92 protein-coding genes and 3 pseudogenes (2 of these 95 only partly in view) are annotated in these 115,343 nt (G+C 71.4%); 44 read left to right on the top strand and 51 right to left on the bottom strand.

Annotation, left to right across the window (positions count from 1 at the left end):
• The 9 genes from ACIQM0_RS06890 to ACIQM0_RS06850 all read right to left on the bottom strand — a co-directional run.
• On the bottom strand, nucleotides 1-3,614 hold the beginning of the coding sequence (locus ACIQM0_RS06890; protein ID WP_401284138.1) for an SDR family NAD(P)-dependent oxidoreductase. It extends 12,715 nt beyond the left edge of the window; only the first 3,614 of its 16,329 coding nucleotides appear in the window; the start codon lies at nucleotides 3,612-3,614; its stop codon lies beyond the left edge, outside the window.
• 134 nt (nucleotides 3,615-3,748) lie between these two features.
• Nucleotides 3,749-5,119 (bottom strand): methylaspartate mutase, encoded by a 1,371-nt coding sequence (locus ACIQM0_RS06885; RefSeq protein WP_401284136.1) that lies wholly within the window; start codon nucleotides 5,117-5,119, stop codon nucleotides 3,749-3,751.
• Nucleotides 5,116-5,613, bottom strand: coding sequence for a cobalamin B12-binding domain-containing protein (locus ACIQM0_RS06880; protein ID WP_401284134.1), 498 nt, complete (start codon nucleotides 5,611-5,613; stop codon nucleotides 5,116-5,118). Before ACIQM0_RS06880 ends, ACIQM0_RS06885 begins: the two co-directional genes overlap by 4 nt.
• A complete protein-coding gene (locus ACIQM0_RS06875) occupies nucleotides 5,610-6,869 on the bottom strand; it encodes a type III PLP-dependent enzyme (protein ID WP_401284132.1) in 1,260 nt (419 codons plus the stop codon). The genes ACIQM0_RS06880 and ACIQM0_RS06875 overlap by 4 nt, the downstream gene beginning before the upstream one ends.
• Nucleotides 6,866-8,401 carry an AMP-binding protein gene (locus ACIQM0_RS06870; RefSeq protein WP_401284130.1) on the bottom strand — a complete coding sequence of 512 codons (1,536 nt, stop codon included), beginning with the start codon at nucleotides 8,399-8,401 and terminating at the stop codon, nucleotides 6,866-6,868. The genes ACIQM0_RS06875 and ACIQM0_RS06870 overlap by 4 nt, the downstream gene beginning before the upstream one ends.
• Before the next feature lie 157 nt (nucleotides 8,402-8,558).
• Nucleotides 8,559-8,753 carry a ferredoxin gene (locus ACIQM0_RS06865; protein WP_401284128.1) on the bottom strand — a complete coding sequence of 65 codons (195 nt, stop codon included), beginning with the start codon at nucleotides 8,751-8,753 and terminating at the stop codon, nucleotides 8,559-8,561.
• Between the two features lie 13 nt (nucleotides 8,754-8,766).
• A complete protein-coding gene (locus ACIQM0_RS06860; protein ID WP_363026836.1) occupies nucleotides 8,767-9,996 on the bottom strand; it encodes a cytochrome P450 in 1,230 nt (409 codons plus the stop codon).
• Between the two features lie 55 nt (nucleotides 9,997-10,051).
• The gene (locus tag ACIQM0_RS06855) at nucleotides 10,052-10,915 is read right to left on the bottom strand and encodes a sugar phosphate isomerase/epimerase family protein (protein ID WP_401284126.1); all 864 of its coding nucleotides are present in this window, start codon (nucleotides 10,913-10,915) and stop codon (nucleotides 10,052-10,054) included.
• Between the two features lie 118 nt (nucleotides 10,916-11,033).
• Nucleotides 11,034-11,900, bottom strand: a complete 867-nt coding sequence (locus ACIQM0_RS06850) for an ACP S-malonyltransferase (protein ID WP_401284183.1) — start codon at nucleotides 11,898-11,900, stop codon at nucleotides 11,034-11,036.
• Between the two features lie 507 nt (nucleotides 11,901-12,407).
• Between ACIQM0_RS06850 and ACIQM0_RS06845 the strand changes: the two genes are divergently transcribed.
• From ACIQM0_RS06845 to ACIQM0_RS06830, 4 genes are all read left to right on the top strand, one after another.
• Nucleotides 12,408-14,018, top strand: coding sequence for an acyl-CoA carboxylase subunit beta (locus tag ACIQM0_RS06845; protein ID WP_401284124.1), 1,611 nt, complete (start codon nucleotides 12,408-12,410; stop codon nucleotides 14,016-14,018).
• Between the two features lie 61 nt (nucleotides 14,019-14,079).
• Nucleotides 14,080-14,316, top strand: coding sequence for an acyl-CoA carboxylase epsilon subunit (locus ACIQM0_RS06840; RefSeq protein WP_401284122.1), 237 nt, complete (start codon nucleotides 14,080-14,082; stop codon nucleotides 14,314-14,316).
• Between the two features lie 19 nt (nucleotides 14,317-14,335).
• The gene (locus ACIQM0_RS06835) at nucleotides 14,336-15,100 is read left to right on the top strand and encodes a thioesterase II family protein (RefSeq protein WP_401284120.1); all 765 of its coding nucleotides are present in this window, start codon (nucleotides 14,336-14,338) and stop codon (nucleotides 15,098-15,100) included.
• Nucleotides 15,101-15,485: 385 nt separating this feature from the next.
• Nucleotides 15,486-15,755, top strand: a complete 270-nt coding sequence (locus tag ACIQM0_RS06830; RefSeq protein ID WP_363026846.1) for a PqqD family protein — start codon at nucleotides 15,486-15,488, stop codon at nucleotides 15,753-15,755.
• Between the two features lie 96 nt (nucleotides 15,756-15,851).
• On the opposite strand, the gene ACIQM0_RS06825 is transcribed toward ACIQM0_RS06830, so the two are convergent.
• Nucleotides 15,852-16,484 (bottom strand): TetR/AcrR family transcriptional regulator, encoded by a 633-nt coding sequence (locus tag ACIQM0_RS06825; RefSeq protein ID WP_401284118.1) that lies wholly within the window; start codon nucleotides 16,482-16,484, stop codon nucleotides 15,852-15,854.
• Nucleotides 16,485-16,751: 267 nt separating this feature from the next.
• Between ACIQM0_RS06825 and ACIQM0_RS06820 the strand changes: the two genes are divergently transcribed.
• The 4 genes from ACIQM0_RS06820 (at nucleotide 16,752) to ACIQM0_RS06805 (ending at nucleotide 22,614) form a co-directional block, all read left to right on the top strand.
• A complete protein-coding gene (locus tag ACIQM0_RS06820) occupies nucleotides 16,752-19,460 on the top strand; it encodes an AAA family ATPase (RefSeq protein WP_401284116.1) in 2,709 nt (902 codons plus the stop codon).
• A gap of 61 nt (nucleotides 19,461-19,521) precedes the next feature.
• On the top strand, nucleotides 19,522-20,370 hold the full coding sequence (locus ACIQM0_RS06815) for a metallophosphoesterase family protein (RefSeq protein ID WP_401284114.1): 849 nt from the start codon (nucleotides 19,522-19,524) through the stop codon (nucleotides 20,368-20,370).
• A complete protein-coding gene (locus ACIQM0_RS06810) occupies nucleotides 20,367-21,029 on the top strand; it encodes a 4'-phosphopantetheinyl transferase (protein WP_401284112.1) in 663 nt (220 codons plus the stop codon). The genes ACIQM0_RS06815 and ACIQM0_RS06810 overlap by 4 nt, the downstream gene beginning before the upstream one ends.
• Nucleotides 21,030-21,459: 430 nt before the next feature.
• Nucleotides 21,460-22,614 carry a hypothetical protein gene (locus tag ACIQM0_RS06805; RefSeq protein WP_401284110.1) on the top strand — a complete coding sequence of 385 codons (1,155 nt, stop codon included), beginning with the start codon at nucleotides 21,460-21,462 and terminating at the stop codon, nucleotides 22,612-22,614.
• A gap of 135 nt (nucleotides 22,615-22,749) precedes the next feature.
• Here the strand turns inward: ACIQM0_RS06805 and ACIQM0_RS06800 are convergent, their stop codons facing one another.
• Complete coding sequence (locus ACIQM0_RS06800; RefSeq protein WP_401284108.1) at nucleotides 22,750-24,003, bottom strand: Ig-like domain-containing protein; 1,254 nt, start codon at nucleotides 24,001-24,003, stop codon at nucleotides 22,750-22,752.
• Between the two features lie 287 nt (nucleotides 24,004-24,290).
• On the bottom strand, nucleotides 24,291-25,523 hold the full coding sequence (locus ACIQM0_RS06795) for an Ig-like domain-containing protein (protein WP_401284106.1): 1,233 nt from the start codon (nucleotides 25,521-25,523) through the stop codon (nucleotides 24,291-24,293).
• 153 nt (nucleotides 25,524-25,676) lie between these two features.
• Here ACIQM0_RS06795 and glgX point away from each other — a divergent pair, with 153 nt between their 5' ends.
• The gene (glgX, locus tag ACIQM0_RS06790) at nucleotides 25,677-27,911 is read left to right on the top strand and encodes a glycogen debranching protein GlgX (protein ID WP_401284104.1); all 2,235 of its coding nucleotides are present in this window, start codon (nucleotides 25,677-25,679) and stop codon (nucleotides 27,909-27,911) included.
• A gap of 10 nt (nucleotides 27,912-27,921) precedes the next feature.
• Here the strand turns inward: glgX and ACIQM0_RS06785 are convergent, their stop codons facing one another.
• The 5 genes from ACIQM0_RS06785 to ACIQM0_RS06765 form a co-directional block, all read right to left on the bottom strand.
• Nucleotides 27,922-28,572, bottom strand: a complete 651-nt coding sequence (locus tag ACIQM0_RS06785; protein ID WP_401284102.1) for a response regulator — start codon at nucleotides 28,570-28,572, stop codon at nucleotides 27,922-27,924.
• Nucleotides 28,573-28,608: 36 nt separating this feature from the next.
• Nucleotides 28,609-29,883, bottom strand: a complete 1,275-nt coding sequence (locus ACIQM0_RS06780) for a sensor histidine kinase (RefSeq protein WP_401284100.1) — start codon at nucleotides 29,881-29,883, stop codon at nucleotides 28,609-28,611.
• Between the two features lie 97 nt (nucleotides 29,884-29,980).
• On the bottom strand, nucleotides 29,981-30,769 hold the full coding sequence (locus tag ACIQM0_RS06775; RefSeq protein WP_401284098.1) for an ABC transporter permease: 789 nt from the start codon (nucleotides 30,767-30,769) through the stop codon (nucleotides 29,981-29,983).
• A gap of 1 nt (nucleotide 30,770) precedes the next feature.
• Nucleotides 30,771-31,709, bottom strand: coding sequence for an ABC transporter ATP-binding protein (locus tag ACIQM0_RS06770; RefSeq protein WP_401284096.1), 939 nt, complete (start codon nucleotides 31,707-31,709; stop codon nucleotides 30,771-30,773).
• A 104-nt stretch (nucleotides 31,710-31,813) separates the two neighbouring features.
• Entirely contained in the window at nucleotides 31,814-32,770 is a 957-nt protein-coding gene (locus ACIQM0_RS06765) for a hypothetical protein (RefSeq protein WP_401284094.1), read from the bottom strand.
• A gap of 70 nt (nucleotides 32,771-32,840) precedes the next feature.
• Here ACIQM0_RS06765 and ACIQM0_RS06760 point away from each other — a divergent pair, with 70 nt between their 5' ends.
• Nucleotides 32,841-34,727 carry an ABC transporter ATP-binding protein gene (locus ACIQM0_RS06760; RefSeq protein ID WP_401284092.1) on the top strand — a complete coding sequence of 629 codons (1,887 nt, stop codon included), beginning with the start codon at nucleotides 32,841-32,843 and terminating at the stop codon, nucleotides 34,725-34,727.
• A complete protein-coding gene (locus tag ACIQM0_RS06755) occupies nucleotides 34,724-36,628 on the top strand; it encodes an ABC transporter ATP-binding protein (RefSeq protein ID WP_401284090.1) in 1,905 nt (634 codons plus the stop codon). The genes ACIQM0_RS06760 and ACIQM0_RS06755 overlap by 4 nt, the downstream gene beginning before the upstream one ends.
• Nucleotides 36,629-36,680: 52 nt before the next feature.
• Here ACIQM0_RS06755 and ACIQM0_RS06750 read toward each other — a convergent pair.
• A pseudogene (locus ACIQM0_RS06750) lies at nucleotides 36,681-36,899 on the bottom strand (XRE family transcriptional regulator); the annotation flags it as partial.
• Between ACIQM0_RS06750 and ACIQM0_RS06745 the strand changes: the two are divergent.
• Both ACIQM0_RS06745 and ACIQM0_RS06740 read left to right on the top strand, forming a co-directional pair.
• On the top strand, nucleotides 36,892-37,914 hold the full coding sequence (locus ACIQM0_RS06745) for a hypothetical protein (protein ID WP_401284088.1): 1,023 nt from the start codon (nucleotides 36,892-36,894) through the stop codon (nucleotides 37,912-37,914). The pseudogene ACIQM0_RS06750 and the gene ACIQM0_RS06745 overlap by 8 nt on opposite strands.
• Before the next feature lie 161 nt (nucleotides 37,915-38,075).
• Nucleotides 38,076-40,121, top strand: coding sequence for a M4 family metallopeptidase (locus ACIQM0_RS06740; protein ID WP_401284086.1), 2,046 nt, complete (start codon nucleotides 38,076-38,078; stop codon nucleotides 40,119-40,121).
• Nucleotides 40,122-40,202: 81 nt separating this feature from the next.
• On the opposite strand, the gene ACIQM0_RS06735 is transcribed toward ACIQM0_RS06740, so the two are convergent.
• Nucleotides 40,203-41,426, bottom strand: a complete 1,224-nt coding sequence (locus ACIQM0_RS06735; protein ID WP_401284084.1) for an alginate lyase family protein — start codon at nucleotides 41,424-41,426, stop codon at nucleotides 40,203-40,205.
• A 215-nt stretch (nucleotides 41,427-41,641) separates the two neighbouring features.
• The gene (glgP, locus tag ACIQM0_RS06730) at nucleotides 41,642-44,242 is read right to left on the bottom strand and encodes an alpha-glucan family phosphorylase (protein WP_401284082.1); all 2,601 of its coding nucleotides are present in this window, start codon (nucleotides 44,240-44,242) and stop codon (nucleotides 41,642-41,644) included.
• A gap of 763 nt (nucleotides 44,243-45,005) precedes the next feature.
• On the opposite strand from glgP, the gene ACIQM0_RS06725 reads away from it, so the two are divergent.
• The 4 genes from ACIQM0_RS06725 (at nucleotide 45,006) to glgB (ending at nucleotide 52,953) form a co-directional block, all read left to right on the top strand.
• Nucleotides 45,006-47,045 (top strand): alpha-1,4-glucan--maltose-1-phosphate maltosyltransferase, encoded by a 2,040-nt coding sequence (locus tag ACIQM0_RS06725; protein WP_401284080.1) that lies wholly within the window; start codon nucleotides 45,006-45,008, stop codon nucleotides 47,043-47,045.
• Nucleotides 47,042-48,748: a maltose alpha-D-glucosyltransferase gene (gene treS / locus ACIQM0_RS06720; RefSeq protein ID WP_363026886.1), complete on the top strand. Its 1,707-nt coding sequence runs from the start codon at nucleotides 47,042-47,044 to the stop codon at nucleotides 48,746-48,748. The genes ACIQM0_RS06725 and treS overlap by 4 nt, the downstream gene beginning before the upstream one ends.
• A 239-nt stretch (nucleotides 48,749-48,987) precedes the next feature.
• Nucleotides 48,988-50,388, top strand: a complete 1,401-nt coding sequence (locus ACIQM0_RS06715; RefSeq protein ID WP_401284077.1) for a phosphotransferase — start codon at nucleotides 48,988-48,990, stop codon at nucleotides 50,386-50,388.
• A gap of 90 nt (nucleotides 50,389-50,478) precedes the next feature.
• On the top strand, nucleotides 50,479-52,953 hold the full coding sequence (glgB, locus tag ACIQM0_RS06710; protein WP_401284075.1) for a 1,4-alpha-glucan branching enzyme: 2,475 nt from the start codon (nucleotides 50,479-50,481) through the stop codon (nucleotides 52,951-52,953).
• 76 nt (nucleotides 52,954-53,029) lie between these two features.
• Here glgB and ACIQM0_RS06705 read toward each other — a convergent pair whose 3' ends face one another.
• From ACIQM0_RS06705 to ACIQM0_RS06690, 4 genes are all read right to left on the bottom strand, one after another.
• Entirely contained in the window at nucleotides 53,030-54,319 is a 1,290-nt protein-coding gene (locus ACIQM0_RS06705; RefSeq protein ID WP_401284074.1) for a haloacid dehalogenase-like hydrolase, read from the bottom strand.
• A 135-nt stretch (nucleotides 54,320-54,454) separates the two neighbouring features.
• A complete protein-coding gene (gene trxA / locus ACIQM0_RS06700) occupies nucleotides 54,455-54,796 on the bottom strand; it encodes a thioredoxin (RefSeq protein ID WP_401284072.1) in 342 nt (113 codons plus the stop codon).
• On the bottom strand, nucleotides 54,793-55,209 hold the full coding sequence (locus ACIQM0_RS06695; RefSeq protein ID WP_401284070.1) for a MerR family transcriptional regulator: 417 nt from the start codon (nucleotides 55,207-55,209) through the stop codon (nucleotides 54,793-54,795). The genes trxA and ACIQM0_RS06695 overlap by 4 nt, the downstream gene beginning before the upstream one ends.
• A 129-nt stretch (nucleotides 55,210-55,338) precedes the next feature.
• The gene (locus ACIQM0_RS06690; protein WP_401284068.1) at nucleotides 55,339-56,700 is read right to left on the bottom strand and encodes a cation:dicarboxylate symporter family transporter; all 1,362 of its coding nucleotides are present in this window, start codon (nucleotides 56,698-56,700) and stop codon (nucleotides 55,339-55,341) included.
• A gap of 130 nt (nucleotides 56,701-56,830) precedes the next feature.
• On the opposite strand from ACIQM0_RS06690, the gene ACIQM0_RS06685 reads away from it, so the two are divergent.
• The 3 genes from ACIQM0_RS06685 (at nucleotide 56,831) to ACIQM0_RS06675 (ending at nucleotide 60,013) form a co-directional block, all read left to right on the top strand.
• Nucleotides 56,831-58,513, top strand: coding sequence for an ATP-binding protein (locus ACIQM0_RS06685; protein ID WP_401284066.1), 1,683 nt, complete (start codon nucleotides 56,831-56,833; stop codon nucleotides 58,511-58,513).
• A 5-nt stretch (nucleotides 58,514-58,518) separates the two neighbouring features.
• Nucleotides 58,519-59,193, top strand: coding sequence for a response regulator (locus tag ACIQM0_RS06680; RefSeq protein ID WP_401284181.1), 675 nt, complete (start codon nucleotides 58,519-58,521; stop codon nucleotides 59,191-59,193).
• A 196-nt stretch (nucleotides 59,194-59,389) separates the two neighbouring features.
• Nucleotides 59,390-60,013, top strand: coding sequence for an XRE family transcriptional regulator (locus ACIQM0_RS06675; RefSeq protein ID WP_401284179.1), 624 nt, complete (start codon nucleotides 59,390-59,392; stop codon nucleotides 60,011-60,013).
• Between the two features lie 111 nt (nucleotides 60,014-60,124).
• On the opposite strand, the gene ACIQM0_RS06670 is transcribed toward ACIQM0_RS06675, so the two are convergent.
• Nucleotides 60,125-61,150: an ATP-dependent 6-phosphofructokinase gene (locus ACIQM0_RS06670; RefSeq protein ID WP_401284064.1), complete on the bottom strand. Its 1,026-nt coding sequence runs from the start codon at nucleotides 61,148-61,150 to the stop codon at nucleotides 60,125-60,127.
• A 258-nt stretch (nucleotides 61,151-61,408) separates the two neighbouring features.
• Between ACIQM0_RS06670 and pta the strand changes: the two genes are divergently transcribed.
• The 3 genes from pta (at nucleotide 61,409) to pyk (ending at nucleotide 66,233) form a co-directional block, all read left to right on the top strand.
• Nucleotides 61,409-63,490, top strand: a complete 2,082-nt coding sequence (pta, locus tag ACIQM0_RS06665) for a phosphate acetyltransferase (RefSeq protein WP_401284062.1) — start codon at nucleotides 61,409-61,411, stop codon at nucleotides 63,488-63,490.
• Nucleotides 63,487-64,728 carry an acetate kinase gene (locus ACIQM0_RS06660; protein WP_401284060.1) on the top strand — a complete coding sequence of 414 codons (1,242 nt, stop codon included), beginning with the start codon at nucleotides 63,487-63,489 and terminating at the stop codon, nucleotides 64,726-64,728. The genes pta and ACIQM0_RS06660 overlap by 4 nt, the downstream gene beginning before the upstream one ends.
• 74 nt (nucleotides 64,729-64,802) lie before the next feature.
• Nucleotides 64,803-66,233, top strand: a complete 1,431-nt coding sequence (gene pyk, locus ACIQM0_RS06655; protein WP_401284058.1) for a pyruvate kinase — start codon at nucleotides 64,803-64,805, stop codon at nucleotides 66,231-66,233.
• An 86-nt stretch (nucleotides 66,234-66,319) separates the two neighbouring features.
• Here pyk and ACIQM0_RS06650 read toward each other — a convergent pair whose 3' ends face one another.
• From ACIQM0_RS06650 to ACIQM0_RS06635, 4 genes are all read right to left on the bottom strand, one after another.
• Entirely contained in the window at nucleotides 66,320-67,636 is a 1,317-nt protein-coding gene (locus ACIQM0_RS06650) for a hypothetical protein (RefSeq protein WP_401284056.1), read from the bottom strand.
• Complete coding sequence (locus tag ACIQM0_RS06645) at nucleotides 67,626-68,213, bottom strand: DUF6114 domain-containing protein (RefSeq protein WP_401284054.1); 588 nt, start codon at nucleotides 68,211-68,213, stop codon at nucleotides 67,626-67,628. Before ACIQM0_RS06645 ends, ACIQM0_RS06650 begins: the two co-directional genes overlap by 11 nt.
• A 92-nt stretch (nucleotides 68,214-68,305) precedes the next feature.
• Nucleotides 68,306-68,965 carry a DUF6230 family protein gene (locus ACIQM0_RS06640; protein ID WP_306086939.1) on the bottom strand — a complete coding sequence of 220 codons (660 nt, stop codon included), beginning with the start codon at nucleotides 68,963-68,965 and terminating at the stop codon, nucleotides 68,306-68,308.
• Nucleotides 68,966-69,565: 600 nt separating this feature from the next.
• On the bottom strand, nucleotides 69,566-70,546 hold the full coding sequence (locus ACIQM0_RS06635; RefSeq protein WP_401284052.1) for a tetratricopeptide repeat protein: 981 nt from the start codon (nucleotides 70,544-70,546) through the stop codon (nucleotides 69,566-69,568).
• A gap of 316 nt (nucleotides 70,547-70,862) precedes the next feature.
• Here ACIQM0_RS06635 and ACIQM0_RS06630 point away from each other — a divergent pair, with 316 nt between their 5' ends.
• Complete coding sequence (locus ACIQM0_RS06630; protein ID WP_401284050.1) at nucleotides 70,863-71,492, top strand: TetR/AcrR family transcriptional regulator; 630 nt, start codon at nucleotides 70,863-70,865, stop codon at nucleotides 71,490-71,492.
• Between the two features lie 8 nt (nucleotides 71,493-71,500).
• Here the strand turns inward: ACIQM0_RS06630 and ACIQM0_RS06625 are convergent, their stop codons facing one another.
• The 5 genes from ACIQM0_RS06625 to ACIQM0_RS06605 form a co-directional block, all read right to left on the bottom strand.
• Nucleotides 71,501-72,559, bottom strand: a complete 1,059-nt coding sequence (locus ACIQM0_RS06625; protein WP_363026920.1) for an alpha/beta hydrolase — start codon at nucleotides 72,557-72,559, stop codon at nucleotides 71,501-71,503.
• 102 nt (nucleotides 72,560-72,661) lie between these two features.
• Nucleotides 72,662-74,362 (bottom strand): methylmalonyl-CoA mutase, encoded by a 1,701-nt coding sequence (locus ACIQM0_RS06620; RefSeq protein WP_401284048.1) that lies wholly within the window; start codon nucleotides 74,360-74,362, stop codon nucleotides 72,662-72,664.
• Between the two features lie 86 nt (nucleotides 74,363-74,448).
• The gene (locus tag ACIQM0_RS06615; protein WP_363067410.1) at nucleotides 74,449-74,781 is read right to left on the bottom strand and encodes a DUF3817 domain-containing protein; all 333 of its coding nucleotides are present in this window, start codon (nucleotides 74,779-74,781) and stop codon (nucleotides 74,449-74,451) included.
• A gap of 65 nt (nucleotides 74,782-74,846) precedes the next feature.
• Nucleotides 74,847-75,356 (bottom strand): MarR family winged helix-turn-helix transcriptional regulator, encoded by a 510-nt coding sequence (locus ACIQM0_RS06610; protein WP_401284046.1) that lies wholly within the window; start codon nucleotides 75,354-75,356, stop codon nucleotides 74,847-74,849.
• A 10-nt stretch (nucleotides 75,357-75,366) separates the two neighbouring features.
• On the bottom strand, nucleotides 75,367-76,863 hold the full coding sequence (locus ACIQM0_RS06605; RefSeq protein ID WP_401284045.1) for an MFS transporter: 1,497 nt from the start codon (nucleotides 76,861-76,863) through the stop codon (nucleotides 75,367-75,369).
• Nucleotides 76,864-76,936: 73 nt separating this feature from the next.
• On the opposite strand from ACIQM0_RS06605, the gene ACIQM0_RS06600 reads away from it, so the two are divergent.
• Nucleotides 76,937-77,935 carry a DUF5937 family protein gene (locus tag ACIQM0_RS06600; protein ID WP_401284043.1) on the top strand — a complete coding sequence of 333 codons (999 nt, stop codon included), beginning with the start codon at nucleotides 76,937-76,939 and terminating at the stop codon, nucleotides 77,933-77,935.
• 87 nt (nucleotides 77,936-78,022) lie between these two features.
• Here ACIQM0_RS06600 and ACIQM0_RS06595 read toward each other — a convergent pair whose 3' ends face one another.
• Nucleotides 78,023-78,316 carry an MTH1187 family thiamine-binding protein gene (locus ACIQM0_RS06595; RefSeq protein ID WP_385039701.1) on the bottom strand — a complete coding sequence of 98 codons (294 nt, stop codon included), beginning with the start codon at nucleotides 78,314-78,316 and terminating at the stop codon, nucleotides 78,023-78,025.
• On the bottom strand, nucleotides 78,313-78,663 hold the full coding sequence (locus ACIQM0_RS06590) for a DUF3817 domain-containing protein (protein WP_363026941.1): 351 nt from the start codon (nucleotides 78,661-78,663) through the stop codon (nucleotides 78,313-78,315). The genes ACIQM0_RS06595 and ACIQM0_RS06590 overlap by 4 nt, the downstream gene beginning before the upstream one ends.
• Nucleotides 78,664-78,841: 178 nt before the next feature.
• On the opposite strand from ACIQM0_RS06590, the gene ACIQM0_RS06585 reads away from it, so the two are divergent.
• From ACIQM0_RS06585 to ACIQM0_RS06570, 4 genes are all read left to right on the top strand, one after another.
• On the top strand, nucleotides 78,842-79,474 hold the full coding sequence (locus ACIQM0_RS06585; RefSeq protein ID WP_363026987.1) for an AIM24 family protein: 633 nt from the start codon (nucleotides 78,842-78,844) through the stop codon (nucleotides 79,472-79,474).
• Complete coding sequence (locus tag ACIQM0_RS06580) at nucleotides 79,474-80,124, top strand: AIM24 family protein (protein WP_363026942.1); 651 nt, start codon at nucleotides 79,474-79,476, stop codon at nucleotides 80,122-80,124. Before ACIQM0_RS06585 ends, ACIQM0_RS06580 begins: the two co-directional genes overlap by 1 nt.
• A complete protein-coding gene (locus ACIQM0_RS06575) occupies nucleotides 80,121-80,885 on the top strand; it encodes an AIM24 family protein (RefSeq protein WP_363026943.1) in 765 nt (254 codons plus the stop codon). Before ACIQM0_RS06580 ends, ACIQM0_RS06575 begins: the two co-directional genes overlap by 4 nt.
• 113 nt (nucleotides 80,886-80,998) lie before the next feature.
• Entirely contained in the window at nucleotides 80,999-81,469 is a 471-nt protein-coding gene (locus ACIQM0_RS06570; RefSeq protein WP_363026944.1) for a MarR family transcriptional regulator, read from the top strand.
• 28 nt (nucleotides 81,470-81,497) lie between these two features.
• Here the strand turns inward: ACIQM0_RS06570 and ACIQM0_RS06565 are convergent, their stop codons facing one another.
• Both ACIQM0_RS06565 and ACIQM0_RS06560 read right to left on the bottom strand, forming a co-directional pair.
• Nucleotides 81,498-82,949, bottom strand: a complete 1,452-nt coding sequence (locus ACIQM0_RS06565) for a sensor histidine kinase (protein ID WP_401284039.1) — start codon at nucleotides 82,947-82,949, stop codon at nucleotides 81,498-81,500.
• The gene (locus tag ACIQM0_RS06560) at nucleotides 82,946-83,605 is read right to left on the bottom strand and encodes a response regulator transcription factor (protein WP_385039713.1); all 660 of its coding nucleotides are present in this window, start codon (nucleotides 83,603-83,605) and stop codon (nucleotides 82,946-82,948) included. Before ACIQM0_RS06560 ends, ACIQM0_RS06565 begins: the two co-directional genes overlap by 4 nt.
• 119 nt (nucleotides 83,606-83,724) lie before the next feature.
• On the opposite strand from ACIQM0_RS06560, the gene ACIQM0_RS06555 reads away from it, so the two are divergent.
• Nucleotides 83,725-84,330 (top strand): PepSY domain-containing protein, encoded by a 606-nt coding sequence (locus ACIQM0_RS06555; protein WP_401284037.1) that lies wholly within the window; start codon nucleotides 83,725-83,727, stop codon nucleotides 84,328-84,330.
• A gap of 41 nt (nucleotides 84,331-84,371) precedes the next feature.
• Here ACIQM0_RS06555 and ACIQM0_RS06550 read toward each other — a convergent pair whose 3' ends face one another.
• The 4 genes from ACIQM0_RS06550 to ACIQM0_RS06535 all read right to left on the bottom strand — a co-directional run bounded on the left by ACIQM0_RS06550 (nucleotide 84,372) and on the right by ACIQM0_RS06535 (nucleotide 91,476).
• Nucleotides 84,372-86,591 carry a protein kinase gene (locus ACIQM0_RS06550; protein WP_401284035.1) on the bottom strand — a complete coding sequence of 740 codons (2,220 nt, stop codon included), beginning with the start codon at nucleotides 86,589-86,591 and terminating at the stop codon, nucleotides 84,372-84,374.
• Complete coding sequence (locus ACIQM0_RS06545) at nucleotides 86,588-89,044, bottom strand: PQQ-binding-like beta-propeller repeat protein (RefSeq protein ID WP_401284033.1); 2,457 nt, start codon at nucleotides 89,042-89,044, stop codon at nucleotides 86,588-86,590. The genes ACIQM0_RS06550 and ACIQM0_RS06545 overlap by 4 nt, the downstream gene beginning before the upstream one ends.
• A 224-nt stretch (nucleotides 89,045-89,268) precedes the next feature.
• Nucleotides 89,269-90,228: a methylmalonyl Co-A mutase-associated GTPase MeaB gene (gene meaB, locus ACIQM0_RS06540; RefSeq protein WP_401284031.1), complete on the bottom strand. Its 960-nt coding sequence runs from the start codon at nucleotides 90,226-90,228 to the stop codon at nucleotides 89,269-89,271.
• A gap of 45 nt (nucleotides 90,229-90,273) precedes the next feature.
• Entirely contained in the window at nucleotides 90,274-91,476 is a 1,203-nt protein-coding gene (locus ACIQM0_RS06535) for an acetyl-CoA C-acetyltransferase (protein ID WP_401284029.1), read from the bottom strand.
• Between the two features lie 134 nt (nucleotides 91,477-91,610).
• Between ACIQM0_RS06535 and mce the strand changes: the two genes are divergently transcribed.
• The 7 genes from mce (at nucleotide 91,611) to ACIQM0_RS06500 (ending at nucleotide 101,425) form a co-directional block, all read left to right on the top strand.
• The gene (mce, locus tag ACIQM0_RS06530) at nucleotides 91,611-92,039 is read left to right on the top strand and encodes a methylmalonyl-CoA epimerase (protein ID WP_362963190.1); all 429 of its coding nucleotides are present in this window, start codon (nucleotides 91,611-91,613) and stop codon (nucleotides 92,037-92,039) included.
• Nucleotides 92,040-92,325: 286 nt separating this feature from the next.
• On the top strand, nucleotides 92,326-96,108 hold the full coding sequence (scy, locus tag ACIQM0_RS06525) for a polarized growth protein Scy (protein ID WP_401284027.1): 3,783 nt from the start codon (nucleotides 92,326-92,328) through the stop codon (nucleotides 96,106-96,108).
• A 188-nt stretch (nucleotides 96,109-96,296) separates the two neighbouring features.
• Complete coding sequence (locus ACIQM0_RS06520; protein WP_123461699.1) at nucleotides 96,297-97,235, top strand: cellulose-binding protein; 939 nt, start codon at nucleotides 96,297-96,299, stop codon at nucleotides 97,233-97,235.
• A gap of 121 nt (nucleotides 97,236-97,356) precedes the next feature.
• Nucleotides 97,357-98,394 (top strand): ABC transporter ATP-binding protein, encoded by a 1,038-nt coding sequence (locus ACIQM0_RS06515; RefSeq protein WP_401284025.1) that lies wholly within the window; start codon nucleotides 97,357-97,359, stop codon nucleotides 98,392-98,394.
• A 4-nt stretch (nucleotides 98,395-98,398) separates the two neighbouring features.
• The gene (locus ACIQM0_RS06510) at nucleotides 98,399-99,178 is read left to right on the top strand and encodes an ABC transporter permease subunit (RefSeq protein ID WP_401284023.1); all 780 of its coding nucleotides are present in this window, start codon (nucleotides 98,399-98,401) and stop codon (nucleotides 99,176-99,178) included.
• 136 nt (nucleotides 99,179-99,314) lie between these two features.
• Nucleotides 99,315-100,562 (top strand): ATP-binding cassette domain-containing protein, encoded by a 1,248-nt coding sequence (locus tag ACIQM0_RS06505; RefSeq protein ID WP_401284021.1) that lies wholly within the window; start codon nucleotides 99,315-99,317, stop codon nucleotides 100,560-100,562.
• Nucleotides 100,559-101,425, top strand: a complete 867-nt coding sequence (locus ACIQM0_RS06500) for an ABC transporter permease (RefSeq protein ID WP_401284019.1) — start codon at nucleotides 100,559-100,561, stop codon at nucleotides 101,423-101,425. The genes ACIQM0_RS06505 and ACIQM0_RS06500 overlap by 4 nt, the downstream gene beginning before the upstream one ends.
• Nucleotides 101,426-101,458: 33 nt before the next feature.
• Here ACIQM0_RS06500 and ACIQM0_RS06495 read toward each other — a convergent pair whose 3' ends face one another.
• A complete protein-coding gene (locus ACIQM0_RS06495) occupies nucleotides 101,459-101,788 on the bottom strand; it encodes an ATP/GTP-binding protein (protein ID WP_363026968.1) in 330 nt (109 codons plus the stop codon).
• Between the two features lie 210 nt (nucleotides 101,789-101,998).
• Between ACIQM0_RS06495 and ACIQM0_RS06490 the strand changes: the two genes are divergently transcribed.
• Nucleotides 101,999-103,042, top strand: coding sequence for an LLM class flavin-dependent oxidoreductase (locus tag ACIQM0_RS06490; protein WP_401284017.1), 1,044 nt, complete (start codon nucleotides 101,999-102,001; stop codon nucleotides 103,040-103,042).
• A gap of 90 nt (nucleotides 103,043-103,132) precedes the next feature.
• Here ACIQM0_RS06490 and ACIQM0_RS06485 read toward each other — a convergent pair whose 3' ends face one another.
• The gene (locus ACIQM0_RS06485; protein ID WP_006127608.1) at nucleotides 103,133-103,525 is read right to left on the bottom strand and encodes an SCO5389 family protein; all 393 of its coding nucleotides are present in this window, start codon (nucleotides 103,523-103,525) and stop codon (nucleotides 103,133-103,135) included.
• 263 nt (nucleotides 103,526-103,788) lie between these two features.
• Between ACIQM0_RS06485 and nucS the strand changes: the two genes are divergently transcribed.
• Nucleotides 103,789-104,460, top strand: a complete 672-nt coding sequence (nucS, locus tag ACIQM0_RS06480; protein ID WP_363026972.1) for an endonuclease NucS — start codon at nucleotides 103,789-103,791, stop codon at nucleotides 104,458-104,460.
• A 100-nt stretch (nucleotides 104,461-104,560) separates the two neighbouring features.
• On the opposite strand, the gene ACIQM0_RS06475 is transcribed toward nucS, so the two are convergent.
• The 4 genes and pseudogenes from ACIQM0_RS06475 to ACIQM0_RS06460 form a co-directional block, all read right to left on the bottom strand.
• Complete coding sequence (locus ACIQM0_RS06475) at nucleotides 104,561-107,041, bottom strand: ATP-binding protein (RefSeq protein WP_401284015.1); 2,481 nt, start codon at nucleotides 107,039-107,041, stop codon at nucleotides 104,561-104,563.
• A 241-nt stretch (nucleotides 107,042-107,282) separates the two neighbouring features.
• Nucleotides 107,283-107,606, bottom strand: a complete 324-nt coding sequence (locus ACIQM0_RS06470; protein WP_018102617.1) for an STAS domain-containing protein — start codon at nucleotides 107,604-107,606, stop codon at nucleotides 107,283-107,285.
• 238 nt (nucleotides 107,607-107,844) lie between these two features.
• Nucleotides 107,845-108,693, bottom strand: a complete 849-nt coding sequence (locus ACIQM0_RS06465) for a 3-hydroxyacyl-CoA dehydrogenase family protein (protein ID WP_401284013.1) — start codon at nucleotides 108,691-108,693, stop codon at nucleotides 107,845-107,847.
• Nucleotides 108,694-108,822: 129 nt separating this feature from the next.
• Nucleotides 108,823-109,026 (bottom strand): annotated as a pseudogene (locus ACIQM0_RS06460) (TetR/AcrR family transcriptional regulator); the annotation flags it as partial.
• Between ACIQM0_RS06460 and ACIQM0_RS06455 the strand changes: the two are divergent.
• Nucleotides 109,020-109,190, top strand: a pseudogene (locus ACIQM0_RS06455) (ABC transporter permease); the annotation flags it as partial. The pseudogenes ACIQM0_RS06460 and ACIQM0_RS06455 overlap by 7 nt on opposite strands.
• Before the next feature lie 13 nt (nucleotides 109,191-109,203).
• Entirely contained in the window at nucleotides 109,204-109,776 is a 573-nt protein-coding gene (locus ACIQM0_RS06450; protein ID WP_401284011.1) for a cob(I)yrinic acid a,c-diamide adenosyltransferase, read from the top strand.
• A gap of 19 nt (nucleotides 109,777-109,795) precedes the next feature.
• Here the strand turns inward: ACIQM0_RS06450 and ACIQM0_RS06445 are convergent, their stop codons facing one another.
• On the bottom strand, nucleotides 109,796-110,356 hold the full coding sequence (locus ACIQM0_RS06445; protein ID WP_401284009.1) for a hypothetical protein: 561 nt from the start codon (nucleotides 110,354-110,356) through the stop codon (nucleotides 109,796-109,798).
• 151 nt (nucleotides 110,357-110,507) lie between these two features.
• On the opposite strand from ACIQM0_RS06445, the gene ACIQM0_RS06440 reads away from it, so the two are divergent.
• The 3 genes from ACIQM0_RS06440 (at nucleotide 110,508) to ACIQM0_RS06430 (ending at nucleotide 114,398) form a co-directional block, all read left to right on the top strand.
• The gene (locus ACIQM0_RS06440; protein WP_401284007.1) at nucleotides 110,508-111,704 is read left to right on the top strand and encodes a sensor histidine kinase; all 1,197 of its coding nucleotides are present in this window, start codon (nucleotides 110,508-110,510) and stop codon (nucleotides 111,702-111,704) included.
• A complete protein-coding gene (locus tag ACIQM0_RS06435; RefSeq protein ID WP_401284005.1) occupies nucleotides 111,701-112,348 on the top strand; it encodes a response regulator in 648 nt (215 codons plus the stop codon). Before ACIQM0_RS06440 ends, ACIQM0_RS06435 begins: the two co-directional genes overlap by 4 nt.
• 178 nt (nucleotides 112,349-112,526) lie before the next feature.
• On the top strand, nucleotides 112,527-114,398 hold the full coding sequence (locus tag ACIQM0_RS06430) for a glycosyl hydrolase family 18 protein (protein ID WP_401284003.1): 1,872 nt from the start codon (nucleotides 112,527-112,529) through the stop codon (nucleotides 114,396-114,398).
• A gap of 162 nt (nucleotides 114,399-114,560) precedes the next feature.
• On the opposite strand, the gene ACIQM0_RS06425 is transcribed toward ACIQM0_RS06430, so the two are convergent.
• Both ACIQM0_RS06425 and ACIQM0_RS06420 read right to left on the bottom strand, forming a co-directional pair.
• Complete coding sequence (locus tag ACIQM0_RS06425; RefSeq protein ID WP_363028783.1) at nucleotides 114,561-115,007, bottom strand: DUF2550 domain-containing protein; 447 nt, start codon at nucleotides 115,005-115,007, stop codon at nucleotides 114,561-114,563.
• Nucleotides 115,008-115,147: 140 nt separating this feature from the next.
• Nucleotides 115,148-115,343 carry the 3' portion of a F0F1 ATP synthase subunit epsilon gene (locus ACIQM0_RS06420; RefSeq protein WP_024490839.1) on the bottom strand. The gene runs 179 nt beyond the window's last position, so only the last 196 of its 375 coding nucleotides appear in the window; the start codon falls outside the window, past its right edge — the gene reads right to left on this strand; its stop codon occupies nucleotides 115,148-115,150.

Here is a 115,343-nt window from a genome sequence, read left to right as displayed (position 1 = left end):
GCTCGCAGGCCGTGGAAGGCGGGGCCGTATCCGTAGCCCTGGGTGGCCAGGTCTCCGTAGAGGCCGGTGATGTCGAGGGGTTCGGCGCCGGGTGGCGGCCAGGTGCCGGACGCGAAGTCCGCGCTCCCCGGTCCGGTCTGACCGCGGGGGGCCAGGCGTCCGGTGGCGTGCCGCGTCCACGGGGCGTCGGCGGGGGCGTCCTCGTCGCGTGAGTAGAAGGCGACGGGGCGGCGGCCGGTGGCGTCCGGGGCGTCGACGACGATCTGGAGGGCGACGCCGCCGGTGCCGGGCAGGATCAGCGGGGCCGCCATGACCAGTTCGTCGAGGCGTTCGCAGCCGGTCTGTTCGCCGGCCCGGACCGCGAGGTCGACGAACGCGGTGCCGGGCAGCAGGACATGGCCGTCGATCACGTGGTCGGCGAGCCAGGGGTGCGAGCGCAGCGAGACCCGTCCGGTGAGGACGGCGCCCCCGGTGTCCGCGAGGCCGACCACCGCGCCCAGCAGGGGGTGGCCGGCGGCCATCTGGCCGAGCGCCGTCGCGTCCTGGGCGGCGTCGGGGGCGCTGAGCCAGAACCGTTCGCGCTGGAAGGCGTACGTGGGCAGCTCGACGCGGTGGGCACCGGCGCCGGCGAAGAAGGCGTGCCAGTCGACGGGGGTGCCGCGGGTGTGGGCGACGGCCAGGGCGCTCAGCAGCTGGTACGGCTCGTCGTGCCCGCGCCGCAGGAGCGGGGCGAACACCGCTGCCGGGTCGGCGCTCTCGCGGCCCATGGCGCAGAGCACCGGGTCGGGTCCGAGTTCGAGGAAGGTGGCGACGCCCCGGTCGGTGAGGGAGGCGACGGTGTCGTGGAAGCGTACGGGGGCGCAGATGTGCCGCACCCAGTACTCGGGGTCGGTGAGTTCCGCGGCGGTGGCGAGCCGGCCGGTGAGGGCGGAGACGACGGGGAGCTTCGGTGCGGCGTAGCTGAGGATCCGGGCGATCTGCCGGAAGTCGTCGAGCATGGGGGCCATCAGCGGTGAGTGGAACGCGTGGCTGACCCGGAGCCGCTTGGTGCGGTGGCCGGCGGCCTCCAGCCGGGCGGCGACGTCGGTGACCGTCGCCTCGTCCCCGGACAGGACGACGGAGCGGGGGCCGTTGACGGCGGCGATGCTGACCGTGTCGCGGCAGTGTGCGAGGAGCGGCTCCACCGTCTCCTCCGCGGCCTCCACGGCGATCATGGCGCCGCCCTCGGGCAGGGCCTGCATCAGCCGGCCGCGCGCCGCGACGAGGGTGGCGGCGTCGTCGAGGGTGAGCACACCGGCGACGTGGGCGGCGGTCAGCTCGCCGATGGAGTGCCCGGCCACGTAGTCGGGACGGACGCCCCAGGACTCCAGGAGCCTGAACAGGGCGACCTCGACGGCGAAGAGGGCCGCCTGCGCGTACTCGGTGCGGTCCAGGAGGGCCGCTTCCGGGGTGTCCTCGTCGGCGAACAGGACGTCCCACAGGGAGCGGTCGAGCTGGAGGTCGAGGTAGCCGATGGCGTTGTCGAGGGCCTTGGCGTAGGCCGGGTGGGCGTCGTACAGCAGGCGTCCCATGGCGAGACGCTGGCTGCCCTGACCGGTGAAGAGGAACGCGGTGCCGCCGCCGGTGACGGAGGTGAGGACGCCGGGTGCGTCACGGCCGTCGGCCAGGGCGCGCAGCCCGTCGAGGAGGCCCGCGCGGTCACCGGCGAGCACCACGGCCCGGTGCGGCAGCGCGGCCCGGGTGGTCGCCAGGGAGTGGGCGAGGTCGAGGGGGCGGGCGTCGGGGGTGTCCTCGACGTGTGCCAGCAGGCGTCGGGCCTGGTCGCGCAGGGCGGCCCCGGTGCGGGCGGAGAGCGTCGCGGGCAGGGGGCGTCCGTCGGCGGCGGCGGTGCCGTCGCCCTCGGCGGCGGCGCTCCGCGCGGTCTCGGCCGGCGGCTCCTCGATGACGATGTGGGCGTTGGTGCCGCTGACGCCGAAGGAGGAGACGGCGGCCCTGCGGGGGCGGTCGCCGGGCGCCCACGGCACGGGTTCGGTCAGCAGCCGGACCTCCCCCGCCGACCAGTCGACGTTGGGCGAGGGGGCGTCCACGTGCAGGGTCGCGGGCAGCACACCATGACGCATCGCCATGATCATCTTGATCAGGCCGGCCGAGCCGGCGGCGGCCTGGGTGTGTCCGATGTTGGACTTCACCGAGCCGAGCCAGGCGGGCCCCGCGGTGCGTTCCTGCCCGTAGGTGGCGAGCAGTGCCTGCGCCTCGATGGGGTCGCCGAGGGTGGTGCCGGTGCCGTGCGCCTCGACGGCGTCGACGTCGCCCGCGGTGAGTCCGGCGTCCGCGAGTGCCTGGCGGATGACCTGGCGCTGGGCGCGGCCGCTGGGCGCGGTCAGGCCGTTGGACGCGCCGTCCTGGTTGATGGCCGTACCGCGCAGGACGGCGAGGACCGGGTGGTTGTTGGCGCGTGCGTCGGAGAGGCGTTCCAGGACGAACACACCGGCGCCCTCGGCGAACGCCGTGCCGTCCGCGGCGGCGGCGAACGCCTTGACCGTGCCGTCGGCGGCGAGTCCGCGCTGCCGGCTGAACGCGGTGAACACACCGGGGCTGCCCATGACGGCGACGCCGCCCGCCAGCGCGAGGGTGCACTCGCCGCGCCGCAGCGACTGGGCGGCGAGGTGGAGGCCGACGAGCGAGCCCGAGCAGGCGGTGTCGACGGTCAGCGCGGGTCCTTCCAGGCCGAGCGTGTAGGCGACCCGGCCGGAGACCACGCTGGGGGCGTTGCCGCTGAGCAGGTATCCGTCCAGGCCGTCCGGCGCCTCGTGCAGGCGCATCGCGTACTCCTGCGGCTCTGCGGCGACGAAGACGCCGGTCCGGCTGGAGCGCAGGGTCCGCGCGTCGATCCCGGCCCGCTCCACGGCCTCCCACACGGTCTCCAGCACGAGGCGCTGCTGCGGGTCCATCGCGAGGGCTTCACGGGGGCTGATGGAGAAGAAGTCCGCGTCGAACTCGGCCGCGCCGGACAGGAATCCGCCGTGCCGGGCGTAGGTGGTGCCGGGGGTCGTGGGGTCGTCGTCGAAGAGCCGGTCCAGGTCCCAGCCGCGGTCGGTGGGGAAGTCGTCACGGATGTGGGTGCCTTTGGCGACGAGCTGCCACAGGTCCTCGGGGGACGACACGTCACCGGGGTAGCGGCAGCCGATGCCGACGACGGCGATCGGGTCGTCGGTGGCGATGCCGGGCGCGACGACCGGGTCGGGCAGGTCGGGCAGGCCCAGGGCCTCGGTGCGCAGATGTGCGGCGAGCGCGGCCGGTGAGGGGTGGTCGAAGGCGACGGTAGGGGGCAGTGCGAGACCGGTGGCCGCGGCGAGCCGGGCGTGCAGCGCCACCAGCGCCACGGAGTCGAGCCCCAGCTCGCGGAAGGCGCGGGCCGGGTCCACGGTCCGCGCGGCGTCCGGCCGGGTCTGCCGCAGTACGGCCTCGGTGCACTCCCGCACCAGGTCGAGCAGCACCCTGGTCTGCTCCGAGGTGGGGAGGGATTCCAGCTCACGCACGAGTGCGGACTGCTGCACCGTGCCCCCGTCCGGCACACCGTCGGTGCCAGAGACGAAGTTTTCCGACTCAGTCATCTGCACTCCACACAATTGTCGCCCGTCGCCGGACGGAATTCACCAGGGAACCGCACCACTTGCGGGTCACGCTATGGAAGGCGAAAGGCCGCACGCAGCCCCTAGAGCCCCCCTAAGACCTGAGATCTCGCCCGCTATTCGCCGCGGGAGAGCGAACGGTGTCCGGCCGGTGCGATGTCCGCGCCTTCGCGGTTCCGGAAGTCACCGGACTCCATCGCGGTCCGGTCGAACGACTTCTGTACGTAGGAGAGGTCGGCGATCAGTCCCGCCGAGGTGACCTCCCGGCCGCGCGCCCGGCCGACGAGCCCGGCCAGGGGCAGCCGCCCGATGCCGGCCCACCGCAGCCGGCCGTCGCCGTCGATGTAGCTGCGGGCCCGGCCGTGATTGTCCGGGTGCAGGCAGTACGGGATGTCCAGAGCGCCCTGCCGGAAGGCGAGGACGAGTGCGTGGCCGATGTCAGGGGCCAGTTCGAGTACCCCCTCGATCAGGGCCCTGGCCTCCAGGTATGTCTGCGAGTCGGCCTCCGCGGGGGCCGGGCCGCCGGGCGGCGCCGCCCTGGCGGTGCGGGCCGCGGACTCCAGTGCGGCGACGTTCTCCGCGACGGTCGGGATCCGGCGGGACTCCGCCACCGTCTTCACGATGAGCCGCTCCGAGCCCGAGTCGACGGCGAGGCGGGTCGCCTGGTCGAGCAGCAGATAGGCGCCTTCGTCCGTGGTCGGGTACACGCCCATGTAGGCGTAGATGACCACGTGCCAGTTGGGCGTCGGGAGCAATTCGGCGCAGAGCCGCCGCAGAGCCGCGACCGCTTCCCGGTCCTGCCCCGGGTGGGTCTGCTGGGCATAGCTGAGCGACACACTGCGTATTCCGTGCGCGCAGAAGAAAAGCGCTTCGAGCACGCTGATCGCCACCAGCTGGCTGGGTGGGCACAATTGCCCGAGCATGCAGCCGCCGAACGTCTCCAGATGCGGTTCCACACCCGATTCCCGCAGTTGCGCGAAATCCTCGGTGCAGCGGACCCAGTTCCGTACGGACTCGTCCAGTGGAGTCCGTCCGTAGGGAAGGCAGTAGGAGACGGGGCCGCCCTCCGTGGCGTTGATCAGGGTCCGGCGCAGCGCGGCGAAGATGTCCTCGGGGACGGCCGATCCGTGCCGGACCTGGACCGGGAACGCCTCGTCCCTGATGTCCGCGAGAACCTGGCCGGTCACGGCCGGGTCGTAGCTGACGATGGGGTAGCCGTTGAGGTCGGCCCCGGCCCGCAACGCGCTCTCCACAGAAGCCAGTTCGCCGACCCGGGTGTAGCTGTCGAGGGTGATGGTGCCGACCGTCGCGGCGTCGGCGGCGCGGGTCGCGGCCAGTCCGGCACGCATGGTGGCGGGGTCGCTGAACCCCATCCGGGGCTGCACCACCAGGTCGCCGGCACGGCTCCTGGCCCGGACGAAGGCTCCGAAGTCCACCGGGCGCGCCCCCTCTGACGTCCGCCGGAGCGGGCGCGCGCCCGGTCTCACGCCACGACCTCGGTGCGTTCCAGGGCGCGGGGGGCGGTGGTCAGGGCGCCGACGAACCGGCTGAAGTCCCTGGTGGTGGTGGAGGCGTCGTCGAAGACGGCGTCGAAACCGGCGGAGATCAGCTCGCCGATCGCCGCGTCGCTCTGCTGCCCGGCGACGCCGAGCTTGCCGCCGATGACCACCGGGGTCGAGGCCAGTTCACCGCGGGTGCGCAGGGCGTCGATGACGCGCAGGCCGTCCTGGTGGCCGTGTCCGTTGACGCTGCTGATCACCACCAGGTCGGGGGCGGTCTCCCGGCAGGCGTCGACGAGGACCTGGTCCGGGACGCACGGTCCCAGGTTGATCACCTCGTATCCCAGCTCCTCGATGAGCAGCTGGAGGAAGACGAGGTTCCAGGTGTGGGAGTCGGAGGCCACGGTGGTGACGATCACGGTGCCGCGCCGGCCGCCCGCCGCGCTCACGGCGTTGGTGGCGCCGTGGGTGAGGGCGCTCATGCGGTCTCTCCCGCCCTGCCCGCGGACGGTTCGTCCACGGTCGCGTAGGAGCGGCTGTGCTCGATGCGGGAGACGGACAGCACCGTGTCACCCCGTACGACCACCTCGGTGGGGGCCGGGCGGCCCAGGAACATCAGGAGGCTGGCGGTCGGCCCGTACGCCCCGGCGTTGGGGATCGTCACCAGGTCGCCGGGGGCGAGCGCGGGCAGGTCGATCTCGCGGCCGAGGATGTCGCCGGGCGTGCACAACGGGCCCACCAGGCTGGCGGATTCGACGCACTCCCCGGATTCGGTCCCGACGGCCACGGGCAGCAGCCGGCCCAGGCCCGACATGCCGCCGAAGGTGTTGATGCCCGCGTCGAGGATGACGAACTTGCGGCCGCGGCTGACCTTGACGTTGCTGACCGAGGCGACCAGCGTGCCGCTCGCGCCGACGAGGTAGCGGCCCGACTCGCAGGCGATCTCGGGGCCCTCGGTCCGCCAGCGCGGGAAGTGGGTGTCCAGCGCGGCCGCGAGTTCGCCGCGCAGCTTGGGGTACGTCCCCCGGCTGCCGGGCACGGCGTACGGCACGGTGAAGCCGCCGCCGATGTCGAGGAAGCGCAGGGGGAGGTCCAGTTCCTGCTGGAGGCGGGCTGCGAGTTCGATGGTGTGGCGGAACTCGCCGACGAGGCTCTCCTCGTCCTTGGCGTTGCTCAGCGGGAAGAAGTGCATCCCGGTGATGCGGACGCCCGCGACGGTCCGCAGTTCGGGGACGACGTCGGCCAGGGTCTCGCTGTCGAAGCCGAACTGCGAGGGGGTGCCGGTCATCCGGATGCTGCTGGTGGCGCTGGCGGTGGCGCTGTTGACGCGCAGCAGGCAGTCGGCGGTCACGCCGTTCGCCAGGGCGGCGTCCGCGACGTGGCGGACGTCGGAGACCGAGTCGGTGGAGAAGACGCGGACGCCCAGGCGGATCGCCTCTTCCAGTTCCCCCGCGGTCTTGCCGGGGCCGGTGTAGAGGCAGTCCTCGCCGCGGAAGCCGGCGGCGAGGGCGGACTCCAGCTCGCCGGTGGAGCTGATCTCGGGCCGGCAGTGGCGGCCCTCGCCCTCGCGCAGGGCCCGGACCAGCCCCGGGTGGGGGTTGGCCTTGAGGGCGTAGAAGAGGGTGAACTCCTCCGGCAGCGCGTCGGACAGCTGCTGCCGGGCCGCCTCGATCTCGTCGAGGTCGTACACGTACAGCGGTGTGCCGAAGCGTTCGGCCAGTGCCTGGTAGCGGCTCATCGCCCTTCCCCGTCGATCATCTCGGTCAGCAGCTGCCGGGCGTTCTTCCCGTGCAGGCTCAGCGGCAGTTCGTCCAGGACCCGGCACAGGGCGGGCACCTTGGCCGGCTCCAGTCGCTCGGCGAGTTCCTTCAGAACGGTGTGCGGCGGCAGTTCCGTCTCGGCGAAAACGACCAGGTCCCGGGTGTCTGTGGGCGGCAGCGCCGTGGCGGTCCGCACACCGGGGATGTCCATGGCGGCGGCCTCGATCTCCACCGTGCTCATCCGGATGCCCTTGCGCTTGAACATGTCGTCGCGACGGCCCTCGAAGTAGAGGTAGCCGTCCTCGTCGAGCCGGCCGTAGTCGCCGGTGTGCAGCCGCAGCGCCCCGGTGTCGGGGTCGCGGCGGAAGGTGCGCGCGGAGAGTTCGGGGCGGCGCCAGTAGCCGGGCATGACGTGCGGGCCGACGGCGACGATCTCGCCGGTCTCGCCGGCCGGGAGGGGCCGGCCCTCCGCGTCGAGGATGAGGACGGTGGTGCCGGGCAGGGGCAGGCCCACCGACTGGGGGCGTTCGTGTTCCTGGTCCGGCGGCATGATGGAGACGCGCTTGCACTCGGTCTGGCCGAACTGGCGGACCACCCGCACGCCGGGGAACGCCTCGCGCAGGGCGGTGACCGCGTGGGCGGGCAGCGCGGCGCCGGTGTTGGTGAACATCCTTACCGGGGGCGGGTCCTGGGTGTCGCGCCGGGCGAGGGTGCCGATCATCGTGGCCAGCGAGGGGACGATGGGCACCACGGTCGCGCCGGTCTCCCGCATCCGCCGCAGCAGGACGAGGTCGGACTCGCCGCCGTCCAGGACCAGCCGGGAGCGTCCCAGGCAGGCGAGCAGCACCTTGTACAGACCGTAGTCCCAGGAGATCGGGAAGCGGCAGAAGACGACGTCGTCCGGCCGGTATCCCAGCACTTCCTGGATGGCGCGGGAGGCGAAGGTGACCTGCGCGTGCGGGCAGACGACCGCCTTGGGCGCGGCGGTGGAGCCGGAGGTGTAGACGAGGAACGCGGTCTCGTCGACGGCGATGTCGAGGGGCGGCGGCGCCGGGCGGCCGGCGGCCTCCTCGACGTGGGGCCAGATCGCCGCGAGGTCGTGCACGGGGAGGCCGGCGGCCCGGCCGAGCACCTCGGTGGTGGGTCCGTCGCCGATGATCAGGGCGGGTTCGGCGTCCTCGATGACGGACCGGAGGTGGTACTCCTTCATCGCGGGGTTGAGCGGCACCAGGATCACTCCGAGGCGCGAGGCCCCGTAGACCATGGCCACCAGTTCCCGCCGGCTGGGCAGCTGGACCAGCAGCCGGTCCCCGCGGGCCGCGCCCTGCTCGGTGAGCCAGGCGGCGAAGCCGTGGCTGAGTTCGGCCATCCGCCGGTACGTCACCTCGCCGGCGGAGTCGTGCAGACACCGTCCGTCGGGGGTGTCGGCGGTCGCGTCGTCGAGGAGGGAATGGACCGTCCCGCCGTTCCCGTGCGCCGTCGGCGCGTAAGTGGTGTTCGGATTCTCCACGGTTCCAACGTCGCTTTCGGGTGTGGGTGGCGAGCGGGCCGGCGTCGTCGCGCGACGGGGCCGGGCTCTTCGGGGATGTGGGAGCCGGTGCGGCCGGGGCACGGAACCTGAGGGGGTGGGTTCCGTGCCCCGGCTTCCGGGGGGCTGTGCCCCGTACCTAGTCGGCGACGCTCAGCGCCGCGACCGGGCAGACGTTGACGGACTCCAGGACTTCCTCGCGGAGTTTCTCGTCCGGTGTCTCGATCAGCAGGACGACCTTGCCGTCGTCCTCGTCCTGGTCGAAGACCGCGGGCGAGGTGATCACACAGGAACCGGCGGCGACACAGCGTTCTTTGTCGACGATCACACGCATGGGAGAGACTCCTTTACCAGGTCACCGGCAGCTCGTGGACGCCGTCGATGAGGGCGTTGGCCTTGAAGGGCAGTTCGTCCAGGGCCGCGTCGAGACGCAGTCCGGGGATGCGCCGCAGCAGGGTCGTGAAGACGACCTCCAGCTGCATGCGGACGAGCATCTGGCCCGCGCACTGGTGGCGTCCGAAGCCGAACGCGACGTTGTGGCGTGCCTCGCGGCGGCTCAGGTCCAGGGTGTTGGGGTCCTTGAAGACGGCCGGGTCGTGGTTGGAGGCGGAGAGCGAGCAGATGACGCCCTCGCCCTTGCGGATCAGCTGGCCGCCGATCTCGGCGTCGTCCAGCGCGACCCGGACGGTGCCGTGGTCGGAGATGCTGGAGTAGCGCGACAGCTCGTCGACGGCCTGGCCGGAGAGCTCGGGGTGCTCGCGGAGCCAGTCGGCCTGCTCGGGGTGCTGGAGGAGGACGAGGGCGCCGATGGAGATGCCGTTGACGGTGCTCTCGTGGCCGGCCGCGATCATGGCCCGTACCAGGGCGCTGATGTCGGACGGTTCCAGCTCGTTCTTCTCCCCGTTGCGCTGGAGCAGGCTGCTGATCAGGTCGTCGCCGGGGTTCTTCTGCCGCTCGGCGATGAGCTCGTAGAGGAGCACCTCGACCTCGGCGTTGGCCGAGGCGTGCTCCTCGGCGCTGCCCTGGGTGACGAGGAGGGTGACCCAGCGGTGGAACAGGTCGCGCGACTCGTGCGGGACACCGGTCAGCTCGCACATGGCGACGGACGGCACGGGCATCGACAGCATGGACACCAGGTCCACCGGGCCGCCCTGGGCCAGCATCGCGTCGATGCACTCGTCGACGATCTCCTGGGTGCGCGGCCGCATCGCCTCGACGCGCTTCACGCTGAGCTCCGGCATCAGCATCATGCGGTGCGCGGTGTGCTCCGGCGGGTCCATGTGCAGCAGGGCGGGCTTGACCTTGCCGAGCAGCTCCATGGGGAAGTGGAACTGGAGCGGGTAGCCGGGGTCGGCCATGTTGGCGCTGAACCGCGGGTCGACCAGCATCTGCCGGACGTCCTCGTAACGGGTGAGGAGCCAGGCCTCACGGCCGTTGAACCTGAGCTTGACCCGGGAGACCGGCTCGGTCTCCCGCAGCGTCGCGTACTCCGGTGCGGGGTCCAGGGGACAGCCGGTGCGCTCCAGGGGGAAGGGGCGGGGCTGGGCGTGCGGGCATGCGTCGACGAGATCGGACACGGTTCCTTCTCCAGAGGTCTCTGCGCTCGGTGGATACGGGGCGGCGGTGACTGGCTCAGCCACGCGCCTTCTCCAGGGAGGCGCGCACGGCGGCGGCGGTGCGGGCGATGTTCTCGCTGAGCGGCAGGGCGCGCAGGTCGGCGGAGAGGACCTCCGCCGACGGGGCGACGTCGACGCCCTTGGCGTCCAGCCTGTGCAGCAGCCCGGTGATGTCGAAGTCGCCGTCGCCCGGCAGCAGACGGCCGCTGAGGACCTCGTTCATGACGTCGGGGGACGCGGTGCGCGGGGCGTCCCCGAACTCCACGCCCGCGATCTGCGCACCCGTGAGCTGGTCGATCGAGCCGAGGCCCGTGGGGTCGCGGAAGAGGTGCCACATGTCGACGAGCAGACCGGCGTTGGGCCGGTCGGCGGCGGCGATGACGTCGGAGGCGACCTGGTAGGTGAAGCCGGGCATCACGGCCATCGCTTCGAGGGAGACGTTCAGTCCGCGCGCGGCGGCCCGGTCGCACATCGCGCCGAAGCGCTCGGCGAGGACATCGGTGGGCGGCATCTCCACACCGGGCGGGTAGACGGCACAGGACTTGACGGAGGGAATGCCGGCGATCTCGGCCAGCTCGAAGAAGCGGGTCTCCGTCTCCAGGGCGGCGGCGCTCTCCTCGGGCCCGGCGTTCCAGCCGAAGTGGACCTCCAGCTCGTGCAGCCGGACCGCGTACTCGGAGAGCAGTCCGCGCAGCTTGTCCGCCGAGTACTCGGAGAGGAACGTCTCCAGCTCCTCGATGCTCATGCCCATCGAGGCGCAGTTGTTCTCGGCCAGCGCGGCCAGCCGCTCCTCCAGCGTGTACCGCACCGGCTCCTGCCAGGCCGACCCGGTCAGCTGCAGATAGGCGAATCCCAGGTCGGTCCTGGTCAGAAGGGTCATGGTGTGTACCTCTCGCTCGGAAGTCCGCGGCCGGTCCTGGTTCCGGTGGCAGGGACGCGGCGCCGGCCTGGGCGCGTCCCACCGGAGGTGCGTTGGGTCCGGGGCGACCGGGCCGCGCTCAGGCGGCGAGGCTCCGGCGGACGGGCCGGAGCGCCGTCCGGGGGTCCACGGCGACGACGTCGAAGTTCCTGGTGGTGACGGGTACCCGGCCGAAGAGGCTGTCCGGTCCCGCGACGTACAGCCTGCCGACGCCGTGGCGGCGCAGGGAGTCGACGACGACGGGCCAGCGGACCGGGCGGACGAAGCCGTCCAGCAGCATCGTGCGGACCTGTTCGCCGGTGGTCAGCAGGGTGCCGTCCTGGTCGGCGACGACCGGGATGCGGGGATCGTGGAAGGTCAGCGGGGCGAACAGTTCCTTCTCGGCCCGCTCGCGCAGCGGGGCGAAGACGCTCGCGTGCATGGGCGGGCGCATCGTGTACAGCGGCAGGCCGCCCACCGAACGGAGCCGCTTGCCCAGCCAGTCGAGGACGGGCGCGCGCAGCGACACCATGTGGAAGTCCTCGTCGACGTGGCAGGAGATCTCGTACCACTCGCCGCGCTCGTCGAGTTCGGCGAGCACCCGGTCGAGTTCCGGGAGCGGGACGCGGGTGAAGGAGTGGGTGACGACGTCCTGGTGGTTCTCGGCGAACCAGGACTCCAGGAGCCTGGCCCAGCCGGCGGTCAGGCGGACCGCGTCGGCGAAGTCGAGGACGCCGGTGTGGGCGGCCGCGGTCTTTCCGCCGAAGCTGGGTCCGACGCAGAGCGTGGGCTCCGGGTCGAAGCGGTCGTGCGCCCACGCGGCGAGCGCCAGGCAGTTGACGAGGAACGCGACCTGCGCGTATTCGCTGTAGTCGCCCTCGGCCTCGCGGTAGCGGTCGACGAGTGAGTAGCCGAGCGCGTCGTCGGCGTCGGCGACCAGCCGGCGGGCCACCGGGTTGATCAGCATGAATTTGGCCGAGTCCTGGAAGCGCGTGGGGCTCATGCCGGGGAAGACCAGCGCAGCGCCGGTGCGGAAGTCGTCTCTCATGGTGTCCTGCCCTTCAGCCCGTCGTCCCGGCGCGATCAGCCCGTCGGGCGCTTCGATTCCGAACCGGTCGGGATCCAGGCTGAGGTCTGCCCGCCGCCGCCAAAACCCCTAAGGTTGCGGGTCCCAATTCCGTTGACGCCGGGTGCTCGTGGCGGCGCGGCGTCCGGCGGCCCGGTCGGCGCAAAGGGACTTCGCTTCCACCCGGCGGTCCCCCGTAGAGCCCCTAAGGGTCGGGCGTCGGGGCCGGACGGGGCGGGTCCCGGCGGCGGGCCGGGCTTGGGCCCGCGGGCCCGGTGTAGGGGGGTGCCGGACAACTTAGGGGAGGGCATGGGGCCGCGCCGGGTCTTCAATGAGGGACGGTTATCCGGATTCCGGCGCCGGTGGAGGAATCCGCCGCGCACCGTCGAGCCATGGATGGGTGGGACCATGACAGTGATTCAGGACGCCCCGTCGGACAGTGTGGGCGACAGTTCCCCGGTACCCCGGCCGGATCTGCGCTCGCTGGTGGCTCAGGCGGCGGAGCTGAAGAGTGCGGCGCGTGAGGGACTGGGCCCGCGCTCCACCGAACAGCAGCACGCCCGGGGGAAGCTGACCGCTCCGGAGCGGCTGGAGCTGCTCTTCGACCCGGGCACGTTCCGCGAGGTGGAGCCGCTGCGGCGGCACCGGTCCACGGGCTTCGGCCTGGAGCACCGGCGGCCGAGCGGGGACGGGGTGATCACCGGGTGGGGCCAAGTCAACGGCCGTACGGTGTTCGCGTACGCGCACGACTTCAGGGTCTTCGGCGGCTCGCTGGGCGAGGCGCACGCGCAGAAGATCCACAAGGTGATGGATCTGGCGCTGTCGTCCGGGGCTCCGCTGGTGGGTCTGAGCGACGGCGCGGGGGCACGGATCCAGGAGGGGGTGACGGCGCTCGCCGGGTACGGCGGGATCTTCCGCCGCAATGTCCGGGCGTCCGGGGTGATTCCCCAGATCAGTGTGATCCTCGGGCCGTGCGCGGGCGGTGCGACCTACTCGCCGGCGCTCACCGATTTCGTCTTCATGGTGCGGGACATCTCGCAGATGTACATCACCGGTCCGGACGTGGTCCAGGCCGTCACCAACGAGCGGGTGACACACGAACAGCTCGGTGGGGCGGAGGTGCACGCGACGGTCTCCGGCGCGGCGGGCTTCGTGTACGACGACGAGGCGGAGTGTCTGGAGGAGGTCAGGCACCTGCTCTCCCTGCTGCCCGCGAACAACCGCGAACTGCCGCCGGAGGCGCCGACCGACGACCCCCCGGACCGGCGGTGCGAGAGCCTGCTGACCCTGGTGCCGCACCACGCCAACCAGTCGTACGACATGCGCGCGGTGATCCGGGAGATCGTCGACGACGAGGACTTCTTCGAGGTCCACGCGCAGTGGGCCACCAACATCATCTGCGCGCTGGCCCGGCTGGACGGCCACACGGTCGGCATCGTCGCGAACCAGCCCGCCTCGCAGGCCGGGGTGCTGGACATCCACGCCTCGGAGAAGGCGGCGCGGTTCGTCCAGACCTGCGACGCGTTCAGCATCCCCCTGGTCACGCTGGTGGACGTGCCGGGTTTCCTGCCGGGCACCGACCAGGAGCACCGGGGCATCATCCGGCACGGTGCGAAGCTGCTCTACGCCTACTGCGACGCGACCGTTCCGCGCGTCCAGGTCATCCTGCGCAAGGCGTACGGCGGTGCGTACATCGTGATGGACTCGCGGTCCATCGGGGCCGACCTGTCCTTCGCGTGGCCGACCAACGAGATCGCCGTGATGGGCGCGGAGGGTGCGGCGAACATCGTCTTCCGCCGCGAGATAGCGGCCGCGCCCGATCCCGCGGCAGCCCGTGAGCAGCGGATCAAGGAGTACCAGCAGGAGCTGATGCACCCCTACTACGCGGCGGAGCGCGGTCTGGTCGACGATGTGATCGATCCGGCCGAGACCCGTGCGGTGCTGGTGAGTTCCCTCGCGATGCTGCGGACGAAGGACGCGTCGGTCCCGGCCCGCAAGCACGGCAACCCGCCGACCTGAGCCCGGTGAACCGCGCCCCCGAGGACCTGTGACCTGTGACCTGTGAGGAGTGACCCGCCCCATGACCGTTCCCGCCCACGCCCCGGCGGCCCGGACCGCGGCCCCGGACCGCACCGGGCCGGCGCTGCGCTTCCTCGGCGGCGCGCCGTCCAGCGAGGAGATCGCCGCGGTGACCGCGGCGCTGCTGAGCCTGCGCCGCGCCCCGGCGGCCGGTCCGGACGCCCCCCGTCCCGACGCCGCACCCCGGTGGAGCGCACCGCTCCACTACCGGCCGCCAGGAAGCTGGGCGGCACGATGAGTAAGGATGTTGAGCACTGATGACGGACGACTCCCGGGAGACCGGACCCTGGATCCGGCGTTTCCATCCGGCGCCGGAGGCACGCGCCCGCCTGGTCTGCTTCCCGCACGCGGGCGGATCGGCCACCTACTACTTCCCGGTGTCGCGTGCGCTGTCCCCCGCGGTCGACGTACTCGCGATCCAGTACCCGGGCCGCCAGGACCGCAGGAACGAGCCCTGCGTCGAGGACATCGAGGAGCTGGCCGGCCTCGTCGTGGCGGAGCTGCGCCCCTGGGGTGACGTACCCCTGATCCTGTTCGGCCACAGCATGGGGGCCACGCTCGCGTTCGAGGTGGCCCGCAGGCTGGAGGCCGCGGGGACACCGCCTCTGATGCTCTTCGCCTCCGGCCGCCGGGCGCCCTCCCGGGTGCGCGAGGAGACCGTGCACCTGGCGGACGACGACCGCCTCATCGCGGACATCACCCAGCTGAGCGGAACGGATTCCGCGGTGCTGGCCGATCCCGAGATCCTGCGGATGATCCTCCCGGCGATCCGCAGCGACTACAAGGCCGCGGAGACCTACCGCTTCCGGCCGGGGCCGCCGCTCGGCCTGGACGTCATGGCGCTCGTCGGTGACGACGATCCGCAGGTGACCGTCGACGAGGCGGGGTCGTGGCGCGAGCACACCACGGCGTCGTTCGAGCTGAAGGTGTTCCCCGGCGGCCACTTCTTCCTGGACTCCCACGTGGCCGCGGTCCTCGATCTGATCCGCGCGCGCACGGGCGTACTGGCGGTGGGACCGTGAACCACTGGGGGCGGCGGGCCGTCCGGCCCGCTCGTCCGGTCGTCCGCGCCTAGGGCCTGTATGGGGCGCCCGGACCGGCGTCCGTCTCGGGAAACCCCTGCCGCATGCCCCGGAGTCATCTCCGGGGCATGTGCGTTTCATGCCCCGGCCAATGCAATCCGGACAGAGTTGCGCTTCCCTCACCAGAATCTAGACGACCGTACTAGACTAACGTCTATCGCGGCATCGGGCAGTCTGCCCTCAAGAGCCGATGTGCGAGGCAGTCCCGGTCGGCGCCCGTGAGCGCACCGGCCTGACAGACATCCCCAACCCGCCCCGCGTACACGGTCACGCCTCCTTCCCATGGTTGGCCGTCACCGACCGGCTATCGACTACGGAGGCCAGAGTGCCGGTACGACCAGAGCACGGCGTCACCTCGCGCGTCACCGAGGACGGGTGCCTCGAATTCCTCACCTCGCCGGACGGCCCCAGTTACCGGTGCAGCCCCGTCGCCGCGGCCATGTGGATCGCGTTGCGCCAGCACAACGGCCAACTCGGCCCGGCGGCCGAGATGCTGGCCGAGCTGTGGTGCACGGACCCGGAGAACACCCGTACCGACATGGACATCTGGGTGAGCGAGCTGCGCGACGCCGGCCTGGTCCGCGACGAGCCCTGAGGGGACGGCGGCCGCGGCACCCGCCCCTCCCCGGGCAGCCGATCACCCCTCGAACCCCTCTCGCGCCCCTTGCCGGGCAGCCGCGGCCGGCCCCCTTCAGGCGGCCGGGCCCGTAACAGCGGCCGGGCCCGTAACGGCGGCGGCACCCTGGTGCAGCACCAGAATGGCCCGCATCGCCTCGGCCAGGTCACGCCCGGAAGGCGCGGTCTCCGGCGAGAACAGCCACAGCGACATCACCCCGTTGAGCAACGCGGCGTAGAACCGCCCGAGGGTGACCGCCATCTGCTCGTCGACCTCGCTCTCGTCCACGCCGTGGAAGAGCGCCACCAGCGCCGACCAGCCGAACGGCTGCGCCCTGGAGAGCCCCTCGCGCATCAGGGGCTGGTTCTCCGCGTGCACGGCGACCTCCACGCTCAGCGCCCACAGGGGTTTGCGCTCCGGGAAGATCTCGACGATGCGGTTCCACACCATCTCGAAGCGCTCGATCGTCGACGAGGCGGATTCGAGGTCGGCCCCGATCGCGGTGTCCGGCCCGAACTCGTCCCCCCACTCCTGCATCGCCTGGACGTACGCCTGCACCAGCAGGGCGTCCTTGGAACCGTAGTGGTAGCCGATGGACGCCAGAGCGGTTCCGGACGCCGCCACAATGTCCCGCGCGCTCGTACGGGCGAACCCCTTCTCCAGGAGACAGCGCTTCGCGCCTTCCAGAAGATCTTCACGGTGACCCACAGCACCACCCTTGCCTTGAAGCCGTCGGGGCATCTTAGACCGACCGAACTCCCTCGGAACCGACAAGCGTTGGACCGTGACCGGCGAACGCAACACCGCCTCGCCGCGCGTGCAGCTTGTGGCCACTAGAGGATGCGTCGAGCGTGCGCCACACTCAGAGGCGTGTGGCGTACGCACACGCGTTGCATATACGCCACACACGTTCCAATAAGGCATTTTCTCAATGCCGGAACAAGTCAATCTGCAGCGTGGTGTTCGGGGGACAGAGTGGAATTTGCCGAAAGAGAGCTGGAAGTCAAGACGTTGCGCACCGCACTCGACGAGTGCCGGAACGGCGCGGCCCGCATCGTCCTCATCGAGGGAGCCGCGGGATGCGGCAAGAGTGAGCTCATCGACACCCTCGCCGAATGGACCGACACGGGCGACGAGGTGGCCCTGCGGGCGTACTGCTCACCGACCGAACGGGCCCTGCCGCTCGGCCTGATGCGGCAGCTGACCGGGGACGCGCCGGCCGGCGCACTGCCCGAGGCCTCCGCGACACCGGACGGCCAGCCGCAGGTCAGCGCGATGCGGGAGTTCCAGGCGGCGCTGGAACGGCTGGGCACCACCGCCCCGGTCATCATCTCCGTCGACGACGTGCACCACGCGGACAGCGCGTCCCTGCGCTATCTCCAGCACATCGTCCGGCACTGCCGCTCCACCAGGATGCTGCTGGTCCTCACGACACCCCTCCACCAGGAGGGCCAGGACGCCGCCTTCGGTACGGAGCTGCTGCGCAGCCGCAACGTGCGGCGCATCCGGCTGCGGCGGCTGAGCCCCGAGGGATGCCGGCGCGTCGCGGCCGGCTCCCACGGCCCCACACCGCGCGAGGCGCTCTCCGGCGAGCTGCACGCGATCAGCGGGGGCAACCCGCTGCTGCTGCGCGCACTCCTGGAGGAGTACCGCTCGGCCCCGACGGGCACCGACGCCTTCCGCCCCGAGCAGGGCGGGCTGTTCGGGCAGGCCGTCCTGACCTGCCTGCGGCACAGCGGACCGCACATGGTGGACCTCGGCGCGGCGCTCGCCGTGCTGGGCGACGCCTACACACCGGAGCGGGCCGGCCGGCTCCTGGGCGTCCCGGCCTTCGCCGCCGCGCAGTCGGTCGCCTCGCTGTCCGCCTCCGGCATTCTCAACGGCCACCGCTTCCCGCACCCGCACACCAAGACGGCGATCCTGGACCAGGTGCCGGCCGACGTGCTGGCGGGTCTGCACCTGCGAACCGCCGAACTCCTGCACGTGGAGGGCGAGTCCGTCACCCAGATCGCCGGTCATCTGCTCGCCGCCGCCCAGCTGGGCCGATCGCTCACCGCCGTCCCCTGGGCCGTCGACGTGCTGCGGGAGGCCACCGAGGACCTGCTCGCCCACGGTGACCCCGCCCGTGCCACCAAGGCGCTCGAACTCGCCCACGAGCTGAGCCGCGACGAACAGCAGCGGGCCGACATCAAGACCCGGCTCGCGGCCGTCACCTGGCGGGTCAACCCGGGACGGGCGGAGAAGCACCTGTCGGCCCCGCTCGCGGTGCTCCGGTCGGGCCGGCTGGCCGCGGAGCGCCTGGCACCGCTGGCCGAACTCCTCACCTCCCAGGGCCGGATAGCCGAGGCGGCCGAGGTGATGTCCATGATCCTCAGCGACACCGCGGCGAGCGGCGCCGGGACCCCCGCGGGGACCGGATACGGACGCCGTCCGGCCGAGGGGGCGGGCACGTCCGGGGTCCGGATCGAGAACTCGGGGGAACCAGGCGGGGGGAGACCCGCGGCCGACACCGAGACGAGCACCGAGACCACCGCCGCCGAACGCTTCCTGCGCACGACCGTCCTCACCGACGAGACACTGGAACCGGTCATGCGCGCGCTGCGGGCCCTCTCCTACTTCGGTCAGCCCGAACGGGCCGCCGTCTGCTGCCGCGAGCTGATCGCCGAGGCCGAGCGGCAGAAGGCCCCCGCCTGGCAGGCCCTGTTCTCCTCCGCGCTCGCGGCGGTGCTGCTGCGGCTGAGCGATCTGCACGCCGCGGAGGAGTACGCGCGCCGGGCGCTGGACTGCCTGCCCGAGCAGAGCAGCAGCGCGTTCATCGGCAGCCCGACGGCCACCCTGATCCGGGCGCGCACTCTCATGGGGGACCATGCGGCGGTCGCCCGCCAGCTCCACCAGCCCGTCGCGGACACGCTGTTCAAGAGCACGCACGGTCTCTCCTACCTGCGCGCCCGCGGTCTCTACCTCATGGCCACACATCAACTCCAGGCCGCGCTGGGCGACTTCCTGGAGGCGGGCCGGCTCGCCAAGAGCTGGGGCGTGGACCGGCCCGCGGTGCTGCCCTGGCGCACGGACGCGGCCGACGCGCTGTTCCGGCTCGGCGAGACGCAGCGGGCCAAGGCGCTCGTGGAGCAGCAGTTCGCCGACCCGGACGCGCGCAGGCCGTGGGTACGCGGTATCAGTCTTCGTCTACGCGCGGTGACCTCGGATCCTCGCCAGCAGCTCGCCCTGCTGAATCAGTCGGTCGACGAGCTGAGCCGCTCCGGCGACCGGGTGGAACTGGCCCGTTCGCTCGCCGCACTGGGCCGTTCCCTGCGGGCGGTCGCCGAGCCCGCGCGGGCGGACGCGGTGATCCGCAGGGCCTGGAACCTGGCCCGGGAGTGCGGTGCCGAATCGCTGTGCGAGGAGATCTGCCCGGAACTCGGTCCGGAGGACGGAACGCACCGGCGCGGCGCCCCGGAGGAGTACCGTTCCGATCTCGACACCAAGTTGAGCGACTCCGAGCGCCGGGTGGCCACCCTCGCGGCGAGCGGCTACACCAACCGCGAGATCTCCCTGAAGCTGCACATCACCGTCAGCACCGTCGAACAGCACCTCACCCGCGTCTACCGCAAACTCAACATCACCCGCCGGCAGGATCTGCCGGTGGACCTCCACCTCGCGGTCTCCACCGCCGAAGCCGTCTGATCAGACCTGCCGGGTTCGCCGTGGACCGCGACTTCAGCACGGACTGGAAGGACTGGTCCCGGTGACCCAAGGAAAGCTGTTCGCGCTCAGCGACCAGCACGTCGCCCATGAGGAGAACCGGCGCATCACGGAGTCTCTCCGGCCGGAGCACGAAGACGACTGGCTGCTCGTCGCTGGGGATGTCGGCGAGAAGTTCGAGGACATCGCCTGGGCGCTGAAGCTCCTCTCGGAGCGTTTCGCCCAGGTCGTCTGGGCCCCGGGCAACCACGAGTTGTGGACCCACCCCGCCGACTCCGTCACCCTGCGGGGCGCCGCCCGCTACGAGGCCCTGGTCGAACTGTGCCGTGGCCTCGGAGTGCTGACCCCAGAGGACCCGTATCCCCTCTGGCACGGCGGCGCGGAACCCGTCACGATCGCCCCCCTGTTCGTCCTGTACGACTACTCCTTCCTCGCCCCAGGAACCCGTACCAAGGAGGAATCCCTGCGCGTGGCCAACGAGTCGGGGGTGGTGTGCACCGACGAGTTCCTGCTGCACCCCGACCCGTACCCGTCGCGGGACGCCTGGTGCCGGGCCCGGGTCGCCCTCACGGAGGAGCGGCTCGCGGCCGTCGACCCCCGGTACGGCACGGTGCTGGTCAATCACTATCCGCTGGTACGGGAGCCGACACGGGTCCTGCGCTTCCCCGAGTTCGCCCAGTGGTGCGGCACCGAGCTGACCGCCGACTGGCACCGGCGCTTCCGGGCGGTCGCCGCCGTCTACGGCCACCTCCACATCCCCCGGGTCACCTGGTACGACGGGGTCCGCTTCGAGGAGGTGTCGATCGGGTACCCGCGGGAGTGGCGCTCCCGGCCGCCCCGCTCCCCGCTGCGCCAGATCCTGCCGCCGCCCGCGTCGGGACCCTCGGCATGATCGGCGCCATACTCCCCCCGGACGTGGCCGCCGTGAGCGCCTTCGGTGATCTGTCGCCCCGGGAGGGCTGCGAGCTCTTCCCGGCGGAGACGGCGGCGATCGTCCGGGCGGTGGCCCGCCGCCGCGCCGAGTTCACCACCGTACGGCTGTGCGCGCGGCGCGCCATGGAGCAGCTCGGGCTGGCACCGGCCCCCCTGCTGCCGGGAAAGCGGGGCGCGGTCAGCTGGCCGGAGGGCGTGACCGGCAGCATGACCCACTGCGCCGGATTCCGCGCGGCGGCGGTCGCCCACACCGGGGCCATCGCGGCACTGGGTATCGACGCGGAACCGAACGGGCCGCTGCCCGACGGTGTGCTGGAGGTCGTCTCCCTGCCCCGCGAGCGCGCCAAGCTCGCCGAACTCTCCCGGCAGCGCCCGGAGGTGCACGGGGACCGGCTGCTGTTCAGCGCCAAGGAGTCGGTGTTCAAGACCTGGTATCCGCTGACCGGGCGCGAGCTCGACTTCACGGAGGCGGAGCTCGACTTCGACCCGGCGGGCACCTTCTCGGCGCGGCTGCTGGTGCCGGGGCCCGAGGTGGCCGGGCGGCGGCACACCACGTTCTCCGGGCGCTGGACGGCGGGGCGCGGCTTCGTCGTGACCGCGATCGCGCTGCCCGCGTGAGATGAACCGCGCGACAGAAACAAAGGAAACATTCAACTAACCCGTTCCCCCAGGTGGCAAACCCAAACGGGGCCACCACCCGAACGCAAGTAAAGGGAAAGTAAATGAACTGCATTAATTGAGTAAATACTGTTCGATGGGCAACCCCCTCGGTTACGCTCGTGATCGACCAAGCCCGCTCCGATTGCCCTTACAGGCAATTCGGCGCAAGGGGAGTTCTTCCTGACTCGGCACCACTGGGACAGCTCCCCGAACGCCATTTTTTAAATTCGCAATAACTTTTCCGAACTTTCCCGCATCGCCTCTCTCCACTGCACGGCCATACCCTTGGATCATTCGTGAGTGAATTTATGTTCCATTTCTCTTCACGAGATCCATATACCCTAGAATTGAAGCCCACCGACCTGCGGGCACAAGGGGGGAGCAGCGAATGCCGGCAGCCAGAGAGTCAGACTGGCTCGGGAAGTTCGCGCCACGGGACCGCGGCGCTTCGGCGCATCGGTTCACCGGGGGCGAGGCCCGGTTCGAGCGCGAGGACGTCGCCGCGGGTCTGAGCCTGAGTCCCGAGCAGTCGATCGGCGCGGAGCGGGTGCTGCGCCTCCTGGGTCTGATCCGCTCGGCCGCCGCCGCGGGCGAGCTCATCGCCCCGGTGGACGCGGAGGAGACGGGGGCGATGCTGGCACGGGCCCTCGGGGCACAGCTGCGCGATCACCGGCTCCGTGAGAGCGTGCTGCACGAACAGCACCCGGACGGCGCCCGTGACCACGAGGAGAACGGGCCGGACCCGGCGGATCCCCTCTCCGCCGCTCCTCCCCCGGCGTGCGATCCCGCCGACGCCGCCGCCTTCCACGCGCTGATCGACGAGATGAGCGCCCGCTGCCGGGAGGAGCTCCTTCTCGTCCTGCCCAGTGGCGCCCGCCCCTGCCAGTCCTTCGCGGTCGCCCGGAACATCACCCTGGACCTGCTGGCCCGCGGGGTGCGGGCCCGGCTGATCTACCAGCACGCCATCCGCGGCGACCTGGTCACCCGGTCCCTGGTGCGGGAGCTCACCCAGCACGGGGCCGAGGTCAGGACCAGCGCCGAGCTGATCGATCCGCTCGTCGCCTTCGACCGCAAGGCGCTCGTTCTGCCGCTCTCCCCGGACTCCCCCCGGGGGGCCGGCCCGACGTCGGCGGCGGCGGTGCGGGACCCGGCCGTGGTCGCGTTCGCCTGCGCCGCTTTCGAGAACCTGTGGAACACCGCGAGCCCGCTCATTCCGGACGCGAAGAACACCACACACACCATCGATGAACTCAAGAAGTCAATAGTGCGCCTTCTGGCAATGGGCCACAAGGACGAAATGGTGGCACGCCGGCTCGGCATATCGGTCCGTACGTGCCGTCGCCATATCGCGGAGATTATGGATGAACAGGGAGCTCTCAGCCGCTTTCAGGCCGGTGTTCATCTGACCCGGGCGGGCCTGGTCGACGAACCTTTTCCGCCGAACAGGGCAGCGACGGAAAAAGAGCCCGGCCCGCCGGATAATCCCCGGGACCCGGAAGGGCCCCCGCACTCGACATACGCACCCGGAACATCACCCATGTAACGAACCGGACTGTTGGGCACGAATCGAATACGTGCCGGAATACCGTTCCGCACCGCCCGCACCACTCCCCCATGACGACGTCGGCTCCCGGGACCACTGTGGTCCCGGGAGCCGACGTCACTCAGGCGGTCAGGGCTACTTGATCCACTCCGACCAGTCCATGTTCCAGCCGTTGAGGCCGTTGTCCGGCTGGATCGTCTTGTCGTGGGAGTTCTTCACGACCACGACGTCGCCGATGAGCGAGTGGTTGAAGAACCACGCCGCCGGGGTGCCCGGGTCACCGCCGCCGCGGGCGTCCATCATGCCGACGCAGCCGTGGCTGGTGTTGGTGGAGCCGAAGACACCCGAACCGCCCCAGTAGTTGCCGTGGATGAAGGTGCCCGACGTGGACAGCCGCATCGCGTGCGGCACGTCCTTGATGTCGTACTCACCGCCGAAGCCGACGGTGTCACCGTTCATCCGGGTCACCCGCAGCTTCTCGCTGATGACCATCCGGCCGTTGTACGTGGTGGTGGCCGGGGCGCCCGCGGAGATCGCGATGTCCTTGACCTGCTTGCCGTCGCGGACGACCTTCATCCGGTGCGAGTTCGCGTCCACGGTGCTGATCTGCCGGCGGCCGACGGTGAACGACACCGTCTTGGTCTGCTTGCCGTAGACCCCCGGGCGTCCCTCGACACCGTCGAGGTCGAGCTTCACGGTCACCTTGGTGCCCGCGGCCCAGTAGTCCTCCGGCCGGAAGTCCAGGCGGTCGTTGCCGAACCAGTGGCCCTCGATCTCGACGGCCGGATCGGCCGTCACCTTCACGGCCTTCTCGACGGCCTCCGGGTCGGTGATGCCACGGGTGAAGTGGATCGAGACGGGCATGCCGACGCCGACCGTGGAGCCGTCCTCCGGGGTGTACTGCCCGATGAAGGTGTTCTGCGGGACCAGTGTGGTGAAGGTGGTGTCCTTCGCCGACTCACGGCCCTTCTCGTCCTTCGCCACCGCGTGGACCTTGTACTTGGTCGCGGAGGCCAGATGCCGCTCCGGCTCCCAGCTCGCGCCGTCCGCCGCGATCTTCCCCTCGACCTCCGCGCCCTTGGCGTCGGAGACCTTGACCGTGGAGAGCTTCCCCTGCTCGGCGGAGATCTTCAGCGCCCCGCTGGTGGCGACGGAGTCGGCACCGTCGTTAGGGGCGACCTTCACCACCGCCTGGGAGGCGCTGGTGTCGTCGGTCTTCGCCCCGCCCTTGCCGCCGCCCTTGCCCCCGCCCTCGGTCTCCTGCCCGCCGCACGCCGTCACCAGCAGCAACAGTGCGCCCAGCACCAGGGCCAGCAGTCCGGTGGCCCCACGTCCACGCCGCCCGCTGTCCGCCCCGGCCGATGTCCCCGATATCGGCTGCCCGTTCAATGTGGTCGTCTCCCCTCGCACGGCCTGGCCCCGCCAAGACCCTGGGAGCTCACGTGCTCCCGCCCCCGCGCGCTGCATATGCACGCTCAGCGAAAGATAATCACACCGGCTACGGACAGATCTCCCCCGGGATGTCACCGTTCCGTCCCAACTCGTTCAGGACTTCGCCTGGTCGCGGGCGGTAGCGGCGCGGTGGGCGGACACGACGGACGGCGCGGCCGCACCGGCCGCGCCGTCCGGACGGCTCCGGAGCGGAGCCGAGCTGTGCGCAGAGGAGCGGGGACGGGTCAGCGCACGGCGGAACCCGCCTTCCACTGGGTCCAGTTCAGATTCCAGCCGCTCAGCCCGTTGTCCGGGGCGACCTTCTTGTCCTTGGAGTTGACGACCTCGACGACGTCCCCGATCAGCGTCCGGTCGAAGAACCAGCCCGCCGGGGTGGACCCGCTGCCGCCCTGCTCGTCGCGGAGCCCGATGCAGCCGTGGCTGACGTTGGTCGAGCCGAAGATGTCTTCGTCGGACCAGTAGTTGCCGTGCAGGAAGGTGCCGGACTCGGTGAGCCGGATGGCGTGCGGGACGTCCTTGATGTCGTACTCGCCGCCGAAGCCGACGGTCCGCCCGTCCATCCGCGTCACCTCGTGCATCTCGCTGACCACCATCTTGCCGTTGTACGTGGTCGTCGTCGGGGAGCCCGCCGTGATCGGGACCGTGGAGACGAGCCGCCCGTCCCGGCGCACCTCCATGGTGTGCTCGGCCGAGTCCACCCGGGAGACCTGCTCCCGGCCCACGGTGAACCTGACGGTCTTGTGCTGGCTGCCGTACGCCTGCGGCGCCCCCTCCACATCGCGCAGCGCCACCTCGACGGTGACCTCGGTGCCCGGCTCCCAGTAGGCGGCGGGACGGAAGTCCAGCCGGTCGGCGCCGAACCAGTGCCCGGCCACCTCGACCGGCGGATCACTGGTCACCCGGATGGCCCGCTGCACGGCCGCGCGACGGGTGATCGGACGGTTGAACTCGAAGGAGACGATCATGCCGGTGCCGACCGTGGACCGGTTCTCCGGCTTGAAGTAGCCGATGAAGCGGTGTTCGGGCACCACTGTGGTGAAGGTGGTGTGGCGGGCCGAGCGGTGCCCCGCACCGTCCAGGGCCACCGCGTCGACGCTGTACTTGGCGGCGAGCCCGAGCCGGCCCGCCGTGCCCTGCGGCGTCCACGAGAGGCCGTCCTTCGCGATCAGGCCCCTCACCTCCTGCTCCTGCGCGTCCTCGATCCGGGTCACCTTGACGCTCTCCAGCCGCCCGTCCGGGACCTTCACCTCGACCTTGCTGTCAGGTTTCACGCCTTCGGCCCTGTCCTGCGGGGTGATCCGGATCGCCTCCTGCGGTGACCGGGACTTCCCGCCGATGATCGAGCCCGTGCCCGAACAGCCGGTCAGAACGGCCAGCAGGGCCAGTACGGCGAGCAGTCCCGAGCGTGTCAGCACGGTGACCGGGCTCGCGTCTGCCTTCTTCGCTACGTGGTTCACGTCCCCCCAACGACCGGGGCGGCTCGGGGGAAACGTGAGTGCGGGGCCACTCGTGGGCAGAACAGAGGGGAGACCACACGCCGGGAGCAGCGGCCGGGACGCCGCGCGCTCCCTTTCCGTGCCGGTCCCCCACGAGCCGCGGGAGGCGAGCAGGTGTCGAGCGCAGCCGAACAGGAGACCGTGCCGAAGACGTGTCCGGGACCGTCCGGACAGGTGCCTGCCCTCGGGCCCGGACAGCGGCCGCCCGCCGTCTGGCCCGGTACGCCGACGCCGCTCGGAGCCCGCTTCCGGGTGGGGCCCGACGGGGTGGCGGGCACCAACTTCGCGCTCTGGGCGGGCGGGGCGGAGGCCGTGGAGCTGTGCCTCTTCGAGGCGGACGGCACCGAGACCCGGCTGCCGCTGACCGAGCTGACCCACGAGATCTGGCACGGCTTCGTGCCCGGCGCGGCACCCGGTCAGCGCTACGGCTACCGGGTGCACGGCCGCTGGGACCCGTGGACGGGCGCCCGCTGGAACGCGGCGAAACTGCTCCTCGACCCGTACGCCCGTGCGGTGGACGGGGCCTTCACCCTTCCGGCCGAGGTGTACGGCCATGTGAGGGACTGGCCGCAGCAGCAGGTCGCCGACACCGTGCGCGACGAACGGGACTCGGCCCCGTACGTCCCCAAGGGGGTGGTGGTCCACGATGACGACGACTGGGCCGAGGACCGGCGGCCCAAGACCCCGTGGGCCGACTCCGTCATCTACGAACTCCACGTCCGCGGCTTCACCAAGCTCCACCCGGACATCCCGAAGGAGCTGCGGGGCACCTACGCCGGACTCGCGCACCCCGCGGCCATCGGCCACCTCAAGCGCCTCGGGGTGACGGCCGTGGAGCTGCTGCCGGTGCATCAGTTCGCCCACGAGGACCATCTGCTCCGGCGCGGGCTGCACAACTACTGGGGCTACAACTCGATCGGCTACTTCGCCCCGCACGCCGGCTACTCCGCCAGCGGCACCGCGGGCCAGCAGGTCGGCGAGTTCAAGCGGATGGTCCGCGCCCTGCACGACGCCGGGATCGAGGTGATCCTCGACGTCGTCTACAACCACACGGCGGAGGCGGGCGAGCTCGGTCCGACGCTGTCACTGCGCGGCATCGACAACCGCGGCTACTACCGGCTCCAGCCCGACGCCCGCAGATACGCGGACTACACCGGGTGCGGCAACACCCTGCACGTGGTGCAGCCGAACGTCCTGCGGCTGATCACCGACTCCCTGCGGTACTGGGTCACCGAGATGGGCGTCGACGGCTTCCGCTTCGACCTGGCGGCGGCGCTCGCCCGCTCGATGCACGACGTCGACATGCTCTCCCCGTTCCTCGCGGTGATCGCCCAGGACCCGGTGCTGCGCCGGGTCAAACTGATCGCGGAGCCGTGGGACGTCGGCAACGGCGGCTACCAGGTCGGCGCCTTCCCGCCGCTGTGGACCGAGTGGAACGACCGCTACCGCGACGCCGTACGGGACTTCTGGCGCGGCGCGCTGCCCGACGTACGCGATCTCGGCTACCGGCTGACCGGATCGAGCGACCTGTACGCGTGGGGCGGCCGCCGCCCGTACGCCTCGGTCAACTTCGTCACCGCGCACGACGGCTTCACCCTGCGCGACCTGGTGAGCTACGAGCAGAAGCACAACGAGGCCAACGGCGAGGGCAACCGTGACGGCACCGGCGACAACCGGTCCTGGAACTGCGGCGCCGAGGGCGAGACCGACGACGCCGGCGTCAACGCGCTGCGCCGCCGCCAGCTGCGCAACCTGCTCACCACCCTGCTGCTGTCGACCGGGGTGCCGATGCTCGTCGCGGGCGACGAGATGGGCCGCACCCAGGGCGGCAACAACAACGCGTACTGCCAGGACAACGAGGTCGGCTGGCTGGACTGGTCACTCCTGGAGCAGCCGCGGTGGCGGGAGCTGACCGAGCTGACGGCCCGGGTGCTGGCCCTGCGCCACACCCATCCGGTGCTGCGCCGCCGGGCGTTCTTCTCCGGCCGGGCGCAGGCCCCTGACGGGCTGCGGGACCTGGCGTGGTTCACCCAGCAGGGCACCGAGATGACGGAGGGGGACTGGTACGCACCGGCCGCGACGGTGGGGCTCTACCTCTCCGGCCGCGACATCCCGGGCCGGGACGCCCGGGGCGCGCCGGTGACCGACGAGAGCTTCCTGGCCGTGCTGCACGCCGGTGACCGCCCGGCGGACTTCCGGCTGCCGGGAGCGCCGTGGGCGCAGAGTTACGAACTGGTCCTGGACACGTCGCGGGAGGACCAGTCCACCGCACCGGGCACGGTCCACCGGGGCGACGCGGGCCTCATGGTGCCCGCGAGATCGGTGCTGCTGCTGCGGGTACGGGAGTGAGCCCGGCCGCTCAGCCCAGGATGCCGCGGTCGTAGGCCACGGCGACGGCGGCCGCGCGGTCCTTGGCGCCCAGCTTGGCGAAGACATGGGCGAGATGGGTCTTCACCGTGGCCTCGCTGATGAACAGCACGGCGGCGATCTCCCGGTTCGAGGTCCCCTTGGCGACGAGTTCGAGCACTTCGCGCTCACGCGCGGAGAGCGTCTCGCCGCCGGGCCGGACGGGGGCGCGCACCCGCGAGACGAGGCGGGAGGCGATGGCGGGCGACAGGACGGTACGGCCGTCGGCGGCGGCGCGCACCGCCGTGAACAGGTCCTCGCGCGGGGCGTCCTTGAGCAGGTACCCGGTCGCACCGGCCTCGATCGCGGGCAGCGTGTCGGAGTCGGTGTCGTACGTGGTGAGGACCAGGACCCGGGAGCGGGCGCCGCGCCGGGTCAGTGCGGTGATCGCCGCGACTCCGCCGCCACCGGGCATCCGGAGGTCCATCAGGACGACGTCGGGATCGAGCCGGACGGCCATCTCGACGCCCTCGACACCGTCCGCCGCCTCGCCGAGCACCCGGAACTCCGCCGCGGACTCGAACATGCCCCGCAGCCCGTTCCGTACGACGGGGTGGTCGTCGACGACGATCAGCGTGATGACGCGTGCGGGTTCCTCAGCCATAGCGGCCCACCGTACTGTGCCCGCGGCGGTGCCGTCTCAGTCGTCGCGGACCAGCGGGACCCGGGCGCAGACCGCGGTGCCGAGGCCGGGTCCCGTCTCCACCTCGACCGTGCCCGCGATGCGTTCGGCGCGCGCCCTCATGCCGCCGAGCCCGAATCCGCCGGCGCCCCGGTACGGCGGCAGCGCGGCCGGGTCGAAGCCGCGGCCGTCGTCCCGCACGTCGAGGGTGATCTCGTCGCCCATGTAGGACAGGGTGACGCCGGCCCGGGACGCGGCGGCGTGGCGGCCGGCGTTGGCGAGCGCCTCCTCGGCGATCCGGAGCAGGGTGGCGCCGACCTCGTCGTGCAGCGGCTCGGCCGTGCCGGTGACGGTGAACTCGGCTCGGACGCCGGTCCGTTGCGACCAGGTGGTGACCGTCTTCTTGAGTGCGCCGGGAAGGTCGTCGTGCTCCAGCGCGGCGGGGAGCAGGTTGTGCACGGAGCGGCGTGCCTCGCCCAGGCTGTGCCGGGCGAGGGCGGTGGCCCGGACCAGGTGTTCCCCGGCCAGCTCCGGATCGGTGGCGGCCGCGGACGTCACGGCCTGGAGCTGGGCGATGATGCCGGTCAGCCCCTGGGCGATGGTGTCGTGGATCTCGGCGGCCATCCGCCCGCGCTCGTCGGCCACCCCGGCCTCGCGGGCCTGGACGAGGAGTTGGGCGTGGAGTCCGGCGTTCTCCGCCATGGCCTGTTCGAGCCGGGCGTTGGCGGACTCCAGTGCGGTGATGGTGTCGACCTGGGTACGGACCTGCTCTGCCTCCCGGTTGCTGATCTGCGCGAAGACCATGGTGAGGGTCCCGTGCAGGGCGAAGAGGATGGCGAAGGTGATCCAGTTCATGAGGCTGACGGGCGGCAGGCCGCTGCCGGACTGCGAACCCGCCATGATGACGGCGGTGGCCAGCATTCCGGCCCGCACGGCCCGGCGCGGAAGCAGCCGGCCCGCGTCGAAGTAGCCGAGCGTCGCGAAGATGGAGAAGAACGGGTTGCACCAGGTCAGCGCGAAGGCGAGGAGCGTGCGGGCGACGAAGTGGAACAGCGCCGCCCGCGACCCCGGCCCGGAGGGATCACGGCCCCGCCGGAGCTGGAGGACGAGCGCCACCGGAACGAGAACCGCGACCGTGTACACGTCCGCGCGGGACATGATGAGCTCGCGGGTCACGGCCGAGACCGCGGTGGCCAGGCCGAGCAGTCCGTACGGTCCGTACCGGAAGAACCGCTCCCACCACTGCTCGGCCGTCGCCACCCGGATGACGGCTTCCCGCTCCCCCGCACTCATGACTGAAGTGTCCCCCGCACGCGTGGCCGAAGTCCCTCCGTGCCCATGACGGACCCCTCCCCCGCGCTCATCGCCGACGCCCCTCCCCCCGGATCGCCTACTCCCAGCGGAAGTTGCGGATCGCGACGCCCGCCGCCAGTACCGTCCACAGCGCCACCACACCGAGGTACGTCCAGCTCGGCCAGCCACCGGAGGCGGCCCGGTCCAGTGCCTGGGAGGCCGCGCCGAACGGGGTGGCCTGGACGATGCGGCGAAGGGTGTCGGGCATGGCCTGCACCGGCACCCAGACGCCCGCGGTGAACATCATCGCGAAGAAGACGACCGAGCCGAGGGCCGCCGAGATCCTGGTGGTGCGGGAGACCGCGCAGACCAGCGCGCCCAGCGCCAGCACACAGGCCACGGCGAGCAGCAGCGCCAGCAGATAGCCGAAGGGCTGTCCGGGCAGCCGCACCCCGAACGCGATCCGGCCGACCGCCATCACCAGCAGGGTGGAGCCGAGTGCCGCGGCGCCGTGCAGGACGATCTGCGCGCCGAGGAGGGCGGAGGGCCTTACGGGGGTGGTGGACATGCGGCGCAGGATGCCGCGCTCGCGGTAGCCGGTCAGTACGGGCGGCATCGCCTGCAGACCGGCCATGATCATGGCGAGCAGCACCGCCACGGGGACGTACAGGTCGATGACGCGCCGGCCTCCGAGCCCGTCGTCGTGCTCCCGGAAGGACGGGATCAGTCCCAGGATCGTCATCAGTACGGTCGGGAAGACGAGGATCCAGAACAGGCTGCCGGGTTCGCGCAGGAAGAGCCTGGTCTCCGCCCTGAGGACCGCGAGGGAGGCGCCCGCCGGGGCGGTGCGCGGCACGTGGCCGGTGACGGTGTTCGCTGTGGCCATCTCAGACTGCCCGTTCTGTGAGTGCGTGCCGCTCGGCGGGTCCGGGGTGTTCGGTGAGGTCGAGGAAGGCGTCGTCCAGGGTGGCGTCGGCGACGCGCAGTTGGTGCGCGGTGACGCGGAGCCGGGCCAGCAGCGAGATCACGGCGTTGACGGTCTCGTCGGTGCCGTCGATGACGACGCGGCCGTTGCGGGTCTCGCACGAGGCCGCACCGGGCAGCCGCGCCAGTTCGGCGTCGTCGAGCGGCCGCGAGGGCGTGAAGGAGATGACCGTGGAGCTGCCGGTCCTGGCGATCAGCCCGGACGGGGTGTCGAGGGCGACGACCCTGCCCTTGTCGATCACGGCGATCCGGTCGCAGAGCCGCTGGGCCTCCTCCATGAAGTGCGTGACGAGCAGGACCGTGACGCCGCTCGCCCGTACCTCCTCGATCAGTTGCCAGGTGTCGCGCCGGGCGCGCGGGTCGAGCCCGGTGGTCAGCTCGTCGAGGACCACGACCCGGGGGTTGCCGACGAGCGCGAGCGCGATGGACAGCCGCTGCTTCTGACCGCCGGAGAGCCGGCCGAACCGGGTGGTGAGCTTGGTGTGCAGGCCCAGGCGTTCGGCGAGCGGCCGCCAGTCGGCGGGGTCCGGGTAGAACGCGCTGTACAGCTCGAGCGCCTCGCCCACCGTGATCTTGGGCTGGAGTTCGCTCTCCTGGAGCTGGGCGCCGAGCAGCAGCGTCACCCGGTCGTGGTCCGCGACGGGGTCGAGCCCGGCGACCCGGACCGTACCGGAGTCGGGGACCCGCAGTCCCTCGACGCATTCGACGGTGGTGGTCTTGCCCGCGCCGTTGGGGCCGAGAATCCCGAAGATCTCCCCCTCGTCGACGGAGAAACCGACCCCGTCCACCGCGGGACGTCCGGCGTAGGCCTTGTGCACCCCGTCCACTTCGATGATTGCCATGTCCACGAGCATCCCGGCCCCGGTCCGCACGTGGTATCCGCCATCACGCTCGAACCGGCATCAGCCGATCGGCTGATGCCGGGCCACGACCGCCGTACGCCCCGTCACGCGCCGGCGGCGGTCCCGGTCTCCTCGCTCCCCGACAGCCGTGCCTCCAGGCGCGCCAGGACCACCCGTTCGCTCTCCTTGCGCACCGACGACAGCCTGGCGTCGGCCACGAGCATCGGCAGCATCCACAACAGGCCCCAGGGACCGAACCCGTCGACCACGCCGGTCGTCCGCAGCGCCAGACTCGTCAGCGCCGAGAGCGCGACCGACACCCCCCACAGCGCCGCCCGGTGCCGGGCCATCCAGCGCAGCCGGCCGTTCCCCGGGCCGGAGAGCGCTTCGAGTGTGGCGGCGAGAACGGCGGCCCGCTGGTCGTCGGGCCGGGCCGCGGCGGCCTCCGCGGCCCGCGCCCGCGCCTCCTGGAGCCCCTGGCCCCTGAGGGCTTCGGCGATCTCGTCGCTCCGGGTCTCGCGCGCCTGGCGCCGCACCGCGCCCTCGGCCGCCGACATCCGCAGGTCCTCCCAGTAACCGCGGGCGGCCCAGCGGTGGGCGGCCCGCAGCCGGGCGTTCTCCGGGGAGTCGGGGGCGAGCTCTTCGAGGCGCCGGGACAGCTCCACGGCACGGGCGGCCCGGCCCGGGTACTCGAAGGAGTCGCTGCGCAGGCACAGCTCGGCGTATCCGGCCAGCAGCCCGGGGTGGTCCGCGTCCAGGGCCAGGCCCTTACGGAAGGCCCGTTCGGCCTCGGTGTCGTGGTCGTCGTCGTCCTCCGACGCGTGGGCCACGGCCAGCCAGCAGTACAGGTCGGCGTGCGGACCCGTCTCGTCGAGCCCCTGGGTGGCGGTGCGCCGGACCCCGGCGAGACCTCCCGCCAGAAAGAGCTGCTCACAGCGTTCGCTGTACACGTCGGCCGTCGTCATGCGTGCTGCCCCCGGTGCTCGCGGTCCCGGCTGCGCGGATTCCGCGACCAGCCGCCCCTCCTCCGGGGCCGACCAAATATCGGCTGCGGTGGTCACGGCGTCAAGCGGGTTCCGGACGGGAAAAGCAGATGAGCGATGTCAGTGGTGAACCGTAGGCTCGCCCCTGATGCCCGAAGAACATGCAGAGTCCAAGGACCGTTCCGTCGCACGCTCCCTGATGCGGCTGTGGCCGTACGTGAAACCGGTGCGGGCCCAGCTGTCCGGCGCGGTCGTGGTCGCGGTCGTCGCCTCGTGCCTCGGCCTGGTGATCCCGTTCGTGCTGAAGTGGATGGTCGACGGCCCGGTCGCCGACCGGGACCCCGGCGGCGTCTGGCTCGGGGCGCTGTATCTGCTGTTGCTGGGGATAGCGGAGGCGTTCCTGTTCGGCCTCCGGCGCTGGATGGTGGCGCGTCCGCTGGCCTCTGTCGAGGCGTCGATGCGGGCCGCGCTCTACCGGCATCTGCAACGCCTGCCGGTCGCCTTCCACGACCGCTGGCCGTCGGGCCAGTTGCTGTCGCGCGGCACGACCGACCTGATGCTGGTGCGGATGTTCCTGGCCTTCCCGCTGATCTATCTGGTGGTCAACTCCACCACGATCGTCGTCGGTTTCGTGATCCTGCTCGGCCAGGAGTGGACGCTCGGCCTGGTGCTGCTCGTCCCCGTCGTGCCGCTGATGATCGCCTGCTCGGTCTTCGAGGCGAAGTACTCGCTGGCGGCGCGCAAGGCCCAGGACCAGGTCGGCGATCTGACGACGGTGGTCGAGGAGAGCGTGCTCGGCATCCGTATCGTCAAGGGCTTCGGCCGGCACCGCAGCCAGGCCCTCGCGTTCCGCGCCCTCGCGCAGCGGCTGCGGGCCACGGAGCTGGACAAGGCGCGGCTGCTCGCGGGCATCTGGGCCCTGATCACGACGATCCCCGAACTCGCCGTCGGGGCGGCGCTGGTGCTCGGCACGATCGAGGTCGCGGACGGCGGGCTCTCCGCGGGCACGCTGGTCGCCTTCCTCTCCACGGCGCTGGCGTTGCGCTGGCCGGTCGAGTCGATCGGCTTCCTGCTGGCGATCAGCCAGGAGTCGGCGACGGCGACCGAGCGGTTCTTCGAGGTGATGGACGTGGCCGAGGAGGAGGAGACCGCGACCGACCGGCCGGCGGCCGGGAGTACGTCCGGTGGCCCCGCCGCGGATGACGCCGGGTCGGGCGGCATGGTCTTCGAGGGGGTCCGGTTCCGCTACCCGGACGCGGCGGAGGGTTCCGCTCCGGTGCTGGCCCGGATCGATCTGCGGATCCGTCCCGGCGAGACGATGGCCCTGGTCGGGGCCACGGGCTGCGGCAAGACCACGCTCACCGCGCTCGTGCCCCGGCTGCACGAGGCCACTGCGGGGCGGATCACCCTGGACGGCGAGGACATCACCGCGATGCCGCGCGAGCGGCTGCGGGAGCTGGTGTCCGTGGCGTTCGAGGAGCCGACGCTCTTCTCCGCGAGCGTCGGGGAGAACGTCCTGATGGGCGCGGAGGGCGCCGGCGAGGACGAGCTGCGGCGCGCCCTCTCGGTCGCGCAGGCCGACTTCGTCCACGACCTGCCGCACGGGATCGCCACCCAGGTCGGCGAACAGGGACTGAGCCTGTCCGGTGGTCAGCGGCAGCGCCTCGCGCTGGCCCGCGCCGTCGTCGGCCGGCCGCGCTTCCTGGTGCTCGACGACCCGCTCTCCGCGCTGGACGTGCACACCGAGACGCTGGTCGAGGCCGCGCTGCGCAGCGTGCTGCGGGACACCACGGCGGTGGTGGTGGCCCACCGGCCCTCCACCGTGATGCTCGCGGACCGGGTGGCGCTCCTGTCGGAGGGCCGGATCAGCGCGGTCGGCACCCACCAGGAACTGCTGCGCGGCAACGCCGAGTACGCCTGGCTGATGTCCGGCGCGGGGAGCCCTGCCGGTGAGGACGCGTACCCCGGTGGCCCCGGCCCGACCGACGACACCCTGGGCGCGAACACCCCTGCCGAGGAGGGCAGCAGCCGATGACCAGCACCACCACGGGACGGCCCGCGGAACCCGGCGACGGCGGGGACGGCGCCGACGAGAAGACCGCGCCGGTCCCCGGCAGCCAGGACCCGGCGCACACCCCGGCGCCCCGGGACTCCTTCGACCGCGACGACCTGCCCACCCCCCGTGGCGCGACGCGCGAGCTGCTCGTCTCGCTGCTCCGCCCGCACCGCGGCCGGGTCGTGGTGGCCGCGCTGTTCCTGCTGGTCCAGCAGATAGCGGTGCAGGCCGGGCCGCTGCTCGTCGCGTACGCCATCGACAGCGGGGTGCCCGCGTTCCGGGACAGGGACTACGGGCCGCTGCTCGCCGTGGGCATCGGCTACGCCCTGTGCTCCGCCGGCGCGGGAGCCATGCAGTACGCCTTCATCCGGGCCTCGGCCGGCGTCAACCAGGACGCCCTGCTCGATCTGCGCGGCCGGATCTTCCGCCATGCCCAGGCCCTGAGCGTGGACTTCCACGAGCGGTACACCTCGGGCCGGCTGATCTCCCGCTCCACCACCGATGTGGAGTCGCTGCGCGAACTGCTCAGCGAGGGGCTGCAGGAGCTGATCGGGGTCGTCCTCTCGTTCGTCTCGATCTCCCTGGTGCTGCTCTGGCTGGACTTCGCGACGGGCGCCGTCGCCGTACTCTCCTTCGCCCCGCTGTATCTGCTGGTACGGCAGTACCAGCGCCGGGCCGGAGTCATCTTCGCCGCCCGGTCGACGGCCATCGCCGCGGTCATCGTGAAGTTCGCGGAGACGATGAACGGCATCCGCCCCGTCCAGGCGTTCCGCCGGGAGGCGGTCAACGACGCGGCCTTCCGGAAGCTGAACCACGAGCACCGGCGCACGAACGGCGACGCGATGATCGAGAACGCGCGTTACGTCGTCGGGTCGCGGCTGATCGCCAATACCGCGGTGGCCGGAATCGTGCTGTGGGGTGCCTACCGCGTCGCCTCCGGCACCCTCGCCCTCGGTGTACTGGCCGCGGTGGTGCTGTATCTGCGGCGGCTCTACGACCCGATCGACCGGCTCAGCATGTTCCTCAACTCCTACCAGTCGGCGGCGGCTTCACTGGAGAAGATCGCGGGTCTGCTGGCCCAGACCCCCACGGTTCCCGAGGCCCTGGAGCCGCGGGAGCTGCCGCCGCTCGCGGGTGACCTCCCGGGCCGCGAGGTGGTCTTCGACGCGGTGAGCTTCGCCTACCGCACGGGTGGTGAGGTGCTGCCCCGCTTCGATCTGACCGTCCCCGCCGGCCAGACGATGGCGGTGGTCGGTTCGACGGGCGCCGGCAAGTCGACGCTCGCGAAGCTGCTGGCCCGCTTCTACGACCCGACCGACGGCCGGGTGCTGCTGGACGGCACCGATCTGCGGGACCTCGCCGTCCCCGAACTGCGGCGCGGAGTGGTGATGGTGACCCAGGAGGCCTTCCTGTTCTCGGGGACCGTCGCCGAGAACATCGCGATCGGCAGCCCGGACGCGAGCCGCGAGGAGATCGAGGAGGCCGCGAAGGCGATCGGCGCCCACGATTTCATCAGCGGTCTCCCCGACGGCTACGACACCGACGTACGCAAGAGGGGCGGCCGGATCTCGGCCGGCCAGCGCCAGCTGGTCGCCTTCGCCCGCGCCCTGCTGGCGAACCCGGCGGTACTGATCCTCGACGAGGCGACCAGCTCCCTCGACATCCCGGGCGAACGGGCGGTCCAGCTGGCGATGGACACCGTGCTGCACGGCCGCACCGCGGTGGTGATCGCCCACCGGCTGTCGACCGTGGAGATCGCCGACCGGGTCCTGGTGATGGAGCACGGCCGCATCGTGGAGGACGGGTCCCCGGCCGAACTCATCGGCGGCACGGGCCGGTTCGCGGGCCTGCACCGCGTCTGGCGGGAGAGCCTGGTCTGAGCCGCCGCGGTGCGGGTTCCGCTGTTCGTGATTCCGCGCGACCATGAACACCGTACAGAGCGACCAGTTCCGGACTGACGGCCCGTGCTGCCCACGCCTGCCGGAGCGCCGGTCACAGAGCGTGGATGTCCTCGCCCAACGTCTCGGCCGCCTTGAGTGCGGTTGCCCGCCGTGGGGTTCGCCCGAGGTGGACCCGGCGTTCCACGCTCTTCGGGTCCACGCCGGCCAACGAGGCGTGCGGCCGGCCGCCTGACGCCACACCAGTGAACATCCCGAAGCGCTCCCGGCGGCTCCGGGCCCAGCCGGCTGGCCGCCGCGGCCGCGCCCGCCGCTGCCATGTCCACCCCGTGGGTGATGGCCTTGAACGCGGCGCAGAGCAAGGCGTCCTGGCCGCGCGGCGGGAGCTCCCGGGCCACGGCCACCGCACCGCCCAGGGTCTCCCGGGCCGCGTCGGGAGCGCCCGGTACGGTGTCGGCCGTGTCGCGCCCGTAGACGAGCTCACCGAGCGAGCCGAGCAGGGCCATGCCCGGTGCGCCGCCGATCTCCTGGCCCGATTCGAGGACGGCCGCCGCGGAGACGAGGAACCCGCCGCCCATGACGTGTCCGCGGTCCAGGCGTTGGGCGAGCGCTCCGGCGGCCGGTGCCGCGACGATGACACCGAGGGACGGCACCGGGCTCCACATCGCGGCCTCGAACGGGCTCTTGCCGAGGACGGACCGCACGTACTGCGAGAAGAAGGCGGCGAAGCCGATGGTGGCGGCCATCGCCAGGAGGTTGACCAGGACCGGACCTCCGCAGGCGCGGCGGCGCAGGAGGGCCAGGTCGACCATCGGGTGGGTGAGCCGGCCCTGGCGGTGGACGAAGACGAGGCCGAGGACGAGACCGATGGCGATTCCGAGGGCGGGCAGCGGCCGGTAGCCGTGCTTGGCGATTTCCTTGATGCCGTGGATCACCGGCAGCAGCGCGGCGAGGGAGAGCACCGCGCTCAGGACGTCAAACCGCGCCTTCACCGGGCTCCGGGACTCCGGGAGGACGGCATCAGGCAGTCTGGCCCAGGCCGCCGACCTGGAGGCGCAGGCGCTCCAGGACACCGGACTCTCCGACGAGGAGTGGATGGCGCGGAACGAGCCACAGTTCGAAGCCGTCTCGGCAGGTGGTCGTTTCTGGTTCTCCTCAATCTTTTCGAACACGACACGTTCGAGCTCGGCCTCCACGTCCTCTTCGAATTCGGGCTGCACAGGACCCTGGACGGCATCGCGGTGATGATCGGCGAAACGTCCGCTTAACGAACACGACTCTTACGGCAACGGACGAATTCCGGCCATCTTGTTGACGCGGCCCTGACAGCAACACCTTTCTCCTGGCACTCTTCACCCCGTTCTGCGCACTGCCTGCTCTGCCCGGACGGCTCACCAGCCGCCGGTACCCCCTCGCAGAAGGAGTCCGCGTGAGATCCACGCCCAGCCGTCGTGCCACCGCGACCGGCGCTCTGATAGCCGCAGCAGCTCTCCTGGCCGCCGGAGTCCAGACCGGCACAGCCACCGCGACACCGGCCGGCGCATCCAGCGCCGCCGCCACGAAAGCCGCTGCAACCGCAGGTGCCGATCACGGTGCGCTGCCCCGGCAGCTCTCCCCCTCCCAGCGTGCGGAGCTGATCCGTGACGCGAACGCGAGCAAGGCGGCCACCGCCAAGGACCTCGGTCTCGGCTCGCAGGAGAAGCTCGTCGTCCGGGACGTCATCCAGGACAACGACGGCACCACGCACACCCGTTACGAGCGCACCTTCAGCGGACTCCCGGTCCTCGGCGGCGACCTGATCGTCCAGGAGTCGAAGTCCGGCGCGACCGAGAGCGTCACCAAGGCCTCCAAGGCCACCACCGCCCAGCTGAAGGCCGTGGACACGGCCGCGGAGGTCGCCCCGGCGACCGCCGAGAAGCAGGCGCTCGGTGCGGCCAAGGCCGACGGCTCGGACAAGACCGTGGCCGAGAAGGCGCCCCGCAAGGTCGTCTGGATGGCGAGCGGCACGCCGCAGCTCGCCTACGAGACCGTGGTCGGCGGACTCCAGGAGGACGGCACCCCGAACGCGCTGCACGTCGTCACGGACGCGACCAGCGGCGCGAAGCTCTACGAGTGGCAGGGCATCGAGAAGGGCACCGGCAACACCGAGTACAGCGGGCAGGTGACCCTCAACACCTCCGGGTCGTACAACCTGACCGACACCACCCGTGGCAACCACAAGACGTACAACCTGAACCACGGTTCGTCCGGCACGGGCACCCTCTTCTCCGGCTCGGACGACATCTGGGGTGACGGCACCCCCCAGAACGCCGAGACCGCCGCGGCCGACGCGCACTACGGTGCGGCCGAGACGTGGGACTACTACAAGAACGTCCACGGCCGGACGGGCATCCGGGGTGACGGCGTCGGAGCGTACTCCCGCGTCCACTACGGCAACAGCTACGTCAACGCCTTCTGGGACGACAGCTGCTTCTGCATGACCTACGGCGACGGCAGCGGGAACGCCTCGCCGCTGACCGCGCTGGACGTGGCCGCGCACGAGATGACGCACGGCGTCACCTCGAACACCGCCGGCCTGAACTACAGCGGTGAGTCCGGTGGCCTCAACGAGGCGACCAGCGACATCTTCGCCTCCGCCGTCGAGTTCTACTCCAACAACGCCACCGACAAGGGCGACTACCTCATCGGTGAGAAGATCGACATCAACGGCGACGGCACCCCGCTGCGCTACCAGGACAAGCCCAGCCGGGACGGCATCTCCAAGGACGCCTGGTACTCCGGCATCGGCAGCATCGACGTCCACTACTCGTCGGGCCCGGCCAACCACTTCTTCTACCTCCTCTCCGAGGGCAGCGGCGCCAAGACGATCAACGGCGTCTCGTACGACTCCCCGACCTCCGACGGTCTGCCGGTCACCGGCATCGGCCGCGCCAAGGCCGAGCTGATCTGGTTCAAGGCGCTCACCACCAAGTTCAGCTCCACCACGAACTACGCGGGTGCCCGTACGGGCACGCTCGCCGCGGCCGGTGAGCTGTACGGCACGACCAGCGCCGAGTACACGGCCGTGGCCAACGCCTGGGCCGGCATCAACGTCGGTACCCGTCCCGGCGGCGGCACCGACCCCGGTGGCACGGTCTTCGAGAACACCACCGCCACGGCCATCCCGGACCACGGTTCGGCCGTCACCAGCTCGGTCAACGTCACCGGTCGTACCGGCAACGCCCCGAGCGCCCTCAAGGTCGGCGTGGACATCACCCACACCTACCGCGGTGACCTGGTCATCGACCTCGTCGCCCCGAACGGCACCACGTACCGCCTGAAGAACTCCTCGGCCACCGACTCGGCGGACAACGTCCAGACCACGTACACGGTCAACGCCTCCGCCGTGGTGGCGAACGGGACGTGGAAGCTGAAGGTCCAGGACGTCTACTCGGGCGACACCGGGAAGATCAACAGCTTCAAGCTCACCTTCTGAACCCAGCCGCACGGCACGCACCACAGCTGACGCGGTATCCCGCCCGGGAGGAGTACCCACTCCTCCCGGGCGGTTCCGTGCTCAGGAGGGGTTCTCCGCGTGGGTCAGCGTCTCCCAGGCGACGAACAGGTTGTCGGTCCCGGCGGGCCTGCGCTGCTCCGTGAGGGTCTGGGTGTGGGTCATCGCGATGCCCATCCGGTTGTGCAGCGCGTTGAACCCGACCTCGGTGACCGGCCCGAGGCTGTCCTTGAGCGATCCGCCGCAGAGCGACGACGGAACGGCCTCCCCCAGCTGGTACTTGGCGTGCAGCCCCAGCGCGTGGCGCAGCCGGTCGGCGATCTCCGGGTAGAGGTCCTGCCCCTGGATCCGGCTGGTCTCCGCGATGTGCGAGAGGGCGGAGAGGCCGTAGCCGGTGTGGGTGAGGTCGCGGCAGGTCTCCTGCGAGAGCCCGTCCATGAAGGTCGACTGGCCCTGCCAGTAGTTGACGATCTTGTCGCGGGTGTCCAGTCCGCTGCCGGGCGCCGTCTTCGGCAGCGCGCCGTCCGAGGTCAGATAGATGTACGCGGGGACCCGTCCGCGGAACTTGGTGACCGCCTTGTCGTACGAGGTGCGGTCCTCCAGGAAGACCGAGATGCCGATCGCGGCCTCGGTCATGCTCAGTTCCCAGTTCCCGTTGCTGTTCGAGCCGTTGATGACCTCGGGCAGGTAGACGTCGCGCAGCATGGCGGAGAACCGGCCCGCGTTCGGCCAGCCGCTGTACGTGTACTTGATGATCTCGGCGGCACGCGGCCAGGAGGAGCCGGCCCAGCCGGTCTGGAGCGGGGCGTTGCTGTTGGTGTGGTCCTTGATCACGGCCGACCAGGCGTCCATGATCTCGACGGCCTTGGCGGCGTAGCGGCTGTCCTGGGTGAGGTACCAGGCCAGCGAGAGCGTGTAGGCGGCTATCGCGTCCTCGCGCTCGTCGGTGCAGCCGTAGTTGGGGTTGGAGTACGAGCCGCACTCCACGACGGCCCTGGGTTTGGCGGTCCGGGTGAGCGAGGCGTACTTGCTCGCCATCATCTGGTCATACGCGCTCTTCCAGGGCTGGGCGCCTGCCTGCACCTTGGCGCGCACGAAGTCCAGCTGGGGACGGCTGACGAGGACGCCGGGGTGGGTGAAGGCGGCGGGGGCGGCGGCCACCGCCGGGGCCGGGTCAGGCGCGGCCCGGCCGGCCGAGGCCGGGGCCATGGAGAAGCCGGTGATCAGTGCCGCGAGGGCGGTGGCGAGGCCGAGGCCGAGGCCGCGCCCGATGGTTCCGGTGCGCATGTGGGGGTGCCTTCCGGTGCGGAGGAGGTCCGGCAACTCGGCCCGAAACCAACGGTGTTCACCCACGTGAACAATGGGCCGGGTGATGAACCCTGCGATGAGTGAGGAACTTAAATGCATCGCATGAACACGTCAAGCACATGTGTTCAGAAGGCGAAGGGCCCGGCACCGGTGGAACGGTGCCGGGCCCTGGGGTCCGTCGTCGGAACGCGACGTCAGCGCATCACCAGACCCGCCTCGCCCGTGCCGTCGGCCGGCTGTGCCACCAGGCCGAGTTCGGCTCCGCCGGCCAGCAGCGGATGGGCCGGCAGCACCCGCACGGTGTACCCGTAGGGGCCGGTGCGGTCCAGGGCCAGCGGGCCGTCGTACAGCCAGCGGCCCTCCAGGTCCTGGCCCCCGGCCGGCTTCAGCGGGAAGATCTGGGCGTCGGTGATGGAGTCGGCGGCGTCCACCCGGCCGGCCACCGCCTGCACCTCCACGTCGTCCGGCTCCAGCACCCCGAGGCTGATCCGGACCCGCAGCGCCAGCGTCGAGCCCAGCTCCGCCGAGCTGTCCGCCTCGGTGGGCGTCACCGCCTCGACGTGATCGACCGCCACCCGCGGCCAGGCCGCCCTGACCCTGGCCTTCCAGCCGGAGAGCTCCCGTGCGGTGGTGGCGTCCAGGGAGCGCTGGGCGAGGGCCGCGGGGGCGTACAGCCGCTCCACGTACTCACGGACCATGCGCCCCGCGAGGACCTTGGGGCCGAGGGTGCCCAGCGTGCGGCGGACCATCTCGATCCAGCGCTCCGGGAGCCCCTCGCCCCCGTGGTCGTAGAAGCGGGGCGCGACCCGGTCCTCGATCAGCTCGTAGAGGGCGTTGGCCTCCAGATCGTCGCGCCGGTCCTCGTCCATCGCCGAACCGTCGGCCGTCGGGATCGCCCAGCCGAAGTCCGGCTCGAACCACTCGTCCCACCAGCCGTCGAGGACGGAGAGGTTGAGGCAGCCGTTGAGGGCGGCCTTCATCCCGCTCGTACCGCACGCCTCCAGCGGGCGCAGCGGGTTGTTCAGCCAGACATCGCAGCCCGGGTAGAGCTTCTGGGCCATCGCCATCCCGTAGTCGGGCAGGAAGACGATGCGGTGGCGCACCCGGGGGTCGTCGGCGAACCGGACCAGCTCCTGGACCAGCCGCTTCCCGCCGTCGTCGGCCGGATGCGCCTTGCCCGCCACGACGATCTGGATCGGGCGCTCCGGGTGGAGGAGCAGTCTCCGCAGCCGGTCGCGGTCGCGCAGCATCAGCGTCAGCCGCTTGTACGAGGGGACGCGGCGGGCGAAGCCGATGGTCAGTACGCCGGGGTCCAGGACGCCGTCGATCCAGCCGAGTTCGGCGGGTTCCGCGCCGCGGGTGCGCCAGGAGGCGTGCAGCCGCTGCCGCACCTCGGCCACCAGTTGTTCGCGCAGCGTCCGCCGCACGTCCCAGAGCTGCCGGTCGGGGATGGCGGCGGCGGAGTCCCAGCGCCCGGGGGTGCCCCCGGACTCGGTGCGCAGCCGGTAGATCTCGGGGGCGACCCAGGTGGGTGCGTGGACCCCGTTGGTCACGGAGGTGATCGGCACCTCGGGGGCGTCGAAGCCCGGCCAGAGCCCGGCGAACATCTCCCGGCTGACCGCACCGTGCAGGGTGGAGACCCCGTTGGCCCGCTGGGCGAGCCGCAGCCCCATCACGGCCATGTTGAAGACGCCGGGATCGCCGCCGTCGTACGTCTCCGTGCCCAGGTGCAGGATGCGTTCGGCGGAGACACCCGGCAGCTCTCCGTCGTCACCGAAGTGACGGGCGACGAGTTCGCGGTCGAACCGGTCGATCCCGGCCGGCACCGGGGTGTGGGTGGTGAAGACGGTCCCGGCCCGTACGGACTCCACCGCGGAGCCGAAGTCCAGGCCGCTGTCGGCGAGCTCCCGGATGCGTTCGAGGCCCAGGAATCCGGCGTGGCCCTCGTTGGTGTGGAACACCTCGGGCACCGGGTGGCCGGTGAGCCGGCAGTAGGTCCGCACGGCGCGCACGCCGCCGATGCCCAGCAGCATCTCCTGGAGCAGCCGGTGCTCGCTGCCGCCGCCGTACAGCCGGTCGGTGACCTCGCGTTCGCCCGGGGCGTTGCCCTCCACGTCGGAGTCGAGCATGAGGAGCGGCACCCGGCCCACCTGGGCCTGCCAGATGTGGGCGTGCAGCGAGCGGCCGCCGGGGAGCGCGAGCACTACCTCGCTCGGTGTCCCGTCGGCTTCACGCAGCAGGGTGAGCGGCAGTTCGTTGGGGTCGAGGACGGGATAGTGCTCCTGCTGCCAGCCGTCCCGGGAGAGGCTCTGGCGGAAGTAGCCGTGGCGGTAGAGCAGGCCGACGCCGACCAGGGGGACGCCCAGGTCGCTGGCCGCCTTGAGGTGGTCCCCGGCGAGGATGCCGAGCCCGCCGGAGTACTGGGGCAGGGCCGCGGTCACCCCGAACTCGGGCGAGAAATAGGCGATCGCGGCGGGCAGCTCGGCGCCCTGCGCGACTTGTTCCTGGTACCACCGGGGGCCCTGGAGGTAGTCCCGGAGGCCGGCGGACACCTCGGCCAGCCGGTGCAGGAACGCCTCGTCATGGGCCAGCTCGGCGAGCCGCCCGGCGGACGCGGCACCGAGCAGGCGCACGGGGTCGCCGTCCGCCCCCCGGCCGGCCACCGGGTCGACGGCCTGGAAGAGCTCACGGGTCTCGGTGTGCCAGGACCAGCGCAGGTTGCGGGCGAGGTCGCTGAGGGGTTGAAGGGGATCGGGGAGGACGGGACGCACGGTGAATCGACGAATGGCCTTCACGTATTCCACCTTTACAGGGGACGTCCGGATCCGAGGGGACGCACCACGGTGTGCGCCGCTCCGTCACCCTCGACGTTAGCCGTGCACGGCACCCGGCAACCACGGCGCACGGCCGTCCGGCGGCGTGCGACCCCGGCGGGCCGACCGCCCCCTTCGCTCCGCCCTCCTGAGTACCACCCGGCGCTACTCGCCGCTCCAGGCCCGTCCGTCACAGGCGTTATGGCCGATTCCCTCACCTCGTACGGCCTTGTGGGCCTTCGCCGCACAGGGAAGGCTTCCCAGTGGCGCCCGCCGTCCCCGCGTGCGCCGGAATTCCGCAACCCCGCGCACGCGCGGCGGAGCCCGGCGCATTCAGAACGTCACAGCTACGCCCGAGTAGTTAACAAACCACCGGATTGGCCCACCGGCATCCGTGGGAAGGCTTCTCCGGTACCCGGAACGAATGCGTTCGGACGAAAGTTCAAGGCAATCCGTCTCGGACCCACGGCCGGTTCATCCGCCGTTCGGCGGCGATCCGCCCGCGGTTCGTATGCAATCGGGACGGCCCGCGCACATTCGATCCACACCCGCGCACCACACCCTCGCCCCAGCCATTCGAGTGCCATTCGAGTGAACGCGGACAGGAGCGGCCATGCCCACACCCCACCAGTCGTCAACGGAGCAGCTAGAAAGGACGGAACCCCACCATCGCGGCGCGCGCGTTCAGCCCTCCGCAGCCGCAGTGCGCCCTGTTGAGTCCGAGCTCCAGTCCCCAGGTGATTTCATGATCGGTCGCATTCCCGTCCTCGACGTCCGTCCCCTCGTCGATTGCGGAAGAAGGCCCGCCAAGGCGGTTTCCGGTGAGACCTTCCAGGTCACCGCGACCGTCTTCCGCGAGGGTCATGACGCGGTCGCCGCCAACGTCGTCCTGCTCGACCCGAGCGGGCGCCCCGGCCCCTGGACACCGATGCGCGAGCTCGCGCCGGGCACCGATCGCTGGGGCGCCGACGTGACGCCGGACGCGGAGGGGCGCTGGACGTACGCGGTCGAGGCCTGGAGCGACCCGGTGGCCACCTGGCGGCACACCGCCCGGATCAAGATCCCGGCGGGGATCGACACCGCGCTCGTCCTCGCGGAGGGCGCCGAGCTGTACGAACGGGCCGCGGAGGGCGTGCCCAAGCGGGACGGCCGCGAGGCGGTGCTGTCCGCGGTCGACGCCCTGCGCGACGCGTCGCGCCCGGCCGCCGCCCGGCTGGCCGCCGCGCTCGCCCCGGAGGCGGAGGAGGCGCTGGCCGGCCATCCCTTGCGTGAGCTGGTCACCGCCTCGCGACCGCTCCCGCTCGTCGTCGAGCGCCGGCGTGCCCTGTTCGGTTCCTGGTACGAGCTGTTCCCCCGTTCCGAGGGCGCCAGGACCGAACCGGTGAAGGCGCCGCGCAAGGGCCGCGCGGCGAAGGGTCCGGCGGTCCCGAAGCCGCCCCGGATCGTCAGCGGCACCTTCCGCACGGCGGCCGAGCGCCTGCCGGCGGTCGCGGCGATGGGCTTCGACGTGGTCTACCTGCCACCGATCCACCCGATCGGGACCACCCACCGCAAGGGCCCGAACAACTCCCTCTCCCCCGCCGCGCACGATGTGGGGGTGCCGTGGGCGATCGGCTCGGCCGAGGGCGGCCACGATGCCGTCCACCCCGATCTCGGCACCCTCGACGACTTCGACCATTTCGTCGGGACCGCGCGGAACCTGCGTATGGAGATCGCGCTGGATTTCGCCCTCCAGTGCTCCCCCGATCACCCGTGGGTCACGGAACACCCCGAGTGGTTCCACCACCGCGCGGACGGCACCATCGCTTACGCGGAGAATCCCCCGAAGAAATACCAGGACATCTACCCGATCGCTTTCGACAAGGATCTGGACGGAATCGTCACGGAGACCGTGCGCATTCTCCGGTTCTGGATGGATCACGGGGTACGGATCTTCCGCGTCGACAATCCGCACACCAAGCCGGTGATCTTCTGGGAGAAGGTCATCGCCGACATCAACCGCACCGATCCCGATGTGATCTTCCTGGCCGAGGCATTCACCCGTCCCGCGATGATGCACGCACTCGCCACCATCGGATTCCAGCAGTCGTACACGTACTTCACCTGGCGCAACAGCCGGCAGGAAATCACCGAGTACGTGAGCGAACTGTCCGGTGAGACGGCCGCCTGCATGAGACCGAATTTCTTCGTGAACACCCCCGACATCCTCCCCGGATACCTCCAGGACGGCGGCAGGCCCGCCTTCGAGGCGCGGGCGGTGCTCGCGGCGACACTCTCCCCCACCTGGGGGGTGTACGCGGGGTACGAGCTCTGCGAGAACACCCCGGCCCGCGGCGGCAGTGAGGAGTACCTCGACTCGGAGAAGTACGAGATCCGGCCCAGGGACTGGGAAGCCGCCGAGCGCGAGGGCCGGTCGCTGGCCCCGCTCATCACCACGCTCAACCGGATCAGGCGCCGCCACCCGGCGCTGCAGCAGCTGCGTGACGTGCACTTCCACTCGTCCGACAACGACGCCCTGATCGTCTACAGCAAGCGCTCCGGTTCGAACACCGTTCTGATGGTCGTCAACCTCGACCCGCACCACACCCAGGAGGCGACCGTCTCGTTGGACATGCAGCGACTCGGCCTCGAACGGCACGAGAGCGTGCCGGTGCGCGACGAGCTCACCGGCACTTCCTATCACTGGGGCAGGACCTTCTATGTGCGCCTTGAGCCGGGCGTGACGCCCGCGCACATCGTCGTCCTGCGACCGTCCCCGCCGACCGGAGGGTCACCCACACCATGATCGTCAATGAGCCCGTCCACGACACGTTCGAGGACACCCCGGCCAAGGACCGCGATCCCGACTGGTTCAAGCGTGCCGTCTTCTACGAGGTCCTCGTCCGTTCCTTCCAGGACTCCAACGGCGACGGCATCGGAGATCTCAAGGGGATCACCGCCAAACTGGACTACCTCCAGTGGCTGGGCGTCGACTGCCTCTGGCTGCCGCCGTTCTTCAAGTCGCCTCTGCGCGACGGCGGTTACGACGTCTCCGACTACACCGCCGTACTGCCCGAGTTCGGTGACCTCGCCGACTTCGTCGAGTTCGTCGACGCCGCGCACCAGCGCGGGATGCGCGTGATCATCGACTTCGTCATGAATCACACCAGCGACCAGCACGACTGGTTCCAGCAGTCCCGTACCGACCCCGAGGGTCCGTACGGCGACTACTACGTCTGGGCCGACGACGACAAGCAGTTCCAGGACGCCCGGATCATCTTCGTCGACACCGAGACGTCCAACTGGACCTTCGACCCGGTGCGCAAGCAGTACTACTGGCACCGGTTCTTCTCGCACCAGCCCGACCTCAACTACGAGAACCCGGCGGTGCAGGAGGAGATCATCTCCGCCCTGCGCTTCTGGCTGGACCTCGGCATCGACGGCTTCCGGGTCGACGCCGTGCCCTACCTCTACCAGCGCGAGGGCACCAACTGCGAGAACCTCCCGGAGACCCACGGCTTCCTCAAGCGGGTCCGCAAGGAGATCGACGCCAACTACCCCGACACCGTGCTGCTCGCCGAGGCCAACCAGTGGCCGGAGGACGTCGTCGACTACTTCGGCGACTACCAGGCGGGCGGCGACGAGTGCCACATGGCGTTCCACTTCCCCGTCATGCCGCGGATCTTCATGGCCGTGAGGCGCGAGAGCCGCTACCCGGTCTCCGAGATCCTGGCCAAGACACCGGCGATCCCGTCCGGCTGCCAGTGGGGCATCTTCCTGCGCAACCACGACGAGCTGACGCTCGAAATGGTCACGGACGAAGAGCGCGACTACATGTACGCGGAGTACGCCAAGGATCCGCGGATGCGGGCCAACATCGGCATCAGGCGGCGCCTGGCGCCCCTGCTGGACAACGACCGCAACCAGATCGAGCTGTTCACCGCCCTGCTGCTGTCACTGCCCGGCTCCCCGATCCTCTACTACGGGGACGAGATCGGGATGGGCGACAACATCTGGCTGGGCGACCGGGACGCCGTACGCACCCCGATGCAGTGGACGCCCGACCGGAACGCCGGATTCTCCTCCAGCGATCCGGGACGGCTCTTCCTCCCCACGATCATGGACCCCGTCTACGGCTACCAGGTCACCAACGTCGAGGCGGCGATGGCCTCGCCGTCCTCACTGCTGCACTGGACGCGCCGGATGATCGAGATCCGCAAGCAGAACCCGGCGTTCGGCCTCGGCTCGTACACCGAACTGCCCTCGTCCAATCCCGCGGTGCTCGCCTTCACCCGTGAGCACGGGGACGACCTCGTGCTGTGCGTGCACAACTTCAGCCGGTTCGCACAGCCCACGGAACTCGATCTGCGGTCCTTCAACGGGCGTCATCCGGTGGAGCTGATCGGCGGGGTGCGCTTCCCCGCCATCGGTCAGTGGCCCTACCTGCTGACTCTCGCGGGACACGGCTTCTACTGGTTCCGCCTCCGCAAGGACGCGCCGCCGAGCTGACCCGGAGCCGGCGCACAGGGTCGCGTGCGGGGCGGTTTCCGCCGCTCCGCACGGGGCACTCTCCCCCCATATCGAACGCTTCAGGGCCCTTCCTGGGTCCTCCTGGCGTTTCGTTCCCTTCGAGTCGAGTCCGTACGGATCATCCTGACCCGACACGTCCCGCACAGCCGGACAGCCAAAGCCGCAATCCGGGACACTCTTCGCATCCTGTGGTGTGCCCGGGGAAAGGACGCGATGCCATGTCGGAGGCTGCATCCGCTCAGGTCACCCTGGCGAACAGCACAGCCCTGCTCCCGTCTCTCGGACCGCTGCTCCATGAATGGCTGCCCCGGCAGCGGTGGTTCGCGGGCAAGGGACGGCCGATCACGGCCTTCTCGCTCGTGTCGGCGACCGAGATACTGCCGGTGGAGAAGTCCGGCGGCACCGCCGCCACCGGCCCCGGGCTCCTGCACCTGCTGGTCCGGGTCCACCAGCCCACCATGCCCGCCCAGCCCCCCGTCGACTGCTACCAGCTGCTGCTCGGCGTACGTCCCACGCTGCCGACCCGGCTGGCACCCGCCCTCATCGGCCATGTGACGGACGGTCCGCTGGCCGGTCTGAGCGTCTACGACGGACTGCACGACCCGCGCCTCGCCGCCCTGCTGCTGGAGCGGCTGCGCACCCCGGGCGGGCTCGGCGTCCTCCGGTTCGGCCGGGGCGCGGCCCCGATCCCCGCCGGACTCGCGCCCCGGGTGCTGGACACCGAGCAGTCCAACTCCTCGCTCGTCTACGGCGACGCCTACATCCTCAAGATCTTCCGCCGGGTGTTCCCCGGCACCAATCCCGATCTGGAACTGCCGCTCGCCCTCTCCCGCGAGGGGTGCGGACGCGTCCCGGCCCCCGTCGCCTGGTTCGAGTCCACCGAGCCGGAACACCTCACGCTCGGGGTACTCCAGCCGTTCCTGCGCGACGCGCAGGACGGCTGGCAGCTCGCCCTGCGCGCACTCGCGGCGGGCCACGACTTCGGACCGGAGGCCCGCGCGCTGGGACGGGCCACCGCCGAGGTGCACACCGCGCTCGCCGCGGCGCTGCCGACCCCCGAACCGCCCCGCGGCGCGAGCGACGAGCAGGCCGCGGGCATGGTGCGGCGGCTGGAGGCGGCCGCCCACGCGGTGCCGGAACTGGTGCCGTACGTCCCCGGGCTGCGCACCGCCTTCGACGCCGTGACGGCACTGGGTGACAGGGGGCGGAGCTGGGCCGCCCAGCGGGTGCACGGCGACCTCCATCTCGGCCAGACCCTGCGCGGGACGGACGGCTTCTGGTCGCTGATCGACTTCGAGGGGGAACCGGCCCGCCCGCTCACGGAGCGCCGCAGCCCGCAGCCACCGGTGCGCGACATCGCCGGGATGCTCCGCTCCTTCGACTACGCGGCCCGCTCCCACCGACCCTGGAACGCCGACTGGGCGGCGCGCTGCCGGTCCGCCTACTGCGACGGCTACGCCGAGGCCGCGGGCACCGACCCCCGCGGCGAACCGGAGCTGCTGCGCGCCCACGAGACCGACAAGGCGGTGTACGAGGTGCTGTACGAGGCACGGCACCGGCCCGACTGGCTTCCGGTCCCGATGGCCGCCATCCACCGCCTGGCCGCCGCCACCGGCTGACACCCGCCGGGGACCGCGTCCCGTCCCGCACGCGGCCCCCGGCGCCCCACCCCTCCGGCCCCACCCACACCCCCCGAGGAGGCTGTCCCTGTGACCGCCCGCAAGCCGTCCCGCAAAGCGCCCGATCCCGCTCCGACCACCCCAGAGGCCTCGCTGTCCGCAGAGCACGCGGACGCCACCTCCGCAGGCCCGGCGACCGGGACCCTCGCACCGGTGGAAGCGAGCGCCCCGCCCCCCGAGCCGGTCACCATGCCGATGCCCATGCCGACGCCGGACCCGGCCACGGTCACCGCGCCCGCCGCCGCTCCCGCCAAGCGGGCGAAGCGGGCGGCGGCCCCGCCGCGTCCGCGCCGCGCCGGCGGCGGTCAGGGGGTCCGCCCGGCCCGCGCCCCGGACGACGGGGACCGGGCCCGGCTGATGGCCGGTGAGCACCACGCCCCGCACGACCTGCTCGGCGCGCACCAGATCCGCGGCGGGGTGACGTTCCGGGTGCTGCGCCCCTTCGCCCGGTCCGTGACCGTGCTGGCCAAGGGGCTCCGGGCCGAGCTGCACGAGGACGGCGACGGCTTCTTCTCCGGGCTCCTGCCGATGCCGGCGGTCCCCGAGTACCAGCTCCTGGTCGCCTACGAGGACAACGAGATCGAGGTCCAGGACCCGTACCGTTTCCTGCCCGCGCTCGGCGATCTCGATCTGCATCTGATCGGCGAGGGCCGGCACGAGGAACTGTGGACGGCGCTGGGTGCCCAGCCGATGGAGCACCAGGGCGTCACCGGCACCCGGTTCACCGTCTGGGCCCCCAACGCCCGCGGGGTGCGAGTCGCGGGTGACTTCAACTACTGGGACGGCACCGGCTTCCCGATGCGTTCGCTCGGCTCCACCGGGGTGTGGGAGCTGTTCCTGCCCGCGATCGGGGAGGGGGCGCTCTACAAGTTCGACATCTGCCGCCCGGACGGCACGCACACGCTGCGCGCCGACCCGATGGCCCGCCATGCCGAGGTCCCGCCGTCCAACGCCTCGGTCGTGACGGCCGCCCACCACGTCTGGCGGGACCAGGAGTGGATGGCCCACCGCGGCGACGTCCCGGTGCACGAGGCGCCGCTGTCGGTGTACGAGGTGCATCTGCCGTCCTGGCGCCCCGGCCTCACCTACCGGCAGCTCTCCGAGCAACTCCCCGCGTACGTACGTGACCTGGGGTTCACGCATGTGGAGCTGATGCCGGTCTCCGAGCACCCCTTCGGCGGCTCCTGGGGCTACCAGGTCACCGGCTTCTACGCCCCGACCTCCCGGATGGGCACACCGGACGACTTCCGCTTCCTGGTCGACGCGCTGCACCGGGCCGGGATCGGCGTCATCGTCGACTGGGTGCCCGCGCACTTCCCGCGCGACGAGTGGGCGCTCGCCGAGTTCGACGGCCGGCCGCTGTACGAGCATTCCGACCCGCAGCGGGCGGCGCACCCGGACTGGGGCACGCTCGAATTCGACTACGGCCGCACCGAGGTGCGCAACTTCCTGGTCTCCAACGCCACTTACTGGTGCGAGGAGTTCCACATCGACGGGCTTCGGGTCGACGCCGTCGCCTCGATGCTCTACCTCGACTACTCGCGCGAGGAGGGCGAGTGGTCCCCGAACGAGCACGGCGGCCGGGAGAACCTGGACGCCGTCGCCTTCCTCCAGGAGATGAACGCCACGGTCTACCGGCGCAGTCCGGGCGTCGTCACCATCGCCGAGGAGTCCACCGCCTGGGACGGCGTCACCCGCGCCACCCACCACGTAGGCCCCGGTGGTTTCGGCGGCCTCGGCTTCGGGCTGAAGTGGAACATGGGCTGGATGCACGACTCACTGGAGTACGTGTCCAAGGAGCCGGTGCACCGCAAGTACCACCACAACGAGATGACCTTCTCGATGGTGTACGCGTACAGCGAGAACTACGTGCTGCCGATCTCGCACGACGAGGTCGTGCACGGCAAGCGCTCACTGGTCAGCAAGATGCCCGGCGACTGGTGGCAGCAGCGCGCCAACCACCGCGCCTACCTCGGCTTCATGTGGTCGCACCCGGGCAAGCAACTCCTCTTCATGGGGCAGGAGTTCGCCCAGGGAGCGGAGTGGTCGGAGGGCCACGGCCCGGACTGGTGGCTGCTCGATCCCTCGTACGCGGCGGAGAGCGACCACCGGGGCGTACGGACCCTGGTGAGCGATCTGAACGCGGTGTACGGGGCGACGCCGGCGCTCTGGCAGCGCGACACGGTCCCGGAGGGCTTCGAGTGGATCGTGGGTGACGCCGCGGAGGACAACGTCTTCGCCTACCTGCGCCTCGACGCGGACGGCTCGCCGCTGCTGTCCGTCTGCAACTTCTCGCCGGTGGTGCGGCACGGCTACCGGATCGGGGTGCCGGAAGGCCCGGCGGCCTGGGTGGAGGTCCTGAACACGGACGCGGCGCGGTACGGGGGCGGCGACGTGCGCAACGAGGAGCCGCTGAAGCCGGAGGCGGTGGCGGCGCACGGCAGGGAGACGAGCATGACGCTGACGCTCCCGCCGCTCGCGACGGTGTGGCTGCGGCCGGCCTGACGAGGCGTCGAAGACGCCACGGCGGCCCCGGGGCGTTTCCCGGGGCCGCCGTGGCGTCTTCGATGGCGTCCTCGCGTCAGTACACCGTGTCCTGCTGGTCCGGTACGACACTGCCGTCGCCGCGCCGCACGGGGCCGAAACCGCCGTCGGGCTCGGTGCGGGCGGCGGTCGCGCAGGGGTAGGCCGTGGTCCTGCGGGGCAGCGGCTCGATGAACATGGGGTTCACGACCCAGCGGCCGTCGGCGTTGTCGTAGGCGCGGCACATCACCTCGTTCTTGTTGCGGTTGAGCACGAGGTGCGCGCCCGTGGCGTCACCGACGAACGTCACGTCGGTGTCGGCGTCACCGCCACCGAGCGTGATCCGCCGGTCCGGGGCCTGCCGGTTCCAGGCGGCCCGGCCCTTCATTCCGTAGATCTCCTGGTTGATCCAGCAACGCTTGCCGTCGATGTACGGGATGGCCTCGCCCCGGGTGACGCCCACCCCGCCGCAGCCCTCGTTGCTCGTCGTGATGCGGCCCTTGCGGTCGAGTACGGAGCGGATGGCCACGGTGTGCGCGCGGTCGATTCCGATGCCGCGTGACCAGACCTCGGTGACCGGCTCGGAACCCGCCGAGACGATCCAGACGTCGAACCCGGCCCTCTGGAGCGTACGGACGAGGTCGCGTTGCTGTTCGTAGTACCTGACGTAGGCCGGAAGGACGTGGGTGCCGACGGTGCGGGTCGCGCCGACGGGCGCGGCGAGGGCCTCCGTGCGGGCGGCCTCCGTGTACGCGCGCAGTTCGGGGACGGTGTGTCCGGCGAACAGCTGGGGCACCCACGCGTACTGCGGAACGGTACGCCGGTGGTTCCACTCCCCCGCGAAGGCGGCCTCGCCGCTCATCGTGCTGCCGTCCTCACGGATCTGGAGGATCTCGTCGGCGCAGCGGGCACGGGTGGAGGTGGGCAGGGGTGCTCCCACCCCGACGTCGGTGCCGCAGGCCTCGGTGAGTGCCTGGTCCGCGGTGTCCGTCAGCCACTTGCTGGTGTCCTTCCAGCGGGCGGGCCGGAGGATCTTGTCGTGGCGCAGGGACCAGCTGATGGTGGCGTCGGTGACGTCGTTCTTGGTGATGGTGTTGTCCCAGTCGAACGCCGCGACCGGGCGCGGTCCGCCCTTGCGGTGGCAGGTGCCGCGCTCGTCGATCACGCGCTGCAGCTGGGCACGGTTGTCGCCGTACCAGGGGATTCCGTCGGAGAGTTGAGGGCAGCGAGCCGTCGGCGTCACGGACATGCGATCGGCCGGAGCGGCTGCCACGGGGCCGGCTGCGGCCGCGACCGCCAACGCGGCGGTGACGGCTGAGGTCCACGCGAGAACAAGTCGGATACGCATGCGAGTGGACCGTACATCAACGTTTCCGCGATGTAGAGAGGGCACGCTCCACCCCGTGGAGCGTGCCCTGAAAGCGACGCGTCCCTGTCCTTCGCGGTGTCACCGCAGCCCGGAGGGCACCCGCGAGACGGGTCCTCAGGCCGCCGGGAGCACCTCTTCGAGCTCCTGGAGCAGCCGGCGCTTCGGCCGGGCGCCGACCATCGACTTCACGGGCTCGCCCGACTGGAACACCATCAGGGTCGGCATCGACAGCACCGCGTACCGGGAGGTGATCTCCGGGTTGTGGTCCACGTCGATCTGCACCACCTTGAGCCGGCCGGCCTCCTCCCCGGCGACGGCGCCGAGCACCGGCGCGAGCTGGCGGCACGGTCCGCACCAGTCGGCCGTGAACTCGACGAGGACGGGAAGCCCCGCCCCCAGTACCTCCGCGTCGAAGGTCTCGTCGGTGACCTCGGCCACGCCTTCCACCTGGATCATGTGTCGTCCTCCCAGTTCAGTTCACACCGTGGTTCGGGGCCGCCGGGCAGCTCGGCGGAAGCCTCCAGTTCGGCGCGGGCCAGCTGGGCGCCCACCTCCGTACGGACCGACTGGAGCTGGCCGATGAGCGCGTCCAGCTCGCCGAGCTTGCGCCGGTAGACGGCCAGCGAGGCCGGGCAGGAGTCACCGGCCGGATGGCCGGCCCGCAGACACTCGACGAAGGGCCGGGTCTCCTCCAGGTCGAACCCGAAGTCCTGCAGGGTCCGGATCTGCTGGAGCAGCCGCAGGTCGCCCTCGTCGTACGTGCGGTACCCGTTCTCCGCCCGCCGCGTCGGCAGCAGCCCGCGCGACTCGTAGTAGCGCAGCGTCCGCGTCGTCGTTCCGGCCCGTTCGGCCAGCTCCCCGATTCGCATGGAACGACCGTAAGCCTTGACGTCGGCGTCAAGGCAAGGGTGACGGGGCTCGGGGGCGGGTGCGGGGTTCGCGGACGCACGCCGGGCCGGTACGGAACTTCCGTACCGGCCCGGCGTGCGTGGGGGCGCTTATGCCTTCACGAGCGAGGGCTGCTCCTCGCCGCCGTCCCTGGCCTCGGGGACGTGCGGCTCCGCGGGGCCCTCGTCCGTGAGCATCGCCTCGTCGAACGGCAGCGCTCCGGAGAGGACCTGGTCCACTCGCTCCCGGTCGATCTCCTTGGTCCAGGTGCCGACGAGCACCGTGGCCACGGCGTTGCCCGCGAAGTTCGTCAGGGCGCGGGCCTCGCTCATGAAGCGGTCGATGCCGACGATCAGACCGACACCGTCCACCAGCTCGGGGCGGTGCGACTGGAGGCCTCCCGCGAGCGTGGCCAGTCCGGCGCCGGTGACGCCCGCCGCGCCCTTGGAGGCGATCACCATGAAGACCAGCAGCGAGATCTGCTCGCTGATGCTCAGCGGGTCCCCCGTCGCGTTGGCGATGAAGAGCGAGGACATCGTGAGGTAGATCGCGGTGCCGTCGAGGTTGAAGGAGTAGCCGGTCGGCACGGTGATGCCGACGACGGGCTTGCTGACGCCCAGGTGCTCCATCTTCGCGATCAGCCGCGGCAGGGCCGACTCGGACGAGGAGGTGGAGAGGATGAGCAGGAACTCCCGGGCGAGGTACTTCAGCAGGGAGAAGATGTTGAGCCCGGCCACCAGGCGCAGGATCGCGCCCAGGATCAGGAACACGAAGAGCCCGCAGGTCAGGTAGAAGCCGACCATGATGACCGCGAGGGACTTCAGCGCGTCCACGCCGGTCTCGCCGACCACCGCGGCCATGGCGCCGAACGCACCGACCGGGGCCAGCCACATGATCATGGCGAGGATGCGGAAGACGAGGCGCTGGAGGTGGCCGATGCCGCGCAGGACCGGCTCGCCGGCCGATCCCAGGGCCTGCAGCGCGAAGCCCGCGAGCAGGGCGATGAGCAGGGTCTGGAGGACCTCGCCCGAGGTGAAGGACGACACCATGGTGTCGGGGATGATGCCGAGCAGGAAGTCCGCGGTGGACTCGCTGTCCCCCGCCTGGGCCTCACCCGCGGCGCGGGTCGCCTCGGTGATGTGGAGGCTGGAGCCGGGCTCCAGGATGTTGCCGACGACCAGGCCGATGGCCAGGGCGACGGTCGACATCACCAGGAAGTAGCCGAGGGCCAGACCGCCGACGGCGCCGACCTTGGCGGCCTTCCGTACGGAGCCGACCCCCAGCACGATCGTGCAGAAGATGATCGGCGAGATCATCATCTTGATGAGATTGACGAAGCCGGTCCCGATCGGCTTGAGCTCAACGGCGGCACCCGGGGCGACGAGGCCCACGAGGATGCCGAGCCCCACCGCCACGATCACGGCGATATACAGATACTTCGTACGGTCCCGCTTGGCGGCGGCCACTCCCACGGGGGTCTCCTCGGCTCGTCCTTGTCCCTCCCCCGTCCCTGGGGGCCCCGGCGACTATGCCGCTCCCTGTGACGCCGGTCACCCTTACGTGCATTTCGTTCATATGTTTTCGGCCAGGCAGACTGTGGCCATGCGCCTTCCCAGCCCTCGTCCGCGCAGTCTGGCCGGACAGCTCTTCGCCATGCAGGTGGTGCTGGTGGCGGCCGTCGTGGCGGGGTGCGCCTTCTTCGCGTACGCGTCCGGCAGCGCACAGGCCCGGGAGACCGCGACCCGGCAGGCCAGGGCGGTGGCCGTGTCGGTGGCCGATTCACCGTCGGTACGGGAGGCGATCCGCACCCCGGACCCGTCGGCCGTCCTCCAGCCGTACGCGGAAGCGGCCCGCCGGGACACCGGGATCGCCTTCGTCACGATCATGGATCCGCACCGGGTCCGCTGGACGCACCCGCACACCGACCGGATCGGCGAGACCTTCCTCGGGCACACGGCGCGGGCCCTGCGCGGCGAGACGTTCTCGGAGACGTACACCGGGACGCTCGGTCCCTCGATCCGGGTCGTCACGCCCGTCCGGGACGGGGGCCGGATCGTCGGCCTGGTCAGTGCGGGCATCACGGTCGAACGGGTCTCCACGCAGGTGCGGGCGCAACTGGGCGCGCTGGGGCTCGCGGCCGGTGCGGCGCTGGCGCTCGGCGGCATCGGCACCTATGTGATCAACGCGCGGCTGCGGCGGCACACCCACGGGATGAACGCCGCCGAGCTGAGCCGGCTGCACGACTACCACGAGGCCACACTGCACGCGGTACGCGAAGGGCTCCTGATGCTCGACGGGCAGCGCAGGATCGCCCTGATCAACGACGCGGGCCGGGAGCTGCTGGGTCTGGCGCCGGGTACGGTCGGGCGCCGGGTCGCCGAACTCGATCTGCCGACGCCGCTGACCGGGGCGCTGCTGGCCTCCGAGGAGCGGGTCGACGAGGTGCACCTGACGGCGGACCGGGTGATCGTGGTCAACACCCGTCCGGTGGTGGGCGGCGAGCGGAGCGGCACGGTCGTCACCTTGCGCGATCACACGGAGCTCCAGGCGCTGTCGGGCGAGCTGGACTCGGAGCGCGGCTTCACGCAGGCGCTGCGCTCGCAGGCGCACGAGGCGGCGAACCGGCTGCACACGGTGGTGTCGCTGATCGAGCTGGACCGGGCAGAGGAGGCCGTCGGTTTCGCCACGGCGGAGCTGGAACTGGCGCAGGCCCTGACCGACCGCGTCGTCGGCGCGGTCGCCGAACCGGTGCTGGCGGCCCTGCTGCTGGGCAAGGCGGCACAGGCGAACGAGCGGGGGGTGGAGCTGGTGCTGGCGGACGACAGCCTGATCGACGACGGGGTCCTGCCCGCGTCGCTGCCGCAGCGCGATCTGGTCACCGTCCTCGGCAACCTGATCGACAACGCGGTGGACGCGGCGTCGGAGGGGGTGAGCGACCCGCCCGGTGCCGCGGACGGCTCCGTCCCCGCGCAGCGCGCCTCGTCGCCGCACCGTCCCGCACGCGCCCGGGTCACCGTCACGGCACTCGCCGGGGACGGCGAGCTCCTGCTGCGGGTCGCCGACAACGGGACCGGCGTCGACCCGGCGGACGCCGAGGAGGTGTTCCGGCGCGGCTGGTCGACGCACGGCGCAGGCCGCGGGATCGGCCTGGCGCTCGTCCAGCAGGCCGCGCACCGCAACGGCGGCGCGGTCACCCTGGAGCGGGGCCCGGACGGCGGCGCGGAGTTCACCGTACGGCTGCCGCTGCCCGAGGGCGGCGGCGCGCGGAAGGGCAGGGCCACATGAACCCAGTGATCAGGGTGCTGGTCGTCGAGGACGATCCGGTCGCCGCCGACGCCCACCGGCTCTACGTGGACCGGGTCCCGGGATTCGAGGTGGCCGCCGTCGCGCGCTCCCGCGCCGAGGCGGTGCGGGCGCTGGAGCGCACACCGGTCGATCTGCTGCTCCTGGACCTGTACCTGCCGGACGGGCACGGCTTGCACCTGCTGCGCTCGCTGCGGGCGGCCGGTCACACCGCCGATGTGATCGCCGTGACGTCGGCGCGGGAGCTGGCCGTGGTCCGGGAGGGGGTGTCGCTCGGTGTCGTCCAGTACGTGCTGAAGCCCTTCGCCTTCGCCACCCTCCGCGACCGGCTGGTCCGCTACGCGGAGTTCCGGGCGGCGGCCGGCGAGGCGAGCGGACAGGACGAGGTCGACCGCGCGCTCGCCTCCCTGCGCTCCCCGCAGCCCGCCCGGCTGCCCAAGGGGCTGAGCGGTCCGACGCTGGAGGCGGTGACCCGGGTGCTGCGCTCGGCCCCGGACGGGGTGACGGCGGCCGCAGCGGGCGTGGAGCTGGGCATCTCCCGCATCACCGCGCGCCGCTACCTGGAGCATCTGGTGACCGCGGGGCGTGCTGCGCGCAGTCCGCAGTACGGGCAGATCGGGCGCCCGGAACTGCACTACCGGTGGGTGGCCGAGGCCCGCTGAGCGGGGCTCCGGGCCGTCCCGGGGACCCGCGCGGGGCGCTCGGCGGCCCGGTTTTCCGCCTAGGAGTTTCCTATGAGCCGTGGCCTCGGTGAAACACACCGTAGTCAGACCGCCTCCGACCTCTTACGGTAGGGCCGTGCACCCCACCCCGCCTTTCAACGCCCCCGCCGCGCGCAGACTGCGCGAGGCCCTGGGTATGGCTCCCGGTCATGTCGCCTACGGCCTCGGCGCCCAGTACGGACTCAGGATCAGCGCCGAGACCGTAGCCGCTTGGGAGCGTGGACTCGCCTTGCCGACCGAGTACGAACTCACGGCGCTCGCGGGGGTGTTGTGGTGCGCCCCCGGTGAACTCCTGACCGCCGCCCGGACCCTGCGCGAGCACCGGGTCGCCCGTGAGCTGGCGCCGGACGAGCTGGCGGGGCTGCTGGGGATGGCCACGGCCGCGTATCTGCGCATGGAGGAGTCCGGGCGGTGGCGGGGCAACGAGCGCCAGTCCGCCGCGCTCACCGAGGCGCTGGGGCTGACGGCCGCCGGCTTCGTGACGGCGACCGGCCGGGACGAGGAGCTGGCCGAGCTGCTGCGCAGCGCCGTCACGACGCGCTGGCAGGCGTATGTGCGGCCGGTCTCGAAGGTGGTGCCGGTGGACCGGAAGGCGGTCCAGGGCGTACTGGAACAGCTGCACTCCGAGTACCAGGCGCTGATGGTGTCCACGCTGAGCTGGAGCAGTACCGGTGACGAGCGGGAGGGTGCGACGGGCGACGCGGGCCGGGCCTTCCTGGCGCGGATCGTGGACCGGTTCTGGCAGACCGCCGACGTGTGAGGTCCGCCGGAGAGTCCGCCGCACAACGATGAGCGGGCCGTGACCGTCCAGGGTGGACGGTCACGGCCCGCTCGACACCGCCGCCGCTGTTCGACGGCTCGGCCGGTCCGGTCAGAAGACCGACTCGGCCTCGCGCATCCGGTCCAGCGGGACGCGCTTCAGCTGCGTCACCGCGTCGGCGAGCGGCACCATCTCGACGTCGTTGCCGCGCAGGGCCGTCATCCGGCCGAAGTCACCCCGGTGCGCCGCCTCCACCGCGTGCCAGCCGAAGCGGGTGGCGAGCACCCGGTCGTACGCGGTCGGCGTGCCGCCGCGCTGCACATGGCCGAGGATGACCGGCCGGGCCTCCTTGCCGAGCCGGGTCTCCAGCTCGACGGCCAGGCGGTTGCCGATGCCCTGGAAGCGCTCGTGGCCGAACTGGTCGATCGCGCCCTTGGCGTACGGCATCGAGCCCTCGGCCGGGTGCGCGCCCTCGGCGACGCAGATGACCGCGAACTTCTTGCCGCGTGCGAAGCGCTCCTCGACCATCTTGACCAGGTCCTCGACCTGGAACTTCCGCTCGGGCAGGCAGATGCCGTGGGCTCCGCCGGCCATGCCGGACTCCAGCGCGATCCAGCCCGCGTGGCGGCCCATCACCTCGACGACCATGACGCGCTGGTGGGACTCGGCGGTGGTCTTCAGCCGGTCTATGGCCTCGGTGGCGACACCGACCGCGGTGTCGAAGCCGAAGGTGCGGTCGGTGGCCGAGATGTCGTTGTCGATGGTCTTCGGTACGCCGACCACGGGCATTCCGGCGTCCGAGAGCATCCGGGCGGCGGTGAGGGTGCCCTCGCCGCCGATCGGGATCAGCGCGTCCATGCCGTAACGGCGGCTCAGCTCGGCGCAGTTCTCGGCCGCTTCGCGCAGCCGGTCGCGCTCGAGACGGGCGGAGCCGAGGATGGTGCCGCCGCGGGCGAGGATGCCGCTGACCGCGTTGAGGTCGAGGGGGCGGAAGTGACCGTCGAGAAGACCCTTGAACCCGTCCTCGAACCCGATGACCTCGTCACCGTGACCCACCACGGCGCGGTGCACGACCGAGCGGATCACTGCGTTCAGGCCTGGGCAGTCGCCGCCTGCGGTGAGAACTCCGATGCGCATCGTGCTTTATCTCCTGCTCGCTAGGGCCTGTCCGGCGGTAACTACACAATCCCCCGTACCGTGAGCCACGGTGATTGTCCCATGCCTGGTACGTACCTCGCGCTCCCGGCCTGTTCCGGTGCCTCCGGCCGCTCGCGGCGGCGGCGCCGGCGGCCTCGGAGAGGGGCTTTCGCCCGGCGGGCGACCCCTCGGCCCCCGCAGGTATCGTCAAACAGGCGATACCACCCATACCTGCCAGGCAAGGACGGGAGAGCACGCGTGACGCGCAGCGTGTACGTGACCGGGATCGACCGGGGAGACGGCCGCCAGGTCGTCGATCTGGGAGTCATGGAGCTCCTGACGCGTCAGGTGGACCGGGTCGGGGTGTTCCGCCCGCTGGTCCACGACGACCCCGACCGGCTGTTCGAGCTGCTGCGGGCCCGCTACCGGCTCTCCCAGGACCCGGGGACGGTCTACGGTCTCGACTACCACGAGGCCTCCGCGATCCAGGCGGAGCAGGGTACCGACGAACTGGTCTCCCGGCTCGTCGACCGCTTCCACCGGGTGGCCCAGGAGTACGAGGTGGTCCTCGTGCTCGGCACCGACTTCGCCGCCACCCAGCTCCCCGACGAGCTGGCCCTCAACGCCCGCCTCGCCAACGAGTTCGGCGCCTCGGTGATCGCGGTGGTCGGCGGCCAGGACCAGAACGCGGAGTCCGTGCGGGCCGAGACGCGCAACGCCTACCGCGCGTACGCCGGTCTGGGCTGCGACGTCGTCGCGATGGTGGTGAACCGGGTGGCCTCCGCGGACCGCGAGGCCATCGCGGACCGGCTCTCGGCCACACTGCCCGTCCCCTGCTCGGTGCTGCCCGACGATCCGGCCCTCTCGGCGCCGACGGTCGCCCAGATCACCGCGGCGCTGGACGGGACGGTGCTGCTCGGCGACGACGCGGGGCTGGCCAGGGACGTGCTGGCCTTCGTGTTCGGCGGCGCGATGCTGCCGAACCTGCTGAAGGCGCTGACACCGGGCTGCCTGGTGGTGACCCCCGGGGACAGGGCCGATCTGGTGGTCGGCTCGCTCGCCGCGCACAGCGCCGGGACACCGCCCATCGCGGGCCTGCTGCTGACCCTGGACGAGCGGCCCGGCGAGGAGATACTCAAGCTGGCCGCACGGCTCGCACCGGGTACCCCGGTCGTCGCGGTGGCCGACGGTTCCTTCCCCACCGCCGAGAAGCTCTTCGCCCTGGAGGGCAAGCTGAACGCGGCGACGCCCCGCAAGGCGGAGACGGCGCTGGGACTCTTCGAGCGCCATGTCGACACGGGCGCGCTCCTCGACCGGATCTCGGTCGCCCGCAGCGGCCGGGTCACTCCGATGATGTTCGAGCACGAACTGCTGGAGCAGGCCCGCGCGGACCGGCGCCGGGTGGTGCTGCCGGAGGGCACGGAGGAACGGGTGCTGCGCGCGGCCGACGTGCTGCTGCGGCGCGCCGTCTGCGACCTCACCCTCCTGGGCGACCCCGGCATCATCCGTAAGAAGGCCGCCGATCTCGGCATCGATCTGGCCGGCACCCAGCTCATCGACCCGCAGACCTCCGAGCTGCGCCAGACCTTCGCGGAGCGGTACGCGCAGTTGCGCGCCCACCGCGGGGTGACGGTCGAGCTCGCGTACGACGTCGTCTCGGACGTCAACTACTTCGGCACCCTGATGGTCCAGGAGGGGTTCGCGGACGGCATGGTCTCCGGGGCCGTGCACTCCACGGCGGCGACGATCCGCCCCGCCTTCGAGATCATCAAGACGAAGCCGGACGCCTCGATCGTCTCCTCGGTCTTCTTCATGTGCCTCGCCGACAAGGTCCTGGTGTACGGCGACTGCGCGGTCAACCCGGACCCGGACGCGGAGCAGCTCGCGGACATCGCCGTGCAGTCCGCGGTGACGGCCGCCCGCTTCGGCGTGGAGCCCCGGATCGCGATGCTCTCGTACTCGACGGGGACCTCGGGCACGGGCGCGGACGTCGACAAGGTCCGCGAGGCGACGGACCGGGTGCGCGCGAGCCACCCGGACCTGATGATCGAGGGCCCGATCCAGTACGACGCCGCGGTCGAGCCGAGCGTCGCCGCGACGAAGCTGCCCGGTTCCGAGGTGGCGGGCCAGGCGACGGTCCTGATCTTCCCGGACCTGAACACCGGCAACAACACCTACAAGGCCGTGCAGCGCTCGGCGGGAGCGGTGGCCGTCGGCCCGGTCCTCCAGGGGCTGCGCAAGCCCGTGAACGACCTGTCCCGGGGCGCGCTGGTGCAGGACATCGTCAACACCGTGGCGATCACGGCGATCCAGGCACAGGGCGAGGAGCGACCCGCATGACCAACCCGACCGAAGGTGCCGCGGCAGCCGAGGGGGCGAGCCGGGTGCTCGTCCTCAACTCCGGCTCCTCCTCACTGAAGTACCAGCTCCTGGACATGCGCGACCGCTCCCGGCTCGCGTCCGGCCTGGTCGAGCGGATCGGCGAGGAGACCTCCCGGCTCGTCCACACCCCGCTGAACGGCGGCGCCGGCGAGAGCCGTGAGCGCGAGGGCCGGATCGCCGACCACGACGCGGCGCTCAGGGCGGCCGCGGAGGAGCTGGCCGCCGACGGGCTCGGCCTGGACTCCCCCGAACTCGCGGCGATCGGCCACCGGGTGGTGCACGGCGGACTGCGGTTCAGCGCGCCGACCGTGATCACCGACGAGGTGCTGACGGAGATCGAGCGCCTGGTCCCCGTGGCGCCGCTGCACAACCCGGCGAACATCACCGGCATCCGCACCGCCCAGGCGCTCCGCCCCGACCTGCCGCAGGTGGCGGTCTTCGACACCGCGTTCCACACGACGATGCCGGAGTACGCGGCCCGGTACGCGATCGACGTGGAGACCGCCGACGCGCACCGGATCAGGCGCTACGGATTCCACGGCACCTCGCACGCGTACGTCTCGCGCAAGGCGGCCGAGCTGCTGGGCCATGCCCCGGAGGACGTCAACGTCATCGTGCTCCACCTGGGCAACGGCGCCTCGGCCTCCGCGGTGGCGGCCGGCCGGTGCGTGGAGACGTCGATGGGACTGACCCCCTTGGAGGGGCTGGTCATGGGTACGCGCTCGGGAGACATCGATCCGGCCGTCACCTTCCACCTCAAGCGGGTGGCGGGGATGTCGGCGGACGAGATCGACGAACTGCTCAACAAGAAGAGCGGTCTGGTCGGCCTCTGCGGCGACAACGACATGCGGGAGATCCGGCGCCGGATCGACGAGGGCGACGAACGTGCCGCGCTCGCCTTCGACATCTACGTCCACCGGCTGAAGAAGTACATCGGCGCCTATTCGGCGGTCCTCGGGCGAGTGGACGCCGTGGTGTTCACGGCGGGGGTCGGCGAGAACTCGGCGCCGGTACGGGAGGCTGCGATCGCCGGTCTGGAGGAGCTCGGCCTGGTGGTGGACGCGGATCTCAACGCCGTACGGTCCGGCGCACCGCGGCTGATCTCCCCGGACTACGCACGGGTCGCGGTCGCCGTGGTGCCGACGGACGAGGAGCTGGAGATCGCCGGCCAGACCTTCGCACTGGTCGACAACTGAGCGACCCCGCGCCCCTTTGTATCTTCCACCAGCCGGAATATTCCGCAGCTAAACAAACCGATAGGATCCGCCTCATGCGCCGTTCCAAAATCGTCTGCACCCTCGGTCCCGCCGTCGACTCCCATGAGCAGCTCGTCGCTCTGATCGAGGCCGGCATGAGCGTGGCCCGATTCAACTTCAGTCACGGTTCCCACGCGGAGCACCAGGGTCGTTACGACCGGGTCCGCAAGGCCGCCGCCGAGACCGGCCGGGCGGTCGGCGTCCTCGCCGACCTCCAGGGCCCGAAGATCCGCCTGGCGAAGTTCGCCGAGGGCCCTGTCGAACTGGTCCGCGGGGACGAGTTCGTCATCACCGCCGAGGACGTCCCCGGGGACAAGTCGATCTGCGGCACCACCTACAAGGGCCTGCCCGGAGACGTCGCCAAGGGCGACCCGATCCTGATCAACGACGGCAACGTCGAGCTGAAGGTCGTCTCCGTGGACGGCCCCCGGGTCCACACCATCGTCATCGAGGGCGGGGTGATCTCCGACCACAAGGGGATCAACCTCCCGGGTGCCGCGGTCAACGTCCCGGCCCTGTCCGAGAAGGACATCGACGACCTCCGCTTCGCCCTGAAGATGGGCTGCGACCTGGTCGCGCTCTCCTTCGTCCGGGACGCCGGTGACGTCAAGGACGTCCACAAGATCATGGACGAGGAGGGCCGCCGGGTCCCCGTCATCGCCAAGGTCGAGAAGCCGCAGGCCGTCGAGAACATGGAGGGCGTCGTCATGGCGTTCGACGGTGTGATGGTCGCCCGTGGCGACCTCGCCGTCGAGTACCCGCTGGAGAAGGTCCCGATGGTGCAGAAGCGCCTGGTGGAGCTCTGCCGCCGGAACGCCAAGCCGGTGATCGTGGCGACCCAGATGATGGAGTCGATGATCACCAACTCCCGTCCGACCCGCGCGGAGGCGTCCGACGTCGCCAACGCGATCCTGGACGGCGCGGACGCGGTCATGCTCTCGGCGGAGTCCTCCGTGGGCGCGTACCCGATCGAGACGGTCAAGACGATGTCGAAGATCGTCGTCGCCGCCGAGGAGGAGCTGCTCTCCAAGGGCCTCCAGCCGCTGGTGCCGGGCAAGAAGCCCCGCACCCAGGGCGGCTCCGTGGCCCGCGCGGCCTGCGAGATCGCGGACTTCCTGGACGGCGCGGCCCTGGTCGCGTTCACCCAGTCCGGCGACACCGCCCGCCGCCTCTCCCGCTACCGCGCGGCCCAGCCGATCCTGGCCTTCACCACGGACGAGGCCACCCGCAACCAGCTGGCCCTCAGCTGGGGCGTCGAGGCCCACGTGGTCCCGCACGTGGACACCACGGACGCGATGGTCGACCTGGTGGACGCGGAGCTGCTGAAGCTGGACCGCTACAACGCCGGCGACACGATGGTCATCACGGCCGGCTCGCCTCCCGGCGTCCCGGGCACGACCAACATGGTGCGCGTGCACCACGTGGGCGGCCAGGGCCGCGACTGACCGCACAGCGGTCCCGTACACGGCATGAGGGCGGTGCCCCGGTTCCTGGGAACCGGGGCACCGCCCTCATGTCGTGCGTCACAGGACTAGCCGTTGCCGCCCGTGAAGTAGTTCTGGAGTCCCGGCACCGTCAGCGTGCCGCCGAACTGGCCGGCCTGTGTCACCTTCACGTGGGTGAAGAAGGCGAACGGCACGTTCAGCGGGGGCGGGGTCTCGGGGCTGAACGTGATCGGGATGAGGCCGAAGAGGTTGCCCTTCAGCTCCTCCGTGTACATCGTCACCGTGCCGTCGCGGATGGTGGAGGTGGACCCCTTCCGCGCCTTCACATGACCGGTGACGCCCGACTGCGGGCCGACCGTCAGCTGGTGGAGGTCCTTGATGTCGACCGAGGAGGCGGTGAACTTCAGCACCTTCTTCGTGCTGCCGTCGCCCTTCTCCACCTCCACGATGCCCTTGTAGTCGAGTCCGCTCAGGGTGAGCAGCGAACTCTCCAGGATCCACGGGTCGTTCGGGAGCCGGGGGATGCCCTGCTCCAGATCGGCCGCGGCCAGTGCCTCCGGGTCGGCGGTCGGGCACGGGAAGGAGGGCTTGGCGCCGTCCGGGATGTCCTCGTCCTTCTTGGGGTCGAGTCCCTTGACGTCCTTGTCCAGCTCCTCGACCGGCTTGCCGGCCTTGCCCGCCGCCTCGCGGATGGCGTCGGTGGTCTTGTCGACCGTGTCCTTCGCGGCGTCCGTGGCCTTCTCGACGGGCTTGTCGGCCTTGTCCGTCTCCGCCTTGCCGGTGGCGCTCGCGGACGGCTTCGGGGACGCGGTGGTGGTGCTCGGGGACGGACTGGCCGTCTCCTTGTCCGGTCCGTCGAAGAGGTCCTTGAGGGCGTCGCCCAGCCCCAGCGGGTCGAGCGGGTTCTTCGACTTGGTGGGCGAAGGGGTCGCGCTCGGCTTCGCGGCCTCGGCGTCGGTGCTCTTCTTCGCCGAACCGGTCGCCTTGTCGGTCCCCTTGTCGCCCGAGGTGCTCGCCGACGGGCTGGACGAGGGCTTCGGGGTGGCCCCGTCGCTCTTGTCCGGCGTGGCCTTGTCGCTCGCGGTGGCGGACGGGGACGGGGAGGGCGACTTCGTCGCGGACGCGGAGGGCGACGGCGACTCGCTCGGCTCGTCGGAGCGGGTCACACAGGGGCCCGGCGCGAAGGGGATGTCCGTGTTGTCGTCGGCCATCGCCAGCTTCGGAGTGAGCCCCATGCCGACGAACACCGCGGTCGGCATCGCGGCGAGCGCGAACGCCTTCCTGCCCGCGGGCATGTGGAGCTTCGTCAGCAGTGACCTCTTGGGGGCGGCGTGGCGGGGCCCTCTTCGCTCCTGGAGCCCGCTCGCGCCCGCGGTGTCCGCCTGATTGTCGTCACCCCGCACGATGGCTCCCGCCGTCGACCTCGACTGTCGTGTCGTACTTCGCCTGCTCCTGCTGGGGAACGGCGCTCCCGTAGAGCTCGCCCCCGGAGTGTTCGGCGGTCTGCTCGTCCTTCGTGAACGAGAGGCCGTCCGGCGCCGTTTCGGCGGGAACTCCCGCTTCGGGCGCCGCCTCGGCCACCGGCTCACCAGGAGCCCAGGAGAGGGAGAGCGCGCCGCCGAGCAGGGCGAAGAGGAAGCCGATCAGGAAGCCGCCGATGTTGGCGACGGGGATCGAGATCAGCGCGAGGAGGATCGCCGCGACGCCCGCGAACACCCGGACGATGCTGTGGAACCACATCGTCAGGCCCAGCGTGATGAGCAGGACTCCGATGATGAGCGACCCGGCGCCCGCGGTGGTGGACATGGCCAGCGTCACGTTGCCGAGGTGCATGTTCGCGTACGGGAAGTACGCGATGGGTACTCCGCCCAGCATGGTGAACAGACCCGCCCAGAACGGCCGGTTACCCCGCCAGGTGCGGAACGTCCGCCGGAAGACGCTGAGGTAGTGCTCGTTCTGCCCTTGGGATTCGGGGCTCATGGAAAACAGCTCCCTGGAACCAGTACTGCCGTGAGAAAGAGAAGGGTGGGTGGCCGGAAGGCGATGCGTCCCCCGGCCACCCTGGCGGGTGCCTAGTGGTAGCACTCCGTGTCTGTGCCCTTGTTCAGGCGCAGCTTCAGACCGCTGAGGTTGAAGGTGCCGGCCGTCGTGGCCCACGCCTTCTGCTTGACGCCGGTCAGCACGGCCTCCTCGGCGCGCTGGGAGAACCCGTTGGGGTTGGCCTGGGTGCCGGGCTGGATGCCCGTGCCCTTGTCCGTGCGCGGCAGCGAACCCGCGGCCACACCGATGTCGATGTTCTTGAACTTGGCGTCGGCGTCGAGCTGCGACACATCGAGGTAGAGGCCCTCGGCGTAGACAGGATCGTGGCCCTTGCCACCCGCCTCCAGCCTCATGGTGACGGTGCCGAGGCCAAACGGCAGGTTGGGTGTGGCGACCGACTGGCACATGTTCGTGATGGTGGCCTTGCTGAAGCCCGACACCGCCACGGCGTGCCCCCCGCCCGGGAGCTTGGGGTCGGAGCCGCGTTCGGCGGCCACGTTGCCGTACTGCACGAAGTCGTAGCCGTGGAGCTCATCGGCCGTGACCTTGAAGTCCTGCCCGGACACGCTGAACGACGCGGCGAGCGCGCCCTGTGCCAGACCCACACCCACCGCGGCGGTGGCTATGACGCTCGGCACCATGACGACAGCGAAACGCTTCCATCTCGTGCCACCGCGAACCTGGGAACTCATACTTTTCCTCCTTCTCGGACGTACATCTCCGGTCTGGCATCCTGCCCGACCCGGGATGGGAGAAGTGCTACGTCCTCGGAAAGGAGAGCGCCCGCGAACGGGACGTGAACCGCGCCCGAATCACCGGCGATCACCCCCGAGCGACAACCACTGGCCACGCGTTTCGCGCAACCTCTTCGGACAGGCCCTGCGAGTCAGCAGGAACCCCCCTGTCCGGAGCCGGCACCACTGCCGCCGGCCCACCCGGTGGGGACCCAATGGAGCCGCCGGCACCGACTGGCAGCCGGGCTGGCGGTATTGGACCGAGCGTGGCCGATCGTGGTCCATTCGCGGCCGTGACACAAGGGGGTTCGTTACTCACTGGTAACGGCGCGATAACCCGCCCGCGACCGGGCGGTACCGGGCGGCCACACAGGGTTGCCCAGGACCCGCAGACGAATCACGGCATTGACGAGCGAAATCGGACAGATCCCAGTGAGTGATTTACTCGGAGTAACAGCCCGTGCTTTTATCAAGATTTGGTAAAGCGAGGGCCTCTCTTATCGCCCCGACGCGAAAAAGGCCGCGACTCCGGGGAGGAGTCGCGGCCGTGTTGTCAGATCAGAACAAGACGCGCGCGAGGGCGGTGCGTGCGGCGCCGACCCGGGGATCATCGGGGCCGATCACCTCGAAGAGCTCCAGCAGCCGCACCCGTACCCGGTCGCGGTCGTCACCGAAAGTCCGGCGGACCGTCTCGACGAGACGCCAGAACGCGTCCTCGACATGACCGCCCACCAGATCCAGGTCGGCCGCGGCGAGCTGGGCCGGCACATCGGCCGGGTTCTCGGCGGCGTCCTTGCGGACCTGCTGCGGGTCCGTCTTCTGGACCCGGGCCAGGAGCTCCGCCTGGGCGAGGCCGAGCTTGGCCTCGCTGTTGGCAGGCTCGTCGGAGAGGACGTTCTTGTACGCCTGGACGGCGCCCGCGAAGTCATTGGCGTCCAGCGCCTGCGCGGCCGCCTCCAGCAGGGCGTCGTACGGGCCGACAGGCACCGGGGCGGGCTCCTGCGCGGCCGCGTCGGGAGCCGCCGCGTCCTGGTCGACGACGATGCCGGTGAGTCCGAACCGCTCCTCGCCGACCTGGATCAGCTGATCCAGGGTCTGCCGGATCTGGGATTCGGGGGCCGCACCCTGGAAGAGCGGGAGCGCCTGGCCGGCGACGACCGCGAAGACCGCCGGGATGCCCTGGATCCCGAACTGCTGCATCAGCATCTGGTTGGCGTCGACATCGACCTTGGCCAGCACGAAGCGGCCGCTGTACTCATGGGCCAGCCGCTCCAGGAGCGGCCCCAACTGCTTGCACGGCTCACACCACTCGGCCCAGAAGTCGATGACGACGGGGACTTCGGCCGAGCGCTGCAGGACGTCGCTCTCGAAGCCCGCCTCATCGACGTCGAACACGAGGGAGGAAGCGGGTGCGGCGGCGGGGCCACCCTGCCGGGCGGACTCGGCGCGGGCCTGCTCCGCCTTCACCTTGGCCTCACCGGCCGCCTTCACCGCGGCGAGGTCGACGACGCCGCTCATGGACATGTTCCTAGGCTGCATACGTACATCCTCCCCCCTTGGCACACCGATCCGGAAAGCGATACGTGAACCGCGCCCGTCCGAGTCCCCCGCCGGTGTGCGAGGTGTACGGACTGACACGGTCCGAGGGCCCCTGAAAGACCCGGTTCGGCACCCGGTCCCCACCCGGTGCCTGTGGCTGTCGTTCGCCCGTGGCGCCACAACGGCGGACCGTTGTTCTTACGCTACGACCCGTAGCGTAACTGGCCACCACCCCTGCTGCACAGGAGTACCCGGTGATCTGTCTCACGGTGAACGGGGCAGGTCGGCGCTAGCTACTGACGGGTATGGTCGCGTCATGCTGAGCCGCAGCCACCCCAAACCCCTACGAACGGGACGTCCGCGCAGTGTCGCGGCCGATGAGGCGATCCTTGAGGCGACCAGAGCCTCGCTGGTCGATCTCGGCTGGTCGAAGCTGACGATGGGCGACGTGGCGACGCGGGCCGGGGTCGCCAAGACGACGCTGTACCGGCGCTGGGCGGGCAAGAACGAACTGGTCGTGGACGCGGTCGCGGTTCTCTTCGACGAACTGGAGCTGCCGGACCTGGGCAGCCTGTTCGCCGATGTGCAGGCGGTGGTACTCCAGTTCGCCGCGCTTCTGGAGCGGCCGGAGACCCAGACCGCGCTGATGGCGGTGGTCGCGGAGTCGACCCGGGACGAGGCGCTGCGGACCCGGATCCGTGACTCGATCGTGGACCGGCAGAAGCGGCTGGTACTCCGTGGCCGCCAACGGGCGCAGGACCGGGGCGAGTTGCCGGTGGAGCAGGACGAGGTCACGGCCGCCCTGACGGCGGACCTGGTCTTCGACGTGATCGCCGGCGCGGTGGTGCACCGGGTGCTGGTGAGCGCCGAGCCCGTCGATGCCGACTGGGCCCGGCGCTTCACGCTGCTACTCCTGGCGGGGCTGGGCGCGGCCGCCGGACAGTAGCCCGCGGGCTACTTCTGCCAGGCGCAACTGCCCAGCGTGGCCTTGTCCGCGGAGACCAGACGGTCCGCCCGCTTCGGCGTCATCAGCTTGGTGCGGTCGTTGTGGCAGACGACGGTGCGGTCACCCTGTCCGGCCAGGTCCACCAGGATCTGGTCCCAGTGGCGGTACTGGACGTCATGGCCGGAGTCGGCGTATGTACGGACCACCGGGGTGACCGGCAGCGCCTTGCGCCAGGTGGCGAGGCTGGCCGGCGGGACGGTGGTGTCCTTGTCGCCGCCGTACAGGTAGACGGGCGCCTTCAGCTTCGACAGGTCGGGGCCGGGGCGCTCGCAGTAGAGCTTCTGCTCGTGCACCTGCGGGGCCGGATCGGACTTCTGGCCGCGCTGGTTGTACGTGCGGGCACCCTCCTCGTACGCGGTGTCGGCGAAGCCCGGGATGGACTTGACGGCACTGTCGTCGGGGAACGCCCACCAGGAGCGCGGGTCGGCGATCGAGTCCTTGACCGCGTCGGCGAGCGCGTCGTCGCTCAGACCGCAGTACGCGGCCTTCTCACCGTACGGCGGGAGCGCGGCGGCCAGGTGGAGGGCCTTGACGCGGCCGGGGGCGCGGGCGGCGAGCTCGGCGGCGTACGGTCCGCCGCCGGAGATCGCGATCACCGAGACCTTCTTGACGCCGAGCCGGTCCAGGACCTCCAGGGCGTCCTTGGCGAAGTCGGCCTTGCCGAGGGAGGGGTCGTACTCCGTGTCGCCGAAGCCGTTGCGCTCCACGGAGATCAGCCGGAGGCCGAACGACTCCCGGGTGGAGCGGAAGAAGTCCGTCATGTGCGCGGCGCGCGCGCTCGTTCCCGTGCCGCCGATGTAGAGGACCGGGGTACCGCCCCGGCGCCCCTCGTCGATGTAGTGCGCGGTCCGGCCGTCGGACAGCTTCGCCGCCTTCACGTCCGGGCCGAGCGAGTCGAAGGTGTCCTGCACCCTCGGCTTCGCCGCCGGTGCGGCGCTGACCGCCGTCGAACCGCTGACCAGCAGCGTTCCGAGTACGGCGAGTGCGGCGCCCGCGGCCGCTGTCATTCTCCCGGACAGTCTCACTGTGTTCCTCCAGAGGCGTGACGAGTATCGCGGCTGCGCCTACCCGAGCCCCTGGAGGTGACACCTGTAACTGCCAACTGTCTGTCAGAAGCCGGGCGGCTCCGTGTAGGTGCCCCACTCCTCGCGCAGCACCCCGCAGATCTCACCGAGGGTCGCCTCCGCCCGTACGGCGTCGAGCATCGGGGCGATCATGTTGGAGCCGTCGCGGGCGGCGGCCAGCATCGCGTCCAGCGCGGCACCCACCCGGGCGTCGTCGCGGCCGGCCTTGCGGCCGGCCAGCTCGCTGACCTGGTCGCGCTCGACCTCGTGGCTGACCCGCAGGATCTCCAGGTCCCCGGTCACCGAGCCGTGGTGGACGTTGACGCCGACGACCCGCTTGTCGCCCTTCTCCAGCGACTGCTGGTAGCGGAAGGCGGACTCGGCGATCTCGCCGGTGAACCAGCCGTCCTCGATGCCGCGCAGGATGCCGGAGGTCATCGGGCCGATCGGGTGCTGCCCGTCCGGGTGGGCCCGGGTGCCGCGCTCCCTGATCTGCTCGAAGATCTTCTCGGCGTCCGCCTCGATCCGGTCGGTGAGCTGCTCCACGTACCAGGAACCGCCCAGCGGGTCGGCCACATTGGCGACGCCGGTCTCCTCCATCAGCACCTGCTGGGTGCGCAGGGCGATCTCCGCGGCCTGCTCGGAGGGGAGGGCGAGGGTCTCGTCGAGGGCGTTGGTGTGCAGGGAGTTGGTGCCGCCGAGGACTGCGGACAGGGCCTCGACCGCGGTCCGTACGACGTTGTTGTACGGCTGCTGGGCGGTGAGGGAGACACCGGCGGTCTGCGTGTGGAAGCGGAGCCACTGCGCCTTGTCGGTCTTCGCGCCGTACGTCTCCTTCATCCAGCGGGCCCAGATCCGCCGGGCCGCGCGGAACTTGGCGATCTCCTCGAAGAAGTCGAGGTGCGCGTCGAAGAAGAACGAGAGGCCGGGCGCGAAGGTGTCGACGTCCATCCCACGGGAGAGGCCGAGCTCCACGTAGCCGAAGCCGTCGGCGAGGGTGTACGCCAGCTCCTGCGCGGCCGTCGCTCCGGCCTCGCGGATGTGGTAACCGGAGACGGAGAGCGGCTTGTAGGCGGGGATGTCGCGGGCGCAGTGCTCCATCAGGTCGCCGATGAGACGCAGATGGGGCTCGGGCTGGAAGAGCCACTCCTTCTGCGCGATGTACTCCTTGAAGATGTCGGTCTGGAGCGTGCCGTTGAGCACGGCGGGGTCGATGCCCTGGCGCTCGGCGGCGACCAGGTACATGCAGAAGACGGGCACGGCGGGGCCGCTGATCGTCATCGACGTCGTGACGTCACCGAGCGGGATGTCCCTGAAGAGGACCTCCATGTCGGCGGCGGAGTCGATGGCCACGCCGCAGTGGCCGACCTCGCCGAGCGCGCGGGGGTCGTCCGAGTCGCGCCCCATCAGGGTCGGCATGTCGAAGGCGACGCTCAGTCCGCCGCCGCCCGCGGCCAGGATCATCTTGTAGCGCTCGTTGGTCTGCTCGGCGTTGCCGAAGCCGGCGAACTGGCGGATCGTCCAGGTGCGGCCGCGGTAGCCGGTCGGGTGGAGCCCGCGCGTGAAGGGGTACTCGCCGGGCCAGCCGATCCGCTCGAAGCCCTCGTACGCGTCCCCGGGACGGGGGCCGTACGCGGGCTCGACCTGGTCCCCGGAGAGCGTGGTGAAGTCCGCGTCACGCTTGCGGGCCTTGTCGTAACGAGCCTGCCAGCGTTGGCGGCCTTCCTCGATCGCGTCAGCGTCCATGGTGACGAATTTACTAGGACGTCCTAGTAAATGTCGATGGCAAACCGCCCGGTGCTTTGCACGGGGCGGTGGGGACCGGGCTTCGGTCAGGCCTTCGCGGGGACCGGGACGGCGTCCGTGAGCAGCGGCTCGACCTCGCGGACGACCTTGCGCTCGACGAAGAACGCGGCCGTCGGGATCGTGCCGGCGATCAGCACCCAGAGCAGCTTGCCCATCGGCCACTTCGCCTTGGAGCCGAGGTCGAAGGCGAAGATCAGGTAGATGATGTAGAGCACGCCGTGGACCTGCGAGACGACGAGCGTCAGGCCCTCGCCGGTGTCGAAGCCGTACTTGAAGATCATGCAGGTGCAGAGCACCAGCAACATGACGGCGGTGACGTAAGCCATCACCCGGTACCGGGTCAGCACGCTGCGTTTCATGCCATCGAGCCTAACCGGACACCCGGGGCGATCTTGCAGCGGGCCGGGGCCCGGAACCCGGTCTCTCAGTTCTCCTCGAAGTCCTGGGCCGCGATGCGCAGCGGCCGCAGCAGCGCGAAGATCTCGCCGCACTCCTCGGCGTCGTACGTCCCGAGCCCGAACTCCATCGCGACCAGGTCCTCGGTGGCCGCCTCGACGACCTCGCGGCCCTTGTCCGTGATGGAGGCGAGCGTGCCGCGGCCGTCGTTCGGGTTGGGGCGCTTGTCGACCAGGCCGGAGCGCACCAGCCGGTCCACGGTGTTCGTGACGGAGGTGGGGTGGACCATCAGCCGCTCGCCGATCTTGGACATCGGCAGCTCGCCGGCCTTGGAGAAGGTGAGCAGGACCAGCGCCTCGTACCGGGCGAAGGTCAGCCCGTACGGTTTGACCACCGCGTCGACCTCGGCGAGCAGGATCTGTTGCGCACGCATGATCGAGGTGATGGCGCCCATGGAGGGCACCGGACCCCAGCGCTGCTGCCAGAGTTCGTCGGCGCGGGCGATGGGATCGAAGGGGAGACTGAGCGGCTTGGGCACGGCATCGACCTTACCCACTGGTCATATGCTGGTCCGCCCCGTCTCGAACTTCGGTCCGAATACGGTGAGCGGGTGCGGTTCCGCGGACCTCCGCCACGAGCAGCAGCAGGCACAGAGTGCCCAGGACACCGGCCCCGGCGACCACCCGGTGCACCGGGAAGAACTCCGCGGCCAGGCCCGCCAGGGCCATGCCCACGCCCTGGAGCGTCATCAGTCCGGCGGTGAGCAGGGTCATGGCCCGGCCGCGCAGCTCGTCCGGGACGGCTTCGACGAACCACTGGTCGAGCCCGATGATGTACGCCGAACCCGCGCCGGCCAGCACCAGCGCGGCCGCGATCGGCACGATGCCGGGGCTGAACCCGTACAGCAGGAAGGGCAGCAGCCCCACCGCCGCGACCGGCAGCACGAGCCGGGAGCGGGTGCGCGGGCTCAGCACCGCGCCCACGTACAGCTCGGCGGCGATCTGGCCGACCGGCATCGCGCACATCAGCAGCCCGAGCGCGACGGTGCCCGCGCCGATCTCCTCTGCGTACGGGGCGGCCAGCGCCTCCGGGGCGACGACGAACACCGGGGGCAGCCAGAACAGCAGCAGCAGCGCGCGGATCCGGCGGTTGCCGAGGACGAGGCGGGCCCCGGAGAGCGACTCCCTGAGCAGGGTGCCGCCCTGACCGCCGCCGGTCCGGGCGGGGCGGTCCCGGGTGCCCAGGCGCAGGAGGGCCGCGGAGCAGAGGAAGGTGACGACGGTGACCGTGATCGCGCCGCGCGGCGAGACCACCGCCAGCAGCAGCCCGCCCACGCCGAAGCCCGCGAGCAGCGCGCTCTGGGAGACGATCCGCAGGAGCGAACGGCCCAGCACGTACAGGTCGTCCTCGCCGAGGATGTCGGCGAGCGCGGCCATCCTCGTGCCGGTGAAGACGGGCGACACCGCGGCCACCAGACAGCGCAGCACGAGCAGTCCCGCCACGGGGGTGCCCGGCAGCACCATCACGGCGACGCAGCCCGCGCAGATCAGGTCGCAGGTGACCAGGACCCGGCGGGCGGGGTAGCGGTCGGCGATCCCGCTGAAGAGGGTGCCGCCGACGAGGTACGGCAACATGCCGAGCGCGAAGGTGAGGGCGCTGAGCAGCGGCGAGGCGGTGAGGTCGTACACGAGGACGGTGAGCGCCAGTTCGCTGACCACCACACCGAGCAGCGAGAGCAGATGCGCGGCGAAGACGGCCCGGAACTCGCGGACGGCGAAGACGGCGCGGTAGCCGCGGGACGCTTCCCCGGCGGGTACGGAAGGGGGCGCGGCGGGTGCCGCGGTGGCCCGGAGCGCGGGCGGTCCGCTCGGGTCGGGGGGACCGACGCGCTCCGGGTGCGGTGCCGGGAGAGGGGCCGCCCCGGTGCGGGTGGGGCTCGCGGGGCGCGGGACGGGCGGCCGCGCCCGGTGCGGGAGCGGCCGTTCGTGGGGTGTGTCCGGCGCGTCGCGGGGTCCGCCCGCCAGGGGATCGTTGTCTCTCGGCATGGGCGCAGCCTGCGGGAGGACGGCACCCGCTCCGTAGACTTTCGGCCCACACCGAATCTTCCGAGGCCCGCGTATGCCGTTCCATCTGCATTTCGACGAGAGCGATCTGCTCCGCTGCCGGTTCGCGCTCTCCCCGCTCGGGGAGACCCAGGCCGCCGTGCGGGTGCTGGCCGCGCCGGAGCGGCAGGGCTACCACCTGCCGTGGCTGCGCCGGATCCGGCACGAGGCCGCCGGGCTCGACCTCGGGCCGCTGTGGCTGCTGATGAACGAGCGCGGTCACAGCCCGGACTTCTTCTGCCCGCCGCCACTGGGGCCCCTCGCCTCGTTCGAGGAGGAGATCGCGGGGGTGCGGGCGGTCGATCCCCAGCTGGCCCGGGAGGACATGGCCTGGGCGCTGTCCGACCGGCCCGGAGCGCTGGACTCCCCCGCCGGACAGGCGCTGCTGACCGATCCCGCGCGGGCCGTGCGGGAGCTGGCCGATCTGCTGGAGCAGGTCTGGCGGATGCTGATCGAGCCGCACTGGCCGCGGCTGCGGGCCCTGCTGGAGGCGGACGTGGCGTACCACTCGCGGCGGCTCGCCGCGGTCGGCTTCGAGCGGCTGCTGGGTGAGCTGAGCCCGCAGCTGAGCTGGTCGGAGTCGACGCTCACCATCTCGCGCACGTCCGGCCGGCACTCCCGGGTGCTCGGCGGGCAGGGCCTCGTGCTGATGCCCAGCGTCTTCGCCTGGCCGAACGTGGTCGGCGGGTTCGAGCCGCCCTGGCTGCCCGCGGTCATCTATCCGGCGCGCGGCATCGGCGGGCTCTGGACGGAGCCGGCCGACAGCACGCCGGAGGTGCTCGCGCGGCTGCTCGGCCGGGCCCGCGCCGACGTCCTGTGCGCGCTGGACGAGCCGGCGGGCACCGGCGTGCTCGCCCACCGGCTCGGCCTCGCTCCTTCCTCCGTGTCGGAGCATCTGTCGGTGCTGCGGGCCGCGGGGCTGCTGACGTCGCGCAGGTACGGCCACCAGGTGCTGTACGAGCGGACGCCCCTCGGGATCGCCCTGGCGGTGCCCCAGGACCAGCCGGCCCGATGACGGGAGCCGAGCGGCCAGGGGTCACGGGACCGGGCCCGGAGCGGCGGCAGGTTACCCAACCTGCCGCTCGCCCAGAAGTGCCCGGCGTCAGCCGGCCAGGTGGCGCTCGACCGTCTCGACCTTGGAGGTGAGACCGTCGGTCACCCCGGGGCGGATGTCGGCCTTCAGGACGAGGGAGACCCGCCCGGCCCGCGCCTCGACGGCCTCGACGGCGCGCTTGACGACGTCCATGACCTCGTCCCACTCCCCCTCGATGGAGGTGAACATGGCGTCCGTGCGGTTGGGCAGTCCGGACTCGCGGACGACGCGTACGGCGTCGGCGACGTACTCACCGACGTCCTCGCCGACACCCAGCGGACTGACGGAGAAGGCGACGATCATGCGCTGACCGTACCTTCCCGGCGGGCGCGGGCGGCGATGACACCGTCGGCCTCGTAGCGCTTCAGCACCTTGTCGCCGTACAGCCCGCCGAACGGCAGGACGCAGAGCAGGAAGAAGAACGCGACGCGCTTGAACGGCCACTTGGTCTTGGACCAGACGTCCAGCAGCAGCACGACGTAGATCACGAAGAGCACGCCGTGCAGCATGCCGAGCGGCATCATCAGGAAGTCGATGTCCGAGACCCGGCTCAGGACGGAGCCGAAGAGGATCAGCGCCGGGAACGAGAGCGCCTCGGGAATCGAGATGAGGCGCAGCCGGTGCAGGGCGGTAGCGGTCTTGATGTCCACGGGGGCACCTTCGGTGGGAGGACGGTGACAGCTTGTGAACGCAGGCACAAGCGCCACCATTGTGGCACCGGCAGCCGCCCGGCAGCGTGGCGGGGGCCGTTTCGCGCCTTTCCGGCACTTCTTGTCCTCCAATCACCGGACGGCGTCGTTTTCCGGCGGCTACCGTCACACCGTGGCAATGTTCCGACTCCAAGGCAGCAAGACGCTCGCCGTCGACCTGACCGGCGACGCCGTCAAGGCGAAGAACGGTTCGATGGTCGCGTACGACGGCCGGATGGCGTTCAAGAAGATGACCGGCGGCGGCGAGGGGCTGCGCGGCATGGTGACCCGCCGGCTGACCGGCGAGCAGATGGCCGTGATGGAGGTGAAGGGGGAGGGCACCTGCTTCTTCGCCGACCGCGCGAGCGAGATCAGCCTCGTCTCGCTGCGCGGCGAGAAGCTGTACGTCGAGGCGAGCAATCTGCTCTGCACCGACGCCGGGCTGCGCACCGGCACGACCTTCACCGGGCTGCGCGGCGGCGCGACGGGCAACGGCCTGTTCACCACCACCGTCGAGGGCACCGGCCAGGCGGCGATCATGTCGGACGGCTCGGCGGTGGTCCTGCGGGTCTCCGCCCAGTACCCGCTCTTCGTCGACCCGGGCGCCTACATCGCCCACCAGGGCAACCTCCAGCAGCACTTCCAGTCCGGGGTGAACTTCCGGACGCTGATGGGCGAGGGATCGGGCGAGTCCTTCCAGATCCGCTTCGAGGGCGAGGGACTCGTCTACGTCCAGCCCAGCGAGCGGAACACGATCGGGGGCGATGTCTGATGCCGTTCCGCGAGATCAACTCGAAGATGGTCGAGGCGACAGTGCTCCCCGGCCAGAAGATGTTCAGCCAGCGCGGCGCGATGCTGGCCTACCGCGGCGAGGTGTCGTTCACCCCGAACATCCAGGGCGGCCAGGGCGGGGTGATGTCGATGATCGGCCGCCGGATGGCGAACGAGGCGACGCCGCTGATGACGGTCGAGGGGAGCGGCACCGTGATGTTCGGTCACGGCGGCCACCACATCCAGGTGATCAACCTCGCCGGGGACACCCTCTATGTGGAGGCCGACCGGCTGCTCGCCTTCGACGGCTCACTCCAGCAGGGCACGATGTTCATGGGCTCGCAGGGCGGGGTGATGGGCATGGTGCGCGGCCAGGTCAGCGGACAGGGCCTGTTCACCACGACGCTCAAGGGACACGGCGCGGTGGCGGTGATGGCGCACGGCGGGGTGATCGAGCTGCCGATCACCCCGGGCCGCGAGGTGCATGTGGACCCGCAGGCCTACGTCGCCCACCACGGCGACGTGCGCAACAAGCTCTCCACCGCGCTCGGCTGGCGCGAGATGGTGGGACGCGGCTCCGGCGAGGGGTTCCAGCTGGAGCTCAGCGGCAGTGGTGCGGTGTACGTCCAGGCGTCGGAGGAGAAGCTGTGAGCGCGCCCGTGGTCTTCGATCCGATGACGCTGCCGTCGGACGACAACGTCAACTCGTACACCTTCTGTGTGGAGCTCAAGGGGAGCCAGTGGTTCCTGCAGAAGGGCAAGATGATCGCCTACTACGGGCGGATCGAGTTCAACGGCATCGGGCACGGCCGCTTCGAGCGGCTGGTGCGCACGAGCTTCCACTCGCCGCTCCACGCGAGCGACTGGGTGGTGGCCGAGGGCAGCGGGAAGATGCTGCTCGCGGACCGGGCCTTCGACGTGAACTCGTACGACCTGGAGGACGGGAACCTGACGATCCGCTCCGGCAATCTGCTGGCCTACCAGCCGACACTGGCGCTGAAGCAGTCCATCGTGCCGGGGTTCCTGACACTGATCGGCACCGGGAAGTTCGTCGCGGCGTCCAACGGCCCGGTGGTCTTCATGGAGCCGCCGCTGCGGGTCGACCCGCAGGCGCTGGTGGGCTGGGCGGACTGCCCCTCGCCGTGCCACCACTACGACCACGGGTACATGGCGGGCGTACTGGGCGGACTGCGCGCGTTCACCGGGATCGGGGGCGCCTCGGGAGAGGAGCACCAGTTCGAGTTCGTGGGCGCGGGTACGGTGCTGCTCCAGTCCACCGAGGTGCTGATGGCCGAGCAGCCGACGGGGGCGACACCGCAGCAGGCGGGGGTTCCGGGCGGCGGTGGTCAACCTGGGTCCACCCCCCGCACCCCCGGTCGACCTGGGGACCTCCAGCGGCGCTTCGGGTTGTGAACGGTACTCTGCGCAGTGTGACGCCGACCGTCAGCACCCGGCTCGTGAGCGCGTGCCGGGCGTCACATCAACTGACTTCGTCCGGATTTCAACTTCTTAGGTAGAATCCATATATGGAGACCGAGACGGCCACTCGCTGGCTGAGCAATGCGGAGCAGTGCGCCTGGCGCACCCATCTGGATGTCAGCAGGCTGCTGATGCACCAGCTGGAGAAGGATCTCCAGCCGTTCGGCCTGACCAACAACGACTACGAGATTCTCGTCAACCTCTCGGAGTCCGAGGACCAGCGCCTGCGGATGAGTGACCTCGCCACCGCCACTCTGCAGTCCAAGAGCAGGCTCTCGCACCAGATCACCCGCATGGAGAGCGCGGGCCTGGTCCGCCGGGAGAACTGCGAGTCCGACCGGCGCGGACTGTACGCGGTCCTCACCGAGGCAGGCGCGGAGACGATGCGGAAGGTGGCACCGCACCATGTGGCATCGGTGCGCAAGCACTTCATGGACCTGTTGACCCCGGAGGCGCTGGAGCAACTGCACGCGGCCCTCGCCCCGGTCGCCGACCATCTGCGCGCACGCCGCGTCTGACCGAGATCCGGAACACCGGGGGCGGCGCTCAGCGGGAGCCCGGCAGCCATAGCTCGAACCGGGCGCCGCGCTCCCCCGCACCGGCCGCGGTCAGCCGGCCCCCGTGCCGCCCGGCCACATCACGGGCGATGGCGAGGCCCAGACCGGCCCCGCCGTCGTCGCGGGCGCGGGCGTCGTCCAGCCGCACGAAGCGCTCGAAGATCCGCTCGCGCTCCGCCTCCGGCACCCCGGCCCCGTCGTCCGTGACCACCACGGCCACCCCACCGCGTTCCGCGCGCACCTCGACGGCCACCGAACTCTCCGCGTGCCGCTCGGCGTTGTCCAGCAGGTTGCCGATCACCCGGACCAGCTGCCCGCGTGAGCCGGTCACTTCCAGCCCGCCGGGCTCCGGCACGGACACCGTCACCGGGATCCGGTCGCCGACGCGCTGCGAGACCTCCTCCCGCACCAGTGCGCCGAGGTCCAGCCGCGCGTTCCCCGGCCGCTCCCCCGCGTCCAGCCGGGCCAGCAGCAGCAGATCGGCGGCCAGCACCTGGAGCCGTACGGTGTCCGCGACCGCGCCCGCCACGTCCAGCAGCTCCGGGTGCGCGGCGCCGACCTCCAGCTGGGTGCGGAGCGAGGCGATCGGGGAGCGCAGTTCGTGCGAGGCGTCCGCGACGAACCGCCGCTGACGGTCGACGGAGGCCTCCAGGGCGGTGAGCGTCTCGTTGGTGGTGCGGGCCAGCCGGGCGATCTCGTCGCGTGAGGCGGGCTCCGGCACCCGCCTGCTCAGATCCTCCGACGCGGTGATCGCCGCCATCTCGCGCCGGATGCCCTCGACCGGGCGGAGCGCCCGCCGGGTCACCAGCCAGGTCACCCCGGCGACGACGAGCAGCACGACGGGCAGCCCGGCCAGCATCGCACCGCGCACGCTCGCGACGGCCCGCTGCTCTGCGGCGAGCGGGGCACCGGCGTGGACGGTCAGGGTCAGCCCGGCGGAGTTCGTCGCCTCCACGGAGGCGAACCGGTACGCGGCGCGGTCGCCGTCGACGGTGGCGGTGCCGTTGCTGAAGTGCGGTTCGTCGGTGGAGACCTCGCCGCGTCCGGGGTCGGCGCTCGCGGCGTCGTCATCGTCATCGTCATCGTCGCGGCCCCGGTCGTCGTCGCCCTTCTCCGGGGCGGCGGGCGAGGGCTGCGGGGTGACCCGGTCCGTGCCGGTGCCGGAGATCGCCTCCAGGTCCTCGGAGACGGCGACCACCCGCCCGTCCTCGTCGGTCACCTGAACCGGATGGTCCTCCCCGTCGCCCGTCTCCAGCTTGTCGTACGGCACGTCGAGGGCCAGCTGCCCGGCGGTCTCGCGGGCCGCCACCTCGGCCTGCAGGCCCGCCTGGTCGGTGAGGTTGGCGCGCAGGACGAGCAGGACGGCCAGCCCGGCGGCGACGACCGCGAGGGCGACCACCACCGTGGCACCGAGCGCCGCCCTGGCCCGTACCGATCTCACAGCGCCTCCAGCCGGTAGCCGGCGCCGCGCACCGTACGGATGGCGGCCGCGCCGAGCTTGCGGCGCAGCGTGCTCACGTACACCTCGACGATGTTCGGGTCGCCGTCGTAGGCGAAGTCCCAGACGTGCTCCAGGATCTCCGCCTTGCTGACCACCTGCCCTGCGCGCAGCGCGAGCTGTTCGAGCACGGCGAACTCCTTGGCGGTGAGGGCGACCTCGTCCTCGCCGAGATGGACCCGGCGGGCGGCGGTGTCCATCCGCAGGGAGCCGACGGTGACCACCGGGGAGGCGGAACCACCGCGCCGGCGCAGCAGCGCGCGGACCCGGGCCACCAGCACCACGTAGCTGAACGGCTTGGTCAGATAGTCGTCGGCGCCGGTGTCGAGGCCCTCCGCCTCGTCGTACTCCCCGTCCTTCGCCGTCAGCATCAGGATGGGCACCTCGTGGCCGGCGGCGCGCAGCGCGGCGCAGACCCGGTAGCCGTTCATCCCCGGCAGCATGATGTCGAGGACGACCAGGTCGTACGCGCCCTCGGAGGCACGGTGCAGCCCTTCGAGCCCGTCGTGCACGACGTCCACGGCGAATCCCTCGGCGGTGAGCCCCCGGGCCAGGGAGATCGCCAGCCGCTTCTCGTCCTCCACGATCAACAGGCGCATGTGCACAGCCTCGCAAACAGAAGCTGAAGACGGCTTCAGGTGGCTTCAGGCTGCGTTCAGCATCCCCCCGGCAGTGTGGACCTCGTCGCAACGGACCATCCGATCGGGGAGGACCCCTCATGAAGCGAAAGATCGTCATCGCCGCCGTCACCGCAGCCGTCATCGTCGGAGGCGGGACCGCCACGGCCGTCGCCCTCGCGGGCGGCGAGAGCCACGGCCCGGCAGACCGCAGCAGCACGGCGAGCAACGGCTCCGCCCGTGTCACGGTCGGCGACGCGGCCAGGGCCGCCGTCGGGGCCGTCCCGGGCACGGTGACCGAGGCCGAACTCGACGACGAGGACGGCCGGCTCGTCTGGGAGCTGGATGTGTACGGCTCCGACAGGTCCTGGCACGACGTGACGGTGGACCCGGGCAACGGCAAGGTGCTCGGCCGGCACGTCGACAACGACGACGACGGCGACCGGCACGCGCCCCGGAAGACCTCCGTCACGCTCGACGAGGCGGTCGGCGCCGCACTCCGCTCCGTGCCCGGCACGGTGACCTCCGTCGAGCTGGAGGACCACGACGGCCGCGGCGGCCGGGCGGTGCACTGGGAGGTCGACATCCGGGGCGAGGACGGCGGGAAGCACGAGCGAGACGTGGACGCGACGACGGCGAAGGTCACCGTGGACCGGTCGGACGACGGCCACGGGGACGACGACGGGGACGACGGCGACGACGACTGAGGCGGTCGCCGCCGTCCCTCCCCGGCGGTCCCCGGCAGCTCTCAGGGGATGTAACCCGAGACGACCGTGCCGTCGTCGAAGGAGAGGAACACGACATCGCCGACGGCCAGCAGCTGCGGCGGGTCGCCGGGCGGGAAGGGGACGCCGGTGTAACCGGTGATGTTCGCCGGCTCCCCGTCCTTCCGCCGGTACGCGCCCACCCCCGTGCCCTTGGCCGCGAGGATCTGGTCCCCCGCCACCGACGGTTCGCCGCCCCCGTCGGCGAACCGGTCCTGCGGCCACTCGGGCCGGCCGTCGGCCGCGTCGAAGGAGTAGAGGCGGTCGTCGCCGGCGACCACCACGGTTCCGTCGTCGGTCAGCGCCACCGGGTCACGGACCGCCATCTCCGGGGCGATGATCCGGTGTTCCCGGGGCCGGGTCACGTCCTTCATGACGGCGACTCCCGTGCCCGCCGCCCGGCAGACCAGCAGGCGGCCCCTGAGCGCCGGGTCCCGGCACGGGAAGTCGTTCCCGGGGAGCCGTTCCTTCACGGTGCCCGTCGCCCCGTCGACGATCCGGGTGTCCCCGGCGACCACGACCAGCCGCCCGTCGTCGGCGACCAGGGCGGGCCGGGTCCCGTCGTAGGGCTTGTTCCACAGTTCGCGCCGGTCGCCCGTGAGCCGGCGGGCGGCCAGCCTGCCGGTGGCCGGGGTGCCGCCGCCGGTGACGTAGTAGAGGGTGTCGCCGTCCTGGACGGCGGCCGAGCCGGTGTGCCCGGCGGGCAGCTTCGCGCGCCACCGCTCCTGGCCGTCCGTGATCCGGTAGCCGACCAGGGCCCGGCCGACGAACGCGTACACGGTGCCCTCGGTGAAGCCGGCGACCACGGCCGCCCCGGCACCCTGCGCCCCCTTCGGGGTCCGCCAGCGCCGTGTGCCGTCGGCCGCGTCGAGCGCGGTGACTCCCTTCGATCCGCCGCACAGCAGGGCCGATTCGGCGAAGCTGCAGCCGCCCGAGCCGCCCTCGACCGTGGCCTTCCACGCCTTCCAGCCCGCGGGCCGGGCGGACTGATCGGTCGCGGCCTCGCCGAAGTCCCCGGTCCGGCCGCCGTCGGCCCGGGGAAGCACGCGCACATCGGCGGCACGGGACGCACCGGCGCCCGGACCCGTGGACCGGGCGCCGTCCTCCGGGCCGCCGCGGGGGCCGGGGTCCGGCCAGAGCACATAGCCCAGCAGCAGGCAGGCCGTGACCGCCACGGCCGCCGGCACCACCCGAGACGTCCGGCGGCGGGCCGCCGGCGCGTCCGGCCCGGCCCCGGGCAGGGCGGCCGGCGGGCGGGGCGGAAGCGGTGGCACGACGAACGCGGGGGCCTGCTCGGCCGGAGCCGCGTCGGCGCACTCCCCGGCCGCCCGCTCGTAGTCCGCCTGCTGGTCCCGTACCCCCGGCGTCCAGGGGAACGGCACCGGCACCCGCTCCGGGAGCAGCAGGGCGGCCAGCTCCCGGGGAGCGGGGCGCCGCTCGGGGCGCGTGTCGAGGCAGCGGGCGATCACCTCGCGCAACGACGCGGGCACACCGGAGAGTTCGGCCTCCCCGCGGGAGATCCGGAAGATCACCGCTGCCATGTCGGAGTCGTCGAACGGACCGTGTCCCGCCGCCGCGAACGTCAGCACCGCGCCCAGGCAGAACACGTCGGAGGCGGGCACCAGCGCCGCAGAGCCGTCGACGTGCTCGGGCGAGATGTATCCGGGGCTGCCGACCACGACTCCGGTACGGGTCAGCTGCGTGGCGTCGAAGGTCTGGGCGATGCCGAAGTCGATCACCTTGGGCCCGTCGGGGCCCAGGAGCACGTTGCCCGGCTTGAGGTCGCGGTGCAGCACGCGTACGGCGTGCATGTCGGCGAGCGCGAGGGCCAGGCCGGCGCCCGTGGCCCGCACCACCCGCTCGGGCAGCGGCCCGCCCCGGGACACCGCCTCGGCCAGCGAGGGGCCCGGGACGAACTCGGTGGCGAGCCAGGGCGTCCGGGCCGTCGTGTCGCCCCCGACGAACGCGGCCGTGCGGGGGCTGCGCACGGCGGCCGCCGCCTCGGTCTCCCGCCGGAACCGGACCCGGAACCCGTCGTCCAGGTCGAGTTCGGGCCGTACGGTCTTCAGCGCGACGAGCCCCCCGGCGGGGTCCCCGGCCGGCCGGGCGAGGTACACCTCCCCCATGCCGCCCGTGCCGAGGAGGCCGAGGATCCGGTAGGGGCCGATCCGTGTCCGGGTGCCGGGGGCCAGGCGTTCGATCATGACGCGGACGGGCGGGGCAGCGGGACGGAGAACACCCTGCCGCCGTGCTGGATGACGTACACGGCTCCGCCGACCGGAAGCACCTCCGGCGGCAGCACCTCCTCGGACATGACAAGGCCCCACTGGAGCGTGTCGTAGTCCTTGCGCGGTTCGGGTCCCGGAGCGCCCTTGAGCGCGGTTGTGCGCAGCGGGCCGGGTGCGGACCCGTCGTGCAGGGCGACGCTGTACAGGCTGGTGCTGTCCGCCCACACCAGGGTGTCCGCGACGATCATCGGGGCCGAGGCGGCGTTGACGCGGCCGCTGAACGACCTACGGTCCAGCGGATAGCGGGCGAGGCGCTTGCCGTCGTCCCGCCGGGCGAGGACGATCTCCGGGTCGATGTCGTCCTCCTCCCAGGGGAGGGCGCCCCGGACCAGGACGGCCACATGGTCGTCGACGGCGGCGAGGGTGGCCTCGTCGGTGAGTTCGTCGGGCAGCGGGATCTCACCGGCGGACTCGAGCGAGGGGATGCCGAGCCGCTGGACGGCCATGTGCTCGCCGTCGTCGGAGTACGTGTACGCGGCGCAGTAGACGTGCGGGGCACGGACCAGCGCGTCGTGGCACCGGGAGGTCTGTCCGTCCTTGGCGCGGCCGAGTTCGGTGCCGTCCTCGGTGCGCAGGGCGCGCAGTCCGCCCTGTCCGAGCAGGTAGAGGACCCCGTCCCTGGTGGCCAGCGGCCAGAAGTCGTACGCGTCGGCCTTCGCGAGGTTCTCGCCCACCAGCGGTTTGCGCCACTTCTCCTTGCCGGTGGCGAGGTCGAACGCGGCGATCCTGGCGCCTTCCGGGCCGGGGCCGACAGCCGCGAACACCCTTCCGTCGGCGACCAGCGGGGCGCTCTCGAAGCCGTGGGAGGATCCCGCGCGGGACTCCCAACGGGGCTTGCCGGTACGGGAGTCCAGCGAGACGAGCCGGCCTCCGGTGGCGAGCAGGACCTGATCGCCGTAGACCGCGGGCCGGGTCGATCCGGACGGCATGAAGACCTGCCCCGTGGGGCTGATCCGGGCGCCGGTCTCATCGGCGTCCAGCCGGGCCGAGTAGCCCCACAGCTTCTTTCCGTCGGACGGCGACAGCGCCTCGTACGAGCCGGCCGTGGTGCGGCAGACCAGCACGTCACGGCCCGCCGCGCAGCCGAACGGCTGCCCGGTCGTCCTGGCCTGCCAGGTGTGCCACCCGGCCGGCCGGACGTCACGGCCGTAGGGGACGGTGCCGGAGCCCTCCCGGCCGCCCTGGGCGTCGATACCGGCGAGCACCGTCGCCGGGTTCCCCGGATCGGCGTCGCCGCCCTCGTCGCCGCCGCGCAGCGCCAGCAGGCCGCCGGTCGCGGCTCCGAGCAGGACGAGCGCGACGAGGGCCGCCGCGAGGTTCCGGCGCCGCCGGGAGCGCGCGGGCCCGTCCGTTCCCGGCCCCTGCGTCGGCACCATGTGCAGGCCCGGCGCGAAATCCGTTCCCCGCGTCGGCAGTTGGTGGGGCGCCGCCCGGCTGCCCGTGGCCGCCTCTGTGGGGGTGTATCCCGGCAGCAGCGGCCCGTCCAGCGCGACGACCCGGGCCAGCTCCCGTCCGTACTCCGCGATCTGCCCGCCCACCGGGGCGGGCCACTCCGCGGCGGCGCCGGGCGTGAGCCGTTCGGCCAGTTCGGCGGCTGTGGGGCGGGCGGCGGGGTCGGCGGTCAGGCAGTCCTCCAGGACCGCGCGCAGCCCCTCGGGGACCTCGTCCAGGTCGGCCTCGACGTACTTGACCCGGTAGAGGACCGCGGCGACGGGCCCGTCCCCGAACGGGTCGCGGCCGACGGCGGCGAAGCAGAGCACAGAGGCGAGGCAGAAGATGTCGGAGGCCGGGACGACGCGTCCGCTGCCCGCCACGTGTTCCGGCGACATGAAGGCGGGGCTGCCGACCATCCGGCTGGTCGTGGTGAGCGGGGTGGCGCCGGTGTCCCGGGCGATCCCGAAGTCGATGAGGCGGGGACCGTCGGCGGCGAGCATCACGTTGCCGGGCTTCACGTCGCGGTGGACGATGCCCGCCGCGTGGACGGCCGCCAGGGCGCCGGCGAGTCCGGCGCCCAGCATCCGCACCTCGGCCTCGCCCATCGCTCCCGCGCCCCGGACGGCGGCGGACAGCGTGGGTCCGGCGACGTACTCGGTGGCGAGCCAGGGCACTTCGGCGTCGGCGTCCCCGTCGAGCAGTGGCGCGAGGCGGGGCCCGCCGACGGACCGGGCGACGGCGATCTCGCGGCGGAAGCGGCTGCGGAAACCGGGGTCCCGCGCCACGTCGCGGCGGACGGTCTTGACGGCGGCCGGGCCAGAGCCGTCGCCCCGGTCGCCGAGGAACACCTCCCCCATGCCGCCCGCCCCGAGCCGGGCCCGTATCGCGTACGGGCCGATCCGTCCGGGCGAGTCCTCACGCAACGGACTCAGCATGTGCCGCTCCCCCCTTGGCACGCATGACACGTGACCGGCGGCAATCGTGTCACGGCCGGGGCGGGTGCGGCAGGGCGGGAAGACGTGAACGGCGCACTCCGGCACCGCGGCTGACGTGTTATCAGCCATGGGGCCGGAGTGCGCCGCGCCGGGCGCCCGGCCGTGGCCCGTTCCCGGCGCGGCCCGCACGCCGCGCCGGGAACGGGGAGGAGCCGCCCGGTGGCTCAGTCCTCCCCGGTCAGCCCCGCCACCAGTTCGTCGGCCGCCGTGTACGGGTCGAGCCGGCCCGCCACGATGCGCTCCGCGAGAGCGCCGAGGCGGCGGTCGCCGTGCAGGTCGCCGATGCGTTCACGGAGCCGGGTGACCGCGATCGTCTCGACCTCGTGGGCGGCGCGGGACGCGCGCCGCTCGGCGAGCACCCCGTGCTCCTCCATCCACGCCCGGTGCTTCTCCAGCGCCTCGACGACCTCGTCGATGCCCTCGCCCCGGGCCGCGACCGTCTTCACGATCGGCGGCCGCCAGTCGCCGGGGCCGCGGGACGCCCCGAGGCCCAGCATGTGGTTGAGCTCGCGGGCGGTGGCGTCCGCACCGTCCCGGTCGGCCTTGTTGACCACGTACACGTCACCGATCTCCAGGATTCCGGCCTTGGCCGCCTGGATGCCGTCGCCCATGCCGGGGGCGAGGAGGACGACGGAGGTGTCGGCCTGGGAGGCGATCTCCACCTCCGACTGGCCGACGCCCACGGTCTCCACCAGGATCACGTCGCAGCCCGCCGCGTCCAGCACCCGGATCGCCTGCGGGGCCGCCCAGGCGAGGCCGCCCAGATGTCCGCGGGTGGCCATGGAGCGGATGTAGACGCCCGGGTCGGACGCGTGGTCCGACATCCGCACCCGGTCCCCGAGGAGCGCGCCGCCGGAGAAGGGCGACGACGGGTCGACGGCGAGCACGGCGACCCGCTTGCCCTGCCGCCGGTACGCGGAGACGAGCGCCGACGTCGATGTCGACTTGCCGACGCCGGGTGACCCGGTCAGACCGACGACACAGGCGTTGCCGGCCAGCGGCGCCAGGGCCGCCATCACCTCGCGCAGGTGCGGCGACGCCCCCTCCACCAGGGAGATGAGCCGGGCCACGGCCCGCGGCCTGCCCTCGCGGGCCTGCTCGACCAGGGTGGGGACGTCCACCATCACCGCTCCGTCTCCTCGCTCGCTGCGTGTTCTGCGTACTACGTGCTACTTGCCCGGAACGCGGAGGATCAGCGCATCGCCCTGACCGCCGCCGCCGCACAGCGCCGCCGCTCCGGTGCCGCCGCCGCGCCGCTTCAGCTCCAGCGCCAGGTGGAGCACCACCCGGGCGCCGGACATCCCGATCGGGTGGCCCAGCGCGATGGCACCGCCGTTGACGTTGACCTTCTCGGAGGTCACGCCGAGGTCCTTCATGGACTGGACGGCGACGGCCGCGAACGCCTCGTTGATCTCGATGAGGTCGAGGTCCTCGACTCCGATGCCCTCCTTCTTGAGGGCGTGGCGGATCGCGTGGGACGGCTGGGACTGGAGCGAGTTGTCCGGGCCCGCCACATTGCCGTGGGCGCCGATCTCGGCGATCCAGTCCAGGCCCAGCGCCTCGGCCCTGGCCTTGCTCATGACGACGACCGCGGCGGCACCGTCGGAGATCTGCGAGGAGGTGCCCGCGGTGATCGTGCCGTCCTTGGCGAAGGCGGGGCGCAGCCTGCCGAGCGACTCGGCGGTCGTCTCGGGGCGGATGCCCTCGTCCTTGGCGAAGAGGACCGGGTCGCCCTTGCGCTGCGGGATCTCGACCGGGGTGATCTCGGCCTCGAAGAGCCCGTTCTTCTGGGCGGCGGCGGCCCGCTGGTGGGACTGGGCGCCGATCTCGTCCTGGGCGGCGCGGTCCAGGCCGAGGCGGGTGTTGTGCTTCTCGGTGGACTCACCCATCGGGATGTTCTCGTAGGCGTCGGTCAGGCCGTCGTACGCCATGGAGTCGAGCATCTCGATCGCGCCGTACTTGTGGCCCTCGCGGGACTTCGGGAGCAGGTGCGGGGCGTTCGTCATGGACTCCTGGCCGCCGGCCACGACGATCTCGAACTCACCGGCACGGATCAGCTGGTCGGCCAGCGCGATGGCGTCGAGTCCGGAGAGGCACACCTTGTTGACGGTGAGCGCCGGGACGCTCAACGGGATGCCCGCCTTGACCGCGGCCTGCCGTGCCGGGATCTGCCCCGCCCCGGCCTGCAGCACCTGGCCCATGATCACGTACTCGACCTGGTCGCCGCCGATGCCGGCCCGCTCCAGCGCCGCCTTGATGGCGAAGCCTCCGAGGTCGGCCCCGGAGAAGCTCTTCAGCGAGCCGAGGAGACGGCCCATGGGCGTACGGGCGCCCGCGACGATCACAGAAGTCGTACCGGTCGTTCCTGACATGAGGCACAGCCCCTTGGATTAGAAGTGAACGAGGGTTTACCTGAATGTACTGAGCGGTACCCGGCCCGTCATCCGGCAGCGGGTGTGATCGCGCGCACGTTGCGTAACCAACCGCGGAGCGCTGCACTGTTCCCATGCTGACGCGAATCGACCACATCGGGATCGCCTGTTTCGACCTCGACGCCACCGTCGAGTTCTACCGCTCGACCTACGGGTTCGAGGTCTTCCACTCCGAGATCAACGAGGAGCAGGGCGTACGCGAGGCCATGCTCAAGATCAACGAGACGTCGGACGGCGGCGCCTCCTACCTCCAGCTGCTGGAACCGACCCGCGAGGACTCCGCCGTCGGCAAGTGGCTGGCCAAGAACGGCGAGGGCGTGCACCACATCGCCTTCGGGACGGCCGACGTGGACGCGGACGCCGCGGACATCCGGGAGAAGGGGGTCAGGGTGCTGTACGAGGAGCCCAGGACGGGTTCGATGGGGTCCCGGATCACCTTCCTGCACCCCAAGGACTGCCACGGCGTCCTCACCGAACTGGTCACGTCCCGGACGGAGCACTGACGGGGAAGCCGCTGCACGGATCCAGCCGGAGCGGGACAACAGCTTCTCAGGGATACCCGGCCCGGTAGAGTGGGCTGTTCCGGGCCGGGGCCGGGTCGGGGCGCGCCACGCCCTCAGCCGTTGATCTGTCACCATTCCCCGGGGGGACCGTTCGCCGGCGGACGGTGCTCGTTTGGAATTGCGATCAGGGTTGGGGTCTCCCCTGCTCAGTGGGGCATCCCCTGCTCGAACGAAGTTGAGAGCTTGGGGAACAAGTTGAGAGTTCGGGGAAGGATGGGACCGCGCAGTGCGGGGCTACGAACGCCAGGAGAGCCACCGAGCTGAAGACGACCATCTCTCTCGGTTCGAGGCCGAGATGGACCGGCTGAAGACCGACCGGGAGAAGGCCGTCCAGCACGCCGAGGACCTCGGTTACCAGGTCGAGGTCTTGCGCGCCAAGCTGCACGAGGCCCGCCGCAGTCTGGCGACCCGTCCCGCGTACGACAGCGCGGACATCGGCTACCAGGCGGAGCAGCTGCTCCGTAACGCCCAGGTCCAGGCCGAACAGCTGCGCAACGACGCCGAGCGCGAGCTGCGCGACGCCCGTGCGCAGACGCAGCGGATCCTCCAGGAGCACGCGGAGCACCAGGCCCGGCTCCAGGCCGAGCTGCACAACGAGGCCGTGCAGCGGCGCCAGCGGCTCGACCAGGAGCTGGCGGAGCGCCGCCAGACCGTCGAGTCCCATGTCAACGAGAACGTCGCGTGGGCCGAGCAGCTGCGGGCCAGGACCGAGTCCCAGGCCCGCCGGCTGCTGGAGGAGTCGCGGGCCGAGGCCGAGCAGGCGCTGACCGCCGCCCGCGCCGAGGCCGGCCGGCTGGCGGACGAGACGCGCCAGCGGCTCGGTTCCGAGGCGGAGTCCGCCCGGTCCGAGGCCGAGTCGATCCTGCTGCGGGCCCGCAAGGACGCCGAGCGGATGCTGAACGCCGCCTCCAGCCAGGCGCAGGAGGCCAGCGCCCACGCCGAGCAGCTGCGTACCTCGACGACGGCGGAGACCGAGCAGACCAGGCAGCAGACCGCCGAGCTGAACCGGACCGCCGAGCAGCGCATGCAGGAGGCCGGGACGCAGCTGCGCGAGGCCCGGGTGGAGGCCGAGAAGGTCCTGTCCGAGGCGAAGGAGGCCGCGGTCAAGCGGCTGGCCGCCGCCGAGTCGCAGAACGAGCAGCGCACCCGTACCGCCAAGTCGGAGATCGCCCGGCTGGTCGGCGAGGCCACCAAGGACGCCGAATCGCTGAAGGCGGAGGCCGAGCAGTCGCTCGCCGACGCCCGCGCGGAGGCGGACCGGCTCCGCTCCGAGGCGGCCGACGCCGCGCGCACCGCCGCCGCGGAGGACGCCGCGGCCCAGCTCGCCAAGGCGGCCCGTGCCGCCGAGGAGGTGCTGACCAAGGCGTCGGACGACGCGAAGTCGACCACCCGGGCGGCGGGCGAGGAGGCGGACCGGATCCGCCGCGAGGCCGAGGCCGAGGCGGACCGGCTGCGCGGCGAGGCCGCCGAGCAGGCCGACCAGCTCAAGGGCGCGGCCAAGGACGACACCAAGGAGTACCGGGCCAAGACGGTCGAGCTCCAGGAAGAGGCGCGCAGGCTGCGCGGCGAGGCCGAGCAGCTGCGCTCCGAGGCGGTCGCCGAGGGCGAGCGGATCCGCGGCGAGGCCCGCCGGGAGGCCGTCCAGCAGATCGAGGAGGGCGCGCGGACCGCCGAGGAGCTGCTGTCCAAGGCGAAGGCCGACGCGGAGGAGCTGCGCGGCGCCGCGGGCACCGAGAGCGAACGGGTCCGCACCGAGGCCACCGAGCGGGCCGGCACGCTGCGCAAGCAGGCCGAGGAGGCCCTGGAGCGGGCCCGTGCCGAGGCCGAGACGCTGCGCACCGAGTCCGAGGAGCAGGCGGAGTCGACGACGTCCGCGGCCGAGCGGGCGGCGGCGGAGCTGCGCGAGGAGACCGAGCGCGCGGTAGCGGCGAGGCAGGCCGAGGCGGCCGACGAGCTGGCCCGGCTGCACACCGAGGCCGAGAACAAAGTCGCCACGGCCGAGCAGACGCTCGGCGAGGCGCGCACCGACGCGGAGCGCGTGCGGCGCGAGACGAACGAGGAGTCCGAGCGGCTGCGCGCCGAGGCCGCAGAGCGGCTGCGCACCCTCCAGGAGCAGGCAGAGGCCGAGACCCAGCGGCTGCGCGACGAGGCCGCCGCCGATGCCGCGCAGTCCCGTGCGGAGGGCGAGAGCGTCGCCGTACGGCTGCGCGGTGAGGCGGCCGCGGAGGCGGAGCGGCTGAAGACAGAGGCTCAGGAGAGCGCCGACCGGGTGCGGTCCGAGGCCGCGGCCGCCGCCGAGCGGGTGGGCACGGAGGCCGCGGAGGCGCTGGCCGCCGCACAGGAGGAGGCGAACCGGCGCCGCCGCGAGGCGCAGGAGACCCTCGACGGGGCACGTGCCGAGGCGAACCAGGAGCGCGAGCGGGCCCGCGAGCAGAGCGAGGAGCTCCTCGCCTCCGCCCGCAAGCGGGTCGAGGAGGCGCAGGCCGAGGCCCAGCGTCTGGTCGAGGAGGCGGACGGCCGGGCGACCGAGATGGTCTCCGCGGCCGAGCAGAAGGCCCAGCAGGTACGGGACGCGGTCAGCGGGCTCCAGGAGCAGGCAGAGGCGGAGATCGCCGGGCTGCGCTCCACCGCCGAGCATGTCGCGGAGCGGACGAGGTCCGAGGCGCAGGAGGAGGCGGACCGGGTCCGCGCCGACGCCTACGCCGAGCGGGAGCGGGCGGGCGAGGACGCGGCCCGGATCCGCTCCGTCGCGAAGGAGGAGACCGAGGCCGCGAAGGCGATGGCCGAGCGGACGGTCTCCGACGCGATCACGGAGTCGGAGAAGCTGCGGGCCGACACCGCGGAGTACAGCCAGCGGATGCGTACCGACGCGTCCGACGCGCTGGCCTCCGCCGAGCAGGATGCCTCGCGCAGCCGTGCCGAGGCCCGCGAGGACGCCAACCGGATGCGGTCGGAGGCGGCGGTCCAGGCCGACCGTCTGATGTCCGAGGCGACCACCGAGAGCGAACGGCTCGTGGCGGAGGCCGCGCAGCAGGCGGCGCGGATCGGTGACGAGGCGGCGGGCGAGTCGGAGCGGCTGCGGGCGGAGGCGGCGGCGACCGTCGGTTCCGCGCAGGAACACGCGGCCCGGACCCGCGAGGAGTCGGAGCGGCTGCGCGCCGACGCGGAGGCCGCGGCCGAACAGATGCGTGCAGAGGCCCGCCAGGAGGCGGACCGGCTGCTCGACGAGGCGCGCGAATCGGCCTCGAAGCGCCGGGCCGACGCCGCGGAGCAGGCCGACCAGCTGATCAACAAGGCCCAGGAGGAGGCGCTGCGCGCCGCCACCGAGGCCGAGGAGCAGGCCGACACGATGGTCGGGGCGGCCCGGAACGAGGCCGTCCGGATCACCTCCGACGCGACGGTCGAGGGCAACTCCCTGGTGGAGCGGGCCCGGACGGACGCGGACGAGCTGCTGGTCGGCGCGCGCCGGGACGCCACCGCCATCCGGGAGCGGGCCGAGGAGCTCAGGACCCGGCTGGAGGCCGAGATCGAGGAGATGCACGACCGTGCCCGGCGGGAGACCTCCGAGCAGATGAAGACGGCCGGCGAGCGCGTCGACAACCTGATGAGGGCGGCGACCGAGCAGCGCGACGAAGCCGCGGCGAAGGCCAAGGAGCTTCTGTCCGACGCCAATTCGGAGGCGAGCAAGGTCCGGATCGCCGCCGTGAAGCGGGCCGAGTCGCTGCTGACGGAGGCCGAGCAGAAGAAGGCCAGCCTGGTGCGCGAGGCCGAGAAGCTGCGCTCCGACGCCGAGTCGGAGGCCAAGCGGACGGTGGACGAGGGCCGGCGGGAACTCGACGTCCTGGTGCGCCGGCGTGCGGACATCAACACGGAGATCTCCCGTGTCCAGGACGTACTGGAGGCGTTGGAGTCCTTCGAGACCCCCGCGGCGGGCGGTAAGGGCGCCGACAGCGTCAAGGCCGGGGCCACAGCGGGTACGCGTTCGAGTGGCAAGCCGTCCGATGGGTAGGTCCCGTCCGGTGGGCTCCCACGGCCCGGCAAGGTCACTCAGCCCCCCGAGTAGCAAGGGTTGCGGGGGTCAGCCACTCAAAAGAGGTGTCATTCTCCAGATCAAACAGGCATCTGCTCGATGACACGCCGTCCGGGCCCCTAGGATTCCCTCTATCACCTCACCGGTCTTACTTCGACAGGAACCCCATGAGTGACCCTTCCTCCCCCTTCGGCTTCGAGCTCGTGCGGCGTGGTTACGACCGCGGTCAGGTGGATGACCGCATTACCAAGCTCGTCGCCGACCGTGATAGTGCTCTCGCCCGCATCACGTCTCTGGAAAAGCGCATCGAGGAACTGCACCTCGAAACGCAGAACGCCCAGGCGCAGGTGAGCGACGCGGAGCCGTCGTACGCCGGTCTCGGCGCGCGCGTGGAGAAGATTCTCCGCCTTGCCGAGGAGGAGGCGAAGGACCTGCGAGAAGAGGCCCGTCGCGCCGCCGAGCAGCACCGCGAGCTCGCCGAGTCCGCAGCCCAGCAGGTGCGCAACGACGCCGAGGCCTTCGCCGCAGAGCGCAAGTCCAAGGCCGAGGACGACGGCGTCCGCATCGTCGAGAAGGCCAAGGGCGAGGCCACCACGCTCCGCTCGGACGCGCAGAAGGACGCCGCCCAGAAGCGCGAGGAGGCCGACGCCCTCTTCGAGGAGACCCGCGCCAAGGCCGCCCAGGCCGCCGCGGACTTCGAGACCAACCTCGCCAAGCGCCGCGACCAGTCGGAGCGCGACCTCGCGTCCCGCCAGGCCAAGGCCGAGAAGCGTCTGGCCGAGATCGAGCACCGCGCAGAGCAGCTCCGTCTGGAGGCCGAGAAGCTCCGTACGGACGCCGAGCGCCGGGCCCGTCAGACGGTGGAGACCGCGCAGCGCCAGTCCGAGGACATCGTGGCGGACGCCAACGCGAAGGCCGACCGGATCCGCAGCGAGTCGGAGCGCGAGCTCGCGGCACTCACCAACCGCCGCGACTCGATCAACGCGCAGCTGACCAACGTCCGCGAGATGCTGGCGACGCTGACCGGCGCCGCCGTGGCCGCCGCCGGCACCCCCGCCGACGAGGAGCCCGCCTCCCGCGGCGTCCCGGCCCAGCAGACCCGCTGACGCCAGGGAACAACGCGATAACGACCGGTGGTCCCCCGACGCACCGGTCGGTCCGACACCGACGCGCCCGGTTCCGCCCTTTGTGGTGGCGCCGGGCGCGCGGCCGTTCTAGCGTGAACGCATGATCGAGCTCGATGGTCTCACCAAGCGTTTCGGCAGCAAGGTCGCCGTCGACCGGTTGTCGTGCCGGATCAGGCCCGGGATGGTGACGGGTTTTCTGGGCCCCAACGGGGCGGGCAAGTCCACCACGATGCGGATGATGCTCGATCTCGACAACCCCACCGGCGGATCGGTGCGCATCGACGGGAAGCACTACCGCGAGCTGGAAGAACCCCTGAAGCACATCGGTGCGCTGCTCGACGCCAAGTCGATGCACGGCGGCCGCAGCGCGTACAACAACCTGCTCTGTCTCGCACAGAGCAACCGGATCCCGCGGAGCCGGGTGACGGAGGTCCTGGACACCGTCGGTCTGACCGCGGTGGCCAACAAGAAGTCCAAGGGCTTCTCCCTCGGCATGGGGCAGCGGCTGGGCATCGCCTCCGCGCTGCTCGGCGATCCCGAGATCCTGATGTTCGACGAACCCGTCAACGGTCTGGACCCCGAGGGGATCCACTGGATCCGGAACCTGATGAAGACGCTCGCCTCGGAGGGCCGGACGATCTTCGTCTCCTCGCACCTGATGAGCGAGATGGCGCTGACCGCGGATCACTTGATCGTGATCGGCCAGGGGAAGCTGCTGGCCGACACCTCGATGGCCGACTTCATCCACCAGAACTCCCGCAGTTACGTACGGCTGCGCTCGCCGCAGCAGGAGCGGCTGCGGGACGTACTGCACGAGGAGGGCGTCATCGCGGTCGAGTCGGGCAACGGCACGCTCGAGATCGACGGCGCCGCCACCGAGGACCTGGGCGAGCTCGCCGCCCGGCACAGCATCGTGCTGCACGAGCTGAGCTCCCAGCGGGCGTCGCTGGAGGATGCCTTCATGCAGATGACGGCGGACTCCGTGGAGTACCACGCGCACTCCGAGCGGGGACCCGAGCCGCCGCCGGTGGGACCGCACTGGGGCGACCGGTGGAATCAGCCGCCCGGCGCCGATCCCGGTCCGCCCGACGGCGCTCCCGGGGCCCCCGGCGGGTCCGGCACCGGCAAGGGGGCGTGACGCGATGGCATCGGTACCCGCGGTCCTGACCTCCGAATGGACCAAGATCCGTACGGTCTCCTCGACCACCTGGACGCTGATCTCCGCGTTCGTCGTCACCGTCGCGATGGGCGCGGCGCTCTGCGCGGTGATGAACTCCCAGTTCAGCAGCCTCTCCGACGCGGAGCGGGCCACTTTCGACCCCACCTACGTCAGTTTCTCCGGGATGATCCTCGGTCAGCTCGCGATGGTGGTCTTCGGTGTCCTGGTGGTCGGTACGGAGTACAGCTCCGGCATGATCCGTACCTCGCTGGCGGCCGTGCCGCAGCGCGCCACGTTCCTCTTCAGCAAGATGCTGGTGGCCGGTGTGCTGGCCCTGGTGGTCGGCCTCGCCACCAGCTTCGTCACCTTCTTCCTCGGTCAGGCCCTGCTCGGCGACCACGGCACCGACATCGGCGCGGACAACGTGTTGCGGGCGGTCTTCGGCGGCGGCATCTACATGGGGCTGATCGCGGTCTTCTCGATGGCGGTGGCGACGATGCTGCGCAGCTCCATGCTGTCGCTCGGCATCCTGATGCCGTTCTTCTTCCTGGTCTCCCAGATCCTGTCGGCCGTACCGGGTGCCAAGAGCGTCGCCCGGTACTTCCCCGACCAGGCCGGGTCCAAGATCATGCAGGTGGTGCCCGACGCGATGAACAGCAGTCCGGCCCCCTACGGGCCGTGGGCCGGGCTGCTGATCATGGTTGCCTGGGTGGCGGCCGCGGTGATCGGCGGCTTCCTCGTACTCAAGAAACGGGACGCCTGAGCGGGCCCGTCCGGGGGCGCGCCGCCGCAACGCTTTGGCCGGAACCGTAAAGGCCTGGTTATCCTCCTAACTCTTACGGGGGCGTGCGGCCTGACGGCCTGGGCCCCGACGACAGATAAGTCGATGGGGCTGGAGCATGATCGAGGCAGTCGGCCTGACCAAGCGCTATGGCGCGAAGACGGCCGTGCACAACCTTTCCTTCCAGGTGCGGCCGGGCACCGTCACCGGATTCCTCGGTCCCAACGGGTCGGGCAAGTCGACGACCATGCGCATGATGCTCGGCCTGGACCGGCCGACCGCCGGCCATGTGACGATCGGCGGCCACGCCTACCGCAGTCTGCCGAACGCCCCGCGCCAGGTGGGCGCGCTGCTGGACGCCAAGGCGGTGCACGGCGGCCGCAGCGCCCGCAACCACCTGCTGTCGCTGGCCCAGCTCGCCGGCATCCCCGCCGCCCGGGTCGATGAGGTGCTCGGTGTCGTCGGCCTCCAGGACGTCGCCCGGAAGCGGTCCAAGGGCTTCTCGCTCGGCATGGGGCAGCGGCTGGGCATCGCCGCCGCGCTGCTGGGCGACCCGCAGGTGCTGCTCTTCGACGAGCCGGTCAACGGGCTCGACCCGGAGGGCATCCTCTGGGTCCGCAACCTGATGAAGATGCTGGCGTCCGAGGGCCGCACGGTCTTCGTCTCCAGCCACCTGATGAGTGAGATGGCACTCACCGCCGACCATCTGATCGTGATCGGCCGCGGCCAGTTGATGGCCGATATGAGCATCACGGACTTCATCTCGGCCAACTCGGCCGACTTCGCCCGCGTCCGGGTCCAGGACAACGGGTCCGAGCAGCGGGAGAAGCTCACCGCCACCCTCATCGAGGCGGGCGGCCAGGTCATGTCGGAGCCGGACGGCGCCCTGCGGATCACCGGGCTGAAGCTGCCCCGGATCAGCGATCTGGCCCATGACTCCGACGTACGGCTGTGGGAGCTCTCGCCGCACCAGGCCTCGCTGGAGGAGGCGTACATGCGGATGACGCAGGGCGCCGTGGACTACCGCTCGACGGCGGACCAGAAGGCCGGACTGCAGCAGCCCTTCCCGGACGGCGGATACGGGCAGCGGCACCCCGGGTACGCGCCGCCGCAGCCCGCCGCCCCCGAGGTGCCGCAGCAGGGCTGGTACGCCCCGCCGCCGCCCGGGGACAACCCGTACGCGACAGCCCCCGGACCGGGCGGGCAGGCGGCCGCCGCCGCCGCGGTGGTGGTGCCTCCCACCGCCTCCGCCGTCCCCGCCGCTCCCCCGGCTCCCGCCCCCACCGCTCCCGCCCCGGCCCCGGCAGCGCCCACCGCGGCTCCCGCGGACCCGACCGCGCGCGACACCAGCGAGGACCCCCGATGACAACGCCGCCGACGCCGTACCAGCAGCAGGCGTACCAGCAGCCGCCCGCACCGCAGCGGACCGAGCGGGCCGGCCTCTACACCTCGCCGATCCCGGTGCGCAGGGCCACCCTCAGCGACGCCATCGCCTCCGAGTGGACCAAGATCCGTTCGGTGCGCTCCACGATGTGGACGCTCGGCGTCCTGATCGTGCTGCTCCTCGTCATCGGCCTGCTCTCCGCGATCACCGTCGACATGTCCGACACTGACCTGGGCTCCACCCCGGTGCTCAGCCTCGGCTTCTTCGGCGTACTGCTCGGCTCGATCTGTGTGATCACGCTCGGCGTGATGACGATCGCCTCGGAGTACGGCACCGGGATGATCCGTACGACGATGACGGCCTGCCCCAGCCCCGGCCGGGTGCTCGGCGCGAAGGCCATCGTCTTCTTCCTGCTCACCTTCGTCCTGACGACGGTGATGACCTCGGTCGTCGCGGTGCTCCAGACGGCCATCCTGGACGCTGACACGCCCAGCGGTGCGGACTGGCTGCGCAGCACGGTCGGCGTCGGCCTCTACATCGCGACGCTGGGGCTGCTCTCACTGGCGATCGGCGCGCTGATCCGGCACTCGGCCGGTGCGATCACCGTCATGATCGGTGTGGTGCTGCTGCCGCTCGTGCTGGCGATCTTCATGTTCGCCGAGTCGCTCGCGACCGTCCAGGAGTGGCTCCTGGAGTACTCGATCCCCAACCAGCTCAGCAACTTCTACGACACCTCGGTCACCGCGTCGGGGCCGTCCGGCTGGGAACCGCTGTGGATCATGCTTGTGGTGACCGCCGTGGCCATGGGCGGCGCCTATCTCGCGATGAGCCGCCGGGACGTCTGACCGGCCGCCGCCCCGCCGCCGCCGGGGGGACGTTCAGTACCGAGGCGCGTTCCTGGACCGCTGCACCCGTGTGGTGCGGCGGTCCTTCGCGTTCCAGCACGCCTTGTGCCAGTGCCTGCGGTCGTCGATCCCGCCGTACTCGGGCCAGGCCACCAGGTGCGGGACGCCGGACGGGATCTCCTGGTCACAGCCGGGGCACCGGTAGTGCTTGCCCACCGCGCTCGCGCCGCTCACCGGGCGGACGGACCAGTCCTCGCCCTGCCACTCCTCCGCGCGCCCTCCACCCCCGTAACGGTCTCCCACCGCGCCGGCGCTTTCGGTGGGGCTCTCGCCGCCTCGGGGGCGGTTGCGGCGCGGGGACACGTGACACCTCACGGGGCAGGCTGGGCAGTTCCCGTCCAGCGTAGGGCCATTCGGCCGGGGCAGATGTCCCGCACCGCACACCACCGGGCCCGGGACGGGACGGGTTACCGGAAAATCGCAACAGCTTCATGCCCGACCGTGCCTTTGGCACGTGTCAGACGTTGTTGCCACTAGGGGAAAGCCGCGTCGGCCGCAAGGAGGCAATAGGCGATGCGTGTGGGAACGTTTGTACTGGCAGGCCAGTTTCCGGGGCAGGGCACCGGGGAAGCGCTGCATCGCGCGATCCGGTCCGCCGAGGTCGCGGAGGAATCCGGACTCGACTCGGTCTGGCTGGCGGAACACCACTTCGTGCCGTACGGGGTCTGCCCGTCCGCCGTGACACTGGCCGCGCTGCTGCTCGGCCGCACCCGCAGAATCCGGGTGGGCACCGCGGTGAGCGTGCTGCCGACCCAGCATCCGGTCGCGCTCGGCGAGCAGGCCGCGCTGCTCCACCTCACCAGCGGCGGCCGGTTCAGCCTCGGCGTCGGCCGGGGCGGCCCCTGGATCGACCTGGACGTGTTCGGCGGCGGCCTGGAGGCGTACGAGAAGGGCTTCCCGGAGTCCCTGGGGCTGTTGCTCGACTGGCTGCGCAAACCGCGCGTGGCGGGCCGCGGGGAGCGTTACCGCTTCCCCGAGGTGGCGGTGGTGCCCCGGGCCGACGAGCTGTTCGACGGGGAGAGCGGCGAGAACCCCTGCGGTCCCGAGGTGGTCGTCGCGTGCACCTCTCCGAAGAGCGTGCGGCTCGCGGCCGAGAACGGTCTGCCGATGCTGCTCGGCATGCACTGCGGGGACGAGGAGAAGGCCGAGATGGTCGGTCTCTGGCGGACCGCCGCGCTGACCGCGGGCCGTTCGCCGGAAAGCGTGCGGGAGGCCGGGCACGTGTCGGCGGGAGTGGCCCAGATCGCGGACCGCACCGAGGACGCCACCGAGACGCTCGTGAAGGCGATGCCCGGCTGGCTGCGGCAGGGGCTGGACGCCCATGTGACGGTCGACGGCCGGCACCGGGTGATGCGCGACCCCGTCGGCTATACGGAGATGCTGTGCGGCATCCACCCGGTGGGTCCGCCCCGGCTCGCGGCGGACCGGCTGGCGGCCACGGCGGAGCGCACGGGTATCACCCGCTTCGCGCTCCTGGTGGAGGGTTCGGGCGATCTCGTGGCCACGGAGGAGAACGTGGCGCGCCTGGGCACCGAGGTGCTCCCGCTCCTGAGATGAGCCGCCGGAACCACCGTTCCGTCGTACGAACGGGAGCTGCCGCCCCGGACCAGTCGCACCTCCCGCGGCCCGGAACGGCAGCAAAGGTGTTCAGCAGTCCCGTAGTTCGGGCGACTGGTTGAGCAGCTGGCCCCTCACCGAGGTGAACTTGGCCAGCCGGTCGTCGACCGAGGCGTCCAGCGGGAACACCGCGACGCGGTGGCAGTTCTGGAATGCCAGGCGCACCCCGAAGTGCCGCTGCAGCGCGCCACGGATGGCATCACTCGCGAGCGCACGCAGCAGCTGGCCGCGTGCCTGCTCGTCCGGCGGCGGCGTCTGGTTGTCGGCGAACTCGCCGCCGTCGACCTTCAGCTGAGCCACCAGCGAACTGATCATCTCCCACGCGAAGGGCAGGGAGGTCCGGACGCAGTCGACGAAGTCGGCTTCGTCGACCTCGCCTCGCTCGGCCTGTTCCAACAGCGCCGGTGAGACGTCGAGCGACATGGGTTCTCCTCTCGCGACCCCGACGGAGGGCCGGGGCCTTACGGGCAGGGAAGGAGGACGGCGACGCAGCGTGCACAGACGGCGACCTCCTGCATCCACGGTAAGGGTGCAGTCCGGGCCGCACCAGGAGATTGGGAACACAACCGGCCAATAACGAAGGGGCTCAAAGACGGACAAGCCAGATTCGGTCAGGTCGGGGCGGGGACGGAGTGACGGGTGGGTGAATCGCGTCGACCGCCCGTCGTCGAGTAGCGTGGCCCACCATGCGTCTCGTCATCGCCCGCTGCTCCGTGGACTACGCGGGCCGGCTCACGGCCCACCTGCCCTCCGCTCCCCGTCTGATCCTCGTGAAGGCGGACGGGAGCGTGTCGATTCACGCCGACGACCGGGCGTACAAACCGCTCAACTGGATGTCGCCGCCCTGCACCCTGAAGGAGGGCGCCGACGACACCGCGGGCGTCTGGACCGTGGTGAACAAGGCGGGCGAAAAACTGATCATCACGATGGAGGAAATCCTCCACGACTCGTCCCACGAGCTGGGCGTCGATCCCGGCCTGATCAAGGACGGCGTGGAGGCCCACCTCCAGGAACTGCTCGCTGACCGGATCGAGATCCTCGGCGAGGGCTACACCCTGATCCGCCGCGAGTACTTCACCGCCATCGGCCCGGTCGACATCCTGTGCCGCGACGCCGACGGCCAGACCGTGGCCGTCGAGCTCAAGCGACGCGGCGACATCGACGGCGTGGAGCAGCTGACCCGCTATCTGGAGCTGCTCAACCGCGATCCGCACCTCGCCCCGGTGAAGGGCATCTTCGCCGCCCAGGAGATCAAGCCCCAGGCCCGCGTGCTGGCGACGGACCGCGGCATCGGCTGCGTGGTCCTCGACTACAACGCGATGCGCGGCATCGAGGACGACAAGCTCAGGCTGTTCTGACGCCTCGGACGCCGAGGTTCGCCCGTCATGTGACGGGCGAACCCCCGGCTGCCCAAAGACCGTCCGGCGATTGAGGACGAGGCGCGGGGGCTCCCCCGGCTCAGGCCACCGACGCGCTCTCCGACGGCGCCGCGGACTCGTCCGCGCTCGCGCTCGTCACCCCCGACGGCCCACTCGCGGAGTCCGACGAGCCGGGCAGACCCGGCTCGTCCGTCGCGCTGTCCGTGGGCGACGGGGTGTCACTCGGCGACGGGGTACTCGGCGACTCACTCGTCGGCGGCGGATTCGACTTCGTCGGCCCGGGCGACTTGGTCGGCTTGTCCGAGGGACTCGGCCCGTCGCTCGACGGGTTGCCGGAGGAGGACGGGGTGTCCTGCGGGGCGCTGCTCCCCGGGGAGGGACTCCCGCTCCCGGTCGGCGCGGCCTCGCTCCCCGTCGGCCCCGGTGTCGACGACGTGGCGCTCGGCGCCGGAGCGGGCGGAACCGCGTGGTCCGTCGACTCGTCGGCCGGGAGCTCGTTCTCGCTGCCGTCGTCCTCGCTCACCGACTGCTCGGTCGAGACAGCGGGGTCGTCCTGCGGATCGCTGTTCGACGTCAGCCCGAGCGTCACCACCGTGCCGAGCACACCTGCGAGCAGCACACCCGCACCGGCGGCGACCAGGTTGCGCCGCGCCCCGCCCAGTACCGCGAAGCGGCCGCCCGTCCCGCTCCCGGCGCCCTTCGGAGCGGTCTGCCGGGACATGACGGCGGTCTCGTCCGCGTACGACCGCGGCATCGTCACCGGCAGCCCGACCGTCGGGCCGCCGGGCGAGGACGCCTCGAAGCGGCCGGCCGGTATCTCCTCGTTCAGGGGCACACCGCCTGCCGCCGGCCCGCCGGAGAGGTCCTCGACCAGGGCGAGCGCCCGGCGTCCGGCCACGGCGCCCGGCTTGTCGGCCAGGGCCCCGCGCATGCTGATGGAGGTCTCCAGCTCGGCCCTGGCCCGGTCCGGATGGCCGGTACAGAGCGCGAGTACGCCCAACTCGTGGTGGAAGTAAGCCTCTTCGGCGACCTCGCCGGCGATCCGGGCCGCCTCCTGGCCGATCCGCAGGGACTTCTCCCAGGCGCTCCAGTGCAGCCCGGCCGCGAAGGCGGGCGAGGCGCTGCGGGCCAGCAGCACGGCGACGCTGGTCTGTCCGGCGCCGTCCCCCGGCACCAGCTGCGTCATCGCCGCGAGGATCGCGTCGGACTCGGCGACCGCCCGTGCGGGGGTGACGGAGGGGTGACCGGCCCACCAGGCGTAGTGCTGGGCCGCCGTACGGGCCCGGCCCGTGGCGTCGTCCCCGTATCCGGCGGCCTCCAGTTGGGCGACCACACCGGCGGCCAGCCGGTAGCGGGACCCGGCCGGGGAGAGCAGCCCGCAGCCCGCCAGTTCGCCGAGCGCGGCGTCGGCGTGGGTGTCCCCCACGAGCGCCGGCAGATGCGCCTGGTGCGGCACCTCGCCGCCCAGCGCGACCGCGAAGCGCAGGGTGTCGCGTGCGGCCCCGCTCAGCCGTGAGGCGAGCAGCGCGGCGGGCGCGGCGCCCTCGCCGAGGCTGGGCAGCGGCAGTTCGGGGGCCTCGGCCGGGAACGGCGCCTCCGCGGGCCGGCTGTCGAGGTAGCCGTACTCGTCGTACGTGGTGGGGTCGGCCCGCAGCAGGTCGCGCTGGCGCAGCAGGGCGCCCGCCTGGACGAAGCGCAGCGGAAGGCCCTCGGACTCGAACCAGAGGTCGCCCGCCCAGTTGGTCTCCTCCTCGGTGAGCGGCCGTTCGACCACCCGCTCCATCAGGACGACCGAGGCCGCGCCGTCCAGTCCGGCGAGGAAGACCTCTTCGAGGTGGGAGTCGGCGCCCGGTGCGGCGACGTCGGGCGTCGCGGCGAGCAGGAAGGCGCATTCGGGCGTCGCGTCGAACAGTTCGTCCAGCGCGGCGCCGCCGAACTCCAGGTCGTCCAGGACGACGACGGCACCGGTGGTGCGCAGCTTCGCCAGCAGCAGTGCCCGGTCAGGGCGGTGCAGCGGTGCGTGGTGTACGGCGTCGAAGAGTCCGTACAGCAGATCGGTGACGGTCCGCTTGTGGCCGCTGAGCCGTACGACTCCGTCCGGTGCGAGCTGAGCGCAGTCGGCGGCGACGGCGTCGAGGAGCGCGGTTCGGCCGGATCCGGCCGGTCCGGTGAGCCGTACCGAGCGTCCGCGGGCCAGCAGCCGTACCAGCCGCTCGCGTTCGTCCTCGCGCTGCAGGAGGGGCAGCTGGAGAACCGGCGGGCCGGGTGGCACGGGGGGCGCGGCGGCCCGTTCGCGGTCGGCGCGCTCGGCGGGGGTGCGCCGGACCGGTTCGGCGGGCTGCTCGCCCGGCCGGCACGGTTCGACCTCGCTGCCGTCGACCGGGTTGATCGTGAGCAGGAGGTCGCCCGATATGAGCGGGACGATACGTGCCTGTTGCGGTGTTTGCTGACCGAAATCCGGGGTCAGCGGATCGCGGGTGGGACGCCGTCGGCCGGCGTCCTGCGCGGAGCCGTTCCTGTCGTGGCCGAACTCATCCGGCCCCCGGTGTGTCGGGTCCATCGCCAAAGCCCCCAAGACGCGTCGAGCACGGTTGCCCCTCCCGGCCTCGCACGTCCAGCTGTCGCTTCCGGTCCGGTGTCAGCCAGGTGGGTCCGTCAATCGGCAGACGGCCGAACCCTAAACCTCCGCACAGTATCTACGAACATCCGGGGTGCCGTGCCGCCCGACAGATCACGGTCTCGTGAGGATTGTGCGGCTTCGGCCGCGGGGTGCGAACGGGGGTCCGCCGCCGCCCGGGACCTCAGACACGCGGCAGGGACTCCGCCGCGATTCCGCCCTCGATGGCCAGGATGCGGTGCAGTCTGGTGGCCACCAGAAGGCGTTGCATCTGCGGCGGCACTCCGCGGAGCACCAGCCGCCGTCCGGCTCGTCCGGCGCGTCTGTGCGCGCCCATGATGACACCGAGTCCGGTGGCATCCCATGAATCCAGCTCGGTCAGGTCCAGCACCAGATCGCCGACTCCGTCGTCGAGGGCCGAGTGCAGGACCGTACGGGCGTCCGCCGCGCTTCGGACGTCGAGGCGGCCCCCGACGACCAGCTCGGCGTGGTCGCCCCTGATGTGCATATGCGCTCCCCTGGAATGCTCCGTGGCAAGGTCCGGCTGTCTGAAACTGCCTCTGCCCCAACTGACTGCGGCAGCGACAGGGAAGTTGCCGTCTGTAAGCGAACCGATACCGAATTCACTCCGTGGAGTGACTGAGGCCCGCCCTGGATCCGGTGCGGATCCGCTGATCCCGGGAGGCGACCCCCGGGGCCTCCGAGCCTGATTGACGGCGGATCAGGCAGCAGACGACCAAAAACGATCAGTAGGTGTAAAAGCCCTGCCCGCTCTTGCGGCCGATGTCACCTGCATCGACCATCCGGCGCATCAGCTCCGGAGCGGCGAACTTCTCGTCCTGGGATTCCGTGTAGATGTTGCCGGTGGCGTGCAGCAGGATGTCGACGCCGGTCAGGTCCGCGGTCGCGAGCGGGCCCATGGCGTGGCCGAATCCCAGCTTGCACGCGATGTCGATGTCCTCGGCCGAGGCGACGCCCGACTCGTACAGCTTGGCGGCCTCGACGACCAGCGCCGAGATCAGCCGGGTGGTGACGAAGCCGGCCACGTCCCGGTTGACCACGATGCAGGTCTTGCCGACCGACTCGGCGAACTCCCGCGCGGTGGCGAGGGTTTCGTCGCTCGTCTTGTAGCCGCGTACGAGCTCGCAGAGCTGCATCATCGGCACGGGCGAGAAGAAGTGCACGCCGACGACGCGCTCCGGGCGCTCCGTCACGGCCGCGATCTTGGTGATCGGGATGGCGGAGGTGTTGGACGCGAGCACGGCGTCGTCCCGGACGATCCCGTCGAGGGCCCGGAAGATCTCGTGCTTCACCTCCAGCTTCTCGAAGACCGCCTCGACGACGACATCCGCGTCGGCGACCGCGTCGAGGTCGGTGGTCGTGGTGATGCGGGCGAGCGCGGACTCGGCGTCGGACGCCGCGAGCTTGCCCTTGGCGACGAACCTGTCGTAGGAAGCCTTGATGCCGTCACGGCCACGGGTCAGGGCCTCGTCGGTGACATCGCGCAGCACCACGTCCCAGCCCGCCTGGGCGGACACCTGCGCGATGCCGGACCCCATGAGTCCGGCTCCGATGACGGCGAGCTTCCTGGCCACGTTGGCACCCCTGCTTTCCCTGCGGTTCTCGTCGATGCTCTCCGGCGGAGGTTAGTCCCCGTGAGGGGCGCTGGGGTCGCTAAGAGATGCGCGTCACGTCTCAAATGACGGACATCACACCGGCGGGCGTCATTCGGTGGTGCGCCGGGCGTAGTTGAGGACCTTTTCGCTCAGCAGGTGCTCCATGTCGTCGAGCAGGCACAGGGCTTCGCGGGAGACCTCGGCCGGCGAACTGCCGGCCACCATCTCGCGTCCGATGAGAGCCAGAAGCGTGGTGTGCACTCAGTTGATCTGCCCGGCCATGAGCGACGGCAGCGGGTCCTCCGGACGCGCTCTCCCACTTCATGCCGCTGCGGTATCCGGTGGACGCGATCCGGGACGGCTACACCGGCCACTACGCCACCACCTCCATGCTCCACGGCGTGCTGGTCGCCCTCGGCTTCGCGACACCGGCCGTGACAGTGGGCACACGCGTCTTCCGCGGGGCGGGCGCGTAACTAGGCTGACCGCATGGTCAATCTGACACGTATCTACACCCGTACCGGCGACCAGGGCACCACCGCCCTCGGCGACATGAGCCGGACCGCCAAGACCGATCTGCGGATCTCCGCGTACGCCGACGCCAACGAGGCCAACGCGGCCATCGGGGCGGCCATCGCGCTCGGACAGCTCACCGATGACGTCGTGAAGGTCCTCGTCCGCGTGCAGAACGACCTCTTCGACGTGGGCGCGGACCTGTCGACGCCGGTCGTCGAGGAACCGGAGTACCCCCCGCTGCGGGTCGAGCAGTCCTACGTCGACAAGCTGGAGGCGGACTGCGACCACTTCCTGGAGCAGACGGAGAAGCTCCGCAGCTTCATCCTGCCGGGCGGCACACCGGGCGCGGCGCTGCTGCACCAGGCGTGCACCGTCGTGCGGCGCGCCGAGCGCTCCACCTGGGCGGCGTTCGAGGTGCACGGCGAGGTGATGAACCCGCTGACGGCGACGTATCTCAACCGGCTCTCCGACCTGCTGTTCATCCTCGCCCGGGTGGCGAACAAGGAGGTCGGCGACGTGCTGTGGGTGCCGGGCGGCGAACGCTGAGGGCGAGCGGGCCCGGCACCTACTCCGCGTCCCGCTCCGGATCCCGCCCCGGATTCCTCTTCGGGAACAACGTGTAGCTCGCCGCGATCACCAGGTTGATCCCGATCACGAACAGCATCGTCTGCTGCCAGGACCGCAGCGACGCCAGGTCCCCGTCGCCCCCCACGTACCAGACCGCTCCTTGGAGCAGCGCCAGCGCCGTCACCGCGGCCAGCGTCCACCGCCCGGCCACCCGCCACTCGTGCACCGCCCGCGCCGTCCCGTACTTCGGCGGCCTCACCGGTGGCGGGCCGCCGGCGAAGCGGTGGGCGACGCGCTCGTCGACCCAGCGGATCGTGGAGTGCCCGAGGCCCACCGTGAAGCCGATGTACACGGCGGCGAGGCCGTGTTTCCAGTCCGGAGCGGCGCCGTTCTTCAGGTCGACGGCCGTCACCACCAGCAGGATCACCTCCAGCAGCGGTTCGCACAGCAGCAGCGCGCCGCCGAGCCGCGGCTTCTTCGCCACGTACCGCAGCGCGAGTCCCCCGGCCAGCAGCACCCAGAAGGCGATCTCGCAGAGAACGATCAGTGTGACGATCACGGTCCCGCTCCTTTCTCTCCCCTCCAGCCTCCCCACCGGGACGCGCCCGGTCGTCGACCGGAGTGACGAACCGGCGCTGCATCCTTCGATGTAGTCGCGGCTCACCCCTGGTACGGACGTCCGGTGACGGACCGCCGTGTTGGATGGGAGGGTGTTCTCTCCTCCCCGCCCCCACCGGGACGACGTCCTCATCGCGGTCAGCGGTCTGCTCGGCGGAGTGGTGCTGTGGCTGCTCGGTCTGCACATGCAGAACGGCCGGCCCCTCGACGCCCCCGGGATCGAGCTGGTCCCGCTCGCCGTGATGTCGGTGCTGGCGCTGCTGCGCAGAAGCGCGCCGCAGTCCGCCCTGGTCATCGGCACCCTCGCGCTGGTCATGGACCAGTTCACGGCCGGGAACCTGGCGACCGTGCTGCTGTACACCGACGTCATGTACGCGGCCGTGCTGTACGGCACTCCGGCGGCCGCCCGGCGGATCCCGGTGACCACCTTCCTGATCACGGTCACCGTCACGATCGGCTTCCTGGCCTGGTTCCGCAGTGCAGAGGCGCTGCTCATCGGCATCGTCACCGGACTGGTCTCGTTCGTGCCCGCCCTCACCGGGGTCAGTGTGCGCAACCACCGCGACGCCGCGGAGACCGAGCGGCTGCGCGCCGATCAGACGGCTCTGCTGGCGGAGATGGACCGGGCTCAGGCGGTGACCGCCGAACGGGCCCGGATGGCGCGCGAGCTGCACGACATGGTGGCCAACCATCTCTCCGCGATCGCCATCCACTCCACCGCGGCGCTGTCCATCGACACACCGGAGACGTCCCGGAACGCCCTCGGAGTCATCCGGGAGAACAGCGTCGACGGTCTGGCCGAAATGCGCCGTCTGATCGGGCTGTTGCGTACGAACGGACCGGATCCCGGCCCCAGCAGCTCCCCGACCCTCGGCTCGCTGGACGCCCTGGTCGAGCAGCACCGTACGAACGCCGCGTCCAGCGGGCTGACCTGCGTGCTCGATGACTCCCGCAGCGAGACCGGTCCGCTGCCGGCGCCGGTCGAGCTGGCCGCGTACCGGATCGTGCAGGAGTCCCTGACGAACGCGCTCAAGCACGCCGGGCCCGGCCCGGTCACGGTCCGGCTGGGGCAGGCGGGGCGGCGGCTGACGGTGGAGGTCACCAGCGTCCTCGGGAACCGGCCGGGACCGCGTGCGCCCGGTTCCGGGGCCGGACTGATCGGGATGCAGGAGCGGGTGGCGCTGCTCGGCGGGGACATCGAGGCGGGGCCGGTGTCCACCGGGAGCGGGACGAAGATCTGGCGTGTACGGGCTGAACTGCCCGTCGGGGAAGGGAGCGTGAGGGCATGACGATCCGGGTTCTGGTGGCCGAGGACCAGTCCGCGGTGCGTGCGGGGCTGGTGCTCATCCTGGGCAGCGCACCGGACATCGAGGTCGTCGGGGAGGCCGGCGACGGGGAGGCGGCGGTGCGGCTGGCCCGTGAGCTCCGCCCCGACCTGGTGCTGATGGATGTCCAGATGCCCAGGCTCGACGGGGTGTCGGCGACGAAGCAGGTGGTCGCGGAGCGGCTGGCGGATGTGCTGGTGCTGACGACGTTCGACCTGGACGAGTACGTCTTCGGCGCGCTCCGGGCCGGGGCGTCGGGCTTCCTGCTGAAGGACACCGAGGCGCACGGCCTGCTCGAAGCGGTACGCACGGTGGCGCGCGGCGAGGGCCTGATCGCCCCGGCGGTGACGCGCCGGCTGATCGCGGAGTTCGCCGGTGCCACCTCCGCACCGCCCCGGACGCCGGACCGGGCGGTGCTGGACGCCCTCACCAGGCGCGAGCGCGAAGTGCTGAGCTGTCTGGGCGAGGGCCTGTCGAACGCCGAGGTCGCGGTGCGGCTGTCCATGGCGGAGGCGACGGTGAAGACGCACGTCAGCAGGCTGCTGGGGAAGCTGGAGCTGCGCAGCCGGGTCCAGGCGGCGGTGCTGGCCCAGGAGTTGGGCGTCTGAGGTTTAGCAGCACCCGGCTCCGTTCTTTGGTCTGGACCTCTTGACGATTGGTCCAGACCTTCCTAATCTCACCGAACACACTGCGGTGAGTACGCCATGACAAGGCGCACTCAGGGCGGCGCAGGGTTGCAGTCGACGGACCACCCCCGTTTGTCCGGACCTCACCCGAGGAGCACCGTTGAGCACTGAGACCCCCCGCCGGACCCGATTCAGATTCGGGGCCGGGAAAGCCACCAGATCACGAGCCGTCGCGGGCCTCACCGCACTGCTCCTTCCCCTCGCCGCGATGGTCGGCATGGCCTCCCCGGCCGAAGCAGCGACCTCGGCGACCGCCACGTACCTCAAGAAGTCCGACTGGGGCAGCGGATTCGAGGGCCAGTGGACGGTGAAGAACACCGGCACCACCGCCCTCAGCTCCTGGACCATCGAGTGGGACTTCCCCTCCGGCACCGCCGCCGGCTCCGCCTGGGACGCCACCGTCACCAGCTCCGGCACCCACTGGACCGCCAAGAACCTCGGCTGGAACGGCTCGGTCGCACCGGGCGCCAGCGTCTCCTTCGGCTTCAACGGCACCGGCTCCGGCTCCCCCACGGGCTGCAAGCTGAACGGCGCCTCCTGCGACGGCGGCAGTGTCCCCGGTGACAACGCCCCCTCCGCCCCCGGCACCCCCACCGCGAGCGCCGTCACCGACACCTCGGCGAAGCTGAGCTGGAGCGCGGCCACCGACGACCACGGCATCAAGAACTACGACGTCCTGCGGGACGGCGCGGTCGTCGCCACGGTCACCGGCACCACGTACACCAACACCGGCCTCACCGCCGGCACCGACTACTCGTACACCGTGCGGGCCCGCGACACCGCCGACCAGACCGGTCCGGCCAGCGGCGCGGTCAAGGTGCACACCACCGGCGGCGGGGGCACCGACCCCGGTACCGGTGACAAGGTCAACCTCGGCTACTTCGCCGAGTGGGGCGTCTACGGCCGGAACTACCACGTCAAGAACCTGGACACCTCCGGTTCCGCCGCGAAGATCACCCACATCAACTACGCCTTCGGCAACGTGACCGGCGGCAAGTGCGCGATCGGTGACTCCTACGCCGACTACGACAAGGCGTACACCGCCGACCAGTCGGTCGACGGCGTCGCCGACACCTGGGACCAGCCGCTGCGCGGCAGCTTCAACCAGCTGCGCAAGCTCAAGGCGAAGTACCCGCACATCAAGATCCTCTGGTCGTTCGGCGGCTGGACCTGGTCCGGCGGCTTCGGCCAGGCGGCACAGAACCCCGCCGCGTTCGCCCAGTCCTGCTACGACCTCGTGGAGGACCCCCGCTGGGCCGATGTCTTCGACGGCATCGACATCGACTGGGAGTACCCCAACGCCTGCGGTCTGACCTGTGACACCAGCGGCCCGGCCGCGCTGAAGTCCCTCACCTCCGCGCTGCGCACCAAGTTCGGCAGCAACAACCTGGTGACCGCCGCCATCACGGCCGACGGCTCCGCGGGCGGCAAGATCGACGTCGCCGACTACGCGGGCGCCGCGCAGTCGCTGAACTGGTACAACGTGATGACGTACGACTTCTTCGGCGCCTGGGACGCGAAGGGTCCGACGGCTCCGCACTCCCCGCTCACCCCGTACACCGGCATCCCGAAGGCCGGCTTCTCCTCGTCCGAGGCCATCGCCAAGCTGAAGGCCCAGGGCGTCCCCGCCTCGAAGCTGCTGCTCGGCATCGGCTTCTACGGCCGCGGCTGGACCGGCGTCACCCAGGACGCGCCCGGCGGTACCGCCACCGGCGCCGCCCCGGGTACGTACGAGGCGGGCATCGAGGACTACAAGGTCCTCAAGAACACCTGCCCGACCACCGGCACCATCGCCGGCACCGCCTACGCGCACTGCGGCACCAACTGGTGGAGCTACGACACCCCGGCCACCATCTCGTCCAAGATGGCCTGGGCGAAGACCCAGGGCCTGGGAGGCGCGTTCTTCTGGGAGTTCAGCGGGGACACCAGCAACGGTGAACTCGTGAGCGCGATGAACAGCGGCCTCAAGTAGTCACCACCGCACCGCATCCCGCGTAACCGCCGAAAAAGCACCGGGGAGACAGGTCCGCCCCCTGTCTCCCCGGTTTCCGTCTGTGTGGTGCGAGGCCTCGGGCCACGTTCACCCTCCCCCAGACTCCGTCCGGGAGGTGCCCCCTTCCAGCGAGGCCCCTATTTAAGCGACATTGACTCGCTGGCCGGGCGGTGCCGCCTCCAGCCAGGCGAGGAACCCGGTCAGGGCGTCCTCGCTCATCGCCAGCTCCAGGCGGGTCTCCCGGTGGAGACAGCCGAGCACGACGGCGTCGGAGAGCAGCGCGAGCTCCTCCTCGCCCTCGGGCAGCCGACGGGCGACCACCTCGATCGAGGACCGCTCCAGCACCCGGCGCGGGCGCGGGGAGTAGCTGAAGACCCGGAACCAGTCGACCTTGTCCCCGTGGTAACGGGCGACCCCGTACACCCAGCCCTTGCCCGAGAGATCGGGCTCCACCGGCACGTTCCAGCGCAGGCTGCAGTCGAAGGTCCCGCCGGAGCGCTGAATCAGCCGCCGGCGCAGACCGAAGACGAAGAGACCAACCGCGACCAGTGCGACGACCAGCCCGCCCACCCACAGCGCGAGGAACATCTCCACCGACCTCCTCGCGTCATCGAGTAAACGGATACCGCCCGGACTTCACCTGCACCTGCATCGCCTCAGCCGCGACACGGTCTGGAGAGGTCTCCAGCTCGGGCCGCGGCTGAGGGTAAAGACGTTTCGCGGGGTGGCTAGTGCACCGCCACCGCACGCAGTCGCACATCGGCGCGGCGCTCGGCGGCGCCGTCCGTGTCCGACTTCGCACGTTCCAGCGCACGCTCGGCGCGCTGGACATCGATCTCGTCCGCCAGCTCGGCAATCTCCGCCAGCAGCGAGAGCTTGTTGTCGGCGAACGAGATGAAACCGCCGTGCACCGCGGCGATGACA

This window comes from Streptomyces sp. NPDC091387, assembly GCF_044756945.1.
Taxonomy (GTDB): domain Bacteria; phylum Actinomycetota; class Actinomycetes; order Streptomycetales; family Streptomycetaceae; genus Streptomyces.
This window is presented reverse-complemented; position numbering and strand designations above follow the sequence as displayed.

Bases quoted from the DNA above. Each gene is read 5' to 3' on its own strand.
- ACIQM0_RS06880 (WP_401284134.1), bottom strand. From the start codon at position 5,613: ATGAGCGCCCTCACCCACGGCGCCACCAACGCCGTGAGCGCGGCGGGC.
- ACIQM0_RS06875 (WP_401284132.1), bottom strand. From the start codon at position 6,869: ATGAGCCGCTACCAGGCACTGGCCGAACGCTTCGGCACACCGCTGTAC.
- ACIQM0_RS06865 (WP_401284128.1), bottom strand. From the start codon at position 8,753: ATGCGTGTGATCGTCGACAAAGAACGCTGTGTCGCCGCCGGTTCCTGT.
- ACIQM0_RS06855 (WP_401284126.1), bottom strand. From the start codon at position 10,915: ATGACCCTTCTGACCAGGACCGACCTGGGATTCGCCTATCTGCAGCTG.
- ACIQM0_RS06850 (WP_401284183.1), bottom strand. From the start codon at position 11,900: ATGCTGATCAACCCGGTGGCCCGCCGGCTGGTCGCCGACGCCGACGAC.
- ACIQM0_RS06845 (WP_401284124.1), top strand. From the start codon at position 12,408: ATGACAGTGATTCAGGACGCCCCGTCGGACAGTGTGGGCGACAGTTCC.
- ACIQM0_RS06840 (WP_401284122.1), top strand. From the start codon at position 14,080: ATGACCGTTCCCGCCCACGCCCCGGCGGCCCGGACCGCGGCCCCGGAC.
- ACIQM0_RS06835 (WP_401284120.1), top strand. From the start codon at position 14,336: ATGACGGACGACTCCCGGGAGACCGGACCCTGGATCCGGCGTTTCCAT.
- ACIQM0_RS06810 (WP_401284112.1), top strand. From the start codon at position 20,367: ATGATCGGCGCCATACTCCCCCCGGACGTGGCCGCCGTGAGCGCCTTC.
- ACIQM0_RS06805 (WP_401284110.1), top strand. From the start codon at position 21,460: ATGCCGGCAGCCAGAGAGTCAGACTGGCTCGGGAAGTTCGCGCCACGG.
- ACIQM0_RS06785 (WP_401284102.1), bottom strand. From the start codon at position 28,572: ATGGCTGAGGAACCCGCACGCGTCATCACGCTGATCGTCGTCGACGAC.
- ACIQM0_RS06780 (WP_401284100.1), bottom strand. From the start codon at position 29,883: ATGAGTGCGGGGGAGCGGGAAGCCGTCATCCGGGTGGCGACGGCCGAG.
- ACIQM0_RS06775 (WP_401284098.1), bottom strand. From the start codon at position 30,769: ATGGCCACAGCGAACACCGTCACCGGCCACGTGCCGCGCACCGCCCCG.
- ACIQM0_RS06770 (WP_401284096.1), bottom strand. From the start codon at position 31,709: ATGGCAATCATCGAAGTGGACGGGGTGCACAAGGCCTACGCCGGACGT.
- ACIQM0_RS06760 (WP_401284092.1), top strand. From the start codon at position 32,841: ATGCCCGAAGAACATGCAGAGTCCAAGGACCGTTCCGTCGCACGCTCC.
- ACIQM0_RS06755 (WP_401284090.1), top strand. From the start codon at position 34,724: ATGACCAGCACCACCACGGGACGGCCCGCGGAACCCGGCGACGGCGGG.
- ACIQM0_RS06735 (WP_401284084.1), bottom strand. From the start codon at position 41,426: ATGCGCACCGGAACCATCGGGCGCGGCCTCGGCCTCGGCCTCGCCACC.
- ACIQM0_RS06725 (WP_401284080.1), top strand. From the start codon at position 45,006: ATGATCGGTCGCATTCCCGTCCTCGACGTCCGTCCCCTCGTCGATTGC.
- treS (WP_363026886.1), top strand. From the start codon at position 47,042: ATGATCGTCAATGAGCCCGTCCACGACACGTTCGAGGACACCCCGGCC.
- ACIQM0_RS06715 (WP_401284077.1), top strand. From the start codon at position 48,988: ATGTCGGAGGCTGCATCCGCTCAGGTCACCCTGGCGAACAGCACAGCC.
- ACIQM0_RS06705 (WP_401284074.1), bottom strand. From the start codon at position 54,319: ATGCGTATCCGACTTGTTCTCGCGTGGACCTCAGCCGTCACCGCCGCG.
- trxA (WP_401284072.1), bottom strand. From the start codon at position 54,796: ATGATCCAGGTGGAAGGCGTGGCCGAGGTCACCGACGAGACCTTCGAC.
- ACIQM0_RS06695 (WP_401284070.1), bottom strand. From the start codon at position 55,209: ATGCGAATCGGGGAGCTGGCCGAACGGGCCGGAACGACGACGCGGACG.
- ACIQM0_RS06685 (WP_401284066.1), top strand. From the start codon at position 56,831: ATGCGCCTTCCCAGCCCTCGTCCGCGCAGTCTGGCCGGACAGCTCTTC.
- ACIQM0_RS06675 (WP_401284179.1), top strand. From the start codon at position 59,390: ATGGCTCCCGGTCATGTCGCCTACGGCCTCGGCGCCCAGTACGGACTC.
- ACIQM0_RS06670 (WP_401284064.1), bottom strand. From the start codon at position 61,150: ATGCGCATCGGAGTTCTCACCGCAGGCGGCGACTGCCCAGGCCTGAAC.
- ACIQM0_RS06660 (WP_401284060.1), top strand. From the start codon at position 63,487: ATGACCAACCCGACCGAAGGTGCCGCGGCAGCCGAGGGGGCGAGCCGG.
- pyk (WP_401284058.1), top strand. From the start codon at position 64,803: ATGCGCCGTTCCAAAATCGTCTGCACCCTCGGTCCCGCCGTCGACTCC.
- ACIQM0_RS06645 (WP_401284054.1), bottom strand. From the start codon at position 68,213: ATGAGCCCCGAATCCCAAGGGCAGAACGAGCACTACCTCAGCGTCTTC.
- ACIQM0_RS06640 (WP_306086939.1), bottom strand. From the start codon at position 68,965: ATGAGTTCCCAGGTTCGCGGTGGCACGAGATGGAAGCGTTTCGCTGTC.
- ACIQM0_RS06635 (WP_401284052.1), bottom strand. From the start codon at position 70,546: ATGCAGCCTAGGAACATGTCCATGAGCGGCGTCGTCGACCTCGCCGCG.
- ACIQM0_RS06630 (WP_401284050.1), top strand. From the start codon at position 70,863: ATGCTGAGCCGCAGCCACCCCAAACCCCTACGAACGGGACGTCCGCGC.
- ACIQM0_RS06625 (WP_363026920.1), bottom strand. From the start codon at position 72,559: ATGACAGCGGCCGCGGGCGCCGCACTCGCCGTACTCGGAACGCTGCTG.
- ACIQM0_RS06620 (WP_401284048.1), bottom strand. From the start codon at position 74,362: ATGGACGCTGACGCGATCGAGGAAGGCCGCCAACGCTGGCAGGCTCGT.
- ACIQM0_RS06615 (WP_363067410.1), bottom strand. From the start codon at position 74,781: ATGAAACGCAGCGTGCTGACCCGGTACCGGGTGATGGCTTACGTCACC.
- ACIQM0_RS06605 (WP_401284045.1), bottom strand. From the start codon at position 76,863: ATGCCGAGAGACAACGATCCCCTGGCGGGCGGACCCCGCGACGCGCCG.
- ACIQM0_RS06600 (WP_401284043.1), top strand. From the start codon at position 76,937: ATGCCGTTCCATCTGCATTTCGACGAGAGCGATCTGCTCCGCTGCCGG.
- ACIQM0_RS06595 (WP_385039701.1), bottom strand. From the start codon at position 78,316: ATGATCGTCGCCTTCTCCGTCAGTCCGCTGGGTGTCGGCGAGGACGTC.
- ACIQM0_RS06585 (WP_363026987.1), top strand. From the start codon at position 78,842: ATGTTCCGACTCCAAGGCAGCAAGACGCTCGCCGTCGACCTGACCGGC.
- ACIQM0_RS06580 (WP_363026942.1), top strand. From the start codon at position 79,474: ATGCCGTTCCGCGAGATCAACTCGAAGATGGTCGAGGCGACAGTGCTC.
- ACIQM0_RS06570 (WP_363026944.1), top strand. From the start codon at position 80,999: ATGGAGACCGAGACGGCCACTCGCTGGCTGAGCAATGCGGAGCAGTGC.
- ACIQM0_RS06560 (WP_385039713.1), bottom strand. From the start codon at position 83,605: ATGCGCCTGTTGATCGTGGAGGACGAGAAGCGGCTGGCGATCTCCCTG.
- ACIQM0_RS06555 (WP_401284037.1), top strand. From the start codon at position 83,725: ATGAAGCGAAAGATCGTCATCGCCGCCGTCACCGCAGCCGTCATCGTC.
- ACIQM0_RS06550 (WP_401284035.1), bottom strand. From the start codon at position 86,591: ATGATCGAACGCCTGGCCCCCGGCACCCGGACACGGATCGGCCCCTAC.
- ACIQM0_RS06545 (WP_401284033.1), bottom strand. From the start codon at position 89,044: ATGCTGAGTCCGTTGCGTGAGGACTCGCCCGGACGGATCGGCCCGTAC.
- meaB (WP_401284031.1), bottom strand. From the start codon at position 90,228: ATGGTGGACGTCCCCACCCTGGTCGAGCAGGCCCGCGAGGGCAGGCCG.
- ACIQM0_RS06535 (WP_401284029.1), bottom strand. From the start codon at position 91,476: ATGTCAGGAACGACCGGTACGACTTCTGTGATCGTCGCGGGCGCCCGT.
- mce (WP_362963190.1), top strand. From the start codon at position 91,611: ATGCTGACGCGAATCGACCACATCGGGATCGCCTGTTTCGACCTCGAC.
- ACIQM0_RS06520 (WP_123461699.1), top strand. From the start codon at position 96,297: ATGAGTGACCCTTCCTCCCCCTTCGGCTTCGAGCTCGTGCGGCGTGGT.
- ACIQM0_RS06515 (WP_401284025.1), top strand. From the start codon at position 97,357: ATGATCGAGCTCGATGGTCTCACCAAGCGTTTCGGCAGCAAGGTCGCC.
- ACIQM0_RS06510 (WP_401284023.1), top strand. From the start codon at position 98,399: ATGGCATCGGTACCCGCGGTCCTGACCTCCGAATGGACCAAGATCCGT.
- ACIQM0_RS06505 (WP_401284021.1), top strand. From the start codon at position 99,315: ATGATCGAGGCAGTCGGCCTGACCAAGCGCTATGGCGCGAAGACGGCC.
- ACIQM0_RS06500 (WP_401284019.1), top strand. From the start codon at position 100,559: ATGACAACGCCGCCGACGCCGTACCAGCAGCAGGCGTACCAGCAGCCG.
- ACIQM0_RS06490 (WP_401284017.1), top strand. From the start codon at position 101,999: ATGCGTGTGGGAACGTTTGTACTGGCAGGCCAGTTTCCGGGGCAGGGC.
- ACIQM0_RS06485 (WP_006127608.1), bottom strand. From the start codon at position 103,525: ATGTCGCTCGACGTCTCACCGGCGCTGTTGGAACAGGCCGAGCGAGGC.
- nucS (WP_363026972.1), top strand. From the start codon at position 103,789: ATGCGTCTCGTCATCGCCCGCTGCTCCGTGGACTACGCGGGCCGGCTC.
- ACIQM0_RS06475 (WP_401284015.1), bottom strand. From the start codon at position 107,041: ATGGACCCGACACACCGGGGGCCGGATGAGTTCGGCCACGACAGGAAC.
- ACIQM0_RS06470 (WP_018102617.1), bottom strand. From the start codon at position 107,606: ATGCACATCAGGGGCGACCACGCCGAGCTGGTCGTCGGGGGCCGCCTC.
- ACIQM0_RS06450 (WP_401284011.1), top strand. From the start codon at position 109,204: ATGGTCAATCTGACACGTATCTACACCCGTACCGGCGACCAGGGCACC.
- ACIQM0_RS06435 (WP_401284005.1), top strand. From the start codon at position 111,701: ATGACGATCCGGGTTCTGGTGGCCGAGGACCAGTCCGCGGTGCGTGCG.
- ACIQM0_RS06425 (WP_363028783.1), bottom strand. From the start codon at position 115,007: ATGTTCCTCGCGCTGTGGGTGGGCGGGCTGGTCGTCGCACTGGTCGCG.